Origin of the sequence: Rhodococcus sp. IEGM 1409, from assembly GCF_030056735.1 — a bacterium.
Classification (GTDB): Bacteria; Actinomycetota; Actinomycetes; order Mycobacteriales; family Mycobacteriaceae; genus Rhodococcus_F.
The window spans coordinates 230,687-344,440 of sequence record NZ_JASHKN010000003.1; the positions used below are offsets into that span (position 1 = coordinate 230,687).

General features: G+C 62.4%; 109 protein-coding genes, 3 tRNA genes, 1 other RNA gene and 1 riboswitch (2 of these 114 only partly in view). Of the genes, 71 read left to right on the plus strand and 42 right to left on the minus strand.

Translation table 11 applies throughout. The features are described 5' to 3' along the window. Positions 1-578 carry the 5' portion of a phosphoadenylyl-sulfate reductase gene (locus tag QM716_RS10960; RefSeq protein WP_283304171.1) on the minus strand. It extends 196 nt beyond the left edge of the window, so the window shows 578 of its 774 coding nt (coding positions 1-578); its start codon is at positions 576-578; the stop codon falls past the left edge of the window. Then, positions 575-2,305, minus strand: a complete 1,731-nt coding sequence (locus QM716_RS10965; protein ID WP_283304172.1) for a nitrite/sulfite reductase — start codon at positions 2,303-2,305, stop codon at positions 575-577. The genes QM716_RS10960 and QM716_RS10965 overlap by 4 nt, the downstream gene beginning before the upstream one ends. 503 nt (positions 2,306-2,808) lie before the next feature. Between QM716_RS10965 and hemW the strand changes: the two genes are divergently transcribed. Together hemW and QM716_RS10975 are read left to right on the plus strand one after the other, a co-directional pair. Beyond that, complete coding sequence (gene hemW, locus QM716_RS10970; RefSeq protein WP_283304173.1) at positions 2,809-4,035, plus strand: radical SAM family heme chaperone HemW; 1,227 nt, start codon at positions 2,809-2,811, stop codon at positions 4,033-4,035. A 35-nt stretch (positions 4,036-4,070) separates the two neighbouring features. After that, on the plus strand, positions 4,071-4,691 hold the full coding sequence (locus QM716_RS10975; RefSeq protein WP_283304174.1) for a CG0192-related protein: 621 nt from the start codon (positions 4,071-4,073) through the stop codon (positions 4,689-4,691). Between the two features lie 32 nt (positions 4,692-4,723). On the opposite strand, the gene QM716_RS10980 is transcribed toward QM716_RS10975, so the two are convergent. Then, on the minus strand, positions 4,724-5,047 hold the full coding sequence (locus tag QM716_RS10980; protein ID WP_283304175.1) for a type II toxin-antitoxin system VapB family antitoxin: 324 nt from the start codon (positions 5,045-5,047) through the stop codon (positions 4,724-4,726). Positions 5,048-5,204: 157 nt separating this feature from the next. Here QM716_RS10980 and hrcA point away from each other — a divergent pair, with 157 nt between their 5' ends. The 5 genes from hrcA (at position 5,205) to QM716_RS11005 (ending at position 10,422) form a co-directional block, all read left to right on the plus strand. Beyond that, the gene (gene hrcA / locus QM716_RS10985; protein WP_003944583.1) at positions 5,205-6,248 is read left to right on the plus strand and encodes a heat-inducible transcriptional repressor HrcA; all 1,044 of its coding nucleotides are present in this window, start codon (positions 5,205-5,207) and stop codon (positions 6,246-6,248) included. Positions 6,249-6,328: 80 nt separating this feature from the next. After that, on the plus strand, positions 6,329-7,480 hold the full coding sequence (gene dnaJ, locus QM716_RS10990) for a molecular chaperone DnaJ (protein ID WP_283304176.1): 1,152 nt from the start codon (positions 6,329-6,331) through the stop codon (positions 7,478-7,480). A 2-nt stretch (positions 7,481-7,482) separates the two neighbouring features. Then, positions 7,483-8,244, plus strand: coding sequence for a 16S rRNA (uracil(1498)-N(3))-methyltransferase (locus tag QM716_RS10995; protein WP_283304178.1), 762 nt, complete (start codon positions 7,483-7,485; stop codon positions 8,242-8,244). Between the two features lie 123 nt (positions 8,245-8,367). Next, complete coding sequence (locus QM716_RS11000) at positions 8,368-9,606, plus strand: L,D-transpeptidase (protein WP_283304179.1); 1,239 nt, start codon at positions 8,368-8,370, stop codon at positions 9,604-9,606. Between the two features lie 15 nt (positions 9,607-9,621). Beyond that, entirely contained in the window at positions 9,622-10,422 is an 801-nt protein-coding gene (locus QM716_RS11005; protein WP_283304180.1) for an alpha/beta hydrolase family protein, read from the plus strand. Here QM716_RS11005 and QM716_RS11010 read toward each other — a convergent pair. After that, positions 10,414-12,003 carry an MFS transporter gene (locus QM716_RS11010; protein ID WP_283304181.1) on the minus strand — a complete coding sequence of 530 codons (1,590 nt, stop codon included), beginning with the start codon at positions 12,001-12,003 and terminating at the stop codon, positions 10,414-10,416. The genes QM716_RS11005 and QM716_RS11010 overlap by 9 nt on opposite strands. 128 nt (positions 12,004-12,131) lie before the next feature. Here QM716_RS11010 and QM716_RS11015 point away from each other — a divergent pair, with 128 nt between their 5' ends. From QM716_RS11015 to era, 5 genes are all read left to right on the plus strand, one after another. Next, positions 12,132-12,827: a TetR/AcrR family transcriptional regulator gene (locus tag QM716_RS11015; protein WP_283304182.1), complete on the plus strand. Its 696-nt coding sequence runs from the start codon at positions 12,132-12,134 to the stop codon at positions 12,825-12,827. Positions 12,828-12,925: 98 nt separating this feature from the next. Then, on the plus strand, positions 12,926-14,014 hold the full coding sequence (locus QM716_RS11020; protein WP_502942011.1) for a PhoH family protein: 1,089 nt from the start codon (positions 12,926-12,928) through the stop codon (positions 14,012-14,014). A 48-nt stretch (positions 14,015-14,062) separates the two neighbouring features. Continuing rightward, the gene (gene ybeY / locus QM716_RS11025; protein ID WP_003944525.1) at positions 14,063-14,605 is read left to right on the plus strand and encodes an rRNA maturation RNase YbeY; all 543 of its coding nucleotides are present in this window, start codon (positions 14,063-14,065) and stop codon (positions 14,603-14,605) included. 21 nt (positions 14,606-14,626) lie between these two features. Then, positions 14,627-15,931 carry a hemolysin family protein gene (locus QM716_RS11030; protein ID WP_019749019.1) on the plus strand — a complete coding sequence of 435 codons (1,305 nt, stop codon included), beginning with the start codon at positions 14,627-14,629 and terminating at the stop codon, positions 15,929-15,931. 24 nt (positions 15,932-15,955) lie between these two features. Then, positions 15,956-16,873 carry a GTPase Era gene (era, locus tag QM716_RS11035; protein ID WP_283304183.1) on the plus strand — a complete coding sequence of 306 codons (918 nt, stop codon included), beginning with the start codon at positions 15,956-15,958 and terminating at the stop codon, positions 16,871-16,873. 49 nt (positions 16,874-16,922) lie between these two features. Here the strand turns inward: era and QM716_RS11040 are convergent, their stop codons facing one another. Both QM716_RS11040 and QM716_RS11045 read right to left on the minus strand, forming a co-directional pair. Next, complete coding sequence (locus QM716_RS11040) at positions 16,923-17,477, minus strand: TetR/AcrR family transcriptional regulator (RefSeq protein ID WP_283304184.1); 555 nt, start codon at positions 17,475-17,477, stop codon at positions 16,923-16,925. A gap of 4 nt (positions 17,478-17,481) precedes the next feature. Then, a complete protein-coding gene (locus QM716_RS11045) occupies positions 17,482-18,900 on the minus strand; it encodes an amidase (protein WP_283304185.1) in 1,419 nt (472 codons plus the stop codon). Between the two features lie 327 nt (positions 18,901-19,227). Between QM716_RS11045 and kdpF the strand changes: the two genes are divergently transcribed. From kdpF to QM716_RS11075, 6 genes are read left to right on the plus strand one after another with little or no spacing between them, the layout of a single operon-like run. Continuing rightward, positions 19,228-19,326: a K(+)-transporting ATPase subunit F gene (gene kdpF, locus QM716_RS11050; RefSeq protein ID WP_007731078.1), complete on the plus strand. Its 99-nt coding sequence runs from the start codon at positions 19,228-19,230 to the stop codon at positions 19,324-19,326. Next, complete coding sequence (kdpA, locus tag QM716_RS11055) at positions 19,326-21,011, plus strand: potassium-transporting ATPase subunit KdpA (protein ID WP_283304186.1); 1,686 nt, start codon at positions 19,326-19,328, stop codon at positions 21,009-21,011. The genes kdpF and kdpA overlap by 1 nt, the downstream gene beginning before the upstream one ends. Beyond that, positions 21,008-23,113 (plus strand): potassium-transporting ATPase subunit KdpB, encoded by a 2,106-nt coding sequence (kdpB, locus tag QM716_RS11060; RefSeq protein WP_283304187.1) that lies wholly within the window; start codon positions 21,008-21,010, stop codon positions 23,111-23,113. The genes kdpA and kdpB overlap by 4 nt, the downstream gene beginning before the upstream one ends. Before the next feature lie 6 nt (positions 23,114-23,119). Then, positions 23,120-23,770, plus strand: coding sequence for a potassium-transporting ATPase subunit C (locus tag QM716_RS11065; protein ID WP_283304188.1), 651 nt, complete (start codon positions 23,120-23,122; stop codon positions 23,768-23,770). A gap of 7 nt (positions 23,771-23,777) precedes the next feature. Then, positions 23,778-26,318 carry a sensor histidine kinase gene (locus tag QM716_RS11070; RefSeq protein WP_283304189.1) on the plus strand — a complete coding sequence of 847 codons (2,541 nt, stop codon included), beginning with the start codon at positions 23,778-23,780 and terminating at the stop codon, positions 26,316-26,318. Continuing rightward, entirely contained in the window at positions 26,315-26,995 is a 681-nt protein-coding gene (locus tag QM716_RS11075; RefSeq protein ID WP_283304190.1) for a response regulator, read from the plus strand. The genes QM716_RS11070 and QM716_RS11075 overlap by 4 nt, the downstream gene beginning before the upstream one ends. 23 nt (positions 26,996-27,018) lie before the next feature. Here QM716_RS11075 and QM716_RS11080 read toward each other — a convergent pair whose 3' ends face one another. Continuing rightward, positions 27,019-27,999: a zinc-binding alcohol dehydrogenase family protein gene (locus tag QM716_RS11080; RefSeq protein ID WP_283304191.1), complete on the minus strand. Its 981-nt coding sequence runs from the start codon at positions 27,997-27,999 to the stop codon at positions 27,019-27,021. Further along, positions 27,996-28,457, minus strand: a complete 462-nt coding sequence (locus QM716_RS11085; RefSeq protein ID WP_283304192.1) for a MarR family winged helix-turn-helix transcriptional regulator — start codon at positions 28,455-28,457, stop codon at positions 27,996-27,998. The genes QM716_RS11080 and QM716_RS11085 overlap by 4 nt, the downstream gene beginning before the upstream one ends. A gap of 121 nt (positions 28,458-28,578) precedes the next feature. On the opposite strand from QM716_RS11085, the gene dinB reads away from it, so the two are divergent. Further along, positions 28,579-29,877: a DNA polymerase IV gene (gene dinB, locus QM716_RS11090; RefSeq protein ID WP_283304193.1), complete on the plus strand. Its 1,299-nt coding sequence runs from the start codon at positions 28,579-28,581 to the stop codon at positions 29,875-29,877. Here dinB and QM716_RS11095 read toward each other — a convergent pair. Both QM716_RS11095 and QM716_RS11100 read right to left on the minus strand, forming a co-directional pair. Then, entirely contained in the window at positions 29,874-31,154 is a 1,281-nt protein-coding gene (locus tag QM716_RS11095; protein WP_283304195.1) for an LLM class flavin-dependent oxidoreductase, read from the minus strand. The two genes, dinB and QM716_RS11095, sit on opposite strands and share 4 nt — an antisense overlap. Next, positions 31,154-31,918 (minus strand): 3-oxoacyl-ACP reductase, encoded by a 765-nt coding sequence (locus tag QM716_RS11100; RefSeq protein ID WP_502942022.1) that lies wholly within the window; start codon positions 31,916-31,918, stop codon positions 31,154-31,156. The genes QM716_RS11095 and QM716_RS11100 overlap by 1 nt, the downstream gene beginning before the upstream one ends. 17 nt (positions 31,919-31,935) lie before the next feature. Further along, positions 31,936-32,029: riboswitch (TPP riboswitch) on the minus strand. 137 nt (positions 32,030-32,166) lie between these two features. On the opposite strand from QM716_RS11100, the gene QM716_RS11105 reads away from it, so the two are divergent. Both QM716_RS11105 and QM716_RS11110 read left to right on the plus strand, forming a co-directional pair. After that, on the plus strand, positions 32,167-32,607 hold the full coding sequence (locus QM716_RS11105; protein WP_283304197.1) for a DoxX family protein: 441 nt from the start codon (positions 32,167-32,169) through the stop codon (positions 32,605-32,607). A 104-nt stretch (positions 32,608-32,711) separates the two neighbouring features. Then, complete coding sequence (locus tag QM716_RS11110) at positions 32,712-33,701, plus strand: AurF N-oxygenase family protein (protein ID WP_283304198.1); 990 nt, start codon at positions 32,712-32,714, stop codon at positions 33,699-33,701. 34 nt (positions 33,702-33,735) lie between these two features. Here the strand turns inward: QM716_RS11110 and QM716_RS11115 are convergent, their stop codons facing one another. Next, the gene (locus QM716_RS11115; RefSeq protein ID WP_283304199.1) at positions 33,736-34,485 is read right to left on the minus strand and encodes a TetR/AcrR family transcriptional regulator; all 750 of its coding nucleotides are present in this window, start codon (positions 34,483-34,485) and stop codon (positions 33,736-33,738) included. Between the two features lie 86 nt (positions 34,486-34,571). Between QM716_RS11115 and recO the strand changes: the two genes are divergently transcribed. The 3 genes from recO to QM716_RS11130 are packed head-to-tail and all read left to right on the plus strand — an operon-like array spanning position 34,572 to position 36,581. Next, complete coding sequence (recO, locus tag QM716_RS11120) at positions 34,572-35,387, plus strand: DNA repair protein RecO (protein WP_029255636.1); 816 nt, start codon at positions 34,572-34,574, stop codon at positions 35,385-35,387. After that, positions 35,344-36,162 carry an isoprenyl transferase gene (locus tag QM716_RS11125; RefSeq protein ID WP_283304200.1) on the plus strand — a complete coding sequence of 273 codons (819 nt, stop codon included), beginning with the start codon at positions 35,344-35,346 and terminating at the stop codon, positions 36,160-36,162. The genes recO and QM716_RS11125 overlap by 44 nt, the downstream gene beginning before the upstream one ends. Then, positions 36,159-36,581: a YbjN domain-containing protein gene (locus tag QM716_RS11130; RefSeq protein ID WP_019749000.1), complete on the plus strand. Its 423-nt coding sequence runs from the start codon at positions 36,159-36,161 to the stop codon at positions 36,579-36,581. Before QM716_RS11125 ends, QM716_RS11130 begins: the two co-directional genes overlap by 4 nt. Positions 36,582-36,614: 33 nt before the next feature. Here QM716_RS11130 and QM716_RS11135 read toward each other — a convergent pair whose 3' ends face one another. Beyond that, on the minus strand, positions 36,615-37,046 hold the full coding sequence (locus tag QM716_RS11135) for a Fur family transcriptional regulator (protein ID WP_020908177.1): 432 nt from the start codon (positions 37,044-37,046) through the stop codon (positions 36,615-36,617). 11 nt (positions 37,047-37,057) lie between these two features. Continuing rightward, positions 37,058-37,441 carry an ArsR/SmtB family transcription factor gene (locus QM716_RS11140; protein WP_003944457.1) on the minus strand — a complete coding sequence of 128 codons (384 nt, stop codon included), beginning with the start codon at positions 37,439-37,441 and terminating at the stop codon, positions 37,058-37,060. A 198-nt stretch (positions 37,442-37,639) separates the two neighbouring features. Here QM716_RS11140 and QM716_RS11145 point away from each other — a divergent pair, with 198 nt between their 5' ends. Continuing rightward, the gene (locus QM716_RS11145; RefSeq protein ID WP_230813860.1) at positions 37,640-39,031 is read left to right on the plus strand and encodes a glycine--tRNA ligase; all 1,392 of its coding nucleotides are present in this window, start codon (positions 37,640-37,642) and stop codon (positions 39,029-39,031) included. A gap of 105 nt (positions 39,032-39,136) precedes the next feature. Then, the gene (locus QM716_RS11150; RefSeq protein ID WP_283304201.1) at positions 39,137-39,718 is read left to right on the plus strand and encodes a dihydrofolate reductase family protein; all 582 of its coding nucleotides are present in this window, start codon (positions 39,137-39,139) and stop codon (positions 39,716-39,718) included. Here QM716_RS11150 and QM716_RS11155 read toward each other — a convergent pair. Next, positions 39,706-40,152: a MepB family protein gene (locus tag QM716_RS11155; RefSeq protein WP_283304202.1), complete on the minus strand. Its 447-nt coding sequence runs from the start codon at positions 40,150-40,152 to the stop codon at positions 39,706-39,708. The two genes, QM716_RS11150 and QM716_RS11155, sit on opposite strands and share 13 nt — an antisense overlap. 65 nt (positions 40,153-40,217) lie before the next feature. After that, entirely contained in the window at positions 40,218-40,583 is a 366-nt protein-coding gene (locus QM716_RS11160; RefSeq protein WP_283304203.1) for a nuclear transport factor 2 family protein, read from the minus strand. A gap of 124 nt (positions 40,584-40,707) precedes the next feature. On the opposite strand from QM716_RS11160, the gene QM716_RS11165 reads away from it, so the two are divergent. Next, positions 40,708-41,514 carry a helix-turn-helix domain-containing protein gene (locus QM716_RS11165; protein ID WP_283304204.1) on the plus strand — a complete coding sequence of 269 codons (807 nt, stop codon included), beginning with the start codon at positions 40,708-40,710 and terminating at the stop codon, positions 41,512-41,514. Here QM716_RS11165 and QM716_RS11170 read toward each other — a convergent pair. Next, entirely contained in the window at positions 41,489-42,226 is a 738-nt protein-coding gene (locus QM716_RS11170) for a polyprenol monophosphomannose synthase (RefSeq protein ID WP_003944487.1), read from the minus strand. The genes QM716_RS11165 and QM716_RS11170 overlap by 26 nt on opposite strands. Before the next feature lie 99 nt (positions 42,227-42,325). Then, positions 42,326-44,392, minus strand: a complete 2,067-nt coding sequence (locus QM716_RS11175; RefSeq protein WP_283304205.1) for a TPM domain-containing protein — start codon at positions 44,390-44,392, stop codon at positions 42,326-42,328. 69 nt (positions 44,393-44,461) lie between these two features. Here QM716_RS11175 and QM716_RS11180 point away from each other — a divergent pair, with 69 nt between their 5' ends. Together QM716_RS11180 and QM716_RS11185 are read left to right on the plus strand one after the other, a co-directional pair. Beyond that, positions 44,462-45,151, plus strand: coding sequence for a YdcF family protein (locus QM716_RS11180; protein WP_007731109.1), 690 nt, complete (start codon positions 44,462-44,464; stop codon positions 45,149-45,151). Positions 45,152-45,156: 5 nt separating this feature from the next. Beyond that, complete coding sequence (locus tag QM716_RS11185; protein WP_283304206.1) at positions 45,157-46,455, plus strand: deoxyguanosinetriphosphate triphosphohydrolase; 1,299 nt, start codon at positions 45,157-45,159, stop codon at positions 46,453-46,455. Between the two features lie 13 nt (positions 46,456-46,468). On the opposite strand, the gene QM716_RS11190 is transcribed toward QM716_RS11185, so the two are convergent. Beyond that, positions 46,469-48,007 carry a serine/threonine-protein kinase gene (locus QM716_RS11190; protein ID WP_502942013.1) on the minus strand — a complete coding sequence of 513 codons (1,539 nt, stop codon included), beginning with the start codon at positions 48,005-48,007 and terminating at the stop codon, positions 46,469-46,471. Between the two features lie 84 nt (positions 48,008-48,091). Here QM716_RS11190 and dnaG point away from each other — a divergent pair, with 84 nt between their 5' ends. Next, positions 48,092-50,011, plus strand: coding sequence for a DNA primase (dnaG, locus tag QM716_RS11195; protein WP_283304208.1), 1,920 nt, complete (start codon positions 48,092-48,094; stop codon positions 50,009-50,011). A gap of 1 nt (position 50,012) precedes the next feature. On the opposite strand, the gene QM716_RS11200 is transcribed toward dnaG, so the two are convergent. Next, the gene (locus QM716_RS11200; RefSeq protein WP_094273802.1) at positions 50,013-50,264 is read right to left on the minus strand and encodes a hypothetical protein; all 252 of its coding nucleotides are present in this window, start codon (positions 50,262-50,264) and stop codon (positions 50,013-50,015) included. 136 nt (positions 50,265-50,400) lie between these two features. On the opposite strand from QM716_RS11200, the gene QM716_RS11205 reads away from it, so the two are divergent. Next, positions 50,401-50,473, plus strand: a tRNA-Asn gene (locus tag QM716_RS11205). Between the two features lie 56 nt (positions 50,474-50,529). Here the strand turns inward: QM716_RS11205 and QM716_RS11210 are convergent. Both QM716_RS11210 and QM716_RS11215 read right to left on the minus strand, forming a co-directional pair. Then, positions 50,530-51,153: an HAD family hydrolase gene (locus tag QM716_RS11210; RefSeq protein ID WP_283304209.1), complete on the minus strand. Its 624-nt coding sequence runs from the start codon at positions 51,151-51,153 to the stop codon at positions 50,530-50,532. Between the two features lie 132 nt (positions 51,154-51,285). Then, positions 51,286-51,483, minus strand: a complete 198-nt coding sequence (locus QM716_RS11215) for a hypothetical protein (protein WP_003941659.1) — start codon at positions 51,481-51,483, stop codon at positions 51,286-51,288. A 178-nt stretch (positions 51,484-51,661) separates the two neighbouring features. Here QM716_RS11215 and QM716_RS11220 point away from each other — a divergent pair. The 3 genes from QM716_RS11220 to QM716_RS11230 all read left to right on the plus strand — a co-directional run bounded on the left by QM716_RS11220 (position 51,662) and on the right by QM716_RS11230 (position 54,076). Beyond that, positions 51,662-51,735 (plus strand) — tRNA-Ile (locus tag QM716_RS11220). A 1,033-nt stretch (positions 51,736-52,768) separates the two neighbouring features. Continuing rightward, positions 52,769-53,485: an SGNH/GDSL hydrolase family protein gene (locus tag QM716_RS11225; RefSeq protein ID WP_283304210.1), complete on the plus strand. Its 717-nt coding sequence runs from the start codon at positions 52,769-52,771 to the stop codon at positions 53,483-53,485. Between the two features lie 456 nt (positions 53,486-53,941). Further along, positions 53,942-54,076 (plus strand): hypothetical protein, encoded by a 135-nt coding sequence (locus QM716_RS11230; RefSeq protein ID WP_283304211.1) that lies wholly within the window; start codon positions 53,942-53,944, stop codon positions 54,074-54,076. Positions 54,077-55,033: 957 nt separating this feature from the next. On the opposite strand, the gene QM716_RS11235 is transcribed toward QM716_RS11230, so the two are convergent. Beyond that, a complete protein-coding gene (locus QM716_RS11235; RefSeq protein WP_283304212.1) occupies positions 55,034-55,324 on the minus strand; it encodes a hypothetical protein in 291 nt (96 codons plus the stop codon). A 49-nt stretch (positions 55,325-55,373) separates the two neighbouring features. Here QM716_RS11235 and QM716_RS11240 point away from each other — a divergent pair, with 49 nt between their 5' ends. Continuing rightward, positions 55,374-55,892, plus strand: coding sequence for a DinB family protein (locus QM716_RS11240; protein ID WP_283304213.1), 519 nt, complete (start codon positions 55,374-55,376; stop codon positions 55,890-55,892). Here the strand turns inward: QM716_RS11240 and QM716_RS11245 are convergent, their stop codons facing one another. Next, entirely contained in the window at positions 55,893-57,365 is a 1,473-nt protein-coding gene (locus tag QM716_RS11245) for a mannitol dehydrogenase family protein (protein WP_283304214.1), read from the minus strand. 7 nt (positions 57,366-57,372) lie between these two features. After that, positions 57,373-58,383 (minus strand): NAD(P)-dependent alcohol dehydrogenase, encoded by a 1,011-nt coding sequence (locus tag QM716_RS11250; RefSeq protein ID WP_283304466.1) that lies wholly within the window; start codon positions 58,381-58,383, stop codon positions 57,373-57,375. 139 nt (positions 58,384-58,522) lie between these two features. On the opposite strand from QM716_RS11250, the gene QM716_RS11255 reads away from it, so the two are divergent. The 13 genes from QM716_RS11255 (at position 58,523) to QM716_RS11315 (ending at position 73,445) form a co-directional block, all read left to right on the plus strand. After that, the gene (locus QM716_RS11255) at positions 58,523-59,521 is read left to right on the plus strand and encodes a sugar-binding transcriptional regulator (RefSeq protein WP_283304215.1); all 999 of its coding nucleotides are present in this window, start codon (positions 58,523-58,525) and stop codon (positions 59,519-59,521) included. A 63-nt stretch (positions 59,522-59,584) separates the two neighbouring features. Beyond that, complete coding sequence (locus QM716_RS11260) at positions 59,585-60,937, plus strand: ABC transporter substrate-binding protein (RefSeq protein WP_502942014.1); 1,353 nt, start codon at positions 59,585-59,587, stop codon at positions 60,935-60,937. Then, positions 60,934-61,884, plus strand: a complete 951-nt coding sequence (locus QM716_RS11265) for a carbohydrate ABC transporter permease (protein ID WP_283304216.1) — start codon at positions 60,934-60,936, stop codon at positions 61,882-61,884. Before QM716_RS11260 ends, QM716_RS11265 begins: the two co-directional genes overlap by 4 nt. After that, positions 61,884-62,750: a carbohydrate ABC transporter permease gene (locus QM716_RS11270; RefSeq protein WP_283304217.1), complete on the plus strand. Its 867-nt coding sequence runs from the start codon at positions 61,884-61,886 to the stop codon at positions 62,748-62,750. Before QM716_RS11265 ends, QM716_RS11270 begins: the two co-directional genes overlap by 1 nt. Positions 62,751-62,778: 28 nt before the next feature. Further along, positions 62,779-63,873: an ABC transporter ATP-binding protein gene (locus QM716_RS11275; RefSeq protein ID WP_283304218.1), complete on the plus strand. Its 1,095-nt coding sequence runs from the start codon at positions 62,779-62,781 to the stop codon at positions 63,871-63,873. 96 nt (positions 63,874-63,969) lie between these two features. Further along, on the plus strand, positions 63,970-64,887 hold the full coding sequence (locus tag QM716_RS11280) for a carbohydrate kinase family protein (RefSeq protein ID WP_283304219.1): 918 nt from the start codon (positions 63,970-63,972) through the stop codon (positions 64,885-64,887). A 94-nt stretch (positions 64,888-64,981) separates the two neighbouring features. Next, entirely contained in the window at positions 64,982-67,198 is a 2,217-nt protein-coding gene (locus tag QM716_RS11285; protein ID WP_283304220.1) for an MMPL family transporter, read from the plus strand. Positions 67,199-67,216: 18 nt separating this feature from the next. After that, a complete protein-coding gene (locus QM716_RS11290; RefSeq protein ID WP_283304221.1) occupies positions 67,217-68,422 on the plus strand; it encodes a sensor histidine kinase in 1,206 nt (401 codons plus the stop codon). Continuing rightward, entirely contained in the window at positions 68,419-69,093 is a 675-nt protein-coding gene (locus QM716_RS11295; RefSeq protein ID WP_283304222.1) for a response regulator transcription factor, read from the plus strand. Before QM716_RS11290 ends, QM716_RS11295 begins: the two co-directional genes overlap by 4 nt. Before the next feature lie 66 nt (positions 69,094-69,159). Then, complete coding sequence (locus tag QM716_RS11300; protein ID WP_283304223.1) at positions 69,160-70,479, plus strand: HNH endonuclease signature motif containing protein; 1,320 nt, start codon at positions 69,160-69,162, stop codon at positions 70,477-70,479. Between the two features lie 324 nt (positions 70,480-70,803). Then, a complete protein-coding gene (locus tag QM716_RS11305) occupies positions 70,804-71,931 on the plus strand; it encodes an NDMA-dependent alcohol dehydrogenase (protein ID WP_283304224.1) in 1,128 nt (375 codons plus the stop codon). Between the two features lie 36 nt (positions 71,932-71,967). Further along, positions 71,968-72,807, plus strand: coding sequence for a serine hydrolase domain-containing protein (locus QM716_RS11310; RefSeq protein WP_283304225.1), 840 nt, complete (start codon positions 71,968-71,970; stop codon positions 72,805-72,807). 128 nt (positions 72,808-72,935) lie between these two features. Further along, positions 72,936-73,445, plus strand: coding sequence for a DUF3145 domain-containing protein (locus tag QM716_RS11315; RefSeq protein WP_003941617.1), 510 nt, complete (start codon positions 72,936-72,938; stop codon positions 73,443-73,445). A gap of 106 nt (positions 73,446-73,551) precedes the next feature. Here the strand turns inward: QM716_RS11315 and QM716_RS11320 are convergent, their stop codons facing one another. The 6 genes from QM716_RS11320 to aceE form a co-directional block, all read right to left on the minus strand. Further along, on the minus strand, positions 73,552-74,985 hold the full coding sequence (locus tag QM716_RS11320; RefSeq protein WP_003941597.1) for an acyl-CoA carboxylase subunit beta: 1,434 nt from the start codon (positions 74,983-74,985) through the stop codon (positions 73,552-73,554). Between the two features lie 108 nt (positions 74,986-75,093). Then, positions 75,094-76,344, minus strand: a complete 1,251-nt coding sequence (locus QM716_RS11325) for a KasA/KasB family beta-ketoacyl-ACP synthase (protein ID WP_003941591.1) — start codon at positions 76,342-76,344, stop codon at positions 75,094-75,096. A gap of 7 nt (positions 76,345-76,351) precedes the next feature. Further along, a complete protein-coding gene (gene acpM, locus QM716_RS11330) occupies positions 76,352-76,627 on the minus strand; it encodes a meromycolate extension acyl carrier protein AcpM (protein WP_003941649.1) in 276 nt (91 codons plus the stop codon). A gap of 84 nt (positions 76,628-76,711) precedes the next feature. Further along, complete coding sequence (locus QM716_RS11335; protein WP_283304226.1) at positions 76,712-77,620, minus strand: ACP S-malonyltransferase; 909 nt, start codon at positions 77,618-77,620, stop codon at positions 76,712-76,714. Positions 77,621-77,747: 127 nt separating this feature from the next. Then, the gene (locus QM716_RS11340; protein ID WP_283304227.1) at positions 77,748-79,076 is read right to left on the minus strand and encodes a PucR family transcriptional regulator; all 1,329 of its coding nucleotides are present in this window, start codon (positions 79,074-79,076) and stop codon (positions 77,748-77,750) included. A gap of 85 nt (positions 79,077-79,161) precedes the next feature. Further along, the gene (gene aceE, locus QM716_RS11345; RefSeq protein WP_283304228.1) at positions 79,162-82,017 is read right to left on the minus strand and encodes a pyruvate dehydrogenase (acetyl-transferring), homodimeric type; all 2,856 of its coding nucleotides are present in this window, start codon (positions 82,015-82,017) and stop codon (positions 79,162-79,164) included. Between the two features lie 233 nt (positions 82,018-82,250). Here aceE and QM716_RS11350 point away from each other — a divergent pair, with 233 nt between their 5' ends. The 6 genes from QM716_RS11350 to QM716_RS11375 all read left to right on the plus strand — a co-directional run bounded on the left by QM716_RS11350 (position 82,251) and on the right by QM716_RS11375 (position 85,458). Next, complete coding sequence (locus QM716_RS11350; RefSeq protein ID WP_283304229.1) at positions 82,251-82,811, plus strand: Rv2240c family protein; 561 nt, start codon at positions 82,251-82,253, stop codon at positions 82,809-82,811. 177 nt (positions 82,812-82,988) lie between these two features. Beyond that, entirely contained in the window at positions 82,989-83,414 is a 426-nt protein-coding gene (locus tag QM716_RS11355) for a DUF3052 domain-containing protein (protein ID WP_283304230.1), read from the plus strand. A gap of 36 nt (positions 83,415-83,450) precedes the next feature. Then, complete coding sequence (locus QM716_RS11360; protein ID WP_283304231.1) at positions 83,451-83,915, plus strand: peroxiredoxin; 465 nt, start codon at positions 83,451-83,453, stop codon at positions 83,913-83,915. A 32-nt stretch (positions 83,916-83,947) separates the two neighbouring features. Then, a tRNA-Val gene (locus QM716_RS11365) sits at positions 83,948-84,019 on the plus strand. Between the two features lie 92 nt (positions 84,020-84,111). Further along, a complete protein-coding gene (locus tag QM716_RS11370; protein WP_283304232.1) occupies positions 84,112-84,336 on the plus strand; it encodes a hypothetical protein in 225 nt (74 codons plus the stop codon). Between the two features lie 102 nt (positions 84,337-84,438). Further along, positions 84,439-85,458, plus strand: coding sequence for a cobalamin biosynthesis protein (locus QM716_RS11375; RefSeq protein WP_283304233.1), 1,020 nt, complete (start codon positions 84,439-84,441; stop codon positions 85,456-85,458). Here QM716_RS11375 and QM716_RS11380 read toward each other — a convergent pair. From QM716_RS11380 to QM716_RS11390, 3 genes are read right to left on the minus strand one after another with little or no spacing between them, the layout of a single operon-like run. Beyond that, entirely contained in the window at positions 85,399-86,337 is a 939-nt protein-coding gene (locus QM716_RS11380; protein ID WP_283304234.1) for an SURF1 family cytochrome oxidase biogenesis protein, read from the minus strand. The genes QM716_RS11375 and QM716_RS11380 overlap by 60 nt on opposite strands. Positions 86,338-86,385: 48 nt before the next feature. Then, positions 86,386-86,859 (minus strand): low molecular weight protein-tyrosine-phosphatase, encoded by a 474-nt coding sequence (locus tag QM716_RS11385; RefSeq protein WP_283304235.1) that lies wholly within the window; start codon positions 86,857-86,859, stop codon positions 86,386-86,388. Then, a complete protein-coding gene (locus QM716_RS11390; protein ID WP_283304236.1) occupies positions 86,846-87,541 on the minus strand; it encodes an HAD hydrolase-like protein in 696 nt (231 codons plus the stop codon). Before QM716_RS11390 ends, QM716_RS11385 begins: the two co-directional genes overlap by 14 nt. 56 nt (positions 87,542-87,597) lie before the next feature. On the opposite strand from QM716_RS11390, the gene cobC reads away from it, so the two are divergent. From cobC to QM716_RS11410, 4 genes are all read left to right on the plus strand, one after another. Beyond that, positions 87,598-88,632, plus strand: coding sequence for an Rv2231c family histidinol phosphate aminotransferase CobC (gene cobC, locus QM716_RS11395; protein WP_283304237.1), 1,035 nt, complete (start codon positions 87,598-87,600; stop codon positions 88,630-88,632). Next, positions 88,629-89,762 (plus strand): Nif3-like dinuclear metal center hexameric protein, encoded by a 1,134-nt coding sequence (locus QM716_RS11400; RefSeq protein WP_283304238.1) that lies wholly within the window; start codon positions 88,629-88,631, stop codon positions 89,760-89,762. The genes cobC and QM716_RS11400 overlap by 4 nt, the downstream gene beginning before the upstream one ends. Positions 89,763-89,870: 108 nt before the next feature. Continuing rightward, the gene (locus tag QM716_RS11405) at positions 89,871-90,608 is read left to right on the plus strand and encodes a zinc ribbon domain-containing protein (RefSeq protein WP_230813783.1); all 738 of its coding nucleotides are present in this window, start codon (positions 89,871-89,873) and stop codon (positions 90,606-90,608) included. Next, complete coding sequence (locus QM716_RS11410) at positions 90,605-91,747, plus strand: bifunctional RNase H/acid phosphatase (protein ID WP_283304239.1); 1,143 nt, start codon at positions 90,605-90,607, stop codon at positions 91,745-91,747. Before QM716_RS11405 ends, QM716_RS11410 begins: the two co-directional genes overlap by 4 nt. 29 nt (positions 91,748-91,776) lie before the next feature. Here the strand turns inward: QM716_RS11410 and QM716_RS11415 are convergent, their stop codons facing one another. Then, positions 91,777-93,012: an SLC13 family permease gene (locus QM716_RS11415; protein WP_283304240.1), complete on the minus strand. Its 1,236-nt coding sequence runs from the start codon at positions 93,010-93,012 to the stop codon at positions 91,777-91,779. 28 nt (positions 93,013-93,040) lie between these two features. Further along, complete coding sequence (locus QM716_RS11420; protein WP_283304241.1) at positions 93,041-93,568, minus strand: DUF1697 domain-containing protein; 528 nt, start codon at positions 93,566-93,568, stop codon at positions 93,041-93,043. Positions 93,569-93,622: 54 nt separating this feature from the next. Here QM716_RS11420 and rnpB point away from each other — a divergent pair. From rnpB to QM716_RS11435, 3 genes are all read left to right on the plus strand, one after another. Beyond that, positions 93,623-94,037, plus strand: an RNA gene (rnpB, locus tag QM716_RS11425) — RNase P RNA component class A. 319 nt (positions 94,038-94,356) lie between these two features. Next, positions 94,357-94,542, plus strand: a complete 186-nt coding sequence (locus QM716_RS11430) for a hypothetical protein (protein ID WP_007735457.1) — start codon at positions 94,357-94,359, stop codon at positions 94,540-94,542. Positions 94,543-94,651: 109 nt separating this feature from the next. Continuing rightward, a complete protein-coding gene (locus QM716_RS11435; RefSeq protein WP_283304468.1) occupies positions 94,652-96,061 on the plus strand; it encodes an RNB domain-containing ribonuclease in 1,410 nt (469 codons plus the stop codon). Between the two features lie 4 nt (positions 96,062-96,065). Here the strand turns inward: QM716_RS11435 and pip are convergent, their stop codons facing one another. Genes pip through panB form a run of 3 tightly spaced genes read right to left on the minus strand, consistent with a single transcriptional unit; the run spans position 96,066 to position 98,401 of the window. Continuing rightward, positions 96,066-97,049: a prolyl aminopeptidase gene (gene pip / locus QM716_RS11440; RefSeq protein WP_283304242.1), complete on the minus strand. Its 984-nt coding sequence runs from the start codon at positions 97,047-97,049 to the stop codon at positions 96,066-96,068. Next, positions 97,049-97,489 (minus strand): hypothetical protein, encoded by a 441-nt coding sequence (locus QM716_RS11445; RefSeq protein ID WP_283304243.1) that lies wholly within the window; start codon positions 97,487-97,489, stop codon positions 97,049-97,051. The genes pip and QM716_RS11445 overlap by 1 nt, the downstream gene beginning before the upstream one ends. Positions 97,490-97,540: 51 nt before the next feature. Further along, a complete protein-coding gene (gene panB / locus QM716_RS11450) occupies positions 97,541-98,401 on the minus strand; it encodes a 3-methyl-2-oxobutanoate hydroxymethyltransferase (protein WP_283304244.1) in 861 nt (286 codons plus the stop codon). A 207-nt stretch (positions 98,402-98,608) separates the two neighbouring features. Between panB and QM716_RS11455 the strand changes: the two genes are divergently transcribed. The 3 genes from QM716_RS11455 to QM716_RS11465 all read left to right on the plus strand — a co-directional run bounded on the left by QM716_RS11455 (position 98,609) and on the right by QM716_RS11465 (position 104,639). Continuing rightward, a complete protein-coding gene (locus tag QM716_RS11455) occupies positions 98,609-100,180 on the plus strand; it encodes an alpha/beta hydrolase (RefSeq protein WP_283304245.1) in 1,572 nt (523 codons plus the stop codon). 107 nt (positions 100,181-100,287) lie between these two features. Continuing rightward, positions 100,288-101,628: a glutamine synthetase family protein gene (locus QM716_RS11460; RefSeq protein ID WP_003941637.1), complete on the plus strand. Its 1,341-nt coding sequence runs from the start codon at positions 100,288-100,290 to the stop codon at positions 101,626-101,628. Further along, entirely contained in the window at positions 101,625-104,639 is a 3,015-nt protein-coding gene (locus QM716_RS11465; RefSeq protein ID WP_283304246.1) for a bifunctional [glutamine synthetase] adenylyltransferase/[glutamine synthetase]-adenylyl-L-tyrosine phosphorylase, read from the plus strand. Before QM716_RS11460 ends, QM716_RS11465 begins: the two co-directional genes overlap by 4 nt. Before the next feature lie 9 nt (positions 104,640-104,648). Here the strand turns inward: QM716_RS11465 and QM716_RS11470 are convergent, their stop codons facing one another. Next, the gene (locus QM716_RS11470) at positions 104,649-105,509 is read right to left on the minus strand and encodes a spermidine synthase (protein ID WP_283304247.1); all 861 of its coding nucleotides are present in this window, start codon (positions 105,507-105,509) and stop codon (positions 104,649-104,651) included. 166 nt (positions 105,510-105,675) lie between these two features. On the opposite strand from QM716_RS11470, the gene QM716_RS11475 reads away from it, so the two are divergent. The 4 genes from QM716_RS11475 to QM716_RS11490 all read left to right on the plus strand — a co-directional run bounded on the left by QM716_RS11475 (position 105,676) and on the right by QM716_RS11490 (position 109,430). After that, on the plus strand, positions 105,676-106,803 hold the full coding sequence (locus QM716_RS11475; protein WP_283304248.1) for an NDMA-dependent alcohol dehydrogenase: 1,128 nt from the start codon (positions 105,676-105,678) through the stop codon (positions 106,801-106,803). Between the two features lie 190 nt (positions 106,804-106,993). Next, positions 106,994-107,815, plus strand: a complete 822-nt coding sequence (locus QM716_RS11480) for an alpha/beta fold hydrolase (protein ID WP_283304249.1) — start codon at positions 106,994-106,996, stop codon at positions 107,813-107,815. A gap of 43 nt (positions 107,816-107,858) precedes the next feature. Continuing rightward, positions 107,859-108,890: a cupin domain-containing protein gene (locus QM716_RS11485; RefSeq protein ID WP_283304250.1), complete on the plus strand. Its 1,032-nt coding sequence runs from the start codon at positions 107,859-107,861 to the stop codon at positions 108,888-108,890. 18 nt (positions 108,891-108,908) lie between these two features. After that, complete coding sequence (locus QM716_RS11490) at positions 108,909-109,430, plus strand: amidohydrolase family protein (RefSeq protein WP_283304251.1); 522 nt, start codon at positions 108,909-108,911, stop codon at positions 109,428-109,430. A gap of 72 nt (positions 109,431-109,502) precedes the next feature. Here QM716_RS11490 and QM716_RS11495 read toward each other — a convergent pair whose 3' ends face one another. Further along, entirely contained in the window at positions 109,503-110,189 is a 687-nt protein-coding gene (locus tag QM716_RS11495) for a GntR family transcriptional regulator (protein ID WP_283304252.1), read from the minus strand. A gap of 128 nt (positions 110,190-110,317) precedes the next feature. On the opposite strand from QM716_RS11495, the gene QM716_RS11500 reads away from it, so the two are divergent. From QM716_RS11500 to QM716_RS11510, 3 genes are read left to right on the plus strand one after another with little or no spacing between them, the layout of a single operon-like run. Further along, on the plus strand, positions 110,318-111,238 hold the full coding sequence (locus tag QM716_RS11500) for a sulfurtransferase (RefSeq protein WP_283304253.1): 921 nt from the start codon (positions 110,318-110,320) through the stop codon (positions 111,236-111,238). A 43-nt stretch (positions 111,239-111,281) separates the two neighbouring features. Continuing rightward, positions 111,282-112,127, plus strand: a complete 846-nt coding sequence (gene thiM / locus QM716_RS11505) for a hydroxyethylthiazole kinase (RefSeq protein WP_283304254.1) — start codon at positions 111,282-111,284, stop codon at positions 112,125-112,127. Next, positions 112,127-113,236 (plus strand): LLM class flavin-dependent oxidoreductase, encoded by a 1,110-nt coding sequence (locus QM716_RS11510; RefSeq protein WP_283304255.1) that lies wholly within the window; start codon positions 112,127-112,129, stop codon positions 113,234-113,236. Before thiM ends, QM716_RS11510 begins: the two co-directional genes overlap by 1 nt. On the opposite strand, the gene QM716_RS11515 is transcribed toward QM716_RS11510, so the two are convergent. Both QM716_RS11515 and QM716_RS11520 read right to left on the minus strand, forming a co-directional pair. Further along, complete coding sequence (locus tag QM716_RS11515; protein WP_283304256.1) at positions 113,229-113,579, minus strand: inorganic pyrophosphatase; 351 nt, start codon at positions 113,577-113,579, stop codon at positions 113,229-113,231. The two genes, QM716_RS11510 and QM716_RS11515, sit on opposite strands and share 8 nt — an antisense overlap. Before the next feature lie 2 nt (positions 113,580-113,581). Next, a protein-coding gene (locus QM716_RS11520; protein WP_283304257.1) for a helix-turn-helix domain-containing protein crosses the window boundary here: on the minus strand, positions 113,582-113,754 show its 3' end. The gene runs 607 nt beyond the window's last position; 173 of the gene's 780 nt are visible here — the last part of the coding sequence; the start codon falls outside the window, past its right edge — the gene reads right to left on this strand; it ends in the stop codon at positions 113,582-113,584.

Consider the following 113,754-nt stretch of genomic DNA (forward strand, 5'->3'; position numbering starts at 1 on the left):
GGGTTGATCTTCACGAGGCCGAAGGCATCGTCGAAGGAGATCAGGGGAGCATTGGCGCGGGTGGGGGCCTCGACCCGGCGGATGCCGGTCACCCATGCGCTGTACCCGGACAGTGTCTGCTTGAGGGGTGCAACCTTGCGCAAAGCGCAGCAGCGGTTGGGGTCACGGGCGAACAGATCCTTGCCCTCGGCGACATCCTGCTCGGCGACGCTTGCCAGCGCACGCGCATTGATGACGTTGACGCCGTACACCTGCTCGACCGCGTCACGCGTGCCGATGGTCTCGGGGAAGTGGTAGCCGGTGTCGAGGAAGAGAACGTCGACGCCTGGATGAACCTGCGCAGCAAGGTGAACCAGTACCCCGTCCTGCATGTTCGACGCAACAATGTAACCGCTACGATTCCCCGTCGCTGCGCTCGCCCCGCTACGATTCCCCGTCGCTGCGCTCGCCCCGTCGCCGAACGTGTCCTCGGTCCACTGCAACAGTTCCTGTGCGTTGGCCCCGTCGAGTTCTACGGCACCGCGCTCGGCGATGGACCGAAGCTCGTCGGCAGTTGCTCGCGAAATGTCCACTGTCATCGCAAATCTCCTTCGTCTGCGCGCACTGCCCATTCCGCGAACCGCTCACCTTCGTTGCGGTTCTTCACGAACTGACGTACGACGCGGTCGATGTAGTCACCCATCTCGACGCTGGTGACCTTGTGCTGGCGCAGCTTGCGTCCGAAGGCGCTGTCGAATCCGAGGCTGCCTCCCAGGTGAACCTGGAAACCCTCGACTTGATTCCCCTCACCGTCGTCGACGAGCTGGCCCTTGAAGCCGATGTCGGCGATCTGCGAGCGAGCGCAGGAGTTGGGGCAACCGTTGATGTTGATGGTGATCGGCACGTCGAGCTGGCTGTTGATGTCGGCGAGACGCTGTTCGAGTTCGGGCACGAGCACCTGTGAACGCTTGCGAGTCTCGGCGAACGAGAGCTTGCAGAACTCGATGCCGGAGCAGGCCATCAGATTCTTGCGCCAGTGCGACGGACGGGCGGGAAGGCCCAGTGCGTCGAGATCGGCGATGAGCGGCTCGAGGGTCTCGTCGGCGACGTCGAGGATGATCAGCTTCTGGTACGGCGTGAAGCGGATCCGGTCGCTGCCGGCCTTCTCGGAAGCGTCGGCGACCTGAGCCAGGATGTCTCCCGAGACGCGGCCGGCGATCGGAGCGAAACCGACTGCGTTGTGGCCGTTGCGGGTCTTCTGGATGCCGACGTGATCGATCGGGCGCTTGGGCTTCTCCGGCGCCGGGCCGTCGATGAGCGGACGCTTCAGGTACTCGGTCTCGAGAACCTCACGGAACTTTTCGATGCCCCAGTCCTTGATGAGGAACTTGAGCCTGGCCTTCGCGCGCAGACGGCGGTATCCGTAGTCACGGAAGATCGAGACGACACCCTCCCAGACGTCGGGAACCTCGTCGAGCGGAATCCAGGCGCCGACGCGCTGCGCCAGCATCGGGTTGGTGGACAGGCCGCCGCCGACCCAGAGGTCGAGGCCGGGGCCGTGCTCGGGGTGGTTCACGCCGATGAAGGCGATGTCGTTGATCTCGTGAACAACATCCTGCTGACCGGAGATGGCGGTCTTGAACTTGCGCGGCAGGTTGGAGTATTTGGGATCGCCGATGTAGCGGCGCACGATCTCGTCGATCGCCGGAGTGGGATCGAGGACCTCGTCGAGCGATTCGCCGGCCAGGGGAGAACCGAGGACGACGCGAGGGCAGTCACCGCACGCTTCGGTGGTCTTGAGTCCGACGGCTTCGAGTCGCTTCCAGATCTCCGGGACGTTCTCGACTTCGATCCAGTGGAACTGAACGTTCTCACGGTCCGACAAATCCGCGGTGTTCCGGCCGAATTCCTTCGAGATACCGGCGATGGTGCGCAGCTGCTCGACGTTCAGCGCGCCGGCATCGCAACGCACACGCATCATGAAGTACTTGGCCTCGAGCAGATCGATGTTCTCGTCGCCGGTGAAGGTGCCGTCGTAGCCTTCTTCGCGCTGGGTGTAGAGACCCCACCAGCGGAAGCGGCCGCGCAGATCACCCTTGTCGATGCTGTCGAAGCCCTGCTTGGAGTAGATGTTCTCGATGCGGGCCCGAACGTTGAGCGGGTTGTCGTCCTTCTTGGCCTGCTCGTTGGCGTTGAGCGGTTCCCGGTAGCCGAGGGCCCACTGACCTTCGGCGCGACGCTTGGCGGGACGCGCAGCGCGGGCGGGCCGAGCTTCGGCAGGTGCTGCCGAATCGGCGGGTGTGGCGGCGTCGGTGGTCGACGTCATCGATGAACTCCTGGATCTGGGCGGTTGATCGGCACGCGGCACGCACTATCGACGAACTGTGGCGGTGTCTGATCGGGACGCACCGGTCCGTGTCGGAAAGCGAGGGGGCTGTCCTCGGTCTCGGAAAGCTCGCGGCCGGCAGGTGTGCTCACGAAAACAAACAGCTGGAGAAGCTGTATCTCTGAAACGAAGTGTCTCTGCAGAGAGTTGTTTCGGTGAAGCAGATGGAGATGAGCGGGAAAGGCTGGAAGATCAGTGAAGGATCAACAGCTACACAGGTGCAGACACGACGAGCTGCACACACGCTTGAAGTCGACATGGCGACGCGCCACAAGTCGCACTCCGAGTCCGGTCATACGGACCATTGTGCCACGTCAACTCGATAATTCCGACTCGGGCGCATATTTCCACGAAAAACGGGGGAAATATCGAGTTCAGGCCACGTGCCGACCTGCATCGCAGGCTGAATAGGTGTGTGTTCCGGATGCTGGGACACTGGAGGCGTGAATGCCACCAGCACGACTCCCACTCGACAGAGCGAGGCGACATCCTTCGTCTTGCCCGCGCGTTCGCTCGAGGGTGTCGGGAAACGGCCGTTCGGGATCTACATCCACGTCCCGTTCTGTGCCACCAGGTGTGGGTACTGCGATTTCAACACCTACACGGCCGGTGAACTCGGAACCTCGGCGTCGCCGCAGTCGTGGTTGGAAGGTCTGCGACGCGAACTCGATCTCGCGGCCGAGATGACGGGCGCCCCGGCAGCGGAGACGGTGTTCGTGGGCGGTGGAACGCCGTCGCTGCTCGGTGGCGACGGACTGTCCGACGTGCTGTCGGCGGTGCGCAGCAGTTTCGGTCTGGCGTCCGGCGCCGAGGTGACCACGGAATCGAACCCCGAATCGACCTCGCCGGAATTCTTCGGCGCTCTCCGCAGTGCCGGATTCACCCGGATTTCCCTAGGCATGCAGTCTGCGGCTCAGCACGTCCTGAAGATCCTCGACCGCACGCACACTCCCGGCCGCGCCGTCGCTGCCGCGAAAGAGGCTCGCGCAGCTGGCTTTTCACATGTGAACTTGGATTTGATCTACGGAACGCCAGGGGAGCGCGACGAGGATCTGGACGCCTCGCTCGATGCGGTTCTCTCCGCCGACGTCGACCACGTCTCGGCCTACGCGCTGATCGTCGAGGACGGCACCGCCATGGCTCGAAAAGTCCGACGCGGCGAATTGCCGGCCCCGGACGACGACGTGCTGGCGTCGCGATACGAACGGATCGATTCACGCCTGGCCGAAGCAGGCTTGCACTGGTACGAGGTCTCCAACTGGGCAAAAGCGGAAACCGCGGACTCCGGTGACACCCGCTGCCGCCACAACCTCGGTTACTGGGACGGCGGTGACTGGTGGGGAGCCGGACCGGGCGCGCACAGTCACGTCGGTGGAGTGCGGTGGTGGAACGTCAAGCACCCGGCGCGGTATGCGGAGCAGTTGACGCTCGGTGAACTTCCCGTCGGAGGCAGTGAAGAACTGACGGCCGAGGACGAACACATGGAGCGAGTCATGTTGACCGCACGCTTGCGTACCGGTCTTCCGCTGTCGGAACTATCTGCATCCGAACGGGTTTCGGCCGATCAGGTGGTTGTCGACGGGTTGGCTGTGATCGAGAAAGATCATGTGGTTCTGACCGACCGTGGTCGCCTGCTCGCCGATGCGGTGATTCGCACGATCCTGACCTGAAGCGCCACCATCCTTCGCCGCGTAACGTGACCGCGGTGGCCCTCATTCATCGTGCGCAGTTGAATCCGTCCAAGAACGACTTGCTCCGAGCGTGGGTACCCAAGCAGCCGTGGCTCGGCTCCGTCGACTGTTCGACGCTCGAACGCGTCGACGCCTATCGTTTCGACGACCCGGCCGGTGAGGTCGGAATCGAGACGCACCTGCTCCGCTCGGCCGACGGTCGAATTCTTCAGGTCCCGCTCACCTACCGTGGTGCTCCGCTGTCCGGGGCGGACGCTGCACTGATCGCAACCATGGATCATTCGGTGCTGGGCGAGCGGTGGGTATACGACGCGTGCTGTGATCCGGTCTACGTGACCGCGTTGGCGACCGCGATTCTCACCGGTGGTACCGGGGTCGAATTGGTCTTCGCGGACTCGGGCGATCACATACCGGTGACCGCGCACGTAACGGGTAGCGGTACGGCCGGGGCGTCGGTACCGGTCGTCGAATCGGTCACCTGCTCGACAGTCGGCACCGACACGATCATCAGTGCAGGAGGCCTGGAACTGACTGTGTCGAGAGTGATCGACGCAGATCGAGTTTCAGGCTCGGAAATGCTCACTGGAACCTGGCCGGGGCAAACGACTCCTGCGCTTCTCGCGATTACCTGCTGAGCGTCAGCGGTCGCCCTCGCTGACCCTGAGCGTCAGCGGACGCCCTCGATGACACCGGGCATCGCGTCGAAGTCGAAGACACGCGCGTGCAGTACGACGCGGTTTCGCAGGGCGGAGCGAACCGCTCGGTGCAATCCGTCCTCGAGGTAGAGGGTGCCGCGCCATTGCACCGCGTGAGGGAACAGATCGCCGTAGAAGGTCGAGTCCTCCGACAGCAAGCGGTCGAGTTCGAGGACTTTCGTGGTGGTCACGATCTCGTCGAGTCGAACCTGACGTGGAGGGAACTTCGCCCAGTCGCGTAGAGACAGTCCGTGATCTGGATACGGTTTGCCGTCCATCACGCCTTTGAAGATCATGTGCCGCCTTGTCCGTGGTTGTACGATCGGCCGTTCGCCGATCTCGCTCCACAGTAAGGGCAACAGCCGTCTCTGGCGCTCGGGCGATTAGACTGCCAGTGGGAACCGATGTGCAAATGTCGGTGTTCGTTCTGTTCAGGAAACGGAGGTGGCAACGATGTCGAGTACCGACGACAGGCGTTTCGAGGTCTTACGTGCAATCGTGGCCGATTACGTCTCCACCCAGGACCCGGTGGGATCCAAGGCACTGGTCGAGCGTCACAACCTCGGAGTGTCGAGCGCCACTGTGCGCAACGACATGGCATTCCTCGAGGCCGAGGGCTACATCGCCCAACCGCACACCAGTTCCGGCCGCGTTCCCACCGACAAGGGATACCGCGAGTTCGTCGATCGCATTGCCGACGTCAAGCCCATGTCCGGGCCGGAGCGTCGAGCGATCCTCGAGTTCTTGGAATCGGGCGTCGACCTCGACGACGTTCTGCGTCGAGGTGTGCGACTGCTCGCGCAACTGACCCGTCAGGTCGCGGTTGTCCAATACCCGTCGCTGTCCGCATCGTCGGTTCGCCACCTGGAGGTCGTCGCGCTGACGCCCGCGCGTCTGCTCCTCGTTCTCATCACCGATTCCGGCCGTGTCGATCAGCGAATCGTCGAACTCGGAGACGTCCTCGAAGACGAGGATCTGTCCCGGTTGCGCACGCTTCTCGGCGGAGCACTGGAAGGCAAGCGCCTGGCCGCCGCGTCGATTGCCGTGGCGGAACTGGCCGACGAATCTCCGGCCGACCTGCGCGACGCCGTGATCCGGTCGGCAACCGTTCTGGTCGAGACACTGGTCGAGCATCCGGAAGATCGCCTGGTCTTGGGCGGAACCTCCAACCTCACGCGCAACGCCGCCGATTTTTCCGGTCTGGCCGGCTTCCCCGGTTCGCTGCGCGCAGTGCTCGAGGCACTGGAAGAGCAGGTAGTGGTCCTGAAACTACTCGCTGCGACGCAGAATTCCGGCACGGTCACCGTCCAGATCGGTGAAGAGACGCAGGTCGAGCAGATGCGCGGAACCTCCGTGATTTCGACTGGCTACGGCGCGGCCGGTACCGTTTTCGGTGGTGTCGGTGTGCTCGGACCCACTCGGATGGACTATCCGGGAACAATTGCATCGGTTGCCGCCGTTGCCAGATACATCGGCGAAGTTCTCTCCGAGCGATGACGGGCGTCGACATTCGTCGACACACCTCCTCGCGAGGACTGAGGAAAACCTAGAAGTAAGAGAAGGACGAGAGAGAAAACGTGGCACGGGATTACTACGGATTGCTCGGCGTCGACAAGAACGCGACAGACCAGGAGCTCAAGCGCGCTTACCGCAAGCTGGCACGCGAACTGCACCCGGACGTCAACCCTGACGAGGCGGCGCAGGCCAAGTTCAAGGAGATCTCGACGGCCTACGAGGTCCTGACCGACCCGGAGAAGCGTCGCGTCGTCGATCTCGGCGGAGACCCGCTCGAGTCCGGTGGCGGCGGAGGTGGCGGTTTCGGCGGCGGATTCGGTGGCGGTGGCCTCGGCGACGTCTTCGAAGCATTCTTCGGCGGCGGTGGCGGCGCAGGCCGTGGCCCGCGCGGTCGCGTTCAGCCCGGAGCCGACTCGTTGCTTCGCACCAAGCTCACCCTCGCAGAATGTGCAACGGGTGTCAGCAAGCACGTGACCGTCGAGACGGCGATCCTGTGCGACAGCTGCACCGGCGCCGGAACCAACGGCGACTCCAAGCCAGTGCGCTGCGAGACCTGCAACGGTGCGGGCGAAGTTCAGTCCATCCAGCGCTCGTTCCTCGGGCAGGTCATGACTTCGCGTCCCTGCCCGACGTGCCGCGGTGCCGGCGAGACCATCCCGGATCCCTGCCACAAGTGTGGCGGCGACGGCCGAGTTCGGGCCAAGCGCGACATCACCGTGAAGGTCCCCGCGGGCGTTGCCGGTGGCATGCGCATCCGTTTGACCGCGCAGGGTGAAGTCGGCCCCGGCGGCGGACACCCCGGCGACCTCTACGTGGAGATCGTCGAGCAGCAGCACGAGGTCTTCGTTCGAGACGGTGAAGACCTGCACTGCACGATCCGCGTTCCGATGGTCGACGCAGCGCTCGGTACGACTGTCACCGTCGACACCATCATCGACGGTCCCAAGGAAATCACCATCGAGCCAGGCACCCAGCCCGGGCACGTTGCTGTTCTTCGCGGTCACGGCATGCCGAAGCTGCGGTCGGGAGTGCGCGGCGACGTCCACGCTCACCTCGAAGTGGTCATCCCGAGCCGTCTCGATCACAAGCAGTCGAAGCTGCTCAAGGAATTCAAGCTGCTCCGAGATCGTGACGAGGCCGAAGTTGTCTCGACCAACTCGCAGAACAGCGGTGGATTGTTCTCGCGTCTTCGCGAAGCATTCAGCGGCCGCTGACGGTGGCCGCAACGGTCTTCTTTCTCGACCCGGTTCCCGGAGTCGGTGAAATCGCGGTTTTGGACGGGCAGGAGGGTCGCCACGCGGCGACCGTTCGCCGGATCGGCGTCGGCGAGCGTTTGGTTTTGGCCGACGGTCGTGGCCGGGTAGCCGATGCCGAGGTGACGAGCGTCGGCAAGGATCGTCTGGAACTGTTGGTCAGTGACGTCCAGGTTCTGCAGCAGCCCAAGCCGCAAGTGACACTTGTTCAGGCACTTCCCAAGGCCGAGCGTTCCGAGTTGGCCGTCGAACTGGCGACCGAGGCGGGGATCGACGCGGTGATTCCGTGGCAGTCCTTGCGGTGTGTTGCCAAGTGGGAGGGACCGAAGCTCGCCAAGGGCGTCGCACGCTGGAGAAGTGCGGCCGTGTCTGCGGCAAAGCAGTCCAGGCGCGCGTTTGTCCCGGAGATTTCGGAGTTGCACAAGACGGCGGCGGTGATCGCGTTGGTTCGCGACGCCGTTGCCCGCGGCGCTGTGGTTGCGGTGCTTCACGAATCGGCGACGACGCCGTTGGCCGGCTTGCCGCTGGCGAGCGCGGAGGAGGTATTTCTGGTTGTCGGCCCCGAAGGTGGGCTGGACGATTCGGAGATCAGTGCGTTGTCGGAGGCCGGGGCCACTCCGGTGCTTCTCGGCCCGACGGTCCTGCGCACGTCGACCGCCGGAGCCGTTGCTCTGGGCGCCATCGGAGTGTTGACCGATCGCTGGGGACCGCGACCACTGCACTGATCTTGCTGTGATCCCGAGCTGAATCGGATCCGGCGCTCAGCGAAGTGTCAGTTTTGCGCACTATCGTAAGGACGTCGGGGGTCGCCTTCGGCGTGAGTTGGTTCGGGGATTTCAGGAGGCCAGATGTTGTCACGTGCGCATATGCGAATCGTTGGAGCGGTGTGTGCCGCGGCGGCGATGATGCTGGTCGCGGGGTGCACAGTCTCCACCGGAGACAACACAGGTTCTTCCAGCAGCGCCGTCACCACCACACCGACCAGCGAGGCGCTCGTCACGGTCACACCGGCTGACGGCGGAACCCCGGTGAGTCCGCTCGATCCCATCGAGGTCCAGGTCGCGAAGGGAACGCTGACGACAGTCGAGCTGACCAATCCCGAAGGTAAGGAAGTCGCCGGCATCACGACGCCGGACAAGACGTCCTGGAAGCCGAGCGAACCCCTCGGGTACGGCAAGACCTACAAGTTGATCGTCGACGCCGTCGACGCGAATGGTGTTGCCACGACCAAGAACACGACGCTGACCACGGTCGCTCCGAGCAATCAGACTCGCGCGTACATCAACACCACCGGCGGCGCCTCGATCTCGGACGGTGGCACGTACGGCGTCGGCACGGTTGTCGCGGTTCATTTCGACGAGTTGATCGGTGACAAGGCCGCGGCCGAGAAGTCACTGGTGGTCACCACCAATCCGCCGGTGCAGGGATCGTGGTACTGGGTCGACGGTCAGAACGTTCACTGGCGTCCGCAGAATTACTACGCACCAGGCACCACGGTGTCGGTGAACGCGAACATCTACGGCAAGCAGTTGGGCAACGGCCTGTACGGCCAGCAGGACGACACCGTGTCCTTCAAGATCGGTGACTCCCACGTCTCGGTCGCCGACGACAACACCAAGATGGTGACCGTCTACGAAAACGGTCAGGTGATCAAGGAAATGCCGACCTCGATGGGCATGGGCGGCACCGAGACGATCGGCGGCACGACGCTCTCGTTCTGGACCCAGCCCGGCACGTACACCGTCATGGACAAGGCCAATCCCGTGATCATGGATTCGTCGACCTACGGCCTGCCGATCAACTCGCGTCTCGGGTACAAGGAATCCATCAACTGGGCCACCCGCATCAGCACCGACGGCATCTACCTTCACGAGTTGGAGAGCACTGTCTGGGCACAGGGAAACACCGATACCTCGCACGGTTGCCTCAATCTCAGCGCGGTCAATGCCAAATGGTTCTTCGACTTCTCCCAGCCAGGAGATGTCGTCGAGATCAAGAACACCGGCGGCGCTCCGCTGGAGGTCTGGCAGAACGGTGACTGGACGCTCTCGTGGGCCGACTGGGCCGCAGGCAGCGCCCTCACCTGAGATAGATTTCCTCCGGTGCCTCGATTCAAGATTCCCTACGGTCCACACGAGCAACAGTTCGGGCATCTCTACGTTCCCGACGGAGTCGCAGATGGGACCGCCGCCGGGGCCGCCCACGGCCCGATCCCGATCGTCATGCAGATCCATGGTGGCTTCTGGAGCGGGCAGTACGGATTGAACCTGGGCACCGCGTTTGCAGTCGAACTCGCGCGTCACGGCGTCGCGGTGTGGAACATCGAATACCGCCGTCTCGGGGCGGGCGGTGGTTGGCCGGAGATGTCCGCCGACGTGAAAACCGCGTACGACGAAATCCCCGGACTGGTTGCCGCGAAGTCTTCGGCCGAATTCGATCTGAATCAGGTTTGCCTGCTCGGGCATTCGGCCGGTGGACATCTCGCAGTGTGGCTGGCGGGGGAGAAGGGCACGTTTGCCCGACCCGAGCGGGTCATTGCCCAGGCTGCCGCACTCGATCTGGCGTCGGCAGGCGAGCGTGGACGACGGATCAGCTTCATCGAGGATCTGTTCGGCGTTCCGTTCGACGCGGACCCGGATCTGTATCGCAGTGCGTCGCCGCAGCATCGACTACCGATCGGCGTCCCCGTTGTGTGCGTCACGGGTGCGCAGGACCTGCAGGTGCCTGCCAAGGTGAGCTCCCGGTATGCGAAAGCTGCCGAAGCGGCTGGTGATCCCGTGGCACTGCGTGTGATCGAGGGCGAAGGACACGATGCCTTTCTTTCACCCTCGACCGAGTCCTGGCAGGTCTCCCGCGAGTTGGTTCTCGCCGAAGACCCGCTGGCGCTGATCACGTCAGACTGACACAGGGGCCTTCTTGCCCGGCAGGATGGACGCGACGACAACTGCGCCCACGAACAGTGCAAGACCGCCCGCCCAACTGGCCGCCGAAATCGCGTCGGCATAGGCACTGGCGGCCGCGTCGAGCAACGGTTGTGCCTGAGCTGCAGCCAACGGGTTGCCTGCCATCTCTTCGGCGACCAACGAAGCGCCGCCGACAGATTCGCCCGACACCTCCATCGCGTACGCGGCCTGTTGAGCCAGCTCGCCCGTCAACTGCGGAACCTGCATGCCATTGATGAATCCGGCAATCGAATCCTTGTAGCTCGCAGCGAGGATCGAGCCGAGGATCGCGATTCCCAGCGAGCCGCCGAGTTCGATGGCGGTGTCGTTGAGGCCACCCGCAGCGCCGAGATCGTCCTCGGAGAAGTTGTCCATGATGGCGTCGGTGGCCGGCGGTTCACTGAGGCCGATGCCCAGGCCGAGCAGAATCAGTGGGACTGCGAACATCCAGTAGCTCGAATCGCCGTCGACCTGCGTGAGAATCAGAACGCCGATCGCGGCGACGACCATGCCGCCGACGATGGATGCCCGGACGCCGATCAGCGGGGTGACTCGGCCACTGACCACTGCGCCGATCGAGACGGCAATTGCCAAGGGCAGCAGACGAACACCGGTTTCGAGTGCCCCGTATCCGAGGATGAACTGGAATTGCTGCGAGATGAAGTAGATGGCACCGAAGGCGGCCAGGAACAGCAGAAGTACAGCGAGCGTCGCGCCGCCGACCATGCGCTGGCCGAGCTTACGGACGTCGAGCAGTGGCTGCGGGTGGCGCAGTTCCCAGACGACGAACGAGATGAGGCCGATTGCGGCGAGTGCAGCGGCACCGATGGGTCCGCCGCTCCACCCGAAGTGGAATCCGTTGATGATCGAGTACACGAGCGAGCCGATGGTGACCACGGAGAGTGCGCCGCCGATCCAGTCGATCCGGCCCAGGTGCTCGGCCTTGCTCGGCGGCACCAGAAGTACCGCGGCGACGGCAGCGACCGCGGCGATCGGGACGTTGATCAGGAAAGTGATGCTCCAGGAATGGCTGTCGAGAATCCATCCGGCCAGTAGGGGGCCGAGCGCGATCGCGAGACCTGACGTCGCTGCCCACGCCGCGATGGCGCGTGAACGCTCCGCTTTGGGAAAGGTTGCGACCAGAAGGGAGAGCGTCGCGGGCATGATGATCGCGGCGCCGACGCCCATGATCATTCGTGCCGCGATGACGGCGTTGGTGGTGTCCGCGATGCTGCCGAAGACGGCGCCGCCGGCGAACACGGCGAGTCCGGCCAGAAGCGCTCCGCGGCGGCTGTACTTGTCACCGATCACGCCGAACAGCAGCATCAGCGCGGCGTAGGGGACCGTGTAGCCGTCGATGACCCATTGAAGTTGAGTGCTGGTGAGGCCCAGGTCTCTGGTCATGTCCGGCGCGGCGACGATCAGCGCGGTGTTGGCCATCACGACGATCAGCAGGCTCAGGCACAACACCCCCAGGGCGGCCCATCGCCGTGAGTACGGCTGGTCCATCTCCGAGACAGGTTTGCTCATGAGTGTCGTCATGGCGCGGCTCCGTTCCTGATGATCGAAGGCACCCTTCGATCTGTTTGCACACTGATGTGTAAGTTAATAACTTGCACACCAATGTGCAACTATGATTGATCTAGATCACAGTTGGGCAGTCGAAAGAGGTGGAACGCGCGTTGACGCACTTGGGCACAGTCGTTTCGGGAACTGCCGAATCGAGCGGACGACAGCGTCGTAGTCAGGCCGCGGCCAATCGCAATCGCATCATCGAGGCGGCGATCACCGCTTTTGTCGCCGATCCGGATGCGAGCATGGACGACGTCGCGAAGGCCGCCGGTGTGGTCAGGCGAACCGTGTACGCGCATTTCGACAGCCGCGAGGCGCTGATCAACGGCATCGTGGACGAGGCGTCGACCGATCTCGTTGCCGCGCTGAGCAAAGCCGGTGAGCCGCCCGAGCGCCCGGATCTGGCGACTGCCGTACTGGCGTTGCTGTCGTGGCCGGTCGGTGATCGATTCCGGATGCTGCTCAGCTTTGCTCGCAAAGAGCTGGGGGAGCAGCGGATTCTCGATCTGATGGAACCTGCACGCGCAGTGAGTATCGGCGTCGTCGAGCGCGGTCAGCGCGACGGGACGTTCTCGACGTACCTGCCGGCCGAGACTCTGGTCGCGATGACCGAAGCCGTCACGATCACTTTGTTCGATCAGGCGAACAGTGGGCTCATCACGGACTCGGGTGAATCCTTTGCCACGGTGTGCCTGGTCATCGCGGGTATCAGTCCGGAGCGAAGTGCCGAGACCGTCGCCGAAGCGTCGGAATGGATCCGAGAATCGCTGCCGGCCGGTCGGCGCAAGGATTAACAAGTGGGCCGTGTCCGACTCTGGCGCTAGACTTCGAAGTATCGAGGCTCACGAGTCGAGTGGGCTGATCGGACCAGAAAGCAGGCCATATTCACCACGTGAGTGAACACAGTGAACTCGACGGGAACCGTGTAACCACCATCACCGAGCGCGCTCTGCCTGCAGAGCGCACCGTCCGTTCGAGTATGGACCTGGCGCCGGAGACCGTGCGTCAAGTCCTGGGGGCGACGGACGAGAATCTCACCGCGATCGAACGTGAGCTTCGTGCCGACATTCACGTACGTGGCGGAACCATCAACTTGTCCGGAACTGCCGCCGATGTAGCGCTGGCAGAACGTGTGTTCAGTGAATTGGCGTCGCTGGCCGGTCGGGGGCAACCCATCGCACCGGACGCTGTCCGACGAACCATCGGCATGCTCACCAACGAGGTCGGCGAGTCTCCGGCCGAGGTGCTCTCCCTAGACATTCTTTCGCGCCGAGGCAAGACGATTCGGCCGAAGACCCTCAACCAGAAACGCTACGTCGACGCCATCGACGAGAACACCATCGTGTTCGGAGTCGGCCCGGCCGGTACGGGCAAGACCTACCTCGCCATGGCCAAGGCCGTACAGGCGTTGCAGGCCAAGCAGGTCTCTCGGATCATCTTGACCAGGCCGGCCGTCGAGGCCGGCGAGCGACTGGGCTTTCTGCCCGGCACATTGCACGAGAAGATCGATCCGTACCTGCGCCCGCTGCACGACGCATTGCACGACATGATGGATCCCGAGGCAATTCCGAAGTTGATGCAGGCCGGGGTCATCGAGGTCGCTCCGCTCGCCTACATGCGAGGCCGGACACTCAACGACGCCTTCATCATCTTGGACGAAGCGCAGAACACCACGGCCGAGCAGATGAAGATGTTCCTGACCCGTCTCGGGTTCGGTTCCAAGATCGTGGTCACCGGAGACGTGACTCAGGTCGATCTGCCGGGCGGGGCCCGTTCGGGTCTGCGTGCGGCATCCGAAATCCTCACCGGGATCGACGATATTCATTTCGCCGCTCTCGACAGCAGCGACGTCGTACGTCATCGGCTGGTCTCCCACATCGTCGACGCATACGAGCGCCACGAATCGGATCGGTCCGGCGAGTTGGCCGTCGGAAACCGGGCGCAGCGCCGCGCTGCACATGCTCATTCACCGCGACGGTAGGCTGAGCGACGCATCAACCCCTACTTTTCCCAGGAAAGAGCGTCGCACATGAGCATCGAGGTCTCGAACGAATCGGGCATGGACATCTCCGAACCGGAGTTGATCAGCGTTGCCCGTTTCGTGATCGCTCGGATGGATGTCCATCCGGCGGCCGAGCTGTCGATGGTTCTCGTCGACTCCGCGACGATGGCGGATCTGCACGTTCGTTGGATGGATCTGCCGGGCCCGACCGACGTCATGTCGTTCCCGATGGACGAACTCGAGCCGGGTGGCCGTCCCGATTCCCCCGAGCCTGGGCCGTCGATGCTCGGCGACATCGTGCTGTGTCCGTCTTTTGCTGCGGATCAGGCCGACAAGGCCGGGCATTCACTGGCTCATGAACTGGCACTCCTGACCGTTCACGGTGTGTTGCACCTCCTCGGTTACGACCACGCAGAGCCGGAAGAGGAGAAGGAGATGTTCGGCTTGCAGAACAGCCTCCTCGAAGAGTGGTACGAAGACCTTCGCCGTATCGACCGCGAAGCAGCACTGGCCGAACGTGATCAGAAGCTGCTCGGTAAAACGGGTTTCGTCGACGGAGTGGACCGATAACAGTTATCCGGGGGTTCTGTAGTGAGTAGCGCCATAGCGCTCTTTGTTCTGGCGATTGCTCTTGTCCCGGTCGGTGGTGTCTTCGCGGCCGTCGACTCGGCGCTCAACACCATTTCGTCGGCGCGCATCGACGAGATGGCAAAGGAAGAGCGAGCCGGTGCCGCGCGAGTGCAACGCATCCTGACCGATCGTCCGCGATACGTGAATCTGATGGTCCTGCTTCGCATTTTGTGCGAAATCACGGCCACCGTCGTACTCGTCGGCGGCCTGATCGACATCCTCTCGTTGGGCTGGGCGCTGACCGTCACCGCGGTGATCATGGTTCTCGTTTCGTACGTGGTCATCGGCGTCGGACCGAGAACGCTTGGGCGCCAACATGCGTACTCGATCGCGATGGCAGCGTCGCTGCCACTGCTCTGGATCGGTGTTCTGCTCGGGCCGATCAGTCGCGTCCTGATCCTCGTGGGTAACGCCTTGACCCCGGGTAAGGGCTTCCGCAACGGTCCGTTCGCTTCGGAAATCGAGCTGCGTGAACTGGTGGACATGGCGCAGGAACGCGGCGTCGTCGCCGACGAAGAACGCCGAATGATCCAGTCGGTCTTCGAACTAGGAGACACGTCGGCGCGCGAGGTGATGGTGCCCCGCACCGACATGGTGTGGATCGAGAACGACAAGAATGCCGGGCAGGCAACGTCGTTGGCAGTTCGGAGTGGTCACTCGCGATTGCCCGTCATCGGGGAGAACGTCGACGACGTGCTCGGAGTCGTCTATCTCAAGGATCTGGTCAAGCAGACTTATCACCTGCCTGACGGCGGACGAAACGTCAACGTCTGCGACGTCATGCGACCGGCAGTGTTCGTTCCCGACTCGAAGCCGCTCGACAGCTTGCTGGCCGAGATGCAGCGCGACCGCAATCACATGGCGATCCTCGTCGACGAGTACGGCGGAATCGCCGGGCTGGTCACGATCGAGGACGTCATCGAGGAGATCGTCGGTGAGATCGCCGACGAGTACGACGAGGACGAGACGCCGCCGATCGAGGATCTCGGTGACGGAATGTTCCGTGTATCCGCGAGGCTCCCGATCGAAGACCTCGGCGAATTATTCGATCTCGAACTCGAACTCGACGAGGTCGAAACCGTCGGCGGGCTGATCGGATACGTACTCGGCCGAGTTCCACTTCCCGGTTCCGAAGTGGAGTACGACGGTTTGATCCTGCGCGGCGAGGGAACCAATACGGGCCGAGGCCGGGTACGCATCAGCACGGTGTTCGTGCAGCGTATCCCGCGGTCCGAAGACGAAGAGACAGAAGACACCGATGACTGAGCGAGTGTTCAGCGAGGAGCAGTTATGAGCAACAACGAATTCCGGTCAGGCTTCGTGTGTTTCGTGGGTCGACCCAATACGGGTAAGTCCACGCTGACCAACGCTTTGGTCGGCAGCAAGATCGCGATCACGTCATCGCGCCCGCAGACGACGCGCCATACGATTCGCGGCATCGTTCATCGCGAGCATGCGCAGCTGATCCTGGTGGACACCCCCGGACTGCACAAGCCCCGCACATTGCTCGGGCAGCGCCTCAACGACCTGGTTCGTGACACCTACTCCGAGGTCGACGTCATCGGCCTGTGCATCCCGGCTGACGAGGCCATCGGGCCCGGCGACCGCTGGATCGTGCAGCAGGTCCGTCAGATGGCGCCCAAGACCAAGCTGGTCGGCATCGTCACCAAGATCGACAAGGTAAGCCGCGACGCCGTCGGCAAGCAGTTGCTCGCGCTGTCCACCCTGCTCGGCCCCGAATCCGAGGTTGTCCCGGTGTCCGCGCAGTCGGGCGAACAGGTCGAGATCCTGGTCGACGTGCTCGCCGGTCTGATGGACGAGGGCCCGGCCTTCTACCCGGACGGCGAACTGACGGACGAGCCCGAAGAGGTGCTCATGGCCGAACTCATCCGTGAGGCTGCGCTCGAGGGCCTCGGTGAAGAATTGCCGCACTCCTTGGCCGTGGTGATCGAGGAGGTCATCCCGCGCGAGGGACGCACCGAAAAGCAGGGCGAGATGCTGGACGTCCATGCGTTGCTTTACGTCGAGCGGCCCAGCCAGAAGGGCATCGTCATCGGTAAGGGCGGAGCGCGGCTGCGGGAAGTCGGTACCAGTGCGCGCCTGCAGATCGAGAAACTGCTCGGTGTGCGGATCTTCCTGGAGTTGCACGTCAAGGTCGCCAAGGATTGGCAGCGCGACCCGAAGCAGCTGGGCCGGCTGGGCTTCTAGGGCCTCCGGCCCCGTGAGTGGCTAAGCAGTCCCTGGACTCCTTAACCACTCACAGGGGCCGGAGGACCCTGAGGATCGCCGCGCCGATGTCCTGCTCGTCGACGCCTGTAGCCAGGCGTCGGAGTTGGAGCCCGGTGATGACAGCGACGAGCGTCGATGCAATCGATTCGGGATCCGGTACGCCGAGTGCAGTCAAGATCGTGACGGTCAGATCGTCGTATGCATCAAAACATTCGACGGCCACTTCATGTAGTTCGTGGTCTCGGCCGGCGGCGATGTACATCTCGAACGGCGCGATCCGCTCGGCCGAGAACGACAGGTCTCGCGTCACCTTCTCGGCTATCGCCGCGGCGTCCTCGACGCTCAGACCTTTGTCGCGGTACTCCTCGGCCAAGGCTCGCAGGCGCATTGTCTCGTCTGTCACGAAACGAGACAGCGCCGCCCGAAGCATGTCCGACTGGCTCGCGAAGTGATACGTGATCGATCCGAGTGAGACGCCCGCCTGCGCGGCGATGCGCCGGTTGCTCACACCGGGGATGCCGTCGGTACCGACGACGTGCAGAACGGCATCGAGTATTCGCTCGCGAACGTCGCGGTTACTCATCGGTTCACCACCACGGCTCGGGGCGGACCTGATCCCAACGCAGGACCGATTCCAATTGTGAAGCGAGCGAGACCAACAGCGGTTCGGTGTTCTCGTTGCCCATCAACTGCGCACCGATGGGTAGGCCGGCCTTGCTGAATCCGGCCGGTACGTTGACCGATGGCCAGCCGAGGACGTTCCACGGCCACGCGTACGGGCAGGCGCCGGTCATGACCTTGTCGGTGTCCCAACCGCCGATGCCGTCGATGGCGGTCGCCATGATCGGTGGAGTTGCCGTCGTGGGTGCCAGGACGACGTCGTACGTGTCGAAGATCGCTCCGATCCTCCGTCGCATCCGCGGCTCGGCTGCGCGGGCCGCGCGCAGTGGCGCACCGCGAAGTAGCTTGCCGTTCTGCGCATTTCCGCGGGTTCGGGCATCGACCAGTGTCGGGTCGGGAACGCGTCCGAGCCAGTCGTGAACCCCGACGAGGGAGCGGGGCAGAAAGTTCAGGCCGAAGATCAGGCCGTACGCGGGATCGTCCACGACGACGTGATGTCCGAGCTCCCGTAGTGTGTCGGCGATCGAATGCACCGCCAGGCGCACTTCCGGATCCAGCTTCACGGGAGTGGCGGTGAACGGATTGCGCAGGGAAAGAGCGATTTTCAGCTTGCCGGGGTCGCGTCCCACCGCGTCGCTGACCGTCACCGGTGTCGGCTTGTGGAGATCGCCGTCGTGGTTGCCGGCAGCGACGTCGAGTAACAGTGCGGCGTCGGCGACGGTGCGGGCGAGGGGTCCGTTGACCGTCAGGCCGTAGAACGCTTCGGCGTCGGGCCAGGTGGAAATGCGCCCGCGCTGCGGTTTGATTCCGACGAGGTTTGTCCAGGCCGCGGGTATTCGGATGGAACCGGCTCCGTCGGAACCGATTCCGGCGCTGACCAATCCGGCCGCGACAGCCGCGGCGGTGCCGCCCGACGATCCTCCAGGGGTGTGGTGACGCGACCACGGATTGCGCGTGTAACCGAAGGCGGAACCGCTCGTGAGCGGCCACTGGCCCAGTTCAGGGCTGTTGGTCTTGCCTATGATCACTGCGCCGGCGTCGCGGAGGCGTCGAATCATCTCCGAGTCCTCGATCTTGGCCGGGAAGTCGCCCGGGCAACCGAAGGCGGTGGGTTCGCCGGTGATGTCGACGTCATCCTTCACTGCGATCGGCACACCGAGTAGCGGTAGACGCTCACCGAGTGCGAGACGCCTGTCGGCCTCGGCGGCTTCCTCGAGAGCCTTCTCTCGCCGCACGATCTTGAACGCATTGAGATGAGGCTGAGTTGCGTCGATCCGGGCCAGCGTTGCCTCGGTCGCCGCGACGGACGAGGTGACGCCCGAAGCCAGACTCGCAACCTGGTCGACAAGACCGGGGGCGAGATCGTGGTCGGTTCGAGAAGTCATCGGTTTCCCTTCGCAAACTGTTCGTTCGAACGAACAGTAACTTGTTTCAGTATTAGGGACGTTGGGTTCCGCGTCAAGATCGCGTCAAGACGCCAGTTCAGTGCGTAAGTGGATCGTCAGAGACGCGGAATCCGCCCGAACCGAGGTCGAAGCTGAGAGAGCGCACCCGGTCGAGGCGACCGAGCGTCATGGCTGCGATGCACAGCAGCACGGCAAAAGATTTCGAAGAGGGAAGCTCATGGCCGATCTGGCCTACGTTGCTCTGATTCTCGGCGGTTTTCTCGTGTGCGCGCTGGTGCTGCGCGCCCTACAGACGAGCGCTCCCAAATGACGGTTGCCGGTGTGGTCAGCGTGGTTCTGATCGCCGTCGCCGCGGCATTGGTCATTTATCTGCTCGTCGCACTCGTAGATCCTGAGAGGTTCTGATGTCGCCCGCTCTTGCAGCCGGCCTGCAGATCGCTTTTGTCCTCGTCGTTCTGGCAATCGCTTATGTTCCGGTGGGCGACTACATGGCACGTGTCTACTCGTCGACGCGAGATCTGCGCGTCGAGAGTGTGATCTACCGCGTCGGCCGGATCGACTCTCGGGCCGAGCAGACGTGGTACGGCTACGCCGCAAGTGTTCTCGGATTCTCGCTGGCGAGCGCATTGTTCTTGTACTTCCTCCAACGGATTCAGGGCGTACTGCCGCTGAACGACGGACTGTCAGGCGTCAGTCCCGCCGTTGCCTTCAACACCGCGATTTCCTTTGTGGCGAACACGAACTGGCAGTCATACACGCCGGAAACGACGATGAGCAACTTCGTTCAGCCCGTCGGTCTGGCTGTGCAGAACTTCGTCTCGGCTGCAGTGGGCATGGCAGTGGCAATCGCGTTGGTGCGTGGCTTCATCCGTGTGGCCAGGGGAGGTGAGATCGGCAACTTCTGGGTCGATCTGACGCGTGGTTCTCTGCGGATCCTCTTGCCCTTCTCCTTCGTGATTGCCCTGATCCTGTTGAGCCAGGGAGTGATCCAGTCGTTCCACAGCGGTTTCGCCTCCACCGGCCTCGACGGTAATGCGGTGACCAATGCACTTGCTCCCGTCGCGTCCCAGGAAGCGATCAAGGAACTCGGCACCAACGGTGGCGGGATCTTGGCTGCCAACTCGGCGCACCCGTTCGAGAACCCCACGCCGGTGAGCAATATCGTCGAGATCCTGGCGATCCTGCTGATCCCGGTTTGCCTTACCCGTACTTTCGGAACCCTGGTCGGTGACCGTCGGCAAGGCCTCACCCTTCTGGCAGTGATGGGAATCCTGTGGAGCGGACTGCTCGCGGTGACGCTGGCAGCCGAATCCGGCGCCCGCGGTGTCGCTGCCACTGCGGCCGGTTCGATGATGGAAGGCAAGGAAGTTCGCTTCGGAATCCCCGGATCGGCATTGTTCGCTGTGGCGACAACGGGAACGTCGACGGGTGCTGTGAACTCGGCCCACGACAGCATGTCGCCTCTCGGCGGCGGAGCGGTCCTGCTCAACATGTTGCTCGGCGAAATCGCCCCGGGCGGAGTCGGAACCGGCCTCTACGGGATTCTTGTGCTGGCATTGATCGCAGTGTTCGTGGGCGGGCTGTTGGTCGGTCGCACGCCCGAATATCTCGGCAAGAAGCTGGGTCGCCGTGAGATCACCCTTGCGGCGCTGTCGATTCTGGTCATGCCCGCGCTGGTCTTGATCGGCACCGCCATCACCGTGATCCTCGGTTCGACCACCGGTTATCAAGGCAATGGGGGAGACCCGGGCACGCCGGGATCGATCCACGGGTTCAGCGAGGTGCTTTACGCCTTCGCTTCCGCCTCGAACAACAACGGCAGCGCATTCGGCGGTCTGACGGTCACCAGCGACTGGTTCCAGTCGTCTCTCGGAATCTGCATGCTCCTTGGCCGATTCCTGCCGATTATCTTCGTTCTCGCTTTGGCCGGTGCGCTGGCCTCTCAGAAGAAGGTGGCGCCGACGGCCGGCACCCTCCCGACATCCGGACCGATGTTCACCGGCTTGTTGACCGGCACCGTCGTTCTTGTTGCTGCACTTACATTCTTCCCAGCCCTCGCGCTGGGCCCGCTAGCGGAGGCTCTTCAATGACCGTGCGTATCAGTGAGAAACCCGTGGTAGCGCAAAACGCTGCCGACAAGGTTGATCCAGGGCAGTCCCGTCAAGTACACGCAGGCGTGTTCAACCCGCGGCAGATGATCACCGCGTTGCCGGGCGCCGTACGCAAACTCGACCCACGTCATCTGGCCCGCAACCCGGTCATGTTCGTGGTGTTCGTCGGGTCCGTCATCACCACCGTCATGGCGATCGCCGATCCCTCGGTGTTCTCCTGGGTGATCACCCTGTGGCTCTGGTTCACGGTGATCTTCGCGAACCTCGCCGAATCCGTGGCCGAAGGGCGAGGAAAGGCGCAGGCGGCCAGCCTGCGTAAGGTCAAGCAGGACACCACAGCACATCGGATCACGATGAGCGGTGCGATCGAATCGGTTTCGGGCACCGAACTGGTGGTCGGCGATCGGGTGATAGTGGTCGCCGGCGAAGTGATCCCCGGCGACGGCGACGTGGTCGAAGGTATTGCCTCCGTGGACGAATCGGCGATCACCGGCGAATCTGCCCCGGTAGTCCGTGAATCCGGTGGCGACCGCTGCGCTGTCACCGGTGGCACGACGGTCCTCTCCGATCGCATCGTCGTGGAAATCACCGCAGCACCGGGCAGTTCGTTCGTGGACCGGATGATCGCGCTCGTCGAGGGTGCTTCGCGTCAGAAGACACCCAACGAGATTGCTCTCAACATCCTGCTTGCGTCGTTGACCGTGATCTTCCTCCTCGCGGTCGTCGCCATCGGCCCGATGGGCTTGTACGCAGGGCACGAGCAGGATCCGATCAAGCTGATCGCTCTTCTCGTCTGCCTTATCCCGACGACCATCGGCGCGCTGCTTTCGGCGATCGGTATCGCGGGTATGGACCGCCTCGTCCAGCGAAACATTCTCGCGATGTCAGGGCGTGCCGTGGAAGCCGCGGGCGACATCGACACCCTGCTGATGGACAAGACCGGAACCATCACCTTCGGTAACCGTCGGGCGACCGCGCTCCATCCGGCACCAGGCGTATCCGCCGACGATCTTGCTGCGGCGGCGCGCTTGTCGAGCCTGGCCGACGGAACTCCCGAGGGACGGAGCATCGTCGAGTTGTGCGCAGCGGAGTTCGGTCTCGCTGCCGAACCGACGCTGGACGAGGAACGCGCAGAGTTTGTTCCCTTCACGGCACAAACGCGGATGAGCGGACTCGACCACTCCGGACGCCACATCCGAAAGGGCGCAGCAGATGCAGTGATGAACTGGGTCGTCAGTGGCGGTGGACATGCAGAGACTTCGGTGACCGACACAGTGAACGACATCGCGCAAGCCGGTGGCACACCATTGGTGGTTGCCGTCAAGCAAAGCGAGAGCACCTCGATACTCGGCGTCATCGCGCTGTCAGATGTGGTCAAGCCGGGAATGGCCGAACGGTTCGCCGAACTCCGGGCGATGGGTATTCGCACGATCATGATCACCGGCGACAATCCGTTGACCGCGAAGGCGATTGCCGATCAGGCGGGCGTCGACGACTTCATGGCGGAGGCCACGCCAGAGGACAAACTGGCCCTGATCCGAAAGGAGCAGGAAGGCGGCCGACTCGTCGCGATGACCGGAGACGGGACCAATGATGCTCCCGCCCTTGCCCAGGCGGACGTCGGCGTCGCGATGAACACGGGAACCTCCGCCGCCAAAGAAGCCGGAAACATGGTCGATCTCGATTCCGACCCCACCAAGCTGATCGAAGTGGTCGAGATCGGCAAGCAATTGCTGATCACCCGCGGCGCGTTGACCACTTTCTCGTTGGCGAACGACCTCGCGAAGTACTTCGCAATCCTGCCTGCATTGTTCAGCGGCATATACCCACAACTGGACGCGTTGAACATCATGCGGCTCGCCACCCCCGAATCGGCGATCGTCTCCGCTGTGATCTTCAACGCGCTGGTGATCATCGGGTTGATTCCGTTGGCCCTCAAGGGTGTTCGATACCGACCGTCGACGGCGTCTCAGTTGCTCGGACGCAACCTGCTCGTCTACGGACTCGGCGGCGTGATCACTCCGTTCGTCGGTATCTGGTTGATCGATCTTGTCGTACGTTTGATTCCTGGAATTGGGTGACCTGACATGCGTTTCACAATCGGATTTGCCAAACAGGTGTGGGCGGGCCTGCTCGTATTACTCGCGCTCACCGTTGTTCTCGGGGTGATCTACCCCGCCGCAGTGTGGGGTGTCAGCCGAATCAGTTCGGGATCTTCCGAAGGGTCACAGGTCACCGATGCCTCGGGTTGCGTGGTCGGCAGTGCCTGGGTGGGGGTTGATCCGCAGGTTGCCGAAGGCCAGCAGGACCCGTTCTTCCACAATCGTGTTGTCGGGTCGGTATCGGACGAGGATCCGTTTGCCACCGGTGATCCCGCTGCGGCATTGCCGTCAAACCAGGGGCCGAGCAGCGAAGTCCTGGCCGGATTCATCATCGAACGTCGGGCAGCCATCGCAGCACGTGAGGGTGTCGACCCGGCATCGGTTCCCGTTGACGCGGTCACCGGTTCGGGCTCGGGTATCGATCCCCACATCAGTCCCGCGTACGCCGAATTGCAGGTCGCCAGGGTGGCGGCGAACAACGGCATCTCGGAAGGCAAGGTGCGGGACCTGGTGGCCGAGCACACCGACGGCAGGCAACTCGGATTTCTCGGAGCCGAGCGAGTCAACGTCCTCGAATTGAACCTGGCACTCGGATTGACGGCACCTACGTGTGCTACGCCGACGACTGGTGGATGATTGTCACGTGAGTTCTTCGGAGAAGGTCGGTCAATCTTTCGGTAGGGCACGCAAACGTGGTGAATTGCGTATCTACCTCGGCGCAGCCCCGGGCGTCGGAAAGACCTTCGCGATGCTCGGTGAAGCTCATCGGCGTCGAGATCGTGGCTGTGACGTGGTCGCGGCCGTAGTGGAGACACACGGCCGCGCCCGTACTGCGGAGCAAATCGGTGACCTCGAGATCGTGACGCCCAAGCTGGTGGACTATCGCGGAACACGGATGCCGGAACTGGACGTCGAGGCCGTGTTGGCTCGGCGTCCAGCCCTCGTCCTGGTGGACGAGTTGGCGCACACCAACACTCCGGGAAGCAAGAATCACAAGCGCTGGCAGGACGTACAGGAACTGCTCGAAGCCGGGATCGACGTCCTGTCCACGGTCAACGTCCAGCACCTCGAAAGTCTCAACGACGTTGTCGCGCACATCACCGGCGTGGTGCAACAGGAGACGGTTCCGGATGCGATAGTACGTAGTGCGGCGCAGGTCGAGTTGGTGGACATCACACCGGAAGCGCTGCGTCGCAGACTTTCTCACGGAAATGTGTATTCACCGGAACGCGTCGACGCGGCATTGGGTAATTACTTCAGACGCGGAAACCTCACGGCGCTGCGCGAACTGGCACTGCTGTGGGTGGCCGATCAGGTGGACGCCGCACTGGCGAAGTACCGGGCCGAGAACAAGATCACCGACACTTGGGAGGCGCGCGAGCGCGTCGTTGTTGCCGTTACCGGCGGACCGGAGTCGGAAACCCTGGTACGACGCGCATCTCGTATCGCGTCGAAATCGAGCGCCGAACTGATGGTGGTCCACGTCGTGCGCGGTGACGGACTCACCGGGGTGTCGGCCCCGGAGATGGGCAAGGTGCGCGCATTGGCCGTCGGGGTCGGCGCCACGCTCCACACCGTTGTCGGTGACGACGTACCGTCGACGCTCCTCGAGTTTGCCCGCGAGGAGAACGCCACACAATTGGTACTGGGAACGTCGCGGCGATCTCGGCTCGCCCGCATCCTCGACGAGGGGATCGGCGCCGCCGTGGTTCAGCAGTCCGGCGGTATCGACGTTCACATGGTCACGCATGAGGAAGCGACGACGCGACGACGCATTTCGGTGTCGGGGCGCTCGGAGCGCCGTGTCCTGTCGTGGATTGCGGCGATCGTCGTGCCTTCGCTCGCGGCCGCGATCATGGGGCTCGTCGACCGAATCTCCGGGGTCAACGGCGAGAACGCATTGTTCTTCGTCGTAGTCGTTCTGGTTGCGCTCCTCGGCGGCGTTGGTCCGGCAATACTGTCGGCACTGATTTCGGGACTGCTACTCAATTACTTCTTCACCGATCCGCGGTACAGCTTCACCATCGCCGAGCCGGACAACTTCATCACCACCGTCGTGCTGTTGATTGTGGCTGTGGCAGTTGCCGTTCTGGTCGACGCTGCGGCAAAGCGCGCGCGGGAAGCGAAGCGCGCATCCGAGGAAGCCGAACTGCTCACACTGTTCGCGGGATCAGTTCTCCGCGGAGCGGACCTGTCGACACTTCTGGCGAAGGCACTCGAAATCTATCGCCAGCAAGGGGTTTCCGTCATTCATCACGACGACGGAGTTATCGCCGCCGTGGGTACGCAGCCTCCCACCACCGATGACGAGGCAGACACGGTCTGTGAGGTCAACGACGGGGAATACGCACTGTTGCTGGCTGGACCCGATCTGAGTGCGCGGGATCGACGAGTACTGACGGTGGTCGCTCACCAAGCAGTCGGGATGATCCGTCAGGAGAAACTGACAGTCGAGGCGAGCAAGGCTGCCGCGCTCACCGAGGCTGATCAACTGCGTCGAGCATTGCTGTCAGCGGTAAGCCATGACCTGCGAACGCCTCTCGCCGGAGTGAAGGCGGCGGTGTCGAGTCTGCGCAGCGACGACATCGAATTCTCTCCCGAGGACACCGCAGAACTACTCGCGACCATCGAGGAGTCGGCAGATCAGTTGACCGCACTGGTGGGGAACTTGCTCGACTCGTCCCGACTGGCCGCCGGTGTGGTGAAACCCACGCTGCGGCCGGTGTACCTGGATGAGGTAGTTCACCGCGCATTGCTCGGTCTCGGCATCGGTGGACGCTCCGATTCGCGGGCTCGCAGCGTGATCGTCGACGTGGGTACGGTTGCAGTGCAAGCAGATCAGGGGCTGCTCGAGCGTGTGATCGCGAACATCGTCGACAACGCTCTGCGGTACGGGGGAGAAACCCCGGTGCGAGTCGGGGCAGCGCAACTCGGTGATCGTGTGGTGATCAGTGTTGCCGACACCGGCCCGGGTGTTCCGCGTGGCGAGGCCGAAACGATGTTCCAACCGTTCCAACGGATGGGAGATCGTGACAACACCGGCGGAGTGGGGCTCGGGCTTTCCGTGGTGCGCGGATTCGTCGACGCCATGGGCGGAACGGTCAGCGCCACAGACACACCCGGTGGGGGATTGACGATGATCGTGGAACTTGCTGCGGCCGGTACGAATGGAAATGGATCATGAGTCGAATCCTGGTAGTGGACGACGAACCGCAGATTCTGCGGGCTCTGCGTATCAATCTTTCGGTGCGCGGGTACGAGGTGGTGACGGCGTCGACCGGCGCGGGCGCACTGCGGGCTGCTGCCGAGCGTCCGCCGGACGTGGTGGTTCTCGATCTCGGACTGCCCGACATGGACGGCACCGAAGTGCTTGCCGGCTTGCGTGGCTGGTGCACGGCGCCGGTCATCGTGCTCTCGGCGCGCACCGACTCCGCGGACAAGGTTGACGCGCTCGACGCCGGTGCTGATGACTACGTCACCAAACCCTTTGGGATGGACGAGTTTCTGGCCCGTGTGCGCGCAGCGGCGAGGCGGGGAACATCCGCGGCGGACACTTCGGAACCGTCGGTCGAGACTGCGTCCTTCACGGTGGACTTGGCTGCAAAAACGGTGAGTCGGCGCGGCGAACAGGTGCACTTGACGCCGACCGAGTGGGGAATGCTCGAGATGCTTGTGCGCAACCGCGGAAAGCTGGTCGGGCAGAAGGAATTGCTTCGGGAAGTGTGGGGACCGGCGTATGACACCGAGACCCACTATCTGCGTGTCTACCTTGCGCAGCTTCGTCGCAAGCTCGAAGACGACCCGGCCAATCCCAAGCATCTGATCACCGAGGCGGGAATGGGTTATCGATTCGTGGTGTGAGACGCCAGGTGTGAGAAGCCAGGTCAGAGCACCACTACCAATTTGCCACGAGCTGTGCCGGCTTCCATTTTCGTGTGTGCTCGGGCGATGTCCTCGAACGCGAATACCTCGTCGATCGGTACCACCGCATCGCCTGCCGCCACAGTGGAAAGGAAGTCTTGTAGTACGTCGGCCGGCAGGTCGGACGCGTCCCCGCCGTACGAGGTCAATCGCACTCCACGTGGAATGTAGTCGATCGGATAGAAGTCCTTGACTGTCCACTCGTTGGACAGCATGCCGGTGAAACACACGGTGCCGTGAACGCGAGTGGCGCGCAGCGTGTCGGGAAGTGTTGGTGTTCCGACCAATTCGAGAGCCAGATCGACGCCCTCCGGGAGAATGTCTCGCACCGGGCCGGCCACGGCACCGGCGTCGACAACAACGTGGTCGACCCCAATCGCGGTCAACGACGACACCTTGCTCTCATCTCGGGTGGTTGCGAGAACTGTGAGTCCCCACTGTTTCGCCAGGACCGCGGTTGCCATGCCGACCGAGGAGGTTCCGCCGCGGATCAGCAGGGAGTGACCGGATTTCGCGTCCAGTCCCACGGTCAGTGAACCGTAGGACGTTTGCAGCATCTCGGGGACTGCTCCCAGTGTCGACCAGTCCAGTTCGCTGGCGAAGGGAACGACCTGACTGACGGGAACGCACGTGTACTCGGCATATCCACCGTCGAACGTCCTCCCCATCCCGCCCATCATTGCGGAAACCTGCTGTCCTTCGGCCAACTCCCCGCCGGGGCAGTTCAGCACCTCACCGACCGCCTCGATGCCCAACACTCGCGGGAACGTCACGCCGTCGGCGAGGCCGAGCCGGGTATGAAGTTCGGATCGATTGAGGCCGAAGGCCTTCACCCGGATCAGCACCCACCCGGCGACCGGTACCGGTATCGGAATCTCCTTGATCGTCAATGCTTCTGGCGGACCGGGGGCGTCGAGCACGATTGCGCGCATTGTGGCGGTCATGATTTCTCCTTCGTGACGGGTGTCAGTCGACGGTTGGCCTCGCGCAGCGTGGCCAGTGTGGCACCGAACCGATCGAGAGCCTCGGGTGTCAGGGCGGAACCGAGGCGGCGTTCCAGTTCATCGGCGAACGTGGCATTCGCCCGCTGTAACAGTGCATCACCCTCGGGGGTCAACTCGATGAGTGAGGATCGTTTGTCGGCGGGATTGGATTGACGACGGCAGTGGCCCGAGGACTCGATCCGATCCATCAACTTGCTCGTGCCGCCGACGGTGATCGCGAGTGCTTCGGCGATGTCGAAGACCCGGCAGGATCCGAGTCTGCCGATGATTTGCATCGGCTCGAATCGGCTCAGCGGCAGGTCGTACTCGATTCGGAGTCTCTGGTCGATGGCCGTCCACAATTCGGTTTCGAAGCGGACGAGGTTGTCGAAGTGTCTACTCAGGTCTGACCTGGTCACAACCAGGCCCCGAATCGATATGCATTCCGTGGAATCATCTTCTCACCGTACGTCCGATCCGCTATAAATTCCATGGAATCTATTTGCGGCCTTCCGCATTGTCGGCAGGGCATGGGAACATGTGTTCGTGTCGCACGAACAGCCGGATCGAGAAACGCCAGGTGATCACCCTGGCGGTACGCGTTCTGGCGCGACTTGTTCGGGCGGTAGTCGGCCTACGGGTGACGCAACGATCCTGCACGCGGACCTCGATTCGTTCTACGCATCAGTCGAGCAACGCGACGACCCGAACTTGGCGGGTAGGCCTGTCATCGTCGGCGGTGGAGTCGTCTTGGCGGCAAGCTACGAGGCCAAGGCCTTCGGGGTTCGGACTGCGATGAGTGGTGGTCAGGCCCGTTCCCTGTGTCCTCAGGCGATAGTCGTTCCTCCGCGAATGTCCGCATACTCGCAAGCGAGCAAAGACGTGTTCGACGTCTTCCATGACACGTCGCCGCTGGTCGAGGGAATTTCGATCGACGAAGCGTTCCTCGAGGTCGGGGGATTGGCCCGGATCGTCGGCACACCGCTGCAGATCGGTGCGAACCTCAGGCGTGACGTCGCCGAGCAGGTCGGACTACCGATCACGGTCGGCATCGCACGCACCAAGTTCCTGGCCAAGGTCGCGAGCGCGTTTGCGAAACCCGACGGATTGCTGCGGGTGCCACCAGAGGGCGAAACCGAATTCCTGCATCCGTTGCCTGTCGAGAAGCTGTGGGGCGTCGGCAAGATCACCGCCCAGAAGCTGCGAAACTTCGACATCGTGACGGTGGGCGACATCGCTCGGCACGACGAATCCTCGATCGTGTCGATTCTCGGGGGCGGCGCCGGCCGGCACCTCTACGCGCTCTCGCACAACCGAGATCCACGCCCGGTCCGAGCCTATCGCGGCCGCAGTTCGATGGGCGCTCAGCATGCGCTGGGTCGCGGTTCCCATCCCCGCACAGAACTCGATGCGTCGTTGATGTCCCTTGTCGACCGTGTCAGTCGACGCATGCGCTCGGCGCAGCGGACGGGGCGCACGGTCACGCTCCGGCTCCGCTTCGCCGATTTCACGCGGGCTACTCGTTCGCACACGTTGCGACGGTCCACAGCCGACACAGCGGAACTGCTGAACGCCTCGATGGTGCTGTTGGACGAAGCGATACCGATGATTGCGGACAAGGGCATCACGTTGATCGGTGTCGCAGTCTCCAACCTGGATCGGGACGGAGCCGAACAGCTCGAATTGCCCCTCGACGGTCCAGGATTCGCGGGTCCGGACACTGCCGCCCTCGACTCGGCGATGGACAGCGTCCGGAAGAAGTTCGGCTCCGCGGCCCTCACGAGGGGAGTCCTTCTGGGGCGTGACCCGGACCTGTCGGTGCCGTTGCTTCCGGACTAGGTGAGATTTTCTCGCAGAGTCGCTCCCTCGTATTCGCGACGGAACAACCCACGAGCCTGCAACACCGGAATCACGTGATCGACAAAATCTTCCAGACCGTGGGGATAGGTCGGCGGCATCAGATTGAAGCCGTCGGCACCGCGGCCGCGCAACCAGGCTTCCATTTCGTCGGCGATGTATTCGGGTGTTCCGATCATTGTTGCGTGACCACCACCGGCAGCCAACGTTCCGAGAAGCTCACGCACTGTTGGTGCATCCTTCTCGACGATCCGCAGAATAGTTGCGTAGCGTCCCTGCGGCCCGGTGAATGCCTCGACCGGGGGTAGCGGTGGTACCGGCGCGTCGAGATCCCAGTCCTCACAAGTCTGTCCGGTGAACAATGACAGTTGGCGTATCGACTGTTCAGTGGGTAGCAGGAGGTCTAATTCGGCCTTCTTCGCCCGTGCTTCGGTGACCGTACTGCCGACGTAAGTGACCAGGCCCGGCATCACGGCGACGGCGGCGGAATCCCTGCCGGCGCGTTCGATTCTCGATTTCACGTCCGCGTAGTAGCTCTGCGCGCTGGGGAGGTCGTAGGCAACCGAATAGATTGCTTCGGCGCGCTGCGCCGCCAGATCGCGACCTTGCTCGGACGCCCCGGCTTGGAACAACACCGGCCGACCCTGCGGGGATCGCGGAACCGTCAACGGGCCGTCCACACGAAAATGCTTGCCGTCGTGATCGATTCGAGAGATCTTGTCGGCGTCGGCAAAACGCCCGGCACGGTCGAGGATCAGGGCGTCTTCCGACCATGAATCCCACAGTGCGAGGGCAACTTCGACAAATTCGTCGGCTCGTTCGTATCTCGATGCGTGATCCGGCATCGCCTCGAGTCCGTGGTTGCGCGCCTCTTGATCGAACATCGAGGTCACGACGTTCCAGCCGGCCCGGCCGCCGCTGATGTGGTCGAGTGATGCCAACAGTCGCGCCGCGTGAAACGGCGTGTAGAAAGTCGTGGAAATGGTGGTGACCAGGCCGATGTTCGCCGTCGCTCGCGCCATCGCAGTCAATGCGGTGATCGGCTCGAGGAACCACGACGCACCCGACTCGGGTTCGCGAACACTGTGACCGTCAGCGAAGAAGACGGCGTCCAGCTTGCCGCGTTCGGCGATCTGGGCGAGCGACTCGTAATACGCGATGTCGCCCAGACTTTCGACCGGTGAGTCGCGGTGACGCCACGCTGCACTGTGATGTCCGCACCCGAGAAGAAACGCACCTATCCGTAGCTGTGCACCCATCAGTTCTTGACGAGTCCGCCGTCGACGACCAGGTTCTGGCCGGTCACGGCCCGCGACCACGGCGAGGCGAAGAACAGCGCGGCGTCGGCAAATTCGTCCGGTGTCGTGACCCGGCGCAGGGGAGTGCTTGCCGCGATCATGTCGAACACTGCTTCCGGCGTCGCGGCACTCGCGTCCGTGGTGCGGAGCAAGCCACCAGAGACCATGTTGACGGTGATCCCGTCCGGACCGAGGTCCGCGGACAGTGTCCGCGTCAGTGCCAACAGTGCGGCTTTGGCGGCGGTGTAGTCGTGGTATGGAACGACCGGATTCTGGACCAGATTGGTTCCGACAGTGATGATTCGGCCGAACCCGAGTTCTCGCATGCCGGGGAGTGCTGCCTGGGTGGTGTTGAGTGTCCCGGCGACAGCTCCGCGTAGTTGGGAGTCGAAGTCGGCCCAGGTGATCGTGTCCGCGTTCGGCCGGGCGTCACCGTTGAACGAGAAGTCGACGAGTGCATTGTCGACCACGGTCGAGATCGGTGCGTCGAATCGCTCGAGTGCAGCGCCGAACAATTGATCGACGGAGCTGCGGTCCGTCACGTCCGCCCGGACTGCGAAGGTGCGATCCTCGCCCAGTTCGGCGACCAGGGCCTCGGCGGCATCACGGCTCTTGTTGTAGTTCACGATCACCCGGGCGCCTGAGCGGGAGAATGCTCGGCTCAGTGCGGCGCCGAGCCCGCGGGCGCCACCGGTGATCAGGACGATCTGCTCGTTCAGTTCCAGAGCGCGCTGAAATTGCTGTTCGGTCATGTCGACATCCCTCCGCCAGTGCTAACTGGTCAGGTTCATCGGGTCTGATCTCAGCCGACTTTTTCGGCACCCCGTGTCACCGTCCATCAGACCACGAGAGGTGAATCGTCCTGAACGGCGGGTGCGTATGAATTGCCGGCGCGATGAGTTTTCGATCGCTGGGGAGTCGTTATTGCAAGCGAAGTGGCAACCGGCCGCTCGCCTTGCCCCGGGAGATTCCGATGACAACCCAGCCTGCCCACCACGACACCCTTTCCGATAATGCAACACGAACGGCACCTTCGGGGACCGCGCGCAAGGTCGGATACGTCCTGAGTGGGCTGTTCATCCTTTTTATGCTGTTCGACGGCATCATCCACATCCTCAATCTGCAGACAGTCAAGGACGCCTCGGCCGAACTGGGGCTGCCGGACTCTCTCGCCCTGACAGCCGGGGTTGTGCAGCTGATCTGCCTTGCGCTGTACGTGATTCCGCGAACGTCCGTACTCGGCGCGATTCTGCTTACCGGTTACCTGGGTGGCGCTGTGTTGACCAACCTTCGAGCTGAACAGCCTCTGGTGAGCACCACGTTGTTTGCCGTCTACACCGGAATCGTCATGTGGGCTGGACTGTATCTCCGAGATGAGAAGGTTCGCGAGATCATTCCGCTCCGTCGGGCCTGAAATCAGGCCACCGAAGGGGTTGCGTGGGACGCGGTGTCCCATTATGTTTGACCTCATTCAAGTCCGTCGACTGCAATCGGCGGATTGGCCGTGAGGAGACACCGATGGCTCGGTCAGCGTCGATCGAAGTGGAAATGCCGTACCACGAGGTACTGCGGACTTTGTCCGAGGGTTCAGTGGCCCGCAGTTTTGATCCCTACCTCGACATCGACTGGGATTCACCAGAGTTCGCGATCGATCCACACGATCCGAGGTGGGTGCTCTCGTCCGTCTCGGATCCCCTCGGAGCGACGCAGTGGTACCAGGAGCAGTCCCTGGAACGTCGAATCGCGATGGGAATGTGGCGTCAGGCCAACGTGACCAAGGTGGGTTCGGCGTTCGAGAGCATCTTGATCCGGGGAATGCTGCAGTACATCATGGCGCTTCCCAACCAGTCGCCCGAGTTCCGGTACTGCCTGCACGAGATGACCGAAGAGTGCAATCACATCCAGATGTTCCAGGAACTCGTCAATCGTATGGACATCGATGTGCCGGGTATGCGTCCGATGTTCCGGCGCCTCTCGCCCATCATCGGGGTGCTGGGTGCCAAGTTCCCGGTCATCTTCTTCATCGGCATTCTTGCCGGAGAAGAACCGATCGACCACTTCCAGAAGGACTTGATCCGCGAAGGTAAGGACACCCCGCCGGCGATGCTCCGCAGCATGGAGATTCACATCGCCGAAGAAGCGAGACATATTTCGTTTGCGCACGAGTTCCTGCGCAATCACGTCCCCAGGCTCAGTCGTACCAGTCGGGCAATGACGTCGGTTGCCTTCCCCGGCGCGATGCGTTGGCTCGCAGGCGAAATAATGTCACCGCCCAAGGAATTCGCCGAAGAGTTCGGCATTCCCGAAGACGTGATGACGAGTGCTTTCTGGGGCAGCCCGCATTCGCGCCGAATTCTGGGTAATTACTTCGGTGAAATGCGGGCCCTGGCAGACGAACTCGGTCTGATGAACCCGGTGTCGAAGCGGGTGTGGCGAAAGCTGCGCATCGACGGCGACTACGCACGCTATCGCGGCGAGCCGAAGCGCTCCGACAAAACCCGGATCTAGTCGGGTGGCCCGGATCTAGTCAGGCAGCCCGGATTTAGTCAGACAGCGAGGCCTGGCCATCGGACGACACCAGTTCAGCGATGAGCGTGGACAATTCGACGTGGGGATCGATCGTGAGCCCGCTCGAGCGGGCAACGCCGTCGAACATGTACCAGGTGTATTTCGCGAGGTCGGCGACGATCTCTGCGCGGCTCGGTTTCGGATCAGTGCTCCGGACCCAGTGAGTGAGCGTGCCCTCGACCATCGTCACCACTGCGAACGGTAGTGAATCGAAGGGCGAGGAATCGATCCCCACGGATCGGCCGACTTCGGTGATGATTGCGCGGGCCGAGTCGGCGATTGTCGCCTTCAGACTGCTGATCGCGTCGATGCTCTCGTCGTCGTAGTCGGTGGGGCCGGTACCCATGAACTCGTGAATCCGCGGATGCTCGGTGATCCACTCGGCGACGGCGCTGATGGTGCGAGTCAGGATCTCGTCGAGAGTGCCGACCGAAATGCTCATCGACGCATCCAGGGCAGCTGCAAATTGGCCGAGCACAAACGCTCGGACCCGTCGATCGAGGTCGTCCCGGCCGCTGAATTGCCGGTACACCACCGACTTGGCGAGACCGGCCCGGTCGGCGATCTGCTGAACGGACACCTCGGCACCTGCTGCCCGCTCTTCGATCAGTTCGACAGCCGAGGTGAGTATCCGTTTCTGACGCTCGGAGTTGTGCCGCTCCCACCGAGCTTCGCGACCGGTCAACTCCGCAGTGGCAGGTTGCGCAATTGCGTCGCTCGGCATCGGGTCAGTCTATCCGGACACCACCCGGCTCGGGATCGGGCGCGGCATCGCGCATTCTCGTCGGCACAACGTGGGACACTGGTCGAGTGAGGTTGTATCGAGACACGGCGGTGGTGCTGCGCCTGCACAAACTTGGCGAAGCCGACCACATCGTCACGTTGCTCACCCGTCAGTTCGGGTTGGTGCGTGCCGTGGCCAAAGGTGTCCGCCGAACAACCTCCAAATTCGGCGCCAGACTCGAACCGTTTGCTCACATCGACGTACAGCTTCTCCCGGGCAAGAATCTCGACATCATCACTCAGGTGCAGACCGTGGATGCGTTCGCCACCGACATCGTCGACGACTACAGCCGGTACACCACGGCGTGCGCGGTACTCGAAACTGCCGAGCGGTTGGCCGGTGAGGAACGCGCGCCCGCTCCACAACTTCAACGATTGACGGTGGGCGCACTGCGCGCGATCGCCGAGCAGGCGCGACCGGTCGAGTTCGTGCTCGACGCTTTCTTGTTGCGGGCCATGGGCTATGCGGGTTGGGCACCTGCCCTCGAAGAGTGTGCGCGCTGCAGCGCTCCTGGACCGCACCGGGCATTTCACGTCGCCGCAGGTGGAGCCGTGTGTACCTATTGCCGACCGGCGGGTGCTGCGACGCCGTCGCCCGGAGTGCTCGACTTGATGGAAGCGCTGCTCCGAGGGGAGTGGGAGGGCACCGATTCGGCGCCCGCGACTCTGCGGACGCAAGCCAGCGGACTGGTCGCGGCACACCTGCAGTGGCATCTCGAGCGCCAATTGCGGACGTTGCCGCTGATCGAGCGTTCGAGGCCGCATGCAGCCGTCGAGGTCGACTTGCCCGTGAGGCAGGATGGAACCCGTGATTCGACGACGCGAACCGCGAACTCCGCTTGATTCTGCTGCTGATCGGGTGATCCGGCCACCGGACCCACATCCGTCCGGGGCGACCCCGCCGATCCTGCAAACCGAACTCATCCCGCGCCACGTCGCGTTGGTGATGGACGGCAACGGTCGGTGGGCTCAGGAGCGCGGTTTGCCGCGAACCGCCGGGCACGAACGCGGCGAAGCTGTCCTGATGGACACGGTGTGCGGTTGCATCGAGATGGGCGTCGGGTGGCTCTCCGCCTACGCCTTCTCCACCGAGAACTGGAAGCGCAGTCCCGACGAGGTTCGATTCCTGATGGGCTTCAACCGTGACGTCATCCGCCGCCGACGCGACGAGATGAACGAAATGGGTGTGCGTGTTCGGTGGGCCGGTCGTAAGCCGCGCCTGTGGGCAAGTGTGATCAAGGAACTCGAGATCGCCGAGGAACTGACCAAGAACAACACCGTCATGAATTTGACCATGTGTGTGAATTACGGTGGTCGGGCCGAAATTGCCGATGCGGTAAAGGAAATCGCGAAGCGCGTCGCCGCCGGCGAGATCAATCCGGACAAGATCACCGAGGCGACAGTGGCCAAGTACCTCGACGAACCCGACATGCCCGACGTCGATCTGTTCCTGCGCCCGTCGGGAGAACAGCGGACGTCCAATTTCTTGATCTGGCAATCCGCCTACGCCGAAATGGTGTACCAGGAGAAGCTGTTTCCCGATTTCGACCGCCGCGACCTGTGGGCCGCGTGCGTCGAATACGCCTCACGCGACCGTAGATTCGGTGGCGTCAAATGACAGGGGAGAACATGACCGACACCACCGACGAAGCAGCCCGCCTACAAGAACGTGCGGCCGCCTCGCTGGCGCATTTCGTGACGGTCGATGTGGCTGCCGACGGATCACTGGGTTTCCAGTACTCGGGCGCGCTGTGTTCGATCCAGGCGATGAATCTGTCCGAGGGTCTGGACGTGCTGTCCATGACGTGTGTTCTCGCGTGGGACCGGCCGGTCAGCGCGGCACTGCATCGCAAGGTGGCCGAGCGGAATCGGACCATCCAATTCGGCTCGATCGCGGTGTTCGGTCACGGCAGTCTGGCGGACGTCATCCTGCGGTACACGTTCCCGGCGGCCGGACTGGACGACGAGGCACTGACCACGATGTTGCTACTTGCGCTCACCGGCGCCGATACGGCGCGTCAGGGCCTGATTCCCTGACGCCGTCAGGCGGGGCTTGATTCCCTGACGCCGTCAGGAGGCGGCGCAGTCGCGGCAGGTACCGAAGATCTCTACGGTATGGCTCACTTCGGTGAAACCGTTGTCTTCGGCGATGGTCTGTGACCACTGCTCGACCGTCGGCCCCTCGACCTCTACGGTGAATCCGCAGTTGCGGCACACCAGGTGATGATGGTGGCCAGAGGAGCACCGACGGTAAACGGACTCGCCTGTGTCGGTGCGCAGAACGTCGATGGTTCCGGCGTCGGAGAGTGCCTGCAGCGTGCGGTAGACGGTGGTCAAGCCGATGCCTTCACCGCGCTTGCGTAGTTCGTCGTGTAGTTCTTGTGCCGACTTGAATTCGTCGATGTCGTCGAGCAAGGCGGAGATGGCGCTGCGCTGTTTGGTGGAACGAACGCCGACGGTAGCCGGTCCACGTTTCGAGGTCGTACTGCCCGGAGTGTTCATGCGGTGGAATCTCATCCTTCTTCGGCGTGGGCGACAGCGTCGACGACGATGTGTGCGAGGTGATCGTCGACGAGTCGATAGAGAACTTCTCGTCCGTTGCGTTCGCCGCGGACGACGCCCGCTGCTTTGAGAACGCGCAGATGCTGGCTGATGAGTGGCTGAGTGACACCGAGAGCGCCGACGAGTTCGTGAACGCAACGCTCCGACTCGTGCAGTTGAAGCACGATCGCGATCCGGACGGGTGCAGCCAGTGCCCGCAGAATTTCGCCGGCGGCCGCCAAGGTCTCCTTGGGTGGCACGGGCGCGGGAGGTGCGGCCTCGAACGGGTCGTGCGTGTGTCCGAGGTCGGAATGATCATGGCTTTTGTGGAGATCGCCGGTATCCGCAATGCTCACAGCGAGGCTCCTTCGAGGGGTCGATCATGATGTCCGGGCATAGCCATCTCACCACATTATTGCAAATCACTTTCATTTTGATATGCACAAGTATGCATGTCAACCTTGGACGGAAGTGCGTGGCAGCCGCCAGATAGGCTGATGGTGCGAAAAGCGCACGAAAATCATGCATCTATTACCCAGATGGAGAGCAATCGAGTGGCACCCAAGTCCAAGATCGAAGCCGTTGTCAATCTCGCCAAGCGGCGAGGCCTGGTCTACCCGTGCGGTGAGATCTACGGCGGTACCAAGTCCGCATGGGACTACGGCCCATTGGGTGTCGAGCTCAAGGAGAACATCAAGCGTCAGTGGTGGCGCAACATGGTCACCAGCCGCGAGGACGTCGTCGGCCTCGACTCGTCGGTGATTCTGCCCCGCGAGGTGTGGGTCGCATCCGGTCACGTCGGTGTCTTCAACGACCCGCTCGTCGAGTGCCTCAACTGTCACAAGCGCCACCGTCAGGATCACCTGCAGGAGGCGTACGCGGAGAAGAAGAAGCTCGACAACCCGGACGACGTCACGATGGACCTCATCGGTTGCCCCGACTGCGGCACCGTCGGTCAGTGGACCGAGCCGCGTGACTTCAACATGATGCTCAAGACGTACCTCGGCCCTGTCGAGAGCGAAGAGGGCATGCACTACCTTCGCCCCGAGACCGCTCAGGGCATCTTCGTGAACTTCGCCAACGTGCTGACCACCTCGCGTAAGAAGCCGCCGTTCGGCATCGGCCAGATCGGCAAGAGCTTCCGCAACGAGATCACCCCGGGCAACTTCATCTTCCGCACCCGCGAGTTCGAGCAGATGGAGATGGAATTCTTCGTCAAGCCGGGCGAGGACGAGCAGTGGCATCAGTACTGGATCGACTACCGCCTGGACTGGTACACCGGCCTCGGCATCAACAAGGACAACCTGCGTCTCTACGAGCATGCGCCGGAAAAGCTTTCGCACTACTCGAAGGGCACGACCGACATCGAGTACCGCTTCCACTTCCAGGGCAGTGAATGGGGCGAGCTCGAGGGCATCGCGAACCGCACCGACTTCGATCTCTCGACGCACTCCAAGCATTCGGGCACCGAGCTGAACTACTACGACCAGACGACGGGCGAGCGTTACACGCCGTACGTCATCGAGCCGGCGGCCGGTCTGACGCGTTCGCTGATGGCCTTCCTGGTCGACGCCTACACCGAGGACGAGGCGCCCAACTCCAAGGGCGGCGTCGACAAGCGCACGGTGCTCCGCCTGGATCGTCGACTCGCTCCCGTGAAGGCTGCGGTTCTGCCGCTCTCGCGTAACGCGGACCTGACGCCCAAGGCAAAAGATCTTGCAGCGCAGCTGCGTCAGAATTGGAACGTCGAGTTCGACGACGCCGGCGCCATCGGTCGTCGTTACCGTCGCCAGGACGAGATCGGCACACCGTTCTGCATCACGGTCGACTTCGACACCCTCGAAGATCAGGCCGTCACGGTGCGTGAGCGTGACTCCATGGCGCAGGAACGCGTCGCCCTCGATCAGGTGGAAAGCTACCTGGCTGCACGGCTGATCGGTTCCTGATTCTCGTTCAACAGTGTTCGACAATGACGGGCGGTTCTTCTCATTCGAGAAGGGCCGCCCGTTTTCTCTTTCCCTGATGGTCCTAACAGGCGCAGGATCGAAGTTATGAGAAAACTCAGCGTGACAAACAGCGTGACTCTCGACGGTGTCATGCAGGCACCTGGTGGGCCGGACGAAGACCGCCGTGGCGGATTCGAGCACGGTGGATGGGCGGCACCTTTCAACGATTCCGTCATGGCGCAGAAGATGGGGGAGGGGATGGCGAAGAAATCCGAGTTGCTCTTCGGACGCAGAACCTACGAGAACTTCGCCTCGTACTGGCCCCTTCAGGCCGACAATCCGTTCACCGAGGTGCTCGACAACACGCAGAAGTACGTAGCTTCAAGAACTTTGGGCGAACCGCTCCCGTGGAAGAACTCCACCTTGTTGAACGGTGATGCCGCCGACGCGGTAGCCGCGCTCAAGGAATGCGAGGGTCCGGATCTGGTGATTCTGGGCAGTGGAGACTTGATCACGTCATTGGCCGAGCGGCGCCTCGTCGACACCTACACCCTGCTCATTCATCCGCTGGTTCTCGGAACTGGGCGCAGAATGTTCCCCGACGGCGCTGCGCTCGCTCAGTTCACCCTCGTCGACAGCGTCCCCACGACAACAGGCGTCATCATTGCGACTTATCAGGTGAGCTGAACAGCAGGTGAGCTGAACACATCGGGGAACTCGCCGAAATGCCGCATCTGCCAGCGCTGAGTTCTGACTGCTTGCACACTGGTCGGCGTGACCCAGGGCGGATAAACCCGGATAGCGCGCTTACCACCCGAGAAGTTCGTCGACACGACGTCGTGTTCGACGAGGGTCTCGACAGGAAAGACGAAGTGCCCCAGACGTTCTTCGCCGTGTACCTTCACCACGAACAGCATGATGCTGTCGCTGGTGTCGAAGGGGCGGATGGGCCCGGCATCGGAACGGCGCCACAGCGTGACGAACTGACCGAGCTTGGTAGGCGTCGTCTTGGCGGTTCGATAGACGGTCATGAGCCCGTTGACGGTCAGCGTGTGAGCACCGTACTCGGCGCCCTCAGGCTCGGGAATCGGTGTGGACCAGGTAAATCCGTCGGCGTTCATCGGCAACGATGATGGCACGAACCACCGACAGCCTTCGTGTCGAACGCTGTCGGTGGAAGGCCGCTTCAGGCCGAAGGCACCTTGTCGAGGAACCCGAGGACAAGCGTCACACGCCCGTCGTCATCGCGTTCGAGTACGTCGAATCCGTCGATCAGTGACTCGGCCCCCGAAGGGCCGAGAGCCCAACCGAATCGCGCCTGTCGGTGGTGCGCGTCGACCGGTCCGATGAGAGTGAAGCGCATGCCCGGAAACTGTTGCTGCACAGCGTTGATCATCGCGTCGATCTGTTCGTGCCCGGTGACGTCCGCGAGCGGATCGGTGTAGCGACCGGCTGGTGCGAACAGTTGCTCGATCCGCGCCTTGCGGGCGTTGATATCTGTTTCGTTCCACATGTCGATGTAGGCATCGGCAATGGCGTCGAAGTCGCTCATGGTAGCTCCCTTGATCAGTACCCGGCGTTCTCGCCGGCTGATATCACTGTTGTGCCGAAACTGCTCCGGGTCGATTACCTCGGAGGTCATGGCCTCGGCTACCTCGGGTCGCTACCTTGGGGGAATGACCTTCGAGACGATGGACGTGGGCACCGAACTCAAACGGTGGCGGGAGCGGCGAAGGCTCACTCAGTTGGGTCTCTCGACAGCGGCAGGCGTGTCGACCAGGCACCTGAGCTTCATCGAGACCGGCCGCTCGAAACCCAGCCGGGATATGATTCTCCACCTATCTGAATGCCTGGATGTTCCTCTACGGCAACAGAACACGCTTCTACTGGCAAGTGGTCACGCGCCGGAGTACTCGCAGAAGTCGTTGGCGGAAGCGCCGATGTCAGCAGTGAGTGAGGCCATCGATCGCATCATCGACGCGCATGACCCGTATCCGGCGGTGGTGGTCGATCAGCAGTGGGAGATGGTTGCCGGGAACGAGGCCGTGGGAATTCTGATCGAGGGCGCCGCTGCGTTCCTTCTGGAGCCACCGGTGAACGTATTGCGGTTGAGCTTGCATCCTGAGGGAATGGCGCCGCGGATCGTCAACCTCGCGCAATGGCGGACGCACCTGCTCGCGAGACTGGCGCGGGAAGTGGAGGTGAGTGCCGATGCGCAGTTGTCGTCGTTGCTCGACGAGCTGCGCACTTATCCGAGCGGAGGGGACTGGCACGACGACCGCGCAAATTCTCTGCTGGTTCCGTTGCGTGTACGCGCCGGCGATACCGAACTGGCGATGTTCAGCACCACCACCGTGTTCGGTACGCCGCGCGACGTCACACTCGCAGAGATTGCGATCGAATCGTTCTATCCGTCGGACAAGCAGACGGCCGACTACTTTCGATCGGCCGCGAAGGTCAAAGAGACTTCTTGCCGAACTTGAGCTTCCACGGCACCAGAGCAGACTCCAACTGAACCGAGAGACTCATCTTGGAGACGCCTTCGGTGCGCTCCTCGAAGCGAATGGGCGTTTCGGCGATCTTCATGCCGCGCTGAACAACTCGGTAGTTCATCTCGACCTGGAACGCGTAGCCGTTGCTCTGCACCGATTCGACGTCGATGTCGCGCAAGGTCTTTGCATGCCACGCCTTGAAGCCGGCGGTCGCATCCTTCACGTGAAGTCGCAGAATGGCGTTGACGTAGAAGTTCGCCCAGGCGGACAGCGCCTTGCGATGCCACGGCCAGTCGCCGGCGACTGCGCCGCCTTCGACGTAACGGGAGCCGAGAACGACTGCCGCATCGGTAGTGGTGAGGATCTCGATCATGGCGGGGATCGCTTCGGACGGGTGCGAGAGATCTGCGTCCATCTGAATGACGATGTCTGCGTTCTCCGCCAATGCCCGGCTCATGCCCGCGACGTAAGCACGGCCGAGACCGTCTTTGACCGTGCGGTGAAGTACTCCCACCGGGATGGGGCCGTCGATACCCAACTTGTCGGCAACCTCGCCCGTACCGTCGGGGGAGTTGTCATCCACCACGAGGACGTGCAGGTTCGGGATCTTCAACGCGGCGAGGCGATCGACGAGCTTTGGCAGGTTCTCACGCTCGTTGTATGTAGGTACAACGACGGTTATCTGCGGGGCGACGCTTTCCATAACACCTTCGTATGATCTGTGATCCCGACTTGCCGGATGAAGCGTACGACGAGTGCGGTCGTGAACAAAGTAGGGATTTTACTACCTCGACGGGATCCGTCAGAACCGGCCGCCGCCGCCTCGACTGGTTCGGCCTCCGCCGCCTCCGCCGAAACCACCGCCGCCGCCACCGCGTCCGGAGCGCCCACTGCTGCTCGGTCCGCCGTACGAGCGGGGACCTCCGCCGCCTCGCAGAATGCTGTTGATCAGGATCCCGCCGAGGATCGCGCCCGTCGCATCGCCGCCGCCACCCCGGGGTCGTTGGTTTGCTTCCCAGGCGTTGACGTCGTTCTGCGCTGCGCGAAGTGAGTGCGTCGCCAAGGTGGTCGCGGCCTGGGCGTGTTGGAGTGCTTTCGACGGGTCCGAAGCCTGTAATTGTTGGGCGGCCTGCAGGTGCCGCTGAGCCTCCGCGTAGCGAGTGCGGGCCTCGGCCCCGATCGCGCCGCGCCTGGTTCCGAGGAAGTCGCCGGCAGCGGTCACCTGGGCCTGCGCGGCCAGAACGTCCTGGGCGAGGCGCTGCTGCGCCCGTTCGAGCTGCTGCTTCTGCTCCTGAGCGTCGGCGAGCAGCGCGTCGAGTTGGGCGTCGGCCGCGACGATCTGGTTGAACGCTGTCAGCGGATCGCTGGCCTTGGACGTCTGAGCATTGGCCAACGCTGACTGGGCCGCAGCCTTCGCGTCCGCCAATTTCTGCCCGCCCTGCGCCAGGTAAGCGTCCGCAGCGGTGATGCCCTGCTGAACGTCGTCCATCGCGGACGGAAGTGTCGCGATGGCGTTTCGGATGTCGTCGGCGGCGTGATCGACGCCGTCGAGTAGCTTGCGGGCCTGATCGAGAGCAGCTTCGGCCGTGCGAATTGCGGTGACGGCGGCGCCTTGCTTGCCGGCCGGCAGCGCGGTGGCGTCTCGACCTTCTTCGATGGACTTCTCGGCGAGCGTCAAGCGTTCGCTCGCCATCGTGACGTTGTTCACTACCGACGCCAGCGTCGGTGCGGGGAACTGATCCTTCAGTTTGGTCAGAATCGCCTCGGATTCAGGCAAACGCACGCTGAGAGCAACAACACTCTGCGTCAGAGCATCGAGGCGTGCCGGGGCGTTGATGAGAAGGTCGCGAAGCCCGTCGAACTCGTCGACGCGAGCTTCGAGTTCTTGGTCGGCTCGACCGCACGAGGAGATGATGTCGATCAGCATCTGACGGCGTTGGTCGGGAGTTTCGGGGATGGCGTCGTCGAGTCGCTGTTTGATCGCGAAGGCTTCGGCGAGGGTGGCCTTGGCCTTGTCGAATGCCGCGGAGAAGGGCGCAACAGCGGAATCTCCGAACTCGCTGCGGGCCAGATCCAGCTCCTCCTGGCTGCCGGCGATCGCGTTATCCGTCTCGACGAGGATCTCCTTCGCACGTTCGTCGAGTGTGGGCAGCGGGAGTGCGTTGAGGCTGGCGAAGTCGTCGGGGGCGATGTTTTTCGCGGCCTCCACGCTTGCCTTGTTCTTGTCGTTCTTGCGCTTGCGTGAGTACAGGACCACGCCGCCCGTTCCGACCACCACAGCGCCGCCGGCGATGAGGAGTGTTCCGACTCCCATTCCGCCGCTCGTGTTGTTCGCGTCGCCGAGTGCGCCGGCTGCTGCAATTGCAGCACCGGTCCAATCATCTTCGGCGAGAGCCGGTTCCACCGCGTCGGTATTGATCGACTCGATGTCGGAATCGGTGATGTTGCTGAGTTCAGCCGGAACATCGAGGTAGTACGCGCGCTCTGCCGTGGCAACTGCAAGCAGGACGGACTTGGTACTCAGCGTCGACTTGGTGGCTGTCTGCTGCGCCCATGCCTGGCCGCCGAGGTTGTTGAAGTCGGGGACGAACGCGACCCACAGATCGATCTGGTGGTCCTCGCTGAGTTGATCGATCGCCGCTTGGATGTCGCTGGTTTGTCCGGCGTCGAGAACCCCGGAGGTGTCGGTGATGTGATTCGGCAAGACCATCGGGGCGTCCGCCGAGGCGAGCGCAGGGCTGAAGACGAGCGCCAACAAAGCGAAAATCGCGGCGACGGCGGCGGCGCTTCCCCAGCGTCGAACGGGTCGGGTGGTTGTCCGACTCTGCTCTACAGAGGACAACTGCGCGAAGTGTGGTGCGAGGGCCATGACGCAAATCTATCCGTTGTGGCGCGTCGGCATCGGAGGAGATCGCTGCGAACTGGCAGAATTGCGAGAGTGAAACCTGCTTTCGGTAACCGCCCCCACGATCCATCACCCTCACGGGCGGGCGGCTTCGGTGCAGGATTGGCTCGATGGACGCGGCGATTGATCGCCGGCGCCGTGTTGATGGCAGTGGTCCTGGTCGGCGGTACCGCATTCCGGGTATGGCAGGTGGCCCGCATCGACGACACGCGGCCGGCCGACGCGATAGTCGTTCTGGGCGCGGCTCAGTATTCCGGTACTCCGTCGTCGGTCTTCGAAGCCAGACTCGAACAGGCGTACAAGCTGTACAAGCGCGGAGTGGCTCCGCAGATCATCACTGTCGGCGGTAAACAAGAAGGTGACGAGTACACCGAAGCGGCGTCGGGAAAGATGTATCTGACCGATCGAGGGATTCCGTCGAGTGCGATCACTGCTGTGGAGACCGGTTCGGACACACTGCTCAGCATCGATGCGGTGAGTGCCGAGATGTCCTCGCAGGGCATCAATTCCGCCGTCCTGGTCAGTGACCCCTGGCACTCGTTGCGCACTCGGACTATGGCCCGCGACACGGGACTTCAAGCGTGGACCGCACCGACTCGTCAGGGCCCGGCGGTGTTCACCCGCGAATCCCAGTTGCACGGAATCGCTCGCGAAACCGGCGCGCTGCTCTGGTATCAGCTCACGCACTTCTCGGCAGACTTCCCCTACACGGCAGGGCAATAGAAACCATGACAGCTCACACCACCTACGGAGGCGGCTCCTACTCCGAACACGACCTCGAACGTCGGGTCGTCGAGGCACCGAAGCGAGCGGGGTTGCCGGGTTCGCAGATCGCAGCGGCGCAGCATCGTTCGGACTTATCGCGAGACCGGGCCAGGGTCCAGCACTCCGCAGCTTTGCGGCGTTTGGCTGACAAGACCCAGGTTGTCGGCCCGCGCGACGGCGACACACCTCGCACGCGGCTGACGCACTCGATGGAGGTCGCACAGATCGGGCGAGGGATCGCCGACGGACTCGGTTGCGACCCGGACCTGGTGGACCTTGCGGGTCTCGCACACGACATCGGGCACCCGCCGTACGGGCACAACGGCGAGAAGGCGCTGGACGAAGTCGCCAAGGACTGCGGCGGTTTCGAAGGCAATGCGCAGAATCTGCGGATCCTGACCAGCCTCGAACCGAAGATCCTGCGCCCCGACGGTCTGAGCGCCGGCCTCAATCTCACCAGGGCATCACTCGACGCGGCCATCAAGTACCCGTGGACCCGGCCGGAGCCCGGCGCGAAGTTCGGGGCATACGACGACGACGCAGAGGTGCTCGCCTGGGTTCGCGAGGGTGCGCCCGAGCGTCGGCAATGCCTGGAAGCTCAGGTCATGGACTGGGCCGACGACATCGCCTATTCCGTGCACGACGTGGAGGACGGGGTGATCGCAGGTCGTATCGACCTCCGCTCGCTTGCTGATCCGTCCGAGCAGCGCGCACTGGCAGAACTGGGGGCCTCCGAGTTTCGCGGACTGGTAGTCGACGATCTGATCGAAGCCGCTCAACGGTTGTCCGAACTCCCCGTCGTACGCGGAGTCGGAAGTTTCGACGGAACGCTGGGAAGTTCCGTCGCGTTGAAGAACCTCACGAGTGAATTGGTGGGACGCTTCGCCACGGCCGCGATCGCCAGCACTCGGCAGACAAACGGCAACCGGCCCCTCTCGCGCTATCAAGCTGACCTCGATATACCCGAGGCCGTCGCATCCGAGGTGGCGTTGCTCAAGACAGTGGCGCTGTACTACGTGATGTCCGACGCCGGACACAAGGCACGTCAGGATCGGCAGCGTGATCGTGTTCATCGCGTCGCGGAATGGCTGTTGGCCACAGCCCCGGCCGGACTCGATCCGATCCTGCTGCCCGCGTGGGAGCGGGCCGCGGACGACGGTGCTCGGGTCCGCGTAGTGGTGGATCAGATCGCGTCGTACACGGAAAGTCGGCTGGAGCGGGTGGACAAGGCGAGCTTGGGCGCGCAGGCCAGTTGGGGCTGAGTCGGCGGCGCTCTCAGCAGGTCATCCGCGTCGACGGGTCGGTAGTGGTGTCGAGCCACTTGCCGTAAGCGTCGCCGCCTGCTGCGCGAACGTCCTTGCAGATCTTCGACTCGCTGTTTCCGGATTCGCGATACACGGTGTAGATCGCAGTCCCGGAATCGGAGACTTGACGCAGTGACGGGCAGGACTGGTCTGTGCGTAAGTATTTCGAGCCGGGGAACGCGTCGAGGTAGTTCTGAATCTCGCTGGCATACGTTGCCGGATCGGTGGCATTGGCCAACACCACGATTCCGGTTCCCTTGCACGAGGGGACGGTGATCGGCTTGCTCACTCCGAGATCGCCGTTCTTCGTGGACGGGGTGGACGCCCGCGTGGTCGTGGTTGCCTGCAGTCCGGCGGTGGGTAGCGGTTCGAGTTTCGGCGTTCCCACCGGCTCCTGAATCGGCGCCGGCTCCGCCGTGGCGGTGGAAGCTGCTACAGTGGTTGGTGATTCGGGGCCCGAGTTTCCCTGCATCACCCAAGCCGCCGTGCCTGCTGCGGCCACAACGAGTGCAACTCCAGCCGCCCCGATCGCGATCGGGGCTCGGTTCCGCTTGGTCCTTGTCGCGATGTGCGCGTAGTTCCCGTAGGCGGGATTCACCGTGGTGTAGGTGGGCGACCCGACGATTGTGGGTTGCAATCCGCCGGCCTCACTGGTGGCACTGTTGGCCGAGAGGGCTTGCCGCGCTTCGAGTGCGAGCGCTCCTGTGGTCGGATAGCGGTGTGCGGGATCCTTTGCCATGCCGCGAGCCACGACAGTGTCAAAACGTTGCGGGAGCGACGGAACCGTCAGAGTGGGGCGCGGCGGCGGAGCGTTCAGGTGTGAATTGACGAGATGTCCGATGCTTGTGGTGTTGAAAGGCGTTGTTCCGGTGAGGGACTGGTAGAGGACGCAAGCCAGAGAGTAGACATCCGCTGCGGCCGTCGGCGTTTCGATACCGAATCGCTCAGGCGCCATGTACGCATACGAACCGACCGCGCTTCCCTCGGTGGTGATCTTCGTATCTGTCAGTGAATATGCGATGCCGAAGTCCACGAGGTACGCGAACCCGGTGTTCGTGAGAATGATGTTGTCTGGTTTGACGTCGCGATGGATGAGCCCCCGCGCGTGCGCTGCGTCCAGCGCTGACGCTATCTGCGAGACGATGTCGACGGCTCGCGCCGGTGTGAGTCGGCCGAACTCGGTCAACTCGGCTCGCAGTGTGTGGCCTTCGACCAAACGCATGTCGATGAAGAGAACTCCGTCGATCTCGCCCCAATCGTGCACCGGGATCACGTGCGGTTCGTTCAGGGCGGCGGTGGTGCGAGATTCTCGGCGGAAACGAGCTTGGAATGACGGGTCGGCCGCAAGTTCGCGATGGAGCAACTTGAGAGCGACCAGGCGATCTTTCGAGGTGTCGTACGCCTCGTACACTTCGCCCATTCCGCCCCGACCGAGCAGACGACGCAGCTCGTACACGCCGAATCGAGTTCCCGATCGCCCTTCGGGCGAGCTCGAGGCGTTTTCAGTCATGGTCGGTCCCATCGCTGCGGTACAGAGTCGGGCATCAACATATCGTTGTCAGGAGGTGTCGGGGGACCGCCTAGACTGATGTACGTGGCGGGCCGAATTTCTGACAGAGACATCGCGGCCATTCGCGAACGCACTCGCATCGAGGACATCGTCGGTGAATACGTTTCACTCAAGCGTGCCGGTGGCGATTCGATCAAGGGTCTGTGCCCCTTCCACGACGAGAAGTCACCGTCGTTTCACGTACGACCCAACCACGGCCTCTATCACTGCTTCGGCTGCGGTGAGGGTGGTGACGTGTACTCGTTCCTGCAGAAGATGGACCACATCAGCTTCGTCGAGGCCGTGGAGCAGTTGGCGGATCGACTCAGTTACACGATTTCGTACGAGGGCGGCGGACCGTCCGTTCAGCGCGATCGCGGCACCCGTGCACGGTTGATTGCGGCGAACGCGGCGGCTCAGGAGTTCTACGCCGCCCGACTGCGCGAACCCGATGCCCAGGCGGCTCGTGACTACCTCACCGAGAGAAACTTCGACGGTGCCGCAGCCCTGCAATTCGGATGTGGATACGCGCCCGAAGGTTGGGACACTCTCACAAAACACTTGATGTCCAAGGGATTCGAGTTCAAGGAGCTCGAAGCGGCGGGGCTGTCCAAAGAGGGGCGGCGCGGTCCGATCGACCGGTTCCATCGCCGCCTGCTCTGGCCGATCCGCAGCGTTGCCGGTGACGTCATCGGCTTCGGTGCGCGCAAGCTCTTCGACGACGACACCATGCCCGGTAAGTACGTCAACACCCCGGAAACGATCCTCTACAAGAAGTCTCAGGTCCTGTTCGGCTTGGACCTCGCCAAGCGCGACATCGCCAAGGGACACCAGGCTGTAGTAGTCGAGGGGTACACCGACGTCATGGCGATGCACTTGGCCGGCGTCAAGACCGCCGTCGCTTCGTGCGGAACCGCCTTCGGCGAGGAGCACCTTGCGATGCTCCGCCGACTCCTGATGGACGACAGTTACTTTCGCGGTGAGATCATCTACACCTTCGACGGTGATGCCGCAGGGCAGGCTGCTGCGATGAAGGCATTCGAGGGCGATCAGAAGATGGCCGGGCAGACCTTCGTGGCCGTCGCTCCTGACGGAATGGACCCATGCGATCTTCGCCTCGAGTCCGGTGACGCCGCCGTTCGCGACCTTGTTGCGCGGCGTACGCCCATGTTCGAGTTCGTGGTGAAGTCGATACTCACCGAGCACGATCTCGAGACGGCTGAAGGGCGCGTCGAAGCACTGCGTCGTACCGTCCCCGTCGTTGCGCAGATCAAGGAATCAACTCTGCGCGACAGCTACGCGAATCTCCTCTGCGGATGGGTCGGTTGGGACGATCTTCCGTCCGTCCGACGACGCGTGCGTGACGAAGCTCGCAAACGGGCGTCGACGCGTGGATCTTCACCGGCGCCCAAGCGTCGTCAGGTTGTCGATCCACCTGCCGCCGATGCGCTTGCGCTGCCGATCGGAATCTCCAGGCCACGGCCCAACGACCCGGGGCTTTCGACGCAGCGAGCTGTCCTCAAGGCCGCGTTGCAGCACCCTGGCGTCGCCGGCAGTGTCTTCGACTCGTTGCCACCCGAGACCTTCACCCACCCCGCCTACGTTGTGATCAGGCAGGCAATGGCGGACGCCGGCGGAACGAGCAAGGGGCTCGGCGGCGCCGAGTGGATCGAAGTCGTCACCAAGGGCGTCGAAGACATGACGGTGGCCTCGGTTGTATCGGAGCTGGCCGTCGAACCCATGCCGTGCGACGAAGACACGGTTCCGCGCTACATCAACGGAGTGCTCGCCCGGCTGCAGGAAGCGTGGGTGGGCGAACAGGTTGCCGACCTCAAATCCAAGCTTCAGCGCGTCTCACCTGCTGCGGCCCCGGAGGAGTACAACTCTCTTTTCGGCGACCTTGTGGCGCTGGAGCAGTATCGCCGACAGCTGCGTGAGCAGGCTGTCGGCGACCAAAGCGTCTGACCTAGCGGTTCTTCTTCAACTGGTCGTGGGGGACCAAAATCGTGGTCTCCTCATTGAGCGGCTTCATCGGCTCGAGCTTGGGCTGAGTACTCAGTGAGTCGGCCAGCTTCTGCCGTGACGCATCCAACACCTTCTTGGTGGCCGGACTAGTGGCCACCGCCTTCGCGGCCCGGCTGATCTGCTCGTATCGTGCGCGGCCCGCTTTGGTTCCCAGGACGTACCCAGCTGCAACACCGATCAACAAACGCATCATTCCTGCTTCCCTCCAGCACCGATCGTCCTGACTCCATCCTGCCTGATGACTCGCTGGGCAGGCGATTTGGTACTTCGGTGGAGGATTCGCTACAGTTTCTCAGGCAACGCCGGAACGGGCGAAGCGAGCAAGACAATCCCCTGTAGCTCAATTGGCAGAGCTTCCGACTGTTAATCGGACGGTTGCTGGTTCGAGTCCAGCCGGGGGAGCAGCAGAGCCCCTCACCTGAGAAATCCGGTGGGGGGCTTTCTTGCGTTTGTCTGACCTATTGCTCTCGCAGCAGACCTACCGATCGCAGTGCTGATTCAACCTCTGCCGCCGCGTGTACTTGTTCACCGCGAATTCCCGGCTGTCGAGCGCTGAGGACGTTGATCGGGTTGTCGTCGACGAAGAAGGTCTGTTGAGGGCGCGCATTGAGAAACTTCAGCGCGGCCAGGAAGGCTGCAGGGTCGGGTTTGGTGGCTCCGAGTATGCAGGAGAAAACATGCTCGTCGATTGCCAACGGAGTTACAACACTCTCGATGGCGGCCAAAAGGACAGGCCCGTTGTCGGAGAATGTGGCGACCTCGACCCCTTCGCTTCGAAGCGCGATTGCGAGATCGATGACTGCGCGGTCCGGGATGAAGGCCTTGGCCCAGGCTCGGCGTAGGTCGTCGCGGTTACCAGGAAACCCGAACGCTCGTAAGCGTTCCAGAATCGCGGCTTCGGAGTGAAGGCCGAGATCGCATTCCTGGTCGAACCCGGACTCGAACACGAGGGCATGGATTTCTTCTTCAGTGACGCCGATGGCCGTTGCCAGTTCTGCGGCGCGAAGATCAGGTTCGAACTGACACAGCACACCACCCAAGTCGAACAAAACGAGTTCAGGTCGGCCGCTGTCGTTCGCCATGTCGCAGAGGATAGGCGTCATCAGCACACGTGAACGCGACTCCAAGATGTTGGAGACAGATACACCGAAAGCCCGACGCAAGACTCTGCGTCGGGCTTTCGGTGGAACCGTCGAACTGTTCGACCGGTGCGCTTACTTCGCTGCGCGATCCGACGGCTCGAACAGTCGGATGATGTGGCTGGGGTTGATGTAGTAGACGCCATTCGGAGAATTGAGAACGAGAGTGTCTTCGGTGAAATCGGTGACGGTGCCGTTCAGCTTGGCGCCGTCGGACATGATGATCCGGATCGTAGCCTTCGAGTTCTTGAATTCGGTCAGTGCAAGCTTCATGTGGTGATCCTGTTCCGTGGGGTGTGCACTCCCACGGTATCGGCTCAATGCGCCTGTGCCGACCAACATTGGAAGACTCGACTCGAAAGAGTGCAACGCGTCACCGCCGGCCCGATTGTGATCCGCGTCTGATGTGCCGGTAACATTCGGATTCGCCGCGATGCTACGCATCACGGATGGGGCGGTAGCTCAGTCGGTTAGAGCCGTGGACTCATAATCCATTGGTCGCGGGTTCGAGCCCCGCCCGCCCCACGTACAGGTGCCGTGAGCCCGCGGCTCAGCCCCAATGACTCTTGTCGAAGATCATGCTGCCGACGATCGCCAAGGCGACAAGTGCGCAGATTGCAATCACCAGGACAGTTGCTCACCGGTTGTTGGGATTGAATCGCCTGGCCTTGCGCCTGCGGTTGTGCCTGAGTCGAGCATTCGTGGTCACACAAGGAATCGTCGCATCATGATCGTCGATTCCAGACGAGGTGAAAGTCTCGGATCCAGATGACAAGTTTCCCGACAGTGTCTGATGTGCAGCGCTTCTGGACGTGCCCGAGACAGCGACGAGTCGGAAGGCGAAGGAAAAGTAGGTACCTATCCTGGTATTTCAGCGTATGTGCTCGACCAGTCGAAGTGTCACGCTCTAGATGTACCTACACACGGCGATCAAAGGTGATTTCGAAGATAACACTCAGGGATCAGTCAACGATTGTCTGTACCTGTGCCTACAGGTACCGACGATGCGTTACAGCGACACCCCGAGCGTCGACGCACGCTGGTTAAACGATAGCCGGCACGAAAACCATCTTCGCCTGGTGTAGGTGCCGGCAGTCGGGCCGTCCCCGTTACCTTCTTCATAGTCTGCGGAATCGGGGGCTAAGATCGCGATCAGTCGCCGATGCTGTGCTTTGCTTCTGTTTCTGGCACGTCGACGTTCTTCCTGGCACCTGGTGCCGGCTTCACCGAATGAGAAAAATAGAGGGGATTGCCGAGCACGGGAGATTGGATATTGTCGCGCGGCTGTGCAGATGTACCGAAAGTAGTTGAAGCGTCGACGAAATATAGCTGCGCGATTGCCGCTTTGTCGGAGTGTCGAATTGGAAATGGACTTTGGTCCGTCGAATGGGGGACACTATGCCCTGAATGCTTTGCCGCGCCTTAACTTCCGGCAATCTTGTGTCAATCTGCTGTGAGAGCGGGATTTCGCTCCTTCATCGAAGTTCGGTTCAAGCGGAACGGCAGATGCTTGACACTCGCTCAGAGGCAACATGATTCGACACCGTATGTTTACAGGGTGACCAAACCCAATAAGCGAACTGTCGCCGTCATCGGTGCCATGGTTTTCACCGTCGCAGCGGTGATCGTAGGATTTGCGTACGAGCAATCCCGAGACAGTCGGGCAACTGCCTCTGTATCGCAGCCTGATAGTTCGGCGCCGGCGCTGAATGCCCCTACCGACGACTTCGACACGGTCGCAATTTTGGGGGACTCGTACTCGATTCCGAACACGACAGGAGATCACTGGCCGGCACTGTTGGCCTTCGATCGTCGCTGGTACCTGGCAGATTTTGCGAGCGGTGGCACCGGATACGTCCAGGGTAACGCGGAAAAAGGCAAGCAGCCGTTCGGTGCGAAAATTGATCAGGTCGTTGCGGTGAATCCCAAGGTCGTCATCATCGCCGGCGGTCGGAACGATGTTTCGTACCCGCTCGAAGTGCGAGATGCGACTCGGGAGTTGTATGCGCAGCTACGAGATCGGCTTCCTGACGCCAAGGTTGTAGTCATCGGACCCATCATGGACAACCGGCCTCCATCCGAGACCGCTGTCAACGTGAACGATCGAATCCGTTCCGCCGCTGAGCAGTACAAGCTGCCTTTCATCGATGCGCTCACCGAGAACTGGCTGTCGGACCCGACGCTACTCAAGGAGGACGGCATGCATCCCACACCGGCTGGTCAGAGGCTCATGTTCGAGAAGATCAGCGAGCACCTTCACTCGCTCGGTCTCTAGCTCCGAAGGAAAGCGAAGAGGACCCCGCACATGCGGGGTCCTCTTTTTCGTGAAAAGTACTGTCGGACTTAGGTCATCAGTAGCGAGGACTTTGGACTCAGCCTTGGCTGGTCAGTTGTCTGACTCGGGGATGGAAAATGTCGGGTACAAAAGCCATCGAGGGCTGTGTCGCCGCCCCATATTCGCGTTGCGTCTTTCGTGCATCGCAGTTCACCGCTGGTGATGCACGCGCGGCGATACGCACGCTGGAAGCTGGTCGCCGGAACGTCGTTCGTGTGCGTCGCCGGTGTCGCGCACATCACGGCAGCCTGAACGGAGATGGCGGGGACGACATAGATCGTGTCGACATGTTGGCCACAGCTGCTGGTTTGTGTCACCGTGATCAAACCTGGCAATCAGGACAAAGTACTTGTCGATGAATTACAGTAGTTGGCAAAATGTAAAGATAAGGTGCAAATGAACAGCAACTTCGAGGTCGCGCTACCGGAAGCCCATGGGTGCCCGAGAGAGATCGGTTTGCTGTCGGTGGACGCGCCGCCGTTGGGCGGCGCAGACAAGGACTCGGCGAATTGTGCCGGGTCGTACCCCTGATTAACCTGACGGGCCAACGTAACGGAGAACACGCTGTGAGAATCAAGAACTCGATCCCGCCTGGTGTCAAATCCGATCACTGAAACAGGCTGTTCGGCAACACTATTCGATCAGCTGAAGGTCGGGAGCTGGCCGAGTGGCCGAATGTCATGTTCGAGCGAGCGAACAATGCAGGTCAGGTAGTGAATCAGCTAAAACTCGCGACTGTGCGTTCTGCGCAGAGGTCCGAGGTTCGCCGGGCGACCGGTCGATTCCGGCGCCTGACCAGTTGATGCATGCAACCGAGGGACTCTCGTACGAATCTCTCCCTGTTGATTCTGGCGGCCGAGCATTTACAGCGTTCGGAAGGGGTACATGTCGACTCGGCGCCCTTCACATGAGGGATGACGAGACCAGGAAGCCTTGGCCACAACTGCGCCACAGGATCTTTGAAGTTGAACTGAAAGCCCTGGGAAAATTCTTGTGACCGGCCCGTCGCGGACGAACGAACTTTTGTCAGCAACGGAATGACGTTGATACGTCGTTGTTTGTGATTCCGTTGTGCGAGGGCGAACCAGACATCCTGCGTTGCTCAACCGCACGATCCTGATTCCGCTGCTTCGAAGGCCCCTGGATGCGCTGACGCCCCTCAGCGTCGAATCCCCTCCAGTCGCTGTACGGTCCGCTCATGTATTCGCGGATTCGATCGATCGGTGACGTGGAATCGCTAGGAGTACGTCCTAATTCTTCGGCCAATCCGAGTATCGACTGGCAGATTTTTTCGACGGAGTCGGGTACGCCGAGCCTGCGGACCCACGTTCCGCCCGTTTCGGTTGTTGTCGTTGCGGTGTCGGGTTGCTGCACCGCCGGCGCCGCGCAACCCCCAATCATCAAGCTGGCAGCGAGAGTGGCCAAGGCGAGCGAAGAGCGCATGTTTCGGTTCAAACCAGATCCCGCCAACGGTCACGGAAGTTCGGATCAACATTCGCCTCGGGCAGCCGCATGAAGTGAATTGACGACCGCAGTCTGCTGACGCGGTGTGAACGCTGCCCAGGCGCTGGCGGAATCCATGAGTTCAGGTACGTCGTTCCATCCAGGGCTCTGCAGCCGTGCCAACGTCGCTTCGACGGTTCCGAATACCTCGAGGAACGCGTACGCGTCGTCGCACGTGAAGGCGAGTTCGTGCGACTCGGCGTCGCCCACGTCCGCGCCACACGCTGAAAGCATCAGCACGAAGGGAATCGCAATACCGAGCACGATTCGCTTCATCGGCCAATCAAAGCAGACCGACTACGCTCTGGCGGACTAGTCTCGAGCCATGCCGATCACCCCGGATACAAAGAATTGGACCTGGGTCCTCGAACGCCCTTGCACCGAGTGCGGGTTCGATTCATCCACCGTCGCATTCACGGACGTTCCCGATCTGGTACGTGCCAACGCCGCATCCTGGGCTGAAGTGCTCGAACGCGAGAACGTGACGGTGCGGCCAGACAGCGAAACATGGTCAGCGTTGGAGTATTCGGCCCATGTGCGCGACGCGTTCAGGATCTTCAAGGTGCGGTTGGAACAGATGCTCGAATTCCACGATCCGAGATTCGAGAACTGGGATCAGGACGCGACAGCAGAGGCCGAGCGGTACAACGACCAAGACCCGGCAACGGTGGCATCGGAATTGTCCGACGCTGCCGCGGAGGTCGCGAACGCCTTCGAAACCGTGCCAGAGGGTAGCCGCCAACGACGGGGACTCCGCAGTGACGGATCGGCGTTCACCGTCGAATCGTTGGCGGCCTACTTCATTCACGATCCGATCCATCACCTGCACGACGTCTCGGCGTAGTCAGAGCCCACGTACCTCCTCGAGGGTCTTTCTGGCTCCGACGGAGTGCAACGAGTCGAGAGTCGTTCGGAAGCTTGCGACAAATCGGCGATCGTCCACGAGATCGCCGAAGAGTTGGCGGTTACCGATGAAGGCCAGTGGATCGCTCGACTGTTTCTGTGCGAGCGGTACCAGAGTGTCCGCCATCTGATCGACGACGGTGATGGGGTCTCCATTTTCGTCTGAACCCTCGGCGTAGCGGGCCCAGCTGGCGACAATGGCGGTGGACAGGTTGATCGACCCGCCGGCGTCGAGTTGCTTCCGGATGACGGGCAACAGCCACTTGGGGATTCGATCGGACGACTCGGCACACAGACGTGCAATCGTGTCGCGGACCTGAGGGTTCGAGAATCGTTCGATGAGGGTTTTCTTGTACTGATCGAGGTCGACGCCGGGGACCGGATCAAGGGTCGGTGTCGCTTCGAGATTCATGTAGTCGAGCAGGAACCCTGACAATAGTTGGTCCTGGCATGCCTCGTGGACCAGGCGGTATCCGGCAAGGTAGCCGAAGTACGCGATGCCTTGATGGCTGGCGTTGAGAAGGCGCAGTTTCATGAGTTCGTACGGGCGAACGTCCGGCACCAGATTCACGCCGGCATTCTCCAAAGGGGGTCTGCCTGATGTGAACTCGTCCTCGAGGAACCATGCGGTGAATGGTTCCGCCGCAACCGGCCACTGATCGTCGACGCCAAACGTCTCGGCGATCTCTGCGGTCACCTCGGCTGTCGTGACGGGTGTGATCCGGTCGACCATGGAGTTGGGGAACGCGCCGTTCTCTCCGATCCACTCCGCAAGTTCTGGCTCCTTCAGGGCGGCAAAGGCTCCGAATGCCGTCCTCGCGACTGATCCGTTGCCTTCGATGTTGTCGCAACTCATGATCGTGAACGGTGCGAGGCCGCGGTCTCGGCGGAGTGCGAGTGCAGCACAAATCAGACCGAAGGTGGTGCGGGGGAGTGTTCCTGGTTCGAGATCGTGCACCACATCGGGATTGGACGAGTCGAACTCGCCCGTGCTGTCCGAGATGTTGTATCCACCCTCGGTGATGGTGAGGGAGACGATCTTCGTCGATTCGGATGCCATCTTTTCGATCACTGCCTGCGGATCGTCTGGAGCGAACAGGTACTCGACGATCGACCCGATGACCCGGCCCTCGAGCGTTCCGTCTGCATGCTTGAGCGCCAGGGTGTAGAGGCCGTCCTGCGCTCGGAGTGCGTCTCTCATTCCCTTGTCCGACGGCATCACTCCCACACCGCAGATTCCCCAGTCCAAGCCCTCGCCACGTCGCAGGAGAGTATCGATGTACATGGCCTGGTGTGCACGGTGAAAACCGCCGACACCGAAATGCACTATGCCGGTAGTGACTTTGCTCCGGTCGTAGTTCGGCACTTGGAGTGAAGTGTCGAAGTCGTGCAAGTTCTTGGTATTGAGTTCCATGAAAGTTCTAGTCTCCTTCGGCGACGATGACTACGGCTTTGATGCTGCCGGGAATGCGGTCGGCCACCAGGGCCTCTTGCGACTGTTCGAGTGAAAAGCGGGCAGTGACCATCGAATCCAGATCGACACGGCGGGCGGCGACCAGTGCGGCGGCGATCGGCCACGTGTTGGCGTATCGGAACACCCCGGTCAGAATCAGTTCGCGGTTCTGAATGATCGGGACCGGCAACGGAATTTCGTCGGCGCCCATTCCGACCAAAACGACTGTCCCAGCCGGCCGAACGGCGTGAATGCCGTCGATCACGGCGGCCGTGGCACCCGAAGCGTCGATGAATGCGTCGACGGCGAGAGAGCGTACGTCGCTTTCGCGAGGATCGACGACTGTTGTTGCGCCGAATTTCAGTGCCACATCACGCCGGGCCGCATCGATGTCCGAGACGATGACTTCCGTGGCGCCGAATGCCTTGGCTACCTGCGTCGTCACGATACCTACCGGCCCGGCGCCGGCGATCAGCACACGAGAGCCCGCGGTGATCCCGGCCTTCTGTGCTGAGGCGATCCCCACCGACAGTGGCTCGAAAAGCGCGGCAGCTTCGTAGGACACGGAATCTGCGATGGGGTGGGCGAAGTCGGCACCGATCGTGACGTAGTCGGTGAGCGCACCGTCGATCGGCGGCGTTGCGAAGAACTCCATATGAGGGCAGAGGTTGTATCTGCCTGCCTTTGATTCGGGACTTGTCGGATCAGGCTTCTGAGGCTCGATGGAGACGCGCTGCCCGACGCGTCCTGGATCGACGCCGTCGCCGACCGCGGCGATGCGTCCCGATGCCTCGTGTCCGAGAACGAGGGGTGCGTTGACTACGTAAGGACCAATGCGGCCTTCGCGAAAGTAGTGCGCGTCCGACCCGCACACGCCCACGGCGTGGATGCGGACCAGAACTTCACCGGCCTTCGGGGACGGTCGCGGTCTCTCGACCATCTGCATCTTTCCGGTCTCAACGAGGACGTTTGCCCGAATTGTCGCAGGTAGATCGAAGGATTCTCCGGAAACTGTTGTGTGGGTCACAGCTTAGATGTTAGCTTAATGAGCATAAGAACATCTAGTGAGCATTTGCTCACGATCGAGAAACTTTGAACCTGATGCATAAGGAGACCGTGTGAACCAGTCGGCTCAGCCCACAGGACTCAAGCCGTCGAAGTTGCCTGCTTCCGAGGATGTACGGCTCGCGTTGCGGGCTGCGACCATGTACCACCTCGAAGGCGCTACTCAGGCGGAGATTGCAGCGAAGTTGGGTGTCTCGAGGCCTACGGCCGGGCGACTGTTGGCCAGGGCACGGACGCAAGGTTTGGTCAGGGTCGAGATTCTGGTTCCACCGGAGCTCGAAGGTTCGGTGAACACGGAATTGGAATCGAAGCTGGAGAAGCACTTCGGGTTGGCCGAAGTGTTGATTGTCCCAGAAGCAAATTCGGACTCGGACGATCCGGACTTCGACGCGCTTGGCCGACGTGCAGCGGAAGTTCTGGTTCGCCGCCTGCAGCCGTTGAGCGTGCTCGGATTCACGTGGGGCCCGGAAACCGTTGCGGTAGCAGGTTCTTTGCCAGACAAGGCGGCGAAGTGCTCGGCTGTGGTACAACTTGACGGCTCCATGACGGTGACCGACTACCAAACCGGTGTCGACTTCACCATCGGCCGATGCGCACAACAGTTGCAGGCCAATCCTATTCGCCTCAATGCTCCGCTATATGCCGATCCAGCGACGGTGGAGTCGATGCGAAACGACTCGGTTATCTCGAAGGCACTGAAGGCTGGAACTGATTCCGACATCATGGTTTTCGGAGTTGGTGCTGTTTCGACGGCCACGACTTTGTTTGCCGGCAGTTTCGTCGACTCGACCATGCTGGACGAGTTGGAAAGTCGGGGGGCTGTCGGTGAAATCGGCGGCCGTTTCTACACGATCGACGGAAATCCAGTGGAGGGGCCACTGCCTGAGCGGACGGTCTCCGTCTCGCTCGACGCAGTGAAATCCTGCGATCAGACAATTCTGATTTCGGGGGGAACACACAAACGCCAGGCCGTTCTGGGCGCATTGCGCGGAGGTTTGGCAAACGTACTCGTCACCGATGTCGAGTGCGCCCAGTGGCTGCTCGAAGGGTAGCGCTCTCACGAGTTTCGCTGTCCCAGCGCGCGACTGACACGCAAGTGTGAAGGAAGGTAATCCGTGAAAACAGGAAGACGAGTGTGGGGCGCTGCCGCGGCGGCGCTCTGCCTCCTGGTGTCGGGATGTGCGGGTGCTGGTGCGCTCGGTGGTTCCGGCGAACGAACAGTCACCATTGCGATGGTGTCGAACTCGCAGATGCAGGACGCCATCAAATTGGCTCCGGCTTTCGAAGCCGAGAACCCCGGGATCGACCTCAAATTCGTCAGCCTTTCCGAAAACCAGGCTCGCGCCAAGATCACAGCGTCGACGGCCACCGGTGGCGGCGAGTTCGACGTCGCGATGATCAGCAATTACGAGACGCCGCAGTGGGCCGCGAACGGTTGGCTCACGAACCTGTCCGAGTACGCGGACAAGACACCAGGTTATGACGAGGACGATTTCATACCGTCCATCAAGGCTTCACTGTCGTACGAGGACAGCATGTACGCGGTTCCGTTCTACGGGGAGTCGTCGTTCCTGATGTATCGCAAGGACCTGTTCGACCAGGCGGGGATCACAGTTCCAGAAGACCCGACGTGGCAGGAAGTTGCAGGTTGGGCAGAGCAGTTCGACAACCCTGATGCCAAGATGTCGGGAATCTGCCTGCGAGGAAAGCCTGGGTGGGGCGAGGTTCTTGCGCCGCTCAACACAGTGATCAACACTTTCGGCGGACGCTGGTACGACGAGAACTGGAACGCGCAGTTGACCAGTCCGCAGGTCGAGAACGCAGTTCAGTTCTACGTGGACACCGTCAAGGAGCACGGCCAGCCGGGGCCAGCCACAAGTGGGTTCGGCGAATGCGCAACACAATTCGCGCAAGGCAACACAGCGATGTGGTACGACGCGACCTCGGCTGTGTCGGTGCTCGAAGATCCCGCATCGTCGAAGGTGGTCGGCAACATCGGATACGCGAAGGCCCCGAAGGTCGAGAAGTCCGATCCCGGATGGCTCTACACCTGGGCACTCGGAATCCCGGAGTCGGCACAGAACAAAGACGATGCCTGGAAGTTCATCTCCTGGATGACGAACAAGGATTACATCCAAAAGGTCGGCACTGAGCTCGGCTGGTCGAGAGTCCCTCCGGGAAGCCGTCTTTCGACCTACGAGATTCCGGAGTATCAGGAAGCTGCAAAGGCATTCGGTCCGATAACCCTCGAATCGATCAACAATGCAAACCCGAAAAACCCGACAGTGCAACCGGTTCCATACACCGGCGTCCAGTTCCTTACCATCCCTGAGTTCCAGGATCTGGGCACTCGCGTCAGCCAGCAGATCAGTGCGGCAATCGCGGGTCAGAAGAGTGTGAAAGAAGCACTCGAACAATCGCAGCAGTACGCCGAGGTGGTCGGCAAGACCTATCAGGAGAACCGATGACTACGGTTGCTGAGCCCAGATCCACGGTGGACGACGCGCCACCGGTTCGTATCGACAAGAAGATCTCCCGTGCCGAGGGTTGGCGTCGTCGAGGTCCGTTGCTGCCGGCATTGATCTTCTCGATCGTCGTCACGCAGATTCCCTTTCTGTTCACTCTCTATTACTCCACGCAATCCTGGAACCTTGTCCGGCCGGGATCGCGGCACTTCAACTGGTTCAACAACTACATCGATGTGTTCAAGGACAGTCAGTTTCGGGAAGTCGCGGTCAACACGGTCATCATGATCGTGGGTACGGTCATCGTTTCGGTGATCCTCGGACTCGCATTGGCACTGCTGCTCGACCGAGCATTCCTCGGTCGGGGCATCGTGCGAACGCTGCTGATCACGCCGTTTCTCATTACTCCCGTCGCTGGTGCATTGCTGTGGAAGACAACAATGTTCGATCCGGTCTTCGGTATTCTGAACTTCGTCCTCCAGCCTTTCGGTGTCGGCCAGGTCGACTGGGTCAGCAAGTTTCCGCTCGCCGCGGTCATGATCAATCTGATCTGGCAGTGGACGCCATTCATGATGCTGCTCATTCTGGCCGGTCTGCAGTCCATGCCCCGAGACATTCTCGAAGCCGCACGGGTGGACGGAGCCAAGCCTTTTGCGATGTTCCGCGAGCTGACACTGCCGCACCTGCGTCGCTTCATCGAACTCGGTGCAGTTCTCGGCGCGATCTACCTCGTGAACACATTTGACGCGGTGTACATGATGACGTCGGGTGGGCCCGGCGTGGCAAGCTCGAACCTGCCGTTCTACATCTACCAGCGCGCGTTCCTCGGCTTCGACGTCGGTCAAGCCGCGGCGATGGGCGTCGTGACAGTGATCGCGACCATCATCGTGTCCACGCTTGCGCTTCGACTGATCTTCAAGAGCTTCACCGGCAACGAGGAGGCGGCGTGATGACTGCCGTAGAGACGACAAGTGCGACGACCGAAAAGCCCGTCGTCAAGAAGAAAAAGAGCAGTAAGTTCAGTCCGTGGTCGGTCGTGGCGTGGATCGCGGCCCTCGGGTTCTTCTTCCCGGTCTTCTGGATGGTCCTGACCGCGTTCAAGACCGAGGCGGACGCGTACACCGATCCGCCGAAGCTGTTCTTCACTCCGACCCTCGAGCAGTTCCGAGCCGTCCTCGACTCCGGCCTCGGTACGACACTGGCGAACTCTGCCTTCGCCACGGGGATGTCGACCATTCTGGTTCTGTTACTTGGTGTTCCGGCGGCATTTGCCTTGTCGCTTCGGCCGGTCGCCAAGACCCAGGATGTTCTGTTCTTTTTCATCAGTACGAAGATGCTCCCCGTCGTGGCAGCCATCGTGCCGCTGTACGTGATCGTCAACGACATCGGTCTGCTCGACAACATCTGGGCCCTGGTCATCCTGTACACCTCGATGAATCTGCCGATCGCGGTGTGGATGATGCGCTCCTTCTTTCTGGAAGTTCCCGGCGAACTTCTCGAGGCGGCAAGCATGGATGGTGCCAGCCTGTGGACGTCGGTTCGCGAGGTGATCCTGCCTCTGATCTCACCCGGCATCGCTGCCACCGCACTGATCTGTGTGATCTTCTCGTGGAACGAGTTCTTCTTCGCCGTCAATCTGACAGCTGTTCAAGCACAAACGATTCCGGTCTTCTTGGTCGGGTTCATCACGGGCGAGGGCCTGTACTGGGCTCGGCTCTCCGCGGCAGCGACCATGGCGGCATTGCCCGTCATCTTGGCCGGTTGGTTCGCCCAGAACAAACTGGTGCGCGGCCTGTCCTTCGGTGCAATCAAATAATTCTCCTCACCCTTCTCAGGAGTTCGTCATGGCTGAAATCTCGTACCAGAAAGCGTCTTGCATCTACGAAGGTGCCGGGACTCTCGCAGTCGATTCACTCGATCTCGACATCAACGACGGTGAGTTCATCGTGCTCGTCGGTCCGTCGGGTTCCGGAAAGTCCACAGCATTACGCATGTTGGCGGGGCTCGAGGACATCGATTCGGGCGCGATCACCATCAACGGCAAGGACATGACCGATGTCCCGTCGAAGGACCGCGACATCGCGATGGTCTTCCAGAACTATGCGCTTTACCCCAACAAGACCGTCGGTGAGAACATGGGGTTCGCGCTGAAGATGCGCGGTGTACCCGTCGAGGAGCGGAAGAAGAAAGTTGCCGACGCGGCCAAACTTCTGGACCTGACGGAGTATCTCGACCGCAAGCCGGCCAAGCTTTCCGGTGGTCAACGGCAGCGAGTTGCGATGGGCCGTGCCATCGTTCGTGAACCGCAAGTGTTCTGCATGGACGAGCCGCTGTCCAACCTCGACGCCAAGCTGCGCGTCCAGACTCGCACGCAGATCGCGGCATTACAGCGACGCCTCGGAACCACCACGGTCTACGTCACGCACGATCAGGTGGAAGCGATGACGATGGGTGATCGTGTGGCCGTGCTCAAGGGCGGTAAGCTGCAGCAGTTCGCTTCTCCGACCGAACTTTACGATCGGCCGGCCAATGCGTTTGTTGCCGGATTCATCGGATCTCCGGGAATGAACTTGGTGACGGCGCCGGTGAGTTCGGGTGGCGTCCGCTTCGGTGCCGTCGAAGTTCCGCTCGACCGCGAGCAGATGACGGCAATCGCCGCCGCCGGTCTGAGCTCGGTCACCGTGGGAATTCGGCCTGAACAATTCCAGGTGGTTGCGGCCGGAGACGGAATCGCAGCCCAAATCGACCTGGTAGAGGAACTGGGCAACGAGTCGTACATCTACGCGCACGTACCCGGCACGGAAGCCGATCCGATTTCGCTCGTCGCACGCACCGGCGGGCGATCGAAGTTGCAGTACGGCCAGACGCTCGGGTTCGAGCGGGTGGACGGTCCGGTTCACCTCTTCGACCCCACGACCGGCGAGCGCGTGGGTAGCTGAAGCCCCTCCACAATCGTGCCCTGCTCGGCACCCGAATTCGTTCGTGCCGAGCAGGGCACATCCATCTTCGACTGGCGAGAAGGTTAGGGTCTACCGATGAGTGATACACGCGAACGCTCCGTCGTGGTGTGTGGTGAGGGACTGGTCGATCTGGTACCGGTTGGGGAGAACTTCTCGCCCAAATTGGGCGGTGGTCCGTTCAACGTCGCGATCGCATTGGGTCGACTCGGCTCCGACGTGGGATTCGTCTCTCGCTTGTCCACCGACGCGTTCGGAGATCGGATGATCGACTCGCTGGCCGCGTCGAACGTCGACACAACCGGAGTCGAACGCGGGCCCGAGCCGACAACTCTGGCCGTCGTGAATCTTGCTGCGGACGGGGGAGCGCGGTACTCCTTCTACCTCGAGGGAACGGCGGATCGGCAGTTTGCGTTGCCGAAACTTCCCTCTGCTCGGGCGTTCTCGTTCGGAACGCTGTCGCTGGTGCTCGAGCCCGGGGCCTCTGCCTACGAGGCGATGCTGCACGAAGCACATGCCCGCGGTCGACTCACCATGGTGGACCCCAACATTCGCCCGGCGGTGATCGCCGACCCAAACGCATATCGACGACGTTTTCGGTCGTGGTTACCGTCCGTCGACATCCTCAAAGTGAGCGACGACGACGCCCAGTGGTTGGGTTCTGTCGATGGCACCGAGTGGCTGGACGAGGGCGTCGGCGCCGTCCTGCTCACTCGTGGCGGCGATGGGTTGCGGTTGATCACCAATGAGCTCGATGTTTCGGTGCCGGCGCCCACGGTCGATGTCGCGGACACAATCGGTGCGGGGGATACGGTACACGGAGCCCTGTTGGCTTACCTTGATCGTCACGACGCACTCGACGCCGCCGTTGTGCGTGGGTTTTCCGAGTCCGATTGGACGGCTGCGTTGATCTTCGCTGCGCGTGCGGCAGCCGTCACGGTGTCGCGACCGGGGGCGGATCCGCCGTGGTCACGGGAGTTGGGCCTGCTCAGCTAGCTCTGGGGACCACCGCCCTACTGCGAGCGCAGTACGCGTAAGTGTCTACCTGTGCACGATGTGCGACGGGGTCGTGTATCGGCACAGTGAACGCATGTCGATATTTCTGTACAAACTCTCGCGACTTGCGTTTCGGCGCCGCTGGGCGATGGTGGGCTTCTGGCTCGTCCTGCTGGTGGCGGGCGGAGTCGGCGCAGCAACGCTGTCCGGTCCGACGGTCAACACGTTGTCGATACCGGGCACCGAATCACAAGCGGCGCAAGATCTTCTGGCTGAAAGATTTCCGCAATCGTCCACCGGTGGAGCCAGTGCTCGCATCGTCTTCGAATCTCCCGTGGGCACGACGCTCACCGATCCTGCGATTCAACAATCCGTCAGTGAATTGGTCTCTGCGCTCGGGAAGGATCCCGAGGTTGCAGCGGTATCGGATCCGTACGCCTCCGGTGGAGTGTCGCCGACTGGGACGATCGGATACATGCAGATTTCCTACACTGCCGACTCGATGGACCTGCCGGACAGCTCGAAAGAACTGCTCGAGTCCGCCGTTCACGACGCTGCGGGTTCAGGACTGGCGGTTGACGTCGCCGGCAACGTGCTCATGGAAAGCAGCGCTGAATCGATGGGCGAAGTGATCGGCGTCGCGATCGCGGCGGTGGTCCTGACGGTCACCTTCGGTTCGTTGGTGGCGGCAGGGCTTCCGTTGATCAGCGCACTCATCGGCATCGGCATCGCGATCTGCACGATCACCATCGCAACGGGCTTCATCGAATTGGGTTCGAGCACAACCGTCCTGGCAATGATGCTGGGGCTGGCCGTGGCGATCGACTACTCGCTGTTCATCGTCTCGCGCTACCGCTCAGAACTACGTGACGGACATGATCCCGAAATCGCAGCGGGGCGTGCAGCCGGGACAGCGGGTTCGGCCGTAGTGTTCGCGGGGTTGACCGTGCTCATCGCATTGGCAGGATTGTTTGTCGTGAACATCCCGTTCCTGACGAGCATGGGTCTTGCGGCGGCGTTCGCAGTTGCTGTTGCGGTGGTGATTTCACTGACTCTTCTGCCCGCCACGCTGGGATTTGCGGGATCGCGCGTTCTGAGCCGTTCTGATCGTCGCCTGCTTGCATCCGGTGGTCAGTTGACGCATCGTAAAACGAAGGAAGGCGCAGGCTCGAGATGGGCCATGTTCGTGATCCGGCGTCGAGTTCCGGTTTTGCTCGCGTCAGTCCTCGGGCTGGGATTGCTGGCGATCCCCACCTTCGGCATCAACCTGAGCTTGGCGAGCCCACCGGTGCCCGACACCACTGCCGCCCGAGCTACCGACCGACTTTCCGAGGGATTCGGTGCCGGGTTCAGTGGTCCGCTCATGGTGGTCGTCGACGTTGCCGACGCCGCAGATCCGGCATCGGCATTGAGTGGGGCCCAGGAAAAACTCGGTGCTCTGCCCGACGTAGCGGCAGTGACGCCGCCCGCGCTCAATCAGACCGGTGACACAGCAGTCATCACAGTGGTTCCGTCGAGCGGCCCGGAAACCGAGGCAACGAAGGCGCTCGTCGCAGATATTCGTGCGGTCGCCGGATCGCTGACAGACGAGACCGGGGCCACGATGTCGGTTACCGGTCAGACAGCGTTGACGATCGACGTCTCGGACCGCCTGGCCGATGCCCTGGTTCCATACCTCGCATTGGTCGTCGGCCTCGCCTTCATCCTCTTGATGTTGGTGTTCCGCTCGATACTGGTACCCCTCAAAGCGACTCTCGGGTTCCTGCTTTCCATCGGCGCGACGTTCGGTGTGCTGGTTGCGATCTTCCAGTGGGGTTGGTTCGCCGGCATTCTCGGAATCGAAGGTCAAACCGGATCAGTTGTCGCGATGTTGCCCATCTTCATGATCGGCATCGTCTTCGGGTTGGCGATGGACTACCAGGTGTTCCTGGTGACCAGAATGCGTGAAGCGTACGTCCACGGTGACGGACCGGACGAAGCAGTCGTGAAGGGTTTCGACCAGGGCGCCCGAGTGGTCACGGCCGCGGCGCTGATCATGATCGCCGTTTTCGCGGGCTTCATCTTCGGTGGCGACGCCTTCATCATGCAGATCGGACTCGGGCTCTCGTTTGCGGTTCTGTTCGACGCCTTCGTGATTCGCATGACAGTTGTTCCGGCCGTCATGTCCCTGTTGGGCTCGAAGGCATGGTGGTTCCCCGCTTGGCTGGACCGGATGGTCCCGAACGTCGATGTCGAGGGGGAGCAGTTGACTGCACTGCTCGCAGATTCGAAGGATTCCACTGAGCCCGCGAACGACAAGTTGTCGGTGTGATCCGGATACGGTAGATCGATGACCTCGACTTCCACGTGGGGTCGATGGTGTGCGGAACACCCGCGCACCATCGACCTGGCACTGACCATCCTCGTGCTCCTTGCCACGTGGACGGCGCACCGCATCGCGCTCGACGGCAATGACACCCGCGAGGTTACGGTTATGGGAGTCGTTGTTACAGCTATCGCAGCAGCGACCATCGTGTTCCGAAGGCGCTATCCGTTCTCGGCACTCGCGGTGGCAGTGCTTCTCGGCGTTTTGATGATTGCGCTGTCGGCGCCGCCGAACGCCGGCACAGGTTCCGCTGCGATGGTGTGCCTCTATTACGTTGCCAGCACGAGTGATCGCCGGAGGTCCTTTTTCGCGGCGGCAACCACGGTCGGATCGCTGATGCTCGTCACGATCTTCCTGGGAGTAGGAAACAACCTCCTGCAGGAAGCGCTGGGATTGTTGGCTTGGTTGCTGATGGCGAGTTTTGCCGGCGCTGAGGTCCGTTCTCGCCGTGCATATCTGGAGTCCGTCGAGGAGCGCGCGGTGCAAGCGGAAAGAATGCGCGAGGACGAGGCTCGACATCGTGTCGTCGAAGAAAGGATGCGGATTGCGCGTGACCTGCACGACGTTGTCGCGCACCACATTGCATTGGTCAATCTGCAAGTCGGGGTCGCGTCGCACCTGATCGGGAAAGACCCGGAGAAGGCAACGACTGCACTACGCGGTGTGGAAGAAACTTCCAAGGCTGCGTTGGACGAAATTCGAGCCACCGTTGGAGTTCTCCGCGATGCTCAGGACGGTGATCGCTCGATGAACCCGGCTCCGGGGCTTTCGGATCTACCGGCACTGGTGGATCAATTCGTCAGTGCAGGAATGGAAATCGAAGTGCGCGCTGTGGGTTCGGTGCGCCCGCTCGGGCCCGCAGTAGACCTCACGGCGTACCGAATCATCCAGGAAGCACTGGTGAATGCGAGCAAGCATGCGCTCCCCGGAGCTGTCACCGTGTCGTTGTCGTATGAAGCCGAGGTTCTGGTCTTGACAGTCGAAAACTCCGGAACAGCAGTGCCTTCGACTTCGCCACCCGGGTACGGACTGCTGGGAATGAAGGAGAGGGCTCAGGCAATGGGAGGCGAGGTGTCAGCAGGATTCCGCGCGGACGGGGGATTTCGTGTGGACGCGCAACTTCCGCTTGTGCCAGTGTCGAGCGGTACTCTGCGTGAGGAATCGCTGTGACTCTTCGGGTAGTAGTGGCGGACGACCAGGCGCTCTTTCGGCAAACGCTGGCACTGCTGATCGGTTCGGAAGACGACATGGAGGTGGTCGCTGAGGCCGCGGACGGAGAGCAGGCATTCCAGGCAGCGTTCGAGCACCGACCCGACGTTGTACTCATGGATATTCGAATGCCGGGCACCAGCGGTGTCGAAGCAACCGCCATGATTGCCGACCATCCGGATTTGACCGACGTACACGTGTTGATCCTGACGACCTTCGAGGTGGATGAGCATGTAGCACAAGCGATCCGGGCGGGAGCTAGCGGCTTTATCGGCAAAGGAATCCGGGCTGAAGGTCTGCTCGAAGCTGTTCGGACGGTTGCAAGTGGGAACTCTTTGTTGTCGCCGATTGCGACCAGTGCGTTGATTTCTCGATTCCTTTCCACCCCGTCGCGGGCAGGCTCGACTTCTGGGATTTTCGGTCAATTAACGCCGCGCGAACTCGAAGTGGTAACTCTCGTTGCTCTGGGGATGTCCAACGACGAGATCGCCGCGACGTTGGTGATCAGCGCTGTCACGGCAAAAACGCACGTGAACCGGGCGATGACAAAACTTGATGTTCGTGACCGTGCACAGTTGGTGGTTCTGGCCTATCAATGCGGTTTGGTGGTTCCGGGACGCTCGGTGGATTGATTCGAGAAACACTCTTGACTCGAACGTGTGTTCGAGTATGCTTTGGGGAGGGGATCGGGGGATTCAATGAGTGTTCTGTTGTCGGACGTGGTGTCTGGTTCTGCGGTGGGTTTGCGCGGACGTCTGTGGCGGTTGTCTGCTGCTGAGTTGCGTGCGGCTGCGGTGTCGGCGAGTGCGGAGATTCTGCGTCTGGAAGCGGTGCGGGTGGCGGTGGTGGACGAACTGTCGATGCGCCCGGATGATCAGGTGATCGCGTGCCGCGGTGTCGGTTCGTGGTTGGCGGGCAACACGATGCTGCAGGTTCGGGACGGGAAGAAGATCGCCGCCCTGGGTGCGGCGTTGCGGCCGTTTCCGGCGGTGGCAGTGAGATTTGATTGCGGGGATTGCTCGTTCGAACATGCCGTGTTGATCGTGGCGTATTGTGAGTCCCCGCCGAAGGGGATGCCGGAGGAGGCGTTACCTCGCTGTATCGACTTGTTGCTTGCTGCTGCGTCGGGGGTGGAGGCGACGACGACGAAGGTGCGGCATGTGATTGCGACTTTGGAGCGGTTGTTCGAATCGGATGAGCTTCCGCCCGCCGAGGATGTCGATCGCAATGAGCTCCGTATCGCCTCGACGCTCAATGGCCGGGTGGTGGTGCGCGGGGATTTCGATGCTCTCACCGGCGAAATGTTGTTGTCGGCGTTGTCGAATTTGACGATGCCCACCCCGGCCCCTGATGGGACCCCCGATGCACGGTCGGCGGCGAAGCGGACGGCGGACGGGTTCACCGAACTGATCCGCCGCTATCTGGACTGCGCGAAGACCGGTGTCGACGGTGGGCAACGTCCGCATGTGAACGTGCACATCAATGCCCGGGACCTTGCTGAGCATCGGGACTGCGCCGCAACACCGTCTGATGGTGGAGAGTCTCTGACTGATCTTGATGTGGATCTGTCGGATCTCGATGTGGGGCACATGCCGTGGTTGGGGCCGCTGTCGGTGTCGCAGACGAGGCTTCTGGGGTGTGATTGTTTTTTGTCGACCGTGTTGCTCGACGATCACGGCGCACCGCTCGATGCGAAACCCGGAAAACGATTGGTCACCGCCGAACAGAGAGTGGCGTTGATTGCCCGCGACAAGGGCTGCGCCTTCCCGGGGTGTACGTGCGTACCGGCGTGGACGGATGCGCACCATATCCGGCACTGGGCCAACGGCGGTCCGACGGTGATGACCAACCTGGTCCTGCTGTGCCGTTCGCATCACCGGCTGATGCACCGCAAATCCGGGTTCGCCGGGAAATGGGCGATTCGGATCGGCGTCGACAACAAACCCTGGTTCATCCCGCCGCCCTCGATCGACCCGCAGCAGCACCCGAGACCGGCGAACACCACATTCAAAACCTGAGAACAGCTTCTCAGGCACAACAGAACACGGCCAGGCTCCGCATCCGACATGCCTGTCGGAGTCGGAGTCCAAGGTGCGTGCTCTCGTGGTGGCCGTGATTTCGGCGCAACCGTGATTTCGGCGCGACCGTGTTTTCGGTGAGTCAGGACGACGTGTCCCACTCAGTGGGTCATCTTTTCGCCGTTGCCACGCCGGTTGTGCCAGGTCATTTGGACGTCTGACCTGCAGCGAAAAATCATTTGTTAGAACACGTTCCAATTTCGCAGATTTGTGGCTATGGTCACAGAGATAGATGCGGGTGTGCGAATGAAAGGGTGAAGTGACGTGAAGACCAAGGGTGCAATCCTGTGGGGCCTGGGAGAGAAGTGGTCCGTCGAGGAGATCGAAATCGGCGAGCCGGTAGCCGGCGAAGTTCAGATTCGCATGGAAGCGGCCGGAATGTGCCACTCCGATCACCACATCGTCACCGGCGCGACCCCGATGCCGTCGTTCCCCGTGATGGGTGGGCACGAGGGTTCGGGCGTCATCACCAAGCTCGGCCCAGAGGTCAAGGGTTTGGAGGTCGGTGACCACGTCGTTCTGTCCTTCATTCCGGCTTGTGGAACCTGTCCGGCGTGTTCGGCCGGCCATCAGAATCTGTGTGACCTCGGGATGGGCCTCCTCAGCGGACAGGCCATCAGCGACGGCACCTACCGAATCCAGGCTCGCGGCGAAAACGTGATCCCGATGTGCCTGCTAGGGACGTTCTCGCCCTACATGGTCGTGAACCAGTCGTCCGTGGTGAAGATCGACAAGGACATTCCGTTCGAGGTTGCCGCACTCGTCGGTTGCGGCGTTCCCACCGGTTGGGGATCGGCAACGCACATCGCCGATGTGAAGCCGGGCGAAGACGTTGTGATCATGGGCGTTGGCGGCGTTGGTATCAGTGCCCTGCAGGGTGCTGTTGCGTCGGGTGCCCGGTACATCTTTGCCATTGATCCTGTGCCGTGGAAGCGTGAGCAGGCTCTGAAGTTCGGCGCAACACATGCGTTCGAAAGTGCCGCCGCTGCCATTCAACCGATCATCGACGCTACGTATGGACGCATGGCGCAGAAGACGATCATCACCGTCGGCGAAATGAAGGGTGAGTACGTCGAAGAGGCGATGATTCTGACGGCCAAGGCTGGTCGTTGTGTTGTCACCGCAATGGGGCATCTGACGGACATGGACGTAAAGCTGAACCTGTTCCTGATGGCGATGCTTCAGAAGGATCTTCAGGGCAACATCTTCGGCGGTGGCAACGCTCGCCAGGACGTGCCGAACCTCCTCGCGATGTACAAGGCAGGCAAGCTGAACCTTGACGACATGGTCACTCGGACCTACACGCTCGAAGGTGTGAACGACGGCTACCAGGACATGTTGGATGGCAAGAACATCCGCGGCGTCATCCGCTACACAGAAGCCGACTGGTGATCGGAAGCGCAACTGTTGTGCCAGTAGTCTGATCGGGTGCCCAGTACTCACAGTCTTGACGTAATTCAGCAGTGGCCGGTCGACAATGCGGCAGCGGTCGTCCTCTCCGGGAAGAACTCGGGTGAGGGCGACCGCATTCGTGGTTTCAGCGGCAACCAGTCGCACGTTTTCCCTCTGGCTTCGGTGACAAAACTGTTGTGCGCCTACGCGATTCTCGTCGCGGTGGAGGAAGGGGCAGTCGAGTTGGATGGGCCGGCCGGGCCTGAGGGGTCGACGGTTCGTCATCTCCTCGCACACGCGTCGGGGCTGGCATTCGCCGAACGTGTTGTTCAGGCGCCGGTGGCGTCGAAGCGGATCTATTCGAGTGCAGGATTCGAGGTTCTTGCCGAGTTGGTTTCCCGGGAGACCGAGATCGAATTTGCCGACTATCTGGCCGAGGCTGTGTTCGCGCCGTTGGGTATGACCAGTGCGACTCTCGTCGGTGCGGCTGGCCACGGTGCGCAGGCATCGGCGGACGACTTGGCCAAGTTCGCGGCTGAACTGCTCTCACCGACGCTTATCTCGACGCAGACTTTCGCAGAGGCGACAACCGTTCAGTTCCCGGGGCTCAACGGAATTCTTCCGGGTTACGGCTCTCAGCGCCCTAACGACTGGGGGCTCGGATTCGAAGTTCGCGGCGACAAGCGTCCGCATTGGACTGGTCTCGAGAACTCGGCGGCAACCTTCGGTCATTTCGGTCAGTCGGGGACTTTCCTGTGGGTCGATCCCACGATCGATACTGCGTGCGTCGTGCTTACCGATCGCGACTTCGGTGACTGGGCCAAGCCTTTGTGGACTGAATTGTCCGATGGTGTGATCGGCGAAGTTTCCCGATAGAGCACAAATTTCCCTTCTTCCACTGGCGCAACACGGGTAACACAAGGCACACTGTTCAATCGAGCGTGCTGCACGAACTCGACAGAGGTCGTTGGGGAAGACGTCCCTCGTCGAAGCAGGAGGCTCGAGTGCGCGAAATGAATCAATTCGCGGACGTGACGACTGGTGTGGTTTACATCCATTCGTCGCCCGCGGCGCTGTGCCCGCACGTGGATTGGGCTCTGTCCGCCACGTTGGACAGCCCTGCCAAACTCAGATGGACCTCCCAGCCTGCCTATGACGGACTTCTCCGTGCGACGACGGATTGGACAGGTCCCGTCGGAACCTGTGCCCGCCTGGTCGATTCGCTACGCGCGTGGCCGATGTTGCGTTTCGAGGTCACTGAGGACCCGAGTCACGGCGTCGACGGCGAACGGTACAGCCATGTACCTGGTCTCGGTTTGTGGCGCGGATCCACCAGTGCGAACGGTGATGTCGTCGTCGGGGAGATGAAACTGCGGTCCATCATGAATTCCGGTGGAGACATCGCTGCGGAAATCGATCGGGCGATAGGCGCACCGTGGGACGAGGAACTCGAACCGTTCCGGAGTTCCGGCGAAGGCGCAGAAGTGACATGGCTGCGAAGGCGGGTCAGCTGATCTGGGTCACTCCTGAAACTCGAGTGACCCTCTCGACTTGAAAAGACTTGAATGACAAAGGTGGGCCCCGCCGTATCGGCGAGGCCCACCTTGCTGTCAAGGGATATCAGAGCGGAATGTTCTTGTGCCGCGCGCGGACAGACGGCGCAGACGCGAGCGCAGCAGTGACGATGCTGCGAGTCTTCGCCGGGTCGATTTCCTCGTCGACGACGCCGATTTCGACCGCGCGGTCGACGCCACCGGCGATTGCCTCGTGCTCGGCAGCGAGGCGGTCGTGCAATGCTTCGCGCTCGTCGTCCGGAGCCGCTGCAAGAGCCCGCTTGTGCAGGATGCCGACAGCCGCCTTCGCGCCCATCACGGCAACTTCGGAGTTTGGCCAAGCGAATACGGCCGTTGCTCCGAGCGCCCTCGAGTTCATCGCGATGTATGCACCGCCGTAGATCTTTCGAGTGACGACGGTGACGCGGGGGACCGTTGCCTCGGCGAAGGCGTGAAGCAACTTCGCTCCGCGCCGGACAACGCCTTCCCACTCCATCGAAACGCCCGGCAGATACCCGGGAACATCGACGACGACCACGAGCGGCACGCCGAATGCGTTGCACAGTCGCACGAATCGAGCGGCCTTCTCTGCACTTTCGGAGTTCAGGCACCCGCCGAGTCGGAGTGGGTTGTTCGCGATGACGCCAACGGTACGTCCGGCCATCCGACCGAAACCGGTGACGATGCTCCGCGCGTAATTGCCTTGCAGTTCTTCGAAACTCGACTCGCCTTCGACGTTGTCGAGCATTTCGTGAACGATCGGACGAACGTCGTACGCGCGTTTTGCGGACGCGGGCATCATGGCGCGCAAATCGCTGTCGCCGAGCTCGGCCGCACGCTGATCGAATTCGCCCTGCTCGCACATCATCGAAACCAGGCGGCGTGCGCGGTGCAATGCGTCGGCCTCGTCGTGAGCGGCGATGTGCGCGACACCGGACTTCTTGGTGTGTGTGTCCGGACCGCCGAGTGAAACCATGTCGACCTGTTCGCCGGTGACACTGCGAACTACGTCTGGGCCGGTGACGAACACTCGGCCTTCCGGGGCCATGATCACGACATCGGTGAGGGCTGGACCGTACGCGGCTCCACCGGCGGCGAAGCCGAGCACGACGGAAATTTGAGGTATGAGACCCGACGCGCGGACCATGGCCTCGAAGACCAGCCCGACTGCGTGGAGTGCTTCGACGCCTTCAGCCAGACGCGCGCCACCGGAGTGCCAGAGTCCCACGATGGGGGACTCTTCCTCGATGGCGGTATCGATGGCTTTGACGAGGTGTTTGCAGCCGTCGACGCCCATTGCGCCGCCCATGACGGTGGCGTCGGAGCAGTACGCGATGGTGCGGACGCCGTCGATGTTTCCGGACGCAGCGAGCACACCGGACTTGTCACGGGCGTGGAGTGGAACTGTGGTGCCGGGGTCGAACAGATTTTCCAGGCGCGCAAGAGGATCGCGCGGGTCTGTCGATGATTCGGACTTTGTCACGGGGGCCAGGATGGTCATCGCGTCCTCCTTCAGTACGAGCCTTGGGTGGAACGAAAGGTCGGTGTTGTCCGCGGGTGACGTTGTGTTGCAACGACACCCGCGGACAGGTGCAAACCGCGGTTCGGGCTAGGCCCGACCGAAGGCGAGCGCGACATTGTGCCCACCGAAACCGAACGAGTTGTTCAGTGCGAAATCGAAAGAGCCGGTTCGGGGTTCACCCTTGACGACATCGAGATCGATCTCTGGATCCTGGCTGTCAACATTGAGCGTGGGCGGAATGATCCCGTCACGCACTGCCAGAACCGTCAGGACTGATTCGAGGGCGCCGACAGCGCCGATCGAGTGTCCCAGCGCGGATTTCGGACCGTACACCGCAGCGTGATTGCCGACCGCTGCGTTGATTGCCTTTGCCTCTGCGATGTCACCGATCGGCGTCGCAGTGGCGTGAGCGTTGATGTGCTTGATGTCGGACTTCGTCAGTCCGGCCATCTCGATTGCTCGTGTCATGGCTCGCGCCGCGCCCAGGCCTTCCGGATGCGGTGCCACGATGTGGTACCCGTCCGAAGTGATTCCGGAACCGAGCAGGCGGGCATGAATCGTTGCCCCGCGTGCCTTTGCGTGCTCCTCGGTTTCGAGGATCATCAGGGCGCCGGCTTCGCCGAAGACAAATCCGTCGCGGTCCTTGTCGAAAGGACGTGAAGCTGCCGCCGGATTGTCGTTGTTGGTGCTCATCGCACGCATCATGGCGAAGCTCGCGATCGGAACCGCGTCGATGAAGCTTTCGACTCCACCGGCCACCACCATGTCCGCGTCACCCATGACAAGCATGCGGTGAGCGTGAGCAATTGCCTCGGAACCTGACGAACATGCCGAAACCGGGGTGATGACGCCACCGCGTGCTCCGAGTTCCAGCCCGACCGTTGCGGCCGGTCCGTTGGGCATGACCATCTGCACCGAGAACGGGGACACCTTGCGGTATCCGCCGCCGCGGAGCTTGTCGACGGCATCGATGAGCGTGTCGCCGCCGCCGAGCCCGGTGCCGATGACAACGGCCAGGCGGTCCTGATCGACTTCAGGGCTGCCGGCGTTGCTCCAGACCGTGCGACTCAACGTGAGGGCAAGGCGTTCCACCCAGCTCATCCGTCGAATTTCGACGCGGGACAAGCCCTCGTCCGGTGAAACCTTCAGGTGCCCGCCGATGCGAATGGGAAGGTCGAACTCGTCGATGAACGGGTCATCGAGGATTCCGATGCCGCTTTCGCCGGCGAGTAGCGCCTTCCACGTGCCATCCACATCACCAGCCACCGACGTCGACGTCGCGAGGCTCGTGACGACGATGTCGGGGAATTTCCCTTTGCGGGTAGAAGCGGAAGTCACGGTCGGCTCACTCTGCGTTCTTGGCTTCGGCGCCTTCGGCTTCGAGCTTCTGGATGTATGCGACGATGTCGCCGACGGTGCGCAGGCCTGCAAGATCCTCGTCGGGGACCTTCACGCCGTACTTGTCTTCGGTCTGAACAGCGATCTCGACCATGGACAGGGAGTCGATATCGAGGTCGTCCACGAAGGACTTGTCAACGGTGACCTCGGAAGGCTCGATACCGGTGACCTCCTCCACGATCTGGCCGAGTTCCGCGATGATTTCTTCCTGAGTGTGGGCCACTGGTGTGGCTCCCTTCTTGATCGATTGAGGTGGGGTGAAACGTCCGGCCGCCGTTCGGGCTGATCGGCCGGTAGGGCGTCCGAGCTAGGTCAGCTCGGACAGTGCGGAGATATCCTCCGGGTTCTTGAGGGCCACCGTCGGTGTGCCACGCATTTCTCGCTTGGCAATTCCGACGAGGGTTCCGGCCGGCGGGAGTTCCACGATCGCGGTGACTTCTGCGGTCCGCAACGAAGCGGAGCAGAGGTCCCAGCGAACGGGGCGGGTAACCTGCGCGGCAAGTTTGGTGAGGGCGTCGGTGCCCGAGGAGACCGGTGCACCATCCGAGTTGGAAAGCAGAGTGCGCGTCGGATCGGATGGGGTGATCTTGGCGGCAGCAGCTGCGACGGCGTCTTGTGCAGGTGCCATGAAGCGGGTGTGGAACGCGCCGGCGACAGGCAGTGCGCGGACTCGTGCCTTTTCGGGCGCATGGGCCGCGAGTTCTTCGAGTGCGGTGAGCAGGCCGGCGGCCACGATCTGGCCGGCCGCATTGCGGTTGGCCGCTTCCAGTCCGAGTTCTTCGAGTCGTGCAAGTACTTCGGCTTCGTCTCCACCGAGAACTGCCGACATGCCGGTGGGCTCGAGCGCGCAAGCCTTGGCCATCTCGGCGCCGCGAATTGCGGCAAGCGCAACCGCGTCGTCCGCGGAGATCACCCCGGCTACCGCAGCGGCGGCAAGTTCACCCACCGAATGGCCGGCAGCGATGACGTCGGCGCCGAGCAGCCCGCGTGATTCGATTTCCTCGTATGCCAGCAGAGCGGCGGCGACGACGAGGGGCTGCGTTACCGATGTGTCGGTGATTTCTTCGGCAGTTGCGGTCGTACCGAGGCGGACCAAGTCCAGGCCGGCTGCCTTCGACCACACTTCGAGGCGGTCTTGCGCTCCGGGCAATGCCAGCCAGGGGCTGAGCATGCCGGGTGTCTGAGAGCCCTGTCCCGGGGCGAGCAACGAAATCACTTATTAAGAGAACACCGCCGCGAGTGACCTGCGAGATGTCGGTCGCGATGAACTCTGGCGAAGTGTTTTGTAGGGTTCCCACAAAATCCCACGTCGCGCTCGGCCATCGAAATTGGACGCTCGGGGGTTACAGGTTTGTTTGTCCGGATGTTAAAGATGTGACTGAAGTAACCGGATTGTTCGATTTGAGATCGATTTGTGTCAATCGGCCCACGGTAGCGGCGATCCGTAGTACGTATGCGTCGCGTGGATTCGTAGGATCCCGGCCGGTAACTTCCGCGATTCGCTTCAAGCGGTACCGAACGGTATTTGGATGAACAAACAGAAGACGTGCGCAAGTCTCAACTGCACCTCCACAGTCGAGATAACTGTCTAAAGTATCGGTCAAGACTGTGCCGGATTCAGCTAAAGGTGTGACCAGGAAATCGCGAAGAGCCTTGACGGCAGCGGCGTCTCCCAGTAGTGCCCGTTCCGGGAGCAGTTCAGTCGCGAAAACGGGACGAGGTGCGCCGCGCCACCCGGCAACGGCCTTGATTCCCGCGAGAGCTTCGGACGCACTGAAGTGCGCTGCGCTCAACGAGGGCGTTGTCGGTCCGATCACCACCGGCTCGTCGGCGAAACTCATGAGCAGGTCTTGAAGGAATTGGCTGCCTTCCATCTTACTGCTCAGCTCGCCGCTGACGATCATCACCAGTCGCGGACCCTGCACCACGGCAAGAACAGCGCGCCCGTGCGCGGCGGCAGTCGCGTGGACGGTGCCGGCAACCGAGACCCGCTCGTCCGGCGGGGGAGACCCGACGATGACGGTGGCCGGAGCAGTGGCATCCCAGTTCAAGGTGGCGGCGCGGGAAAGCATGTCCGACCCGGTGTCTCCCTGCACGACGGCGTCGACGACGAGCGCTTCCAATCGCGTGTCCAGGGCGCCACGAGATTCGGCAGCGCTTGCGTACACCGTCGCCGCCGCGAAGCCGAGTTCACGTCCGTAGCGCAGGACGGCCTCCGTCAGCGCGATCAGCTGCTGATCGTTGCGGGCGAGAGCCGGTAGCCATTTCTCGAAGAACTCCATCGCCACCCGGACCATGTCGACGGTCTGGCGCAGCGTGAGCTGTCGAGCAAGGTCTTGAGGGATGACCGGAAAAGACTCGTATCCGAAGCTGATCTCCGAGTCGAGTTGCCGCAGCCATTCGAGGAAGTTCACCACCGACGTCTGCACCAACAGTTGGACGTCGGCACGTTGCGAAGCGTCGAGACTGTCGAAGAAAGGAAGCTGCTCCTCCATCACGGTCACGGCCTCGGTGGAGAGCCGACCGGAGAACTGTTTGACGCGGCGGAGCAAGGCCTCGGGGAGTGGATCGCGAACCTGACGACGGCGGGCGAGAACAGCCTGCAACCCGGACGACTGTGGTCGGGTGCGGCGTACACCCTCTTCGGGTTTCTCGGGATCAGGTTCGGGCATGAGAAAAACCTACGCCCATCGCCGCAGCCGATGTCGAGATGACACCCGCGGCGATGGGCGTAGGTCTGTTTTCGAGCGCTAAGACTTACGCGCTACCGGTGTCCCCGGTCTGCTCGGGGGCAGCATTCACGTCGTCGATTCGGTAACGGCTCGCTGCTTCGACGGCCTTGGACCGCTCGATCGAACCTTCCTTCGCCAAACCGATCAGCACGGCAACGACGATGGACTCGGCATCGACGTTGAAGTAGCGACGTGCCGCAGTGCGTGTGTCGGAGAAACCGAACCCGTCCGTGCCGAGCGTCGTGTAGTCGCCGGGAACCCACTGACGGATCTGATCAGAGACCGCCCGCATCCAGTCCGAAGCTGCGACGACAGGGCCCTGAGCCGAGGACAACGCCGTGGTGACGAAGGGAACCGGAGCATCCTCGGACGGATTGAGCAGCGCCTGACGTTCGCATTCGACGCCTTCGCGGCGCAGCTCACCCCAGGACGTGACCGACCAGACGTCTGCAGAGACGCCCCACTCGTCGGCGAGCAACTTCTGCGCCCGCAGCCCCTCGGGCATCGCGACACCGGATACCAGGATCTGTGCCTTCGGGCCGGCTGCTTCGGACGTCTTGTAGAGGTAGATGCCCTTGAGCAAGCCCTCGACGTCGAGACCTTCGGGCTCGGCCGGCTGAACGTACGGCTCGTTGTAGATGGTCAGGTAGTAGAAAATGTTCTCGCCACCGAAGCCGTCGACACCCTCGGTGCCGCCGTACATACGGCGCAAGCCGTCCTTGACGATGTGCGCCAACTCGTACGAGAACGCGGCGTCGTAGGTGACAGCGGCGGGGTTGGTGGATGCCAGGAGCAGGGAGTGTCCGTCGGCGTGCTGGAGACCTTCACCGGTCAGAGTCGTACGACCGGCAGTCGCGCCGAGGACGAATCCGCGAGCCATCTGGTCGGCGGCCGCCCACAGGCCGTCGCCGGTGCGCTGGAAACCGAACATCGAGTAGAAGATGTACAGCGGAATCATCGGTTCACCGTGCGTGGCGTACGACGTGCCGACCGCGGTGAACGATGCCGTCGAACCGGCCTCGTTGATGCCCTCGTGCAGGATCTGGCCGATCGGGCTCTCCTTGTAGGCGAGCATCAGTTCGGCGTCGACGGACGTGTACAGCTGTCCGTTGCGGTTGTAGATCTTCAGCGACGGGAACCACGAGTCCATACCGAACGTGCGAGCCTCGTCCGGGATGATCGGCACGATGCGCTTGCCGATTTCCTTGTCGCGCAACAGTTCCTTGAGGATGCGCACGATCGCCATGGTGGTGGCGACTTCCTGCTTGCCCGAACCCTTGCGGATTACGTCGTACGTCTTGTCCTCGGGGAGCTTCAGCGGCGCCGCATCCGTGTTGCGTGAAGGCAGGAACCCGCCCAGTGCTTTACGGCGATCGAGCATGTACTTGATTTCGGGTGCGTCGGCGCCCGGGTGGTAGTACGGAGGCAGATACGGATCCTTCTCGAGCTCGGCATCCGAGATCGGAATGTGCTGCATGTCGCGGAACGCCTTGAGATCGTCCAGCGTCAGCTTCTTCATCTGGTGCGTGGCATTGCGGCCCTCGAAGTGCTTACCCAGGGTGTAGCCCTTGATGGTGTGCGCGAGGATGACCGTCGGCTGGCCCTTGTGTGCCATGGCGGCTGCGTATGCGGCGTGGACCTTGCGGTAGTCGTGGCCACCGCGCTTGAGGTTCCAGATCTCCTGGTCGGTGAGGTCCTTGACCAGTTCCTTGGTGCGGGGGTCACGTCCGAAGAAGTGATCGCGCACGAACGCGCCGTCGTTGGCCTTGTACGTCTGGTAATCACCGTCCGGCGTCACGTTCATCAGGTTGACGAGTGCGCCGTCGCGGTCGGCGTGCAGCAGCGCATCCCACTCGCGACCCCAGACGACCTTGATGACGTTCCAGCCGGCACCACGGAAGAACGATTCCAGTTCCTGGATGATCTTCCCGTTACCGCGGACCGGGCCGTCGAGGCGTTGGAGGTTGCAGTTCACGACGAACGTCAGGTTGTCGAGGCCTTCGGTTGCCGCGACGTGAGCCAAGCCGCGTGATTCCGGCTCGTCCATTTCGCCGTCACCGAGGAACGCCCACACATGCTGATCGGTGGTGTCCTTGATGCCTCGGTCGTTGAGGTAGTGGTTGAACCGGGCCTGGTAGATGGCGTTCATCGGGCCGAGGCCCATCGAGACCGTCGGGAACTCCCAGAAGTCGGGGAGCAGTCGTGGGTGAGGGTAGGACGGCAGTGCGCCACCGAAGTCGGCGTGCGACTTCTCCTGGCGGAATCCGTCGAGCTGTTCCGCGGGGATGCGGCCCTCGAGGAAGGCGCGCGCGTAGATACCGGGGGAGGCGTGACCTTGGATGAAGATGTGGTCGCCGCCGCCCGGGTGATCCTTGCCGCGGAAGAAGTGGTTGAAGCCCACCTCGTACAAGGCTGCGGAAGACGCGTAGGTCGAGATGTGGCCGCCGACGCCGACGCCCGGTCGCTGAGCGCGGTGGACCATGATCGCGGCGTTCCAACGGATCCAGGCGCGATAGCGGCGCTCGACCTCTTCGTCGCCGGGGAACCACGGCTCGTTTTCGGTCGGGATCGTGTTGACGTAGTCGGTCGAGGTGAGCGCGGGGAGTGCGACGTGCTTCTCACCGGCGCGTTCGAGCATGCGGAGCATGAGGTAGCGGGCACGCGTGGGTCCCGATCGATCCAGAAGTCCGTCGAATGATTCGAGCCATTCGGTGGTCTCGTCCGGATCGATGTCCGGCAGGTACGACGCAACACCCTCGCGAATGACGCGAACGCGACCGTCGGTTCCCCCCGGCGTATTCGATGCGGGCGGACCCGACTCGCCGGCGGCGCCGGAATCGGCCTTCTGCCCGGACGCGGGACCCTGGATCAGGTCAGACAACGTGTGCTCCTCATTGGTTTGGGGACGCGTGGTGGGGCGTCCTTACATAGGTGATCGAGGCCTTGTTAGGTCCGACGCACTTCCATCGTGAATATGGCGCGTACCTCATCTTTCACCATCCCGGTCGGTCCGGCACACCTCGCCTCTGGTTACTCTCGGGTAGCGTTTTTCGGCGTGACGCAGGGGCGCGATGGTTCCCCGTAGTCACAGGCTTGGGGGACGGATCGGAACGTATGAAGGGGTGGGGAAAAATAATCAAAGAAATCAATTACGGCAGGGTCGGGGCGTGGGTCTCGATCGGATCGATCGCAGTGGGGCTGTCGGTGATCGTGGGGTGCTCCGCGGCGGTCACCGGATCGGCAGTTCCGAACGAATCGCAAGCCGCTGCATATCAATCCGAGGTGAGCATTTCGGTGGCCGCGGCGTCTTCGTCGAAAGCAGCAGCAGATGCTGCCGAAGCGGCGTTCACGATCTGTGAGGAAGCGGTCTCTCGATCGAAAAACGACGTGGTCGCGTTCAACGCTTACGTCGACGCCGGAAATCAAGGCGCGACGGACCTGAGGGCCGAAGCAAGCACTGCTGCGTCGTCTGCACGGGACACGGCCTCGTGGTTCGACGCGGTCTCGAGTGAACTTCCAGCGGAACTTTCCGGACTGTTCGACGAATTGGCCGCGAACCTACGTTCGTCTGCTGCCGTGATCGAGAGTGATCATTCAGCGGATGAAATCAATTCGATCAGCGATGCGAGCAATTCGATTCGCAATTCGATCTTCGAAGAATGTGGATCCCTGTGACCTGCGGTAATCCGCAGGCGTATGGTTCGGCGTGTGTCAGAAGACGATCTTTGGCGAAAGTTTTCGGCGTGGTCGGCTTGCGCTAACGCCTCAGACCATGTTCGCTTTCCCTAATTGATCGTCAAACGGTAGGTGTGCGGGGTCGCCACACACCATCAACAAAAGGAGGACCCCACCGTGGTCGCCGCGGCGGATGCCCAGAACTACGCTCAGAAACTCGGGATTACCACTGACATGGTGGTGCAGGAACTGGGCTGGGATGAGGATACCGACGACGGCATTCGTGCCGCGGTTGAGGAAACCATCGGCGGGGAAATGCTCGACGAGGAATCCGACGAGGTCATCGACGTCGTGCTGCTGTGGTGGCGCGACGAGGACGGTGACCTGGTGGATGCTCTGATGGATGCCATCGGGCCGCTCGCCGACGAAGGCTTTGTGTGGGTCCTCACCCCGAAGACCGGTTTCGACGGTCACGTCGAGCCCAGCGAGATCGCCGAATCGGCGCCGACTGCCGGCCTGACCCAGACATCGGCAGCCAACCTCGGTGACTGGTCGGGAAGTCGATTGGTTCAGCCGAAGGCTCGTCCGGCCAACAAGCGCTGACCCGGTCCTTTTCCGTACTTTCCCAAGGAATCGCACATGCCCCTCGATGTTGGTGCCCAGGCACCGGATTTCACTTTGAAGGACCAGAACAACCAGGAAGTTTCGCTCGCAGATTTCCGTGGTAAGAAGAATGTTCTGTTGGTCTTCTATCCGTTGGCCTTCACCGGAACTTGTCAGGGTGAACTCTGCAAGGTCCGTGACGAGCTTCCGAAGTTCGAGAACGACGAGACTGCCATTCTTGCGATTTCTGTCGGTGCTTCGCCGACCCACAAGATCTGGTCGGCGGAGCAGGGCTACACCTTTCCCTTGCTGTCGGACTTCTGGCCGCACGGTGAAGTCGCTCAGAGGTACGGAGTGTTCAACGACAAGTTGGGCTTCGCGAATCGCGGCACTTTTGTCATCGACAAAGACGGAATCATTCGCTTTGCCGAGATGAACGGCCCCGGAGAAGCCCGTGACCACGGACTTTGGGCAAACGCGCTTGCCGCGCTAGAGTCTTAGAGCACTCCCGGTGAGGGTCTCACCGGGAGTTCGGGCGTGTAGCTCAGTGGTAGAGCTCTGGTTTTACACACCAGCGGTCGGGGGTTCGAAACCCTCCGCGCCCACCGAAGAATTCAAACCTCGATCTGCATTTCGATGCAGGTCGGGGTTTTTTATTTTCGACAAGAAATGTCCCGCGATACGTCATTATGGACGCATGTCCAGTTCTGTTGTCGAAGTAGCCGTCGACCCGAAGCGTGTGCATCCCACTCGTCCGCACATACATATCGCAGAGATGCCCAGTTCGAGTGTTGCGTTGTTCCCGGGGCAGACGATCCGGGTTTGCTCCCAAGGCGACGCACCGGCGACTGGGGTTGCCCGTGTCTGGGAGATCAACCGAATGTACCGCTTGATCTATCTGACGATCGACTGGGACGGGTAGAGATCGGCTCGGGCGAAGGGTGGGCCAGTTCGCCCCTGTATTCGCCCCTGTATTCGCCCCTGTATTCGCCACTGAACGAGCGTCGCTGCTACAACTACGCTCGTGCAAATTTCGGTTCGTTCGTCCCAATCTCGATTCAGTGCGCGAGCCGCCGGCCTTCTCCTCGGCTTCGCTGCGGATCGGGTGTTCGCCGATCCGGGGCGGTTCCATCCGGTTGCCGGCTTCGGAACCGCAGCTAACGCGCTGGAGAAGATTTCCTACCGAGACTCGCGGATGGCCGGAGCGCTACATGTTGCCGTGCTCGTGGCCGGCACCGCGGGACTCGGCCTCGCAGCCGAAATAGCGTCGCGCCGGGCAGGTTGGGTGGCCGTGACGGGTACGACGGCGGTAGCCACCTGGGCCGTGCTCGGCGGGACGTCGCTTGCACGCACCGGCAACGACATGGCCGCGCGGTTGGAGGCCTCACGCATCGATGGCGACCTGACGGAAGCGCGTGAGCTTCTCCATTCACTGTGTGGACGTGATCCCTCGGTGTTGGGCGAAGAGGGCCTCACACGTGCAGCGTTGGAGTCGGTTGCCGAGAACACCTCCGACGCCAGCGTCGGCGCAGTGTTCTGGGGTGCAATTGCGGGCGTGCCAGGTCTGTTCGTCTACCGCGCTGCCAACACCCTCGACGCGATGATCGGCTACCGCTCGGAGAAGTACCTCAGATTCGGGTGGGCAGCAGCGAGGTTCGACGACCTGGTCAACATCGTCCCCGCTCGGCTGACGGGTGCGCTGACGGCTGCGTGTGCACCAGTGGTGGGCGGCTCGGTTCAGGAATCGCTGACAGCGTGGAAACGCGACGCAGCGGCTCATCCAAGCCCCAATGCGGGCGTCGCGGAAGCGTCGGCGGCAGGGGCATTGGGCATTTCGTTGGGAGGCCGGACCGAGTACGCGCACGGTGTGGAGATGCGGCCCGTCCTCGGCGGTGGGCCTGCGCCGGCGCCGAACGATCTGCGCCGCGCGTCGAGGCTTTCGTCGGCGGTGCAGATCAGTGCAGCAGTGGTGGCTGCGGGTATTTCAGCGGGTATTGCCGTATCGATCGGCAAGTTTGGCTTCTTGCGCCGTCAGCGGCACTGACTCCGGTTCCGGCTTCTTACGGCGGCTGAAGGTACGAGCCGGTTCAGCGGGGGGCGCGGCAGGCGCGGACGCGGCCGCATCCGGGGTCTTCTCGGTAGCGGCGTCGTCGACTGCAAAGCCCTCCACAGCTGCTTGAGCTGCCTTTTCTTTGCGACGTTCGCGCCATTCCGCACGAATGAAGTAGGCCAGTCCGAGTGGTGCCATGATGCCGAAAGCCAACCATTGGAACCCGTACGAGAGGTAGGGACCCGCGTCGAGTTGGGGGAGCGGAATCGTGCCGAGACCGCCAGGCTGGTCGGGTTCGAGCTGGATGTACGCGTTGATCAGGTCCGTTCCTATGAACTCGCCGATGGGGCGTGCGTCGATGGAGTAGACCTGCTTCGCGCCGTCCTCGAACATCGGAACTCTGCCGGGCGCAGTGCCTTCCGACAGGCGCACGCGGCCGTTGAGCGTCACCGGATCGGTCGGCGGCGCAGCGATGGGCGGTGCCTCGGCGCCGTTGATCGGCCGAACATATCCGCGATTGACGAGGATCGCGCGACCGTCGTCCAGGCGGAAAGGCGTCAGGATCTCGTACGACGGCGCGCCCTCGACGGACTGCAGTCGGACGAGGATGTCGGCGTCCGGCAGATAGGTACCTGCTGCGGTGATGTTTCGCCATTCGTCGTCCGGTGCGACCGTCGAATCGGACACGACATCACCGATCGGCACGGTCTCCGCGTTGATCGAGTTCGAGATCAGATCATTGCGGTGCTCGGTCTTCGTGTTCTTGCCGAGCTGCCACGGAGCGAGCACGGTGAAGCACAGGTAGGCGAAGAGCCCGACCACAGCTGCCAGTACCAACCAACCGGGCCGCAACAGGAATTTCAGTCTTCGCACACGTCCACGGTATCCGTTGCCCGAACGGGAGTGAATTTTGCTACTGGTTCAGGCCCGCGCACGGATCCAGTCGAGTATGTCGGGAATAGCCGCTTCGATCTGGTCTCGAACCAGTTCGAAGTCCTCCTGATCCCCGTAGTACGGGTCTGGGACAGATTCTCCGTCCGCCTCGGGGTCGAACGATCGCAGTAGCCGCCGCCGCTCGGTGGGCACGCCGAGATGAGCAAGCTCACGTTCATGGCCGGTGTCGAGGGCGACGACCAGATCGGCCGCCAGATGATCTGCATTGACCTGCGCGGCGCTGTGGCCCGTCGGATATCCGGCCGCTCGGAGCACGAGGTTGGTCCGCTCGTCGGCTTCGCTACCGGTGTGAAACCCCTCGGTGCCGGCGCTGCTCACGCGCACCCTGTCGGCGAGGCCTTCGCGGCCTAGATGCGCGAGCAAGATCTTCTCGGCCATCGGTGACCGGCAGATATTGCCGGTGCACACAAAAGTCACATGGAGCGGTTCAGACGCGGCCATCGAGTAGTCCTCCCAGTTCGGATGCCGACGATACGGAGCGAAGTGCTTGTTGCGCTTCGTCGGCGGAACCGTAGCCCCATTCGACGACGACGGTGGGAATGCCGTACTTCGCGGCGCCGAGCACGTCGTGATCACGATCGCCGACCATGAGCACGTCAGGGGTTCCGCCGTCGGCGGCGAGGACGGGAGTGATCCCGAGGGAGGTCAGCGAGTGCGCGATCACATCCGGTTTAGCCCGGCGGGTTCCGTCGTCGCTCGCCCCGCCGATGAACTCGAAGTGCTCGGCCAGGCCGAAATGCTCGAGGATGCGAATGGCGAACCGCTCCGACTTCGAGGTGGCGACGGCCAGTCGGGTCCCGTTCGCACGAGCCTTGCCCAGGACGACGTCCATACCCTCGTACACCGAGTTCTCCTGCCACCCGGTCGCGTCGTATCGCTCGATGTACGCAGCAATCGCCCGGTCGACGTCGGCCGGGGTCATGCCGAGTGATCTGAAGGTGTCGACCATCGGCGGGCCGATGACCGATGCCAGCATCGCCTCCGTCGGTTCCGGTTGGCCGACGGTGGCCAATGCATGTCGGAAGCCGCCGTGAATGCCGGGCGCGGAATCGGTGATGGTTCCGTCCAGATCGAACAGAACTACGGGAAAACAGTCGAGCGGTGGTGTCGTCACGGCTCTCATTGTCCCGGACGGCAGGGGCGATGTCCGCACACAGTGCTCGACCGTAGGCTGGCCGGGTGAGTACCGGAACGGTTGACCTGGAGAGCTTGCGACATCACGGAGATGTCGAAGCCGAACCCGGGTTGCTCGATTTTGCCGTCAACGTTCAAGGCGCCGGCCCACCGCGGTGGCTGCGGGATCGGCTGGCAACGCGGCTGTCGACGCTCGGTTCGTATCCGTCGGCCGCAGCGGAATTGAACGCCCGCGAGACCGTCGCGCGGCGGCACGGGCGTCGACCCGAAGAGGTCTTGCTGCTCTCTGGCGGTGCCGAGGGTTTTGCGATGTTGCCGCGCCTGGACTCTCGCTCGGCAGCACTGATCCATCCGTCCTTCACCGAGCCGGAACTGGCGCTGCGAGAGGCCGGTGTACCGGTGACGCAGGTGATTCTGGAGCCGCCTTTCGAGCTTCGGGCTGCGCAGGTACCGGAATCCGCGGACCTTGTCGTTCTGGGTAATCCGACCAATCCGACGTCCGTGCTTCACCCCAAGGCCGATGTGTTGGCACTGCGTCGGCCGGGCCGGATCCTGGTGGTGGACGAAGCCTTCGGCGATGCGGTCCCCGGCGAAACGGAGAACGTCGCGGGTGTCGAGTCAGCGGATGTACTGGTGCTTCGCAGCCTGACCAAGACGTGGGCGCTCGCCGGATTGCGCTGCGGGTACGCGATCGGCTCGCCGGATCTTCTGGCTCGATTGGCTCACGGCCGAGCGCATTGGCCACTGGGCAGTCTGCAGATCGAGGCCATCACGGCGTGTTGCGAACCGTTCGCGGTCGAGCAGTCGAGGATCAAAGCCGAAGCGATTGCCGCAGACCGCCAAGATATGTCCCGGCGGCTGAGCGAGATCGGGATTACCGTGCACGAACCCGCTGCGGGGCCGTTCGTGCTCATCGACCTCCGCGACGGCGCCGCGATGCGAGAGCATCTGCGTGCCCGCGGTATCGCCGTCCGCCGGTGCGACACCTTCCCAGGACTCGGGCCGGATCAGTTACGTGTGGCGGTCCGTCCAGCCGAGCAGGTCTCGGTTCTGATCGAAGCGATGGAGGAGATCTTGTGAGCGGCCCAACTCTTGCGGACGTCATAGCCGTGCTGGAATCCGCCTATCCGCCTGCCCTGGCGGAATCGTGGGATTCGGTCGGCCTGGTCTGCGGCGACCCGGCCGACGCCGTGACGAGAGTGGTTTTCGCGGTGGATCCGACCGAGGCCGTCGTCGACGACGCCATCGCCTCCGGGGCCGACCTTCTGGTTGTTCACCATCCATTGCTGTTGCGTGGGGTGGACACCGTCGGTGCTCACACCCCCAAGGGCGCGTTGGTCCACAAGCTCATCAAGGCAGGGTGTGCACTGTTCTCGGCGCACACCAATGCGGACTCCGCCGACCCCGGAGTATCCGACGCTCTGGCGCAGGCTCTGGGACTGACAGTGCTGCGCCCGATCGAACCCAAGCCGACGCAGCCGCTCGACAAGTGGGTCGTCATGGTTCCGGTGGAGAATGCGTCGGTCGTGCAGGACGCACTTTTCGAGTCCGGGGCGGGACGGATCGGTGACTACAGCCAGTGCAGCTGGACCGTCACGGGTACGGGTCAGTTCCTTCCGGCCGACGGTGCGAATCCGACGATCGGGATCGTCGGCGCTGTGGAGCAGGTTCGCGAGGCCCGTGTGGAAGTGATTGCCCCGCGCGGAAAGCGAAGCGCGGTGCTCGACGCATTGCGCGGCGCCCACCCGTACGAGGAACCGGCCTTCGACGTCTTCGAACTCGCTGCGTTCCCCAGCTCGCTCGGTCTGGGTCGGGTAGGTGAGCTCGAGCACCCCGAAACCTTGCGGGAGTTCACTGCGCGAGTGGCGCGCTCACTGCCCTCGACCGAATGGGGCGTTCGCGCTGCTGGAGATCCAGACGCGACCGTTCAAAGGGTGGCGGTCTGCGGCGGCTCCGGCGACTCGTATCTGGACGTGGTGGCGGCACTGGGCGCCGACGTCTACGTCACTGCGGACCTGCGGCATCATCCCGCGGACGAGCATCTTCGCGCCGGTGGCCCGGCACTGGTCGACGTCGCACACTGGGCGAGCGAATACCCGTGGTGTGCGCAGGCGAAATCTGTGCTCGACGCCGCGTTTGCCGACAATCCGGGGTGGGAAAGCCGGGTTTCGACAATTCGCACCGATCCGTGGTGTTTGAGTGCGCATTAGTGCAGGGCTGTGCAAGGTACGGTTGCACGAACAATTCAAGAGCAGTTCTTCGAGAGCCGTCCTTCGCGAGCACTGCCGACATCGGACTTACAGCAGGAGTTATACAGCGTGAACGTCGAACCACAGGTGCAATCCAAGCTTCTCGACCTCGCCGGGGTGGATGCTGAGCTCACTCGGATCACCCACCGACGCGGAGCGCTTCCCGAGCAGCAGGAAGTCGAACGTCTCGAGGCCGAGCGAATCAGCCGTAAGGATGCGTCCGTAGCCGTCGAAATCCAGATCGACGACATCGATCGCGACATCCGCAAGCTCGAGGGCGAGGTCGACGCTGTTCGTCAGCGCGAGGATCGTGACCGCACACTTTTGCAGAGCGGGTCGGTCGGGGCGAAGCAGCTCACCGAACTCGAACACGAACTCGGCAGCCTGGTTCGGCGCCAAGGACTCCTCGAAGACGAGTTGCTCGAAGTGATGGAGCAGCGTGAGGCGTTGCAGGCCGATCACGACCACGCCGGTGCCCAGCTGTCCCAGGCCGAAGAAGAACTGATCGACGCCAAGCGCCGCCGCGACGATGCCGTCGCTGATCTGGACAAGGCACAGGAGCGTTGCGCCGCCGATCGTGAACGACTCGTCGGCGAATTCCCCGCCGATTTCCTTGCGGTGTACGAGAAGCAGCGCAGCCTGGGCGGACCGGGCGCAGCGCTTCTGCAGGCCCGCCGATGTGGCGCTTGCCGGATCGAGATCGACCGCGGTGAGATCTCCCGAATCGCCGCGACGCCGGCCGACGTCGTCGTTCGTTGCCCTGAGTGCAGTGCAATCATGGTGCGTACCAAGGAGTCCGGTCTGTGAGTCTCTCGCAGGTCATCGTCGAGGCCGACGGTGGATCGCGGGGTAATCCCGGTCCGGCGGGCTACGGAGCCGTGGTGTTCGACGCCTCTCGCTCGGTGTTGGCCGAACGCAAGGAGAGCATTGGTATTGCGACCAACAACGTCGCCGAGTACCGCGGACTGATCGCAGGGTTGACCGCTGCCGGTGAACTCGGTGCGTCGACGGTCGACGTCCGCATGGACTCCAAGTTGGTCGTCGAGCAGATGTCCGGGCGCTGGAAGGTCAAGCACCCGGACATGATTCCGCTGCAGCGACGCGCGGCCGAGTTGGCCACGCAGTTCTCGCGAGTGACCTACGCGTGGATTCCGCGCGGCGAGAATTCTCATGCCGACCGTCTCGCCAATGAGGCGATGGACGCTGCTGCCGGTATCGAATCCGCGCCAGTCGCACCTTCTGCACCCGCCGCACCTGTTGCACCGGCCGCCCCGTCCGAGGAGACGTCGGAGCCGCAGATCGCCGGCTCGCCGGGATGGATCGCTACTACCGGCAAGCCCACACGATTGTTGTTGCTTCGTCACGGCCAGACAGCGATGTCGGTCGATCGTCGCTACTCCGGTCGCGGCAATCCGGAGCTCACGGAACTGGGCCGAGCGCAGGCCGCCGGCGCTGCCGGACGCTTCGGAAACCGCGGCGGTATCGACGCCATTGTCTGCTCACCTCTCGGCAGAACCCGCGAGACGGCAGAGACATCGGCCCGCGTGCTTGGCCTACCCGTCGTCGAGCACAAGGGATTGATCGAAACCGATTTCGGCGACTGGGACGGACTCACGTTCCGCGAGGCAGCCGAGCGTGACCCGGAGCTGCATCGTGAATGGCTCTCGGACACTTCGGTGCGTCCCCCCGGCGGCGAGAGCTTCGACGAGGTTCGAGAACGAGTCGTCGCCGCGCGCGACGACCTGATCTCAACCTACGGCGGCGCAACGCTGTTGGTCGTCTCTCACGTCACCCCGATCAAGACTTTGGTGCAGTTGGCTCTCGATGCCGGGCCGTCGTTGCTGTACCGGTTGCATCTGGATCTGGCGTCGCTGAGTATCACCGAGTTCTATCCCGACGGGGGAGCATCGGTGCGGTTGGTCAACGACACGTCACATCTTCGCTGAAGGAGCCCCTACGGCTGATCAGCCGCTGATCAGATCACCAACCACAGGGCACTCACCGCAGCGAGCAGCGTCAGCGGCGTCGTGATGACCCCGAGGAGCGTGAATGTCGCCAGCGTGGGCTGTGCACCCGCGCTGGTGGCAACTCGTCGCCAGAGCATCGTCGCGAGAGAACCGACGTAGGTGAGGTTGGGGCCGAGGTTGACGCCGATCAACATCGCCAGCACCAGGCCCGGAGGTGCGGTCGTCCCGAGCGCCGCGATCATCAGCAGCGTTGCCGGCAGGTTGTTGACGAGGTTGGATGCGACCGCGGCAACTGTGGCGACAAAAAGTAGTGAGCCGTAGCTGGTGTCGCCTGGCAGGATCTGCGCAATCCATTCGCCCACGGGCCCGTTCGCGACTCCGGCGACGACGATTCCGAGAACGAGGACAAACGCGCAGAACCAGAGGTCGGCAGCGTAGATCATCTTGGCGGCGGTCGTACGGTGCCGTGCCAGAGCGATCGCTCCCAGAACACTTGCACCCACCACAGCGATCCAGGCGGGTTCGATCCCGAAGAAACCCGAAACCGCGAAACCGAGAAGCGTCATAGCGATCACCGTCAGCGGCAGAATCGGCGCGGGCGAGGAACTCTTACGTGCCGCTGGCTCTGTGTTTTCCGAGCGGACGAGTTCGGATCGGAAGAACAGTCGGAAGATCAGATATTCGACAGCGATCGTCACGACCCACGGCAACGCCATCAACGCGGTGAAGTGCAAGAACGTCAAACCTGTTGCAGCAAAAGCGATGAGGTTGGTCAGGTTGGACACCGGCAGCAGGGTCGACGCCGAATTCGACAGGTGCGCACTGGCATAGGAATGCGGCCGGGGACTTGCTCCGATGGATCGTGCGGCCGCGATCACCGCGGGTGTCAGCAGCACGACGGTGGCGTCGAGGCTCAGGACCGCCGTGGTCAGGGCAGCGGCGCCGAACACATAGATCAGCAGCCGATGCGGATCGGCGAGGGATCGTTGCTGCAGGATCTGGCTGACCCAGCGGAAGACGCCGAGAGCGTCCGCGGCATGAGCGAGAACCAGCACGGCAACCAGAAACACGACGGTAGGCGCCATGCTCGTCAGTTCTTCGCGGGCTTCTTCGAGAGTGACGACACCGGTCAGGAGCACGATCACGGCCGCCGGCCCGGCAACGGTGATTTCGGGAAGTCCGCGTGGACGCACTATCGCAAAGACGAGGACGGCGGCGACGAGCAGGATAGGAAGAAGAGTCACGCGTTTGTGCTCCGCGTCGGGGCGACCGTCATTTGAGCAGTTTGTAGAGCGTGTTCAGGTTTCGGGTTGTCGTGAACACCTTGAACTTCGGTTTTCCGGTGTTCTTGCCGAACGCGCTCTTGACAGTCTGGCCCTTCTCGACCTCCCAATACAGGACCCCGTCGCCGGCCGCGACTCGTTCGACCGAGGCATCGAGTTGCGCTGCCGCAGCGCTCAATTCCTCGAGCACTGCAGGCTCGGAGGCAACCATCGCATAAGCATGCCAACCTTCGCGTTCGCGGTCGAACGGATAGTTGTCCACGATCGCCTGCAGCGCCGGAATGTCGAGGACGAATACCCAAGCCTCGTAGCCGAACTCACGGGCCAGGGCGGATTCGATCTGCTTCTTCAACGAAGGTATGTCGGTGCTCGGACTGTCGAACAGAACGTTGCCGGAGGCCAGGACGGTTTTCACGCCTTCGAACCCGAGGTCAGCGAAGACTCTCGACAGGTCCACCATCTTGATGTTGATGCCGCCCACGTTGATACCGCGAAGCAGGGCCACGTACCGAGTCATAAGGTGACCATAGTGCCGGCCACCGACAGGCGCCCGGTAGCATACGGGGGCGGACGAGTTGGCCGGGCGGCCGCGGCTTCTGGAACCAGCGCGTACCGCGCACAGGCCTGGGGCCGAGGAAAGTCCGGACTCCACAGAGCAGGGCGGTTGTTAACGGCAACCCGAGGCAACTCGCGGGACAGTGCCACAGAAAACAGACCGCCTGCCTTTCGAGGCAGGTAAGGGTGAAACGGTGCGGTAAGAGCGCACCAGCACCTCGGGTGACCGGGGTGGCTAGGTAAACCCCGCCCGGAGCAAGGTTGAAGGTCGCATCGCTCGCGGTGCGGCTGCGCAGGTGTTCGAGGGCTGCTCGCCCGAGCCTGCGGGTGAACCGCTCGAGGCACCCGGCGACGGTGTGCCCAGATGGATGGTCGCCACTCGGCACTTCGGTGCCGCAGGACAGGATCCGGCTTACACGCCGACTCGTCCGCCCGCGATCTGCACAGTGAGAAAAAGAAGACCCCCACCGGATCGGTGGGGGTCTTCTTTTGTTCGAAAGCTGTCAGACAGGCTTGATGACCAGCAGCGTAGCCCAGTACGTTGCCGCGTCATGGCCCATGAGCGGGAGGAGGTAATCGTAAAGAATTGCGGACATGCGCACTCCATTTTCTGTTCGTAGCTTGTGTTGGGCATTCAAGCAGAACTCACCGTTCGAATGTCCGGTTCTCACCTGCCAGGCCAAGTAGAAAGAATATCAGTCTCACAGCGATCTACAAGCTTCTATCTCACTCTGATGTCACACTGTGGATATGACTGATGAAGATCGACTCTGGTACTTCGACGTGTCCGACGGGTCCGTCACGCAGGGAAAGGGTGCGTCCTCGCTGACGAGGATGGGGCCGTACCCTGATCGGGACTCTGCCGAGCACGCATTGAAGATCGCTGCCGAACGCAACAAGGCGGCCGATCGGGCAGACGAAGACTGGAACAACTGAGACTTGGAACCACTGGGACTTGGGACCACTGGGACTTGGAACCACTGGGACCGGTACAGCTGCTACACCGGCCCGAACCGATCATGGAGGACGCGTGCCCGCAAGTCGAATGATGGTGCAGGGAATCGACTTCGGAGTGGTTCGGGCGGAGTTCGACCTGCCAGGAGCATTCTCGGCCCCGGCGCAAGCCGAAGCCGAGAATGCCGTAGATCGTGTCGGTGACGGGCGTGTCGACGAAACGGCAATTGCCTTCGTGACCATCGACCCGCCCGGATCGATGGATCTCGACCAGGCAGTGCACATCGAGAAGACTTCGACGGGTTTTGTGGTGCACTACGCGATCGCGGATGTCGCGGCGGTAGTGACGCCGGGCGGCGCTCTCGACATCGAAACACGCAAGCGGGGCCAAACTTTCTATCTCCCGGACGGTTCCGTTCCGCTGCATCCTCGTGCGTTGTCCGAGGGTTCGGCGAGTCTGCTGCCGGACGTGGTTCGCCCCGCCGCGCTGTGGCGTATCGAACTCGACCCACAGGCCGAGCCGACGTCGTGGCAGGTGAGACGCGCGTTGGTGAAGTCGGTGGCACGTCTGGACTATTCGACCGTGCAACGTGACGCCGGCGCGGGAACCTTGCATCCGTCGATCACGGCATTGCCGGAGTTCGGCCGTCTCCGTAGTGCCTCCGCGATTGCCAGGGGAGCCATCGAGCTGAAATTGCCCGAGCAGTCAGTGGTTCGGGAGCAGCCCGAGGACGAGTCTTCGGGCCGCTGGCGGATCGAGTTGGAGCCACGCACCGAAGCTGACGACTGGAACGCAGAAGTCTCGCTGCTCACGGGGATGTGTGCCGGACGCATGATGATCGACGCAGGTATCGGGTTGCTTCGCACCCTTCCTCCGGCCGAGACGTCTGCCGTGCAGACCCTGCGGAGAACTGCAGTGGCGCTGGGTATCATGTGGCCGGAGGGGCAAAACGTCGGGCAGATTCTTGCCGGCCTCGATTCCAGCGAGCCGTCGACGATGGCCCTTATGTCGGTTGCGCCGTCGTTGCTACGCGGCGCAGACTACGCGGCCTTCGACGGCCGACTGCCGGAGTTGACGGTGCATGCGGGGATCGGAGCGCCCTACGCTCACGTGACGGCTCCGCTGCGCCGCTTGTCCGATCGTTTCAGCACCGAGGTGTGTCTGGCGATTACAGCTGGTACACCGGTACCGGAATGGGTGCGCAACGCCCTTCCCGAGTTGCCCGACATCATGAGTGGATCCGATTCACTGGCTAACAAGGTCGACCGCGCGTGCATCGATCTGACCGAGTCCACCTTGCTCGACGGCCGGGTCGGCGAGGTTTTCGACGCGGTAGTGATGCGCGCCAAGGACGGAAAGCGGTCGGCGGAAGTATTTGTCCCGTCGGTCGCGGTGATCGCGAAATGCGTCGGAACGCCCGACGACGGTGAGCGTGCAAAGGTGCGGCTCACCGCCGTCGACACCGTCAAACGGACGGTGGAATTCACGTTCCCGGCGTAGGGAGCTACCGGTAAGAATCGGTGGCTTCAACCAGGTGATGCACGATGCCGGGCTCCATGGCGGAGTGTCCGGCGTCGTCGACGATCACGAGCTTGGATTCGGGCCATGCCTTGTGCAGCGCCCAGGCGCTGGTGGCCGGGCAGACGACGTCGTAGCGGCCCTGGACGATCGTCCCCGGAATGCCCTGTAGTGCGGAGCTTTTGCGTAGGAGTTGGTTCTCGTCGAAGAACCCGCCGTTGACGAAGTAGTGGTTCTCGATGCGGGCGAAGGCCAAGGCGAACCTGGTCTCGGAGTTCTGTTCGATCTTGTCGGCCTGTGGGTACAGGTAGCTTGTCGATCCTTCCCAGGCCGACCAGGCGATGGCTGCCCGGGCCGCGACGTCGTGGTCTTCGGAATGGAGCAGTTGGTGATAGACCGCGACGAGGTCTTCGCCGCGCTGCGCCTCGGGCACGGGTTCGAGGAATTTGTCCCAGCGCTCCGGGAAGATGTTTCCCGCGCCGCCGTTGTAATACCAGTCGATCTCGCTGCGACGCAGGAGGAAGATCCCGCGCAGAACCAGTTCGGTGACTCGCGTGGGAAACGCCTCGGCGTAGGCGATGGACAGTGTGGAACCCCAGGATCCGCCAAAGACCATCCATTTGCCGATCGAAAGATGTTCGCGCAGCGCTTCGATGTCGGCCAGGAGTTTGCCCGTCGTGTTCACCGACAGATCGGCGCCGTCGGCTACGTGCGGGGTGGATCGACCGCAGCCGCGCTGGTCGAGCAGAACGATGCGGTAGGCGGCCGGATCGAAGAATTGCCGCACCGCCGGTTGTGCACCGCCACCGGGGCCGCCGTGTAGGAATACCACCGGCTTGCCGTCAGGATTTCCGCTGACTTCCCAGTACATGCTCTGGCCGTCACCGACGTCGAGGAAGCCGGTGACGAAAGGCTCGATCGGGGGATAGAGGCTGCGAAGAGCAGATTGCTGTGCTGATGTTTCGGTCATCAGAAGCCCACCAGGCCGGAGGCGAGATCGGGGATCTCGAGTGCGGAAATCGCGCCGCCCCGGACGTCGGGGCACGCGGTCGAGGTTGCTGCGTCGATGCTTTCGCGGTTCTGGGCGAGATCGAGCAGGTTGATGCCGTTCTGCGTCGCCCACGTGATGACGATCGTGTTCAGTCCGCCCTTCCCGAGCGTCGGGGTGACGGTACGCCAGTTCTGCAGCTGCCCTTCCATATCCGAGCACAATTGCTGGACCTGAGCGTCGCTGAAGGTAGTGCCGGACGCGGACGTTGTTGCCGGCGCCGTCGTGGTGGAACTCGCGGGCGTCGTGCTGCTGGGCGCGGGAGAGTTGGTGGACCCTCCCGCGCATCCGCTCAGCACCGTGACGAGAGCTGCCGCGCCGACTACAGCTGCGGCAGTAGAACTTCGACGGTTACCGATCATTGAACGCACCCCTGGCTGGTTGAGAGACAGGCGGCGTTCGCCGGTCTCGGATCAGAAACTGTGTTCTGCGGCCGGGAATGCGCCTGTGCGAACTTCTGACGCATAGGCTGCGGCTGCGGAACGCAGTTCGTCACCGACGTTACCGAAACGCTTGACGAACTTAGCCGTCTTACCGCTCGTGTAACCCGCCATGTCCTGCCAGACGAGTACCTGAGCGTCGCATTCGGAACCAGCCCCGATGCCGACGGTGGGGATGGTGAGTTTGCGGCTGACCTGGCCCGCGATCTCGGCCGGGACCATTTCCATGACGACGGAGAACGCCCCAGCTTCCTGGACTGCAATGGCGTCCGCCACAAGCTGCTCGGCCGTGTCGCCGCGTCCCTGGACACGGAAACCGCCGAGCGAGTTCACACTCTGCGGGGTGAATCCGACGTGAGCCATGACGGGGATGCCGGCTGAGGTGATAGCCGCGATCTGCTTGGTCATCCGTTCGCCGCCCTCGAGCTTGACGGCGTGTGCGAGGCCTTCCTTCATGAATCGCGTCGCAGTCGCCAGGGCTTGCTCGGCAGAACCTTCGTACGTGCCGAACGGGAGATCGGCGACGACGAGTGCGTGCGGGGCGCCGCGAACGACGCCGCGTACGAGCGGGAGCAGTTCGTCGACGGTGATCGGCACGGTGGTGTCGTAGCCGTAGACGACGTTGGCGGCCGAGTCGCCGACGAGCAGAACCGGGATGCCTGCGTCTTCGAAGATGCGTGCCGTTGAGTAGTCGTAGGCGGTGAGCATCGACCAGCGTTCACCGTTCTGCTTCATCTCGGCGAGGTGGTGAATGCGCGTCTTGCGCTTGGGTGCATCGGTCGCGCTTGCAGTGGGTACAGAAGTTGCAGAACCGTAGAGAGGTGTTTCGGACATCGTTGTCCCTTTCTGGCCTCGAGGCCCTGAGCGTTGATCGCCTTCGGGTCCCCGGGTGTGGGTGATGACGTGTTCAGTCTGCCACCGGACGTCGCCGACACGAATAGTTGACGGGGTGCAATGGGTCACATCACCGCGCGCGTATCAGGTACGTGCCGAAACGAGGCGAACCGCTGGCTATCGCGGTTTCCTGGCACCATCGAGGGCATGTCGAAGTTCGTTCGCCTCTCCGGTGCCCTCGCCGGAAGCGCCGCAGTGCTCGTGTTGGTTGTCGGTTGCACTAGTTCGGAAGGCACTCCCGAATCAGTGGAACCCGCTGGTTCCGCCGCGTCCGCGGTGCCGTCCGGCCTGGAGAAATTCTACGAGCAGACGCTCGACTGGGGTTCGTGCGACCAGTTCGTCGAAGAAGGAACTGCGCCGCTGGGGCGTGGGATCGACTGCGCCGAGGTGAGCGTTCCCGTCGACTACGCGAATCCGAGCGGCGACACCGCGAAGGTGGTGATCTCGCGTTCGAAGGCAACTGGTGACCGCATCGGTTCGCTGTTGCTGAACCCGGGCGGGCCGGGTGGGTCCGGGCTGTCGATGGCGACGTCGGGTTCGGGCACCGAATTGCAGGAACGCTTCGACATGATCGGCTTCGATCCGCGGGGAATCGGTGCGTCGACCCCGCAGGTGCGGTGTCTGACGCCAGAGGAGATCGATGCGGAGCGTGCAGAGGTCAACGTCGACATGACGCCGGAAGGTATCGCCCTCGCCGAGGCGGACAGCAAGGACTACGCCGCCAAGTGTGCCGAGCGGACGGGTACGGAGTTCCTCGCCCACGTCGGTACCTACGAGGTAGTGCGAGACATGGACGTCATTCGGGGCGTTCTCGGCGATCCGAAGATGAATTACCTCGGATTCTCGTACGGCACCCGGCTCGGATCCACTTACGCCGAGACCTTTCCGCAGAATGTTCGAGCGATGGTCCTCGACGGAGCGCTCGACCCCGAGCAGGATCCGATCGACGAAGTGGTCTTGCAAGGTCAGGGTTTCCAGGGCGCATTCGACGCCTTTGTCGCCGACTGTGTCACGCGAACGGACTGCCCGTTGGGTGACGATCCGGCGCAGGCGCGGGCACGTTTCCAGGCACTCGTCGATCCGCTGATCGAGAAGCCGGCGGAGACCACCGACCCACGGGGACTCAGTTATTCCGATGCGATCACAGGTGTCCAACAGGCCCTGTATTCGCCGCAGTTGTGGACTCCGTTGCGTGGGGGTCTGTCGAGTCTGGCCGACGGACGCGGGGACTCGCTGCTCAATCTCGCCGACATGTACGAGGGCCGTGAGGACGACGGCAGCTACTCCAACATCAACGACGCGTTCAACGCCATTCGCTGCGTGGACGATCCGGCAACTACCGACCGCGCCGAGGCAGGCGAATCCGATACCCGGTACCGCGAGGCTGCGCCGTTCCTCGACGACGGACGCGGGACCGGTCAAGCGCCGCTCGACCTGTGCGCGTTCTGGCCGGTTCCGGCAACCGGCAGCCCCCACGCGCTCGACCCCCAGGCGCTCGCTCAAGCCGGTCTGCCGCAGTTGGTCGTCGTATCGACGACGCAGGATCCGGCGACCCCGTATCAGGCCGGAGTGGATCTCGCGAAGCAGTTGGGCGCCGCCCTCATCACGTTCGACGGAACCCAGCACACGGTGGTCCTGGACGGAAACTCCTGCGTCGACGATGCCGTCGTCGACTACTTCGTTTACCTGAAGGCTCCGGAAGAAGGTCTGACATGTTAGCCGGCGCGACGCCATACGCTGCGCCTATTCGATGGTGACCAATCACTCTGTTAACCGGGACCACTGATGTAACACAGATTTAACGTGGCTTGCTTAGTCTCGCGTGCATGGATCGCCAAAAAGAATTCGTGCTTCGTACCCTGGAAGAGCGCGACATTCGGTTTGTCCGCTTGTGGTTCACCGATGTTCTCGGGTACCTCAAATCGGTGGCGATCGCCCCCGCCGAACTCGAAGGTGCCTTCGAGGAGGGAATCGGTTTCGACGGTTCCGCCATCGAGGGATTCTCGCGAGTCTCCGAAGCCGACACCGTCGCTCGGCCCGACGCTTCGACATTCCAGATCCTGCCGTGGGCCCACAAGGACGGTGCGCAGCACTCCGCACGCATGTTCTGTGACATCACGATGCCCGACGGTTCACCGTCATGGGCAGATCCGCGCCACGTCCTGCGTCGCCAGTTGAGCAAGGCCAGCGATTTGGGCTTCAGCTGCTACGTCCACCCGGAAATCGAGTTCTTCCTGCTGGAGAACGGTCCGATCGACGGCACTCCGCCGATCCCAGCCGACTCGGGCGGATACTTCGACCAGGCCGTCCACGATTCGGCTCCGAACTTCCGCCGCCATGCCATCGACGCACTCGAGTCGATGGGCATCTCGGTCGAGTTCAGCCACCACGAGGCCGCGCCGGGTCAGCAGGAGATCGATCTGCGCTACGCCGACGCACTCTCGATGGCCGACAACGTCATGACGTTCCGGTACGTCGTGAAGGAGGTCGCGATCGGTGAAGGCGTTCGGGCGAGCTTCATGCCCAAGCCGTTCAGCGATCAGGCCGGCTCCGCGATGCACACCCACATGAGCCTGTTCGAGGGCGATACCAACGCCTTCCACAATCCTGACGATCCGATGCAGCTCTCCGAGACCGGCAAGGCATTCATCGCCGGCATCCTCGAGCACGCCAACGAGATCAGTGCGGTCACGAACCAGTGGGTCAACTCGTACAAGCGGCTCGTTCACGGGGGAGAGGCTCCTACCGCCGCGTCGTGGGGCCCGTCCAACCGATCGGCCCTCATCCGTGTCCCGATGTACACGCCTAACAAGGCGTCGTCGCGCCGCGTCGAGATCCGCAGCCCAGACTCGGCCTGCAACCCGTACCTGACCTTCGCGGTTCTTCTTGCTGCCGGCCTGCGTGGCATCGAGAAGGGCTACACCTTGCCGCCCGAGGCAGAAGACGACGTGTGGTCGTTGACCTCCGCCGAGCGTCGCGCCATGGGCTACAAGGAACTGCCGAGCAACTTGGACAGCGCTCTGCGCGAGATGGAGAAGTCGGAACTGGTGGCCGAAGCACTGGGCGAGCACGTCTTCGATTTCTTCCTGCGCAACAAGCGTCGTGAGTGGGAGGAATACCGCAGTCACGTGACGCCGTTCGAGCTCAAGACCTACCTCGGTCTGTGACGGTGAAACCGCCCGCTGCGAGATCAGCAGTTCCAGGACCGGGTCGACTCGGGCTGGTCGAGCCCACCGCTGCCGACGAGTTGCGTCAGCTCGGTTGGGTCGACGCCGAGAGCATCGAACTCTTGTGGTCGCTTTCGCGTGCCGCGAATGCCGATCTAGCTCTGCGCACCCTTGTGCGGATCAAGGACGGGCTCGGCGACGGGTGGCGCGAACTCGATCAGGCATTGCGCACGGACAAGGGCCTGCGCGGCCGTTTGTTCGCGCTGGTGGGTTCGTCGTCGGCATTCGGTGATCACCTGGCCGCGGATCCGATCGGCTGGAAACTGCTCGACGGCAAGGCTCTGCCGACCAAGGACGAGGCGACTGCAGCCTTGCTCGAGGCCGTAGGTGCCACCCTCGACGAGGGTGCTACCGAAGGCTCACTGACCTACCGCGCCACCGTGACCGGACCGGAAGCTGTTGTTGCTCTGCGTAAGAGCTACAAGGACCAGCTGATGCTCCTGGCCGCGGCTGATCTTGCGGCGATCGTCGAGAACGAACCGGTGGTGCCGTATCAGACTGTGGGGCATCAGCTCTCCGACCTGGCTGACGCTGCACTGACCGCTGCACTCGCGGTAGCCATCGCAACGGTGTGCCCTGAGGGCAGTTGTCCGATCCGGCTCGCAGTGATCGCCATGGGCAAATGTGGTGCGCGCGAGCTGAACTACGTCTCCGACGTCGACGTCGTGTTCGTCGCCGAACCGGCGGACGCGACGGCAAGCCGCGTTGCCGGTGAGATGATGCGTATCGGAACCTCCGCATTCTTCGAGGTCGATGCTGCGCTGCGTCCCGAAGGTAAGCGCGGAGAACTGGTTCGCTCGCTCGAATCCCACGTCACGTACTACAAGCGTTGGGCCAAGACCTGGGAGTTCCAGGCACTGCTCAAGGCTCGTCCGATGACGGGCGACATGGAGCTGGGTCGCCAGTACTCCGAGGCGATGAGCCCGATGGTATGGATCGCCTCCGAGCGCGAGGACTTCGTCCCGGAAGTTCAAGCCATGCGTCGACGCGTCGAAGAAATGGTTCCTCCCGAACTGCGCGAGCGTGAACTCAAACTCGGCCGCGGAAGCTTGCGCGACGTCGAATTTGCCGTCCAGCTCCTGCAATTGGTGCACGGGCGGGCCGACAGTTCGTTGCACGTGCAGAGCACTGTCGATGCGTTGACCGCATTGGCCGCGGGAGGGTACGTCGGCCGCGACGACGCCGCCAACCTGACTGCGTCGTACGAATTCCTGCGTCTGCTCGAGCATCGTCTGCAGTTGCAGAAGCTCAAGCGCACGCACACCCTGCCACCGCCGGACGACGAGGAAGCGCTGCGCTGGTTGGCCCGCGCCGCACACATGCGACCCGACGGTCGCCTTGATTCCCTCGGAGTCCTGCGCGCCGAGATCAAGCGGAACTCGCATCGTATTCGCCGCCTGCACGCCAAATTGTTCTACCGCCCGCTTCTCGAATCGGTGGCGCGGATGGACAAGGAAGCGCTGGTCCTGGGGCCCGAAGCCGCGGTTCGGCAGTTGGCCGCTCTCGGTTACACGGCGCCCGAGCATGCACTCGGACATCTGACGGCACTGACCAGTGGCGCTTCGCGCAAGGGTCGTATTCAAGCGCTCCTGCTGCCGACTCTGCTCGAATCCCTCGCGGACACACCGGATCCAGACGCCGGTCTGCTCGCCTACCGCAGGCTTTCGGATGCGCTCGTCGATCAGACGTGGTTCCTGCGCTTGCTCCGTGACGAGGCTGCGGTCGCCGAGCGTCTGATGACCGTGCTGGGGTCGTCCGCGTACCTACCCGACCTGCTCATCAAGGCTCCCGACGTGATCCGCTTGTTCGCGGATTCACCGAGTGGACCGCGCCTGGTCGAGCCGAAGCCCGAGGACGTCGCTCGCGGGATCCTCACCGCCTCCGGGCGACACAGTGATCCGAATCGTGCTGTTGCCGCGGCCCGTTCGCTGCGGCGACACGAACTTGCACGCATCGCTTCGGCCGACATCCTCGGCATGCTCGATGTTCCCGCCGTCTGCAAGGCGCTGTCCTCGGTCTGGGCGGCGGTGCTCAACGCGTCGCTCTCCGCTGTGATCAAGGCCAGCGTCACCGAACTCGGGACCGAGGCTCCCGCCAGTTTCTCCGTCATCGGCATGGGCCGATTGGGTGGTGGCGAACTCGGTTACGGTTCCGATGCGGACGTGCTGTTCGTGTGCGAACCCCGCGAGGGCGCCGACGAGACCGTTGCGGTCAAGTGGGCCAACAGCATTGCCGACAAGGTGCGTAAGCTTCTCGGGGCTCCGAGTACGGATCCGCCGCTCGAGGTCGACACCGGACTGCGCCCGGAAGGCCGCAACGGACCGATGGTGCGCACCCTCGAGTCCTACGACGCGTACTACGCGAAGTGGGCTCAGGCGTGGGAGATTCAAGCGCTACTTCGTGCGCACCCGGTGGCCGGTGATCCTGAATTGGGACTGCGGTTCCTGCACATGATCGACAAGACCCGCTACCCCGAAGGCGGAGTCAGCGATGCTGCGGTGCGCGAGATTCGACGCATCAAGGCGCGCGTCGATTCCGAAAGGCTGCCGCGCGGAGCCGATCCGGCGACGCACACCAAATTGGGTCGCGGCGGTCTGGCCGACATCGAGTGGACCGTGCAACTGCTGCAGCTGCGCCATGCCGACAGGATCGAGTCGCTGCACAATACGTCGACGCTGGAAACTCTCGACGCGATCGGCGCCGCGGAACTGCTCAGCGAAGGTGACGTCGAACTGCTACGTGACGCCTGGATCACCGCAACGAAGGCACGCAACTGCCTCGTTCTGGTCCGCGGCAAGCCGACGGACCAGTTGCCCGGGCCTGGACGCGTCCTCGCGGCGGTGGCGCAGGTCGCCGGATACGGCGACGACGCAGGGGAGTTCCTCGACAACTATCTGCGCATCACGCGTCGAGCAAAAGCTGTGGTGGAGAGGGTCTTCGGCGGCGAGTAGCGCTCTCGCTCAGTCCTGCCGAATCGACGCGTTCGCGGCGAACTTACGCACTTCGGTGTCCTGCCACACGTGGGCGGGAACGCCGCCGCCGAGTAGTTCGCGCGCGAGCGCGGGTTGCCCGCCGATCGGAACGTCGCTGCCCGCGATGATCATGTTGCCGTAGCGGCGACCCTTGAGCATTGCGGGATCAGCGATGATCGCCATGTGTTCGAACTGTGCGCCGATGGTCGCAGCCTCGCTCCGTGCGCCCTGGAGATCCGGGGTGTCGCCGCAGTTGACGATGTAGATACCGCCCGGTGCGAGTATGCGTCGTACGTGGGTGGTGAATTGTGCCGTGGTCAACGGGGTCGGAGTTGTGCTGCCGGCGAACACATCTCGAATCACGATGTCCCGGGTGGCCTCGGTGAGAGTTTCCGTGACGGCGCGGGCTTCGCCGACACGAATGCGCAGCAGTGGTGCGCGCGGAAGGTCGAACCAATCGCGCACGAGTTCTGCCAGAGCGCCGTCGATTTCGACCACCACCTGACGTGCGTCGGGGTAAGTGGCGGCGAAGTACCTGGCCATGGAGCAGGCACCGCCGCCGAGATGCAGGACCCGCAGACGCTCGGCCTTGTCACGTTCGGAATCGACCAGATGCGCGATCCACCGCATGTATTCGAAATCGAGCACCGTGGGATCCGCGACGTTCACGTGGGAACTGGGCACTCCGTTGATCTGGATGATCCAACCGTCGTCGGAGTACTGATCGCGGACAAGCTCACACGTCCCGGTGTCGATCGGGAAAGTGCCGGCAACGGGACCGGACTCGCCTCGCTCGGGAGTACTGCTGCGAGTTCTGGTCTTGCGCGTTCCCTTGGCCACTGTATCCATCTTAGCCGTGCGCCTTTTTGGTAGCGCCCACTACCAAAAAGGCGCACAGACCGGCGGTATTCTCGAGCTATTTCAGGCACACTCGTACTTGGAGTGTGATCGGTGACACAAATTCCGGCGCGTTCTTTCGTCGTCCGTGCATCACGAAGAATTTCGAGGAGTGCAGGTGAAGGTCAAGGCAGCGGTAGTCAAGGCGCCAGGTCAGGCGTGGGAGATCGAAGAGGTCGAGCTGGGGGACCCGGTCTCGGGTGAGGTGCAGGTCCGACTCGCCGCATCGGGACTGTGCCATTCGGACGAACATTTGCGTACGGGCGCCAGCCCGCTGCCCTTCTTCCCGGCACTGGGCGGGCACGAAGGTGCCGGAGTGGTGACGAAGGTCGGGCCGGGAGTTACGAGCGTCGAAGAAGGCGACCACGTTGTTCTCGCGTTCATCCCGGCGTGCGGACGTTGTCCCTCTTGCGCGAAGGGTCTGCAGAACATCTGCGACGAGGGAGCCGGCCTGTTGACCGGGCAGGCGATCTCCGACAAGACGTACCGCGTCACCCTCAACGACGAGCCGGTCATCCAGATGTGCCTGCTCGGAACATTCTCGCCGTACGTGACCGTCAACGAGGCGTCGGTGATCAAAATCGAGAAGGATATCCCGCTCGACAAGGCGGCCTTGCTCGGCTGCGGTGTTGCCACCGGTTGGGGATCGGCCACCGCGATCGGCGGAGCCAAGGTCGGTGACACGGTGGTGGTCGTCGGCGTCGGCGGTGTCGGAATCAACTCGGTACAGGGTGCGGCGTCCGCCGGAGCGCGGTTTGTGATCGCGATCGATCCCGTCGAGTTCAAGCGCGACAAGGCAAAGGAATTCGGCGCCACACACACGTTTGCCTCACTCGAGGAAGCGCTACCGGCGATCGGCGAGATCACCTGGGGCAAGATGGCCGACGTCACCGTGATCACCGTGGGTGAAATTCACGGTGACATCATTCAGCCCGCGCTCAGTGCGACGGGTAAGGGTGGCCAGGTAGTGGTCGTCGGAATGGGGCATTACGCGGATTCGCAGGTGACGCTCAGCCTCTTCGAGCTGACCCTTCTGCAGAAGCGTTTGCAGGGAGCCATCTTCGGTGGGGTCGGGCCACGGTCCCAGATTCCCAAGTTGCTCGATCACTACCGAAGTGGCGCACTCAAACTCGACGAGTTGGTGACCAAGACCTACAAGCTCGAGGAGATCAACGAGGGTTACGCCGACATGCTGGAGGGAAAGAACCTGCGCGGCATGATCGTCTACACCGAGGACGATTACTGATCGTTTGCATCTGACAAAACAGTCCGGCCCGACATCGCACTCCGCGGTGTCGGGCCGGACTGCTTTGCCCAGCGCTGGTGATTTCCGTCGATCGATGCGTCGATTGCGCCCGTAGTGGGCACACGCAGGGTGAGGGAGTCGGACAGTGTGTCCGGGCCCCACTCCACGACTCGACAGAGAAGAGCAGAGCATGCCCGACGTCACCACCTCCGACGGAACCGAGATCTACTACACCGAGCACGGCACCGGCCGGCCGATCGTCCTGAGTCACGGGTGGCCGCTGAGTTCCGACGCGTGGCAAGTCGAGATGAAGCTCTTCGCCGACGCCGGATACCGGACCATCGCGCACGATCGTCGAGGGCACGGTCGCTCGTCGAAGACGTACACCGGCAACGACATGGATACATATGCCAAGGACCTGGCTGAGCTGATCGACACACTCGACCTGAAAGACCTGATCCTGGTGGGCCATTCGACCGGCGGCGGGGAAGTGGTCCGTTACGCGGCGCAGCACGGCAAAGGGCGCGTTGCCAAGGTGATCACTGCCGGCGCCGTTCCACCGATCATGGTCAAGTCGGACAGCAACCCCGAAGGCACACCGATCGAGGTGTTCGACGGCATTCGTGAGGGAGTTCTGCGAGACCGATCGCAGTTCTACAAAGATCTCAGCGAGAGCTTCTACGGCGCGAACCGCGAAGGGGCCGACGTCTCGCAAGGGGCGAAGGACGACTTCTGGCGACAGGGGATGTTGGTCAACCTCGCCGCGGCCTACGACTGCGTCAAGGCATTCTCTGAGACAGACCAGACTTCCGATCTCGAAGCCATCGACGTTCCGGTCCTCATAGCTCAGGGTGACGACGATCAGATCGTACCGATCGGCGCAGCGGCGGAGAAGGCGATCAAGCTGGTGAAGAAGGGCACGCTGAAGGTGTATCCGGGCGCACCGCATGGAATTTACGGCTCATATCAAGAGACACTCGACCAGGACATTCTCGCGTTCATCGAGGACTGACGTCAGCGAGGCGGAAGGACCAGAGTCGAAAGGACCAAAGGCCATGTCTACACACGTTGCCTCACTACGTAATGGTCCCAGCGTCTTCGAGAACGAACTCGGATCGATCTCGCAGCTCGACTCGAGTTCGTTGGCGATCCTGTCCGGTCTGTCGATCAAGCGAATTGTTCTCGGCCCCGGCGCGATCCGCGAACCACAATGGAACGTCAACGCGAACCAGATCGCCTACGTCACCAGCGGAACCGTGCTTGTCTCGATGTTGGGTAATGCCGACGAGTTCGCCAGTTTCGTGGTGCGAACGGGGCAGATGTATCACGTCGAATCCGGGGCGATTTATCACATCGAAAACGTCGGAGAGGGGGAGGCGGAGATCATCGCTGCCTTGCGAACTTCTCTCCCGCAGCACTTCTCGTTGCATAGTAGCGTCAGCGCAATGTCGAACGCGGTACTCGGCAACACCTACGATCTCGCCGCATCAGCCTTCGATGTCTTCGGTAGAGCCGATGCGTCCCAGATTGTGCGGCGGGACGGCGCCGCCGTCGTTCCCGATACCGCCGGCTTTCCCAACGCGCATCTCTTCGATCTCGAAGGGCAGATCGCCCCTCTCGCTTATCCGTACGGACAGGCGAAGGTGGCGCGCAGGCAGTATTGGGCAGCGCTGGAGGATCTTTCGATGTACTCGTTGACTATTCGCGAGAGCGGAATGCGTGAGCCACATTGGCATCCCGTCACTGCCGAGATGGGATACGTGCATCGGGGTCGCGGGCGGATGACAGTTCTCGATCCCGACGGGTCACTCGACACCTACCAGCTCGAACCGGGCCAGGTGTACTTCGTTCCACGTGCCTATCCTCATCACATCGAGGTTATGGGCGACGAGAACATCAACTTCCTGATCTTCTTCGACCAGCCGACGCCAGGCGACATAGGCTACCGTGCAACGGCTTCCGCGTTCTCACGTGGCGTTCTCTCGGCCTCGTTCGGTGTTCCGGAACGCGATCTGCCACAATTTCCTACCACCCCGATCGATCCGCTCATCGTCTCGCGGAACAACCCGATCGACCACCAGGACTGACCGGCAAGGACGCCCATCATGACCAGCACGCTCACCGTGACCGATCGCGGGACGACGCTCGACTTCACGTACGAGGATGCCCTCCGTTATCACGGTCCGCAGGCCCCGGGAGGCGTGGCGCATGCCTACAAGGTTCTCGAGCGCGCACTCGGCGTGCTCCGCGGGGAGGGCTCCGTCGAGCGTCGTGACCTGGTCGTGGCCACCGCACATGGCGGACCAGGAGTGCGCGATGCGTTCGAGCTGGTCACGCGCGCGGTGACAGAAGGGCGGTACACCGTCGACAGTTCTCTGGCCAGGCTTGAACGAGGAAATACGCTCGCACTGTATGTATTTCGGGTCCACTATCGTGATGCGAGCGTCACGCTGACTATTCGTGAGGGATTTGTCGTCGACGAGTTCATCACTCTCTCTCGTAAAGGTGACCGGACGGCCGAAGACGAGGCGCGGCTGACGGTGCTCAAGCAGGAGATGGCGGACCGAGTGATGTCGAGCCCGGCCGAGAGCGTCTACGACGTCGAGGTCGGCAGGCTCTCGGCCTGACTGACGGCGGCGTTGGCGTCGGTGTGCCGAACTCTGGGCTGTCCGGAGTCAGCGACTCTGGGCTGTCTGGAGTCAGCGGCTTGCGAACATCTTTATCCGCTGGTCACGGCTGCGCTCGAGATGGTTGCGCATGTGGCCACGCGCCGACGATTCGTCCCGTGCGCGGATAGCGTTCAGGATCTCTTGATGCTCCGAATTGAGCAGGTCCGGTTCGCCGTAGTTCGACGGCGGTCCGCTGTCGTAGATTCGCAATTGGGTGGTGAGGCGGATCAGCAGTGAGGTGATCGTGGAATTGTGGGCGGCTTGCCAGAGTGCCTCGTGGAACTTGAAGTTCCCAGAACGAACCTCGGTGCCTTCCGTTGCAGTGCAGCAGAATTCGTGTAATCCGCCCAGTCGAGCAAGGTCGAGATCGCTGTGACGGAGTGCGGCGGCGCCGGCCGCTTCCGATTCGAGGGCAACCCGCGCCGCGTAGATTTCGATCACGTCCTCCGGCGTGCCCGAACGGACCCGAAAACCGCGGGCGGCTCGTTCGAGTAGGCCGTCGTGGGCGAGCCAGTTGAGTGCTTCCCGGATGGGGGTGCGGGATGCGCCGTACGATTCGCACAATTGGGTCTCGTGCAGCGGGGCGCCCTGGGGAAACTTGCCGGCCAGGATGTCGGCTCGCAGGCGCAGGTACTGCCTGGAGGTCTGATCGGACCGGCCGAGCGCAGCCTCCGGCACCAGTAGAGCGGTGGTGCTCGTATCGGCGTCGAGATCCATATGTCCCCATTCCTGTGCGTGCAAGCAGAGCGCGTTCAATTATGCCATCGGCGACGAGTGAGTACTTGCGTATACGCTAGTACTCATTTAGGTTCGTGGTTGTTCGTTTCCGAGGGAGAGGGTCCGAAGTGGCTGGAGAAGCCGCGTCGCCGCTGGTAAGTGCCGCTGAACTCGACGCAATGGTGCGTCAGGGAGGCGTCGCTGTGCTCGACGCGACGGTTCATTTTCCTCCCGCACGATTCGACGGCGATTACCGACCGGAATCCGGGTACGCCGACTGGGTCTCCTCGCACATCCCGGGTTCTCGACACGTCGACCTCATGGACGTCTTCTCCGAAAGGGGAGCGGCGCTGCATTTCACGCGTCCGTCACCGGAGCAGTTGGTTACCGATCTTCAATCCAGCGGTATCGAACCGGGTGCGACAATCGTGATCTACGACCAGGGATCGACCACCTGGGCATCACGGCTCTGGTGGGTGTTTCTCAACGCCGGCATCGAAGCAAGAGTTCTCGACGGCGGCCTCGCCGAGTGGACTCGACTCGGCTTCGATCTCGCGAGCGGCGACGACGTAACCCGCACGTCGGCTTCGACGCGGTGGAGCGTGACCGACCTCGGCCTGTGGGTCGATCTACCGCGCGTTGCCTCACTGTCCTCCGGAGAAGAAGCCGGAACGCTCGTGTGCGCCCTGGCGCCCGAGCAGTACGAGGGAACGGAGAGGACGCGGTATTCGCGACGCGGACATATTCCGTCAAGTGTGAATCTGTCCGCGAAGAGTCTTCTCGACGCCGATGCCCGGATGCTTCCGGCGGATGAAGTTCTGTCGAGATCTGCTGACGTTCTACCAGCCGTCGCCGAACCTGTCGTGATCTATTGCGGCGGTGGAGTTTCGGCGTGCTTGACCGCACTTGCACTGATCCGCAGCGGCCACGAGGATGTCAAAGTCTACGACGGCTCGTTGGAGGAATGGGCTGCAGATCCGACTCTGTCGATGGTTGTCGGCAGTGCGCCTGGTGGCGCGATTGCTGATGTTCGATGTCCGCGGTCCTGAATCGCCGCAGTCCCCGAATGCCTCCCGTCCTGAAGGAATTCTCATGTCTGACACTGTCTCTGTCGAAACCGTCGCGTCGGCGATCGACGCGCTCCGCGATCAGGTACCGCTCGTTCAATCGCTGACGAACATCGTTTCGGCAAACTTCTTGACCAACGTCCTGCTCGCTGCCGGCGCAAGCAATGCTCACATCGACAATGTCCACGAAGCGGGTGGGTTCGCTGCCATCGCCGGGGGAGTGCTGGTCAACCTCGGAACACCGGACGACGTAACGGCCGAAGCCTTCCTGGTTGCTGCTGAAGCGGCCCGAACTGCCGGTACGCCATGGGTTTTGGATCCCGTCGGTGTCGGCGGACTGCCCTGGCGTAAAGGTATCGCAGTGGACCTGTTGCGCTTTCACCCCAGCGCAATCCGCGGAAATGCTTCGGAGATCATCGCTCTGGCCGGACTCGGTGGCGACACCCGCGGCGTAGACAGTGCCTCCGACTCCGTCGACGCAGTGCCGGCCGCTTTGTCTCTCCTGAAGCATGCGGACGCAGTTTCGGCATCAGGACCGGTCGACTACATCGTCGGCCGCGATGCGGGCGGTGACACCCGGGGCATCCGAGTCTCCGGTGGCAGCGCAATGTTGCCGCGCGTGACCAGTACCGGTTGCTCTCTCGGCGGCCTTGTCGCCGCCTACCTCGCCGTGACGCCGACCGCACTGGACGGATTGGTTGCTGCGCACACGCATGTTGCCGTGGCATCGGAGATCGCCGAGGAAAATGCCTCAGGCCCAGGGTCTTTTGCAGTCGCATACCTCGATGCGCTCTACAACGTGAATGCCGACACCATCCGCTCGCGTGCCCGAATCGAATCGTTCGACCTGCCGGCTGGAGTGCAGAACTGATGGGCGTCAAGACTTTTTGGTATCTCACCCAGGCCGACGGGGATTACCCGTGGAGCCCTGGCGGACTGTATCCCGTGGACGGGGCCAGGCAGATCGAGCTCGCAAAGACCATCGACGACGGTGGATTCGACGGTGCTCTGGTTGCCACCTGGCCGAACGATCCCTTCATCTCGGTGACCTGGGCGGCAGCGCACACCACGCGGATGAAGTTCCTCGTCGCCGTCTACGCGAACATGACGCCGGCTCGACTGCTGGCGGAGAAGGCATTGACCTTCGACGCCTTCAGCGGTGGCCGATTGTTGATCAACTCGGTCAACGGACGCGAGAACATCCTGACCAAGTACGACATGAACGTGCCCCACGACGAGCGTTACGAGTTGGGGGAGCAGTACTGGGCAGACTTCCGCCGCATCTACTCCGAAGGGACCGAGTCGAACTTCCCCAACACGCCGCTGCGAATCGACGCGCCCACGGGGCATCAGGTTCCACTGTGGGGTACCGGTGATTCGCCTGCCGGCCTGGCAAATTCAGGCAAGGTGCTCGACACCTACTTGGTGATGCTGCGCGAAACTTCGTTCATCGAAGACAAGTTCTCTGCCGCACGGGCGGCGGCGGAGGCAGCCGGACGTGAGTTCACCGACTTCGGTGCGCTCACCGGAGTGATCGTTCGCCCCACCAAGGCGCAGGCGCACGACCGGTTCCGCTCCTTGTTCGAGAAGACAGGCGTCGAGCAGATCGCTGATGTCTTGGACAATGCAGTTCGTCGTCGTACTCAGGGGAAACAGGACCTCAAAACCTTCACTGCTCGCGACGCACAGCGGCAGGGCTGGGCGGACAAGATCGCGTCGGGCCGACTTCCGGAACCGGAGGAGTTGTACGTCGGTGACGGGCTGTACGCGGGTGTCACGGCGTGGTCGCCGCTCGACATCTTCGGCACCGGGTCATCGGCGGTGTACTACGTCGGCGATCCGGATTCGATCACGGACTCGGTACGCACGCTTCGCAGCCGAACCGGTTTGACTGCACTGATTCTGGCGGGCTGGCCGCTGATCGAGGAAGCGAAGTGGGTTTCGGAGTATCTTGTTCCGCGATTCGACGAACTCAGCTGACTTCGCGCCGCAGGATCGTGGCACCGAGACCTAAAGTGTCGCGGAGAAATGCTGCAGCAGTGTCGATTTCATCCGCAGTGCATTCGAGAAGGATTTTGACTTCCACGTCCTTCTTTACGAGGTCGGCAATAACAGCCACGGCAACAACGCCGGTGCCGACGGCCGAGCCTCGGAACAGATCGATCCCGTCGCCGTCCGCGCTGACCGTGCCGTCGAGATAGCCGTAATCGAGCGGATAGAGCGCAGCGTGGTACCGCGGGTGTGCCGACCCGCGGGGCCGATCGATCACGACGGTCGACGTGGCAGCCAGGTGATCGAGGGCTGAGAACAGATCTTCGTTCATGCTTACCGGTGCTCGCGCAATAGCTGAGTCGGTGTCAGGCCTGCCAGCGCTCGCGTATCGCGCGCGAGGTGGGCTTGGTCGGCATAGCCGGCGCGACCGGCCAGAGATGACAACGACAGATCTGCGCCGCGGCTGAGAGTCAACACATCCTGCATACGTTGCACCTTCTGAATCA

What these genes read in the sequence shown, in the direction of transcription:
- QM716_RS11390 (WP_283304236.1), bottom strand. Translation starts at nt 87,541, where the DNA reads ATGAGAGCCGTGACGACACCACCGCTCGACTGTTTTCCCGTAGTTCTG.
- QM716_RS11080 (WP_283304191.1), bottom strand. Translation starts at nt 27,999, where the DNA reads ATGACCGCCACAATGCGCGCAATCGTGCTCGACGCCCCCGGTCCGCCA.
- QM716_RS11170 (WP_003944487.1), bottom strand. Translation starts at nt 42,226, where the DNA reads ATGGAAAGCGTCGCCCCGCAGATAACCGTCGTTGTACCTACATACAAC.
- era (WP_283304183.1), top strand. Translation starts at nt 15,956, where the DNA reads ATGAGCAACAACGAATTCCGGTCAGGCTTCGTGTGTTTCGTGGGTCGA.
- QM716_RS11040 (WP_283304184.1), bottom strand. Translation starts at nt 17,477, where the DNA reads ATGAGTAACCGCGACGTTCGCGAGCGAATACTCGATGCCGTTCTGCAC.
- QM716_RS11110 (WP_283304198.1), top strand. Translation starts at nt 32,712, where the DNA reads ATGGCTCGGTCAGCGTCGATCGAAGTGGAAATGCCGTACCACGAGGTA.
- QM716_RS11420 (WP_283304241.1), bottom strand. Translation starts at nt 93,568, where the DNA reads ATGACTCGGTACGTGGCCCTGCTTCGCGGTATCAACGTGGGCGGCATC.
- QM716_RS11125 (WP_283304200.1), top strand. Translation starts at nt 35,344, where the DNA reads ATGGAACCCGTGATTCGACGACGCGAACCGCGAACTCCGCTTGATTCT.
- hrcA (WP_003944583.1), top strand. Translation starts at nt 5,205, where the DNA reads ATGTCGAGTACCGACGACAGGCGTTTCGAGGTCTTACGTGCAATCGTG.
- QM716_RS11045 (WP_283304185.1), bottom strand. Translation starts at nt 18,900, where the DNA reads ATGACTTCTCGAACCGACCACGATCTCGCCCCCGGTCTTGTCGACCAG.
- QM716_RS11210 (WP_283304209.1), bottom strand. Translation starts at nt 51,153, where the DNA reads ATGGCGAACGACAGCGGCCGACCTGAACTCGTTTTGTTCGACTTGGGT.
- QM716_RS11135 (WP_020908177.1), bottom strand. Translation starts at nt 37,046, where the DNA reads ATGAACACTCCGGGCAGTACGACCTCGAAACGTGGACCGGCTACCGTC.
- QM716_RS11065 (WP_283304188.1), top strand. Translation starts at nt 23,120, where the DNA reads ATGCGTTTCACAATCGGATTTGCCAAACAGGTGTGGGCGGGCCTGCTC.
- QM716_RS11215 (WP_003941659.1), bottom strand. Translation starts at nt 51,483, where the DNA reads ATGAAGCTTGCACTGACCGAATTCAAGAACTCGAAGGCTACGATCCGG.
- QM716_RS10980 (WP_283304175.1), bottom strand. Translation starts at nt 5,047, where the DNA reads ATGATCTTCAAAGGCGTGATGGACGGCAAACCGTATCCAGATCACGGA.
- QM716_RS11010 (WP_283304181.1), bottom strand. Translation starts at nt 12,003, where the DNA reads ATGACGACACTCATGAGCAAACCTGTCTCGGAGATGGACCAGCCGTAC.
- QM716_RS11075 (WP_283304190.1), top strand. Translation starts at nt 26,315, where the DNA reads ATGAGTCGAATCCTGGTAGTGGACGACGAACCGCAGATTCTGCGGGCT.
- QM716_RS11445 (WP_283304243.1), bottom strand. Translation starts at nt 97,489, where the DNA reads ATGATCGGTAACCGTCGAAGTTCTACTGCCGCAGCTGTAGTCGGCGCG.
- pip (WP_283304242.1), bottom strand. Translation starts at nt 97,049, where the DNA reads ATGACCGAAACATCAGCACAGCAATCTGCTCTTCGCAGCCTCTATCCC.
- QM716_RS11280 (WP_283304219.1), top strand. Translation starts at nt 63,970, where the DNA reads ATGAGTGATACACGCGAACGCTCCGTCGTGGTGTGTGGTGAGGGACTG.
- QM716_RS11095 (WP_283304195.1), bottom strand. Translation starts at nt 31,154, where the DNA reads ATGGGTGCACAGCTACGGATAGGTGCGTTTCTTCTCGGGTGCGGACAT.
- QM716_RS11510 (WP_283304255.1), top strand. Translation starts at nt 112,127, where the DNA reads ATGGGCGTCAAGACTTTTTGGTATCTCACCCAGGCCGACGGGGATTAC.
- QM716_RS11515 (WP_283304256.1), bottom strand. Translation starts at nt 113,579, where the DNA reads ATGAACGAAGATCTGTTCTCAGCCCTCGATCACCTGGCTGCCACGTCG.
- QM716_RS11240 (WP_283304213.1), top strand. Translation starts at nt 55,374, where the DNA reads ATGCCGATCACCCCGGATACAAAGAATTGGACCTGGGTCCTCGAACGC.
- QM716_RS11160 (WP_283304203.1), bottom strand. Translation starts at nt 40,583, where the DNA reads ATGAGCGACTTCGACGCCATTGCCGATGCCTACATCGACATGTGGAAC.
- QM716_RS11105 (WP_283304197.1), top strand. Translation starts at nt 32,167, where the DNA reads ATGACAACCCAGCCTGCCCACCACGACACCCTTTCCGATAATGCAACA.
- QM716_RS11000 (WP_283304179.1), top strand. Translation starts at nt 8,368, where the DNA reads ATGTTGTCACGTGCGCATATGCGAATCGTTGGAGCGGTGTGTGCCGCG.
- QM716_RS11340 (WP_283304227.1), bottom strand. Translation starts at nt 79,076, where the DNA reads ATGCCCGAACCTGATCCCGAGAAACCCGAAGAGGGTGTACGCCGCACC.
- QM716_RS11200 (WP_094273802.1), bottom strand. Translation starts at nt 50,264, where the DNA reads ATGATGCGTTTGTTGATCGGTGTTGCAGCTGGGTACGTCCTGGGAACC.
- QM716_RS11455 (WP_283304245.1), top strand. Translation starts at nt 98,609, where the DNA reads ATGTCGAAGTTCGTTCGCCTCTCCGGTGCCCTCGCCGGAAGCGCCGCA.
- QM716_RS11290 (WP_283304221.1), top strand. Translation starts at nt 67,217, where the DNA reads ATGACCTCGACTTCCACGTGGGGTCGATGGTGTGCGGAACACCCGCGC.
- QM716_RS11385 (WP_283304235.1), bottom strand. Translation starts at nt 86,859, where the DNA reads ATGGCCGCGTCTGAACCGCTCCATGTGACTTTTGTGTGCACCGGCAAT.
- thiM (WP_283304254.1), top strand. Translation starts at nt 111,282, where the DNA reads ATGTCTGACACTGTCTCTGTCGAAACCGTCGCGTCGGCGATCGACGCG.
- QM716_RS11265 (WP_283304216.1), top strand. Translation starts at nt 60,934, where the DNA reads ATGACTACGGTTGCTGAGCCCAGATCCACGGTGGACGACGCGCCACCG.
- QM716_RS11175 (WP_283304205.1), bottom strand. Translation starts at nt 44,392, where the DNA reads ATGGCCCTCGCACCACACTTCGCGCAGTTGTCCTCTGTAGAGCAGAGT.
- QM716_RS11155 (WP_283304202.1), bottom strand. Translation starts at nt 40,152, where the DNA reads ATGAACGCCGACGGATTTACCTGGTCCACACCGATTCCCGAGCCTGAG.
- QM716_RS11460 (WP_003941637.1), top strand. Translation starts at nt 100,288, where the DNA reads ATGGATCGCCAAAAAGAATTCGTGCTTCGTACCCTGGAAGAGCGCGAC.
- kdpA (WP_283304186.1), top strand. Translation starts at nt 19,326, where the DNA reads ATGTCGCCCGCTCTTGCAGCCGGCCTGCAGATCGCTTTTGTCCTCGTC.
- ybeY (WP_003944525.1), top strand. Translation starts at nt 14,063, where the DNA reads ATGAGCATCGAGGTCTCGAACGAATCGGGCATGGACATCTCCGAACCG.
- QM716_RS11360 (WP_283304231.1), top strand. Translation starts at nt 83,451, where the DNA reads ATGCCCCTCGATGTTGGTGCCCAGGCACCGGATTTCACTTTGAAGGAC.
- QM716_RS11190 (WP_502942013.1), bottom strand. Translation starts at nt 48,007, where the DNA reads ATGACTGAAAACGCCTCGAGCTCGCCCGAAGGGCGATCGGGAACTCGA.
- QM716_RS11285 (WP_283304220.1), top strand. Translation starts at nt 64,982, where the DNA reads ATGTCGATATTTCTGTACAAACTCTCGCGACTTGCGTTTCGGCGCCGC.
- QM716_RS11270 (WP_283304217.1), top strand. Translation starts at nt 61,884, where the DNA reads ATGACTGCCGTAGAGACGACAAGTGCGACGACCGAAAAGCCCGTCGTC.
- QM716_RS10965 (WP_283304172.1), bottom strand. Translation starts at nt 2,305, where the DNA reads ATGACGTCGACCACCGACGCCGCCACACCCGCCGATTCGGCAGCACCT.
- QM716_RS11115 (WP_283304199.1), bottom strand. Translation starts at nt 34,485, where the DNA reads ATGCCGAGCGACGCAATTGCGCAACCTGCCACTGCGGAGTTGACCGGT.
- QM716_RS11430 (WP_007735457.1), top strand. Translation starts at nt 94,357, where the DNA reads ATGACTGATGAAGATCGACTCTGGTACTTCGACGTGTCCGACGGGTCC.
- QM716_RS11150 (WP_283304201.1), top strand. Translation starts at nt 39,137, where the DNA reads ATGAGAAAACTCAGCGTGACAAACAGCGTGACTCTCGACGGTGTCATG.
- QM716_RS11185 (WP_283304206.1), top strand. Translation starts at nt 45,157, where the DNA reads ATGACAGCTCACACCACCTACGGAGGCGGCTCCTACTCCGAACACGAC.
- QM716_RS11485 (WP_283304250.1), top strand. Translation starts at nt 107,859, where the DNA reads ATGTCTACACACGTTGCCTCACTACGTAATGGTCCCAGCGTCTTCGAG.
- kdpF (WP_007731078.1), top strand. Translation starts at nt 19,228, where the DNA reads ATGACGGTTGCCGGTGTGGTCAGCGTGGTTCTGATCGCCGTCGCCGCG.
- QM716_RS11320 (WP_003941597.1), bottom strand. Translation starts at nt 74,985, where the DNA reads ATGACCATCCTGGCCCCCGTGACAAAGTCCGAATCATCGACAGACCCG.
- kdpB (WP_283304187.1), top strand. Translation starts at nt 21,008, where the DNA reads ATGACCGTGCGTATCAGTGAGAAACCCGTGGTAGCGCAAAACGCTGCC.
- QM716_RS11495 (WP_283304252.1), bottom strand. Translation starts at nt 110,189, where the DNA reads ATGGATCTCGACGCCGATACGAGCACCACCGCTCTACTGGTGCCGGAG.
- panB (WP_283304244.1), bottom strand. Translation starts at nt 98,401, where the DNA reads ATGTCCGAAACACCTCTCTACGGTTCTGCAACTTCTGTACCCACTGCA.
- QM716_RS11165 (WP_283304204.1), top strand. Translation starts at nt 40,708, where the DNA reads ATGACCTTCGAGACGATGGACGTGGGCACCGAACTCAAACGGTGGCGG.
- QM716_RS11275 (WP_283304218.1), top strand. Translation starts at nt 62,779, where the DNA reads ATGGCTGAAATCTCGTACCAGAAAGCGTCTTGCATCTACGAAGGTGCC.
- QM716_RS11300 (WP_283304223.1), top strand. Translation starts at nt 69,160, where the DNA reads ATGAGTGTTCTGTTGTCGGACGTGGTGTCTGGTTCTGCGGTGGGTTTG.
- QM716_RS11130 (WP_019749000.1), top strand. Translation starts at nt 36,159, where the DNA reads ATGACAGGGGAGAACATGACCGACACCACCGACGAAGCAGCCCGCCTA.
- QM716_RS11230 (WP_283304211.1), top strand. Translation starts at nt 53,942, where the DNA reads ATGAACAGCAACTTCGAGGTCGCGCTACCGGAAGCCCATGGGTGCCCG.
- QM716_RS11470 (WP_283304247.1), bottom strand. Translation starts at nt 105,509, where the DNA reads ATGGATACAGTGGCCAAGGGAACGCGCAAGACCAGAACTCGCAGCAGT.
- QM716_RS11480 (WP_283304249.1), top strand. Translation starts at nt 106,994, where the DNA reads ATGCCCGACGTCACCACCTCCGACGGAACCGAGATCTACTACACCGAG.
- QM716_RS11235 (WP_283304212.1), bottom strand. Translation starts at nt 55,324, where the DNA reads ATGAAGCGAATCGTGCTCGGTATTGCGATTCCCTTCGTGCTGATGCTT.
- QM716_RS11370 (WP_283304232.1), top strand. Translation starts at nt 84,112, where the DNA reads ATGTCCAGTTCTGTTGTCGAAGTAGCCGTCGACCCGAAGCGTGTGCAT.
- QM716_RS11435 (WP_283304468.1), top strand. Translation starts at nt 94,652, where the DNA reads ATGATGGTGCAGGGAATCGACTTCGGAGTGGTTCGGGCGGAGTTCGAC.
- QM716_RS11350 (WP_283304229.1), top strand. Translation starts at nt 82,251, where the DNA reads ATGAAGGGGTGGGGAAAAATAATCAAAGAAATCAATTACGGCAGGGTC.
- QM716_RS11245 (WP_283304214.1), bottom strand. Translation starts at nt 57,365, where the DNA reads ATGGAACTCAATACCAAGAACTTGCACGACTTCGACACTTCACTCCAA.
- QM716_RS11490 (WP_283304251.1), top strand. Translation starts at nt 108,909, where the DNA reads ATGACCAGCACGCTCACCGTGACCGATCGCGGGACGACGCTCGACTTC.